Origin of the sequence: Mycolicibacter longobardus (assembly GCF_002102265.1) — a bacterium.
GTDB classification, from domain to species: domain Bacteria; phylum Actinomycetota; class Actinomycetes; order Mycobacteriales; family Mycobacteriaceae; genus Mycobacterium; species Mycobacterium longobardum.
In genome coordinates this window covers 1-111,147 of sequence record NZ_LQPG01000028.1, presented here as the reverse complement: position 1 = coordinate 111,147, position 111,147 = coordinate 1, and the positions used below count along the sequence as shown (strand labels likewise).

Here is a 111,147-nt window from a genome sequence, read left to right as displayed (position 1 = left end):
CAGAAGGCCTGGCTCAACCTGGTCCACCCGTTGGCAATCGTCGAGGGGTTCGCGCTGCTGGCCGTCCCGAGCAGCTTCGTGCAGAACGAGATCGAACGGCACCTGCGCACCCAGATCACCGACGCGCTCAGCCGGCGCCTCGGTCACGACATCGAACTCGGCGTGCGGATCGCTCCGCAACCCGTCGACGACCAACCCTCCGCCGGCACCGACAGCGTCCCGGAGGTGCGCGCCGAAGACGAAGACGATGACACCCCCGACGTCGAGTACGACTGGCCCAACTACTTCACCGAGCGGCCCAGTGATGATTCGGCGACCGCCGACGGTGCCAGCCTCAACCGGCGCTACACCTTCGACACCTTCGTCATCGGTACCTCCAACCGGTTCGCTCACGCCGCGGCCCTGGCCATCGCCGAAGCGCCGGCCCGCGCCTACAACCCGTTGTTCATCTGGGGTGAGTCCGGGCTGGGCAAGACCCACCTGCTGCACGCGGCCGGCAACTACACCCAGCGGCTGTTCCCGGGGATGCGCGTCAAGTACGTCTCCACCGAAGAGTTCACCAACGACTTCATCAACTCACTGCGCGACGACCGGAAGGTCGCCTTCAAGCGCAGCTACCGCGACATCGACGTGCTGCTGGTCGACGACATCCAGTTCATCGAAGGCAAAGAAGGTATCCAGGAGGAGTTCTTCCATACCTTCAACACCCTGCACAACGCCAACAAGCAGATCGTGATCACCTCGGACCGGCCGCCGAAACAGCTTGCCACGCTGGAAGATCGGCTACGCACCCGCTTCGAATGGGGCCTGATCACCGACGTCCAGCCACCCGATCTGGAAACCCGAATCGCCATCCTGCGCAAGAAGGCGCAGATGGAACGCCTGGATGTGCCCGGTGACGTGCTGGAGCTGATCGCCACCAGCATCGAACGCAACATCCGTGAACTCGAAGGCGCGCTGATCCGCGTCACCGCGTTCGCCTCGTTGAACAAGACCCCGATCGACCGGTCGCTGGCCGAGATCGTGCTGCGTGACCTGATCGCCGACGCCAGCACCATGCAGATCAGTGCCGCGATCATCATGGCCGTCATCGCCGAGTACTTCGACACCACCGTCGAGGAGCTGCGCGGACCGGGCAAGACCCGTCCGCTGGCCCAGTCCCGCCAGATCGCGATGTATCTGTGCCGCGAACTCACCGACCTGTCGCTGCCGAAGATCGGCCAGGCATTCGGCCGCGACCACACCACGGTCATGTATGCCGAGCGCAAGATCCGCGGGGAGATGGCCGAACGCCGCGAGGTCTTCGATCAGGTCAAAGAACTCACCACCCGAATCCGGCAACGCGCCAAGCGCTGATTCTCCGGTCCCGGACCGCTGCAACCTGCAAAAAACTTTGGACCCACTCGTATCACCCGTTACGGTCCGGCCCTGTGGATACCGCTGCGGACAACCTGTCGAGCATCCCGCGCCAAACCCGCGTTCGATGCACACCCGCTGCTTCATGCACAGCCTCGCCGGCCCGCCCCGGCGTGTCATTCACCGGTGGTCCCCAACCCCGCGGCGCCCCTCAACAGCAACGATGCCGCCCTGTGCCCAACGTCCACAGGACTTACTACTAATACTGGGATCTATCCCTCGATTCTCTCTAAAAACAGGTCGTTGGGGATTCCGCTCGGCCCGGCCTGTTCACAACGTCGAGTCAACCGATCCGCACAGACCGCCGGCCCACCCTTCGGTGTCGTCGATTAACTTTCAAGACGGGCTTCCAGGCTCTACGGTTGGTGGCCTACCGCTCTTACACTTTGTCGGGGCGTTGCACGGCCGCAGGTGGGGGATGTTCACCGGTCGCCGCGGGGTAGAGCTCGATATCGGGGTGACGAGAGGACACTATGGACGCGGCGACCACGAACGCGGGTCTGACCGACTTGAAATTCCGCCTGGACCGAGATGACTTCGCCGAGGCAGTGGCGTGGGTGGCGAAGTCCCTTCCCGCCCGGCCCACCGTGCCGCTGCTGGCCGGGGTGCTTCTGACCGGTTCCGACAACGGACTGACAGTGTCCGGTTTCGACTACGAGGTGTCCGCGGAGGTCCAACTCGCAGCGGAGATCGCTTCTCCGGGAAGCGTTTTGGTATCCGGAAGACTGCTGTCGGACATCACCCGGGCACTGCCGGCCAAGCCGGTGGAGGTTCAGGTAGAGGCTACTCGGGTGTCGTTGACCTGCGGCAATGCCCGGTTCTCCCTGCCGACCATGACGGTCGAGGATTACCCGACGCTGCCGACGTTGCCCGAGGAGACCGGCGTACTGTCCGCCGAGGTGTTCGCCGAGGCCATCGGCCAGGTCGCGGTCGCCGCAGGCCGGGACGACACGTTGCCGATGTTGACCGGTATTCGTGTTGAGATATCCGGTAACACAGTGGTTTTGGCTGCCACTGACCGTTTCCGGCTGGCTGTTCGGGAGTTGAGTTGGACCGCGGCGCCGGGCACCGAAGCCGCGGTGCTGGTCCCGGCCAAAACTCTGGCCGAAGCGGCCAAGGCCAGCAGCGACGGCACCGAGGTGCATCTGGCGCTGGGCGCGGGTTCCGCGGTCGGCAACGAAGGCCTGTTGGGTATCACCAGCGCTGGAAAGCGCAGCACCACCCGGCTGCTGGACGCCGAGTTCCCGAAATTCCGTCAACTGCTGCCCAGCGAACACCTGGCCGTGGCCACCATCGGTGTGGCAGAGCTGACCGAGGCGATCAAGCGCGTCGCGCTGGTCGCCGATCGCGGGGCGCAGGTGCGCATGGAACTGTCCGAGGGCACCCTGCGACTGTCCGCCGGCGCGGAGGATGTCGGCCGCGCCGAGGAAGACCTGCCGATCGACTTCGTCGGCGACCCGCTGACCATCGCGTTCAACCCGACCTATCTGACCGACGGCTTGGGTTCGCTGCACAGCGAGAAGGTGTCGATGGGATTCACCGATCCCAAGAAGCCCGCTGTGCTGCGGCCGGCCGGTGACGACGATCCGGTGCTCAGCGGTGCGGGTCCGTTCCCGGCGGTGGCATCGGATTACGTCTACCTGTTGATGCCGGTTCGTCTGCCCGGCTGATCGGCGCAGCCGCGACGCGACGGGAGGGGTGGGTTTCTCGGTGTATGTCCGCCATCTGGGACTGCGAGATTTCCGGTCCTGGGCGCACGTCGACCTGGAACTGGAACCGGGCGCGACGGTGCTGGTCGGCCCCAACGGCTACGGAAAAACCAATCTTGTTGAGGCCCTGTGGTATTCATCCACCCTGGGGTCACATCGGGTGGCTACCGACGCCCCGTTGATCCGATCCGGCGCCAACCGTGCGGTGGTCTCCACGATTGTGGTCAACGAAGGCCGTGAACTGGCGGTCGACCTGGAGATCGCCGCCGGACGCGCCAACAAGGTCCGGCTGAACCGATCCCCGGTGCGGCATGCCCGAGAAGTCGTCGGGGTACTGCGCGCGGTGCTGTTCGCCCCCGAAGACCTGGCGCTGGTCCGGGGCGATCCCGGTGAACGCCGCCGCTACCTCGACGAACTGGCCAGTGTGCGCCGGCCGCGGATTGCCGCGGTGCGCGCCGACTATGACAAGGTGCTCCGGCAGCGAACCGCGCTGCTGAAAAGTGCCCCGGGCGCGTTGCACCGCGGGGACCGCTCGGTGCTGGACACCCTCGATGTCTGGGATGCCCAGTTGGCCGCACACGGCGCCGAGCTGATGGCCGCCCGGATCGACCTGGTCAACCAGTTGGCGCCCGAGGTCGAGAAGGCATATCAACTGCTTGCGCCCGGAACCCGGACCGCCGCAGTGGCCTATCGGCCCAAACTTGACATACCGGCGGATGACGCGAGCCAGGGTGCGGCCGAACTGCAGGAAGCCCTGCTGGCCGAGTTGGCGCGGCGCCGCGGCGCCGAGCTGGAGCGGGGCGTGTGTCTGGTCGGCCCCCACCGTGACGAATTGGAGCTGCGGCTCGGGGACCGGCCGGTGAAAGGCTTTGCCAGCCATGGTGAGTCGTGGTCGATGGCGTTGGCCCTGCGGTTGGGGTCCTACCAACTGCTCAGCAGTGAGGGTGCCGAACCGGTGTTGCTGCTCGACGACGTGTTCGCCGAGTTGGACGCCGCACGCCGCCGCGCACTGGCCGAGGTCGCGGGCTCCGCGGAGCAGGTGCTGATCACCGCCGCAGTCCCCGACGACGTACCCGCCGACTGGCAGGCCCGGCAGATCCGCATCGCGGTCGCCGAGGGCGACGGCGGCAGAGTTTCGGAACTGATCGGCAGCACCTCGTGACCGGCCCCGAACCTCCTTCCGATGACGCGGCGGTCCAGCCACCGGCGCACCTGGCCGGGCTGACCGGCATGGATCTGGTGCGTCGAACCTTGGCCGAAGCACGCGAAGCGGCCCGTAGCCAGGGCAAAGACGTCGGACAGGGCCGGCGGGCGCCGCTGCGCCGCCGGCCGGCCGGCAGCGGCGGCGGCCGCCGGAGCTGGTCCGGGCCGGGCCCGGATCGCCGGGATCCGCAGGCCCTGGGCGCGGCCACCCGCGAGCTCGCGCAGTCGCGGGGCTGGTCCGCGCAGGTCGCCGAGGGCACGGTTCTGGGGCAGTGGCGTGCGGTGGTCGGCGAGGACATCGCCTCGCACGCGACCCCGACCCGGCTGTCCGACGGTGTGCTTAGCGTGTCGGCCGAATCGACGGCGTGGGCCACGCAGCTGCGCCTGGTGCAGGCGCAGCTGCTGGCCAAGATCGCCGCCGCGGTCGGCGACGGGGTGGTCAAGACGCTGAAGATCACCGGTCCGACCGCACCCTCGTGGCGCAAGGGGCCGTTGCACGTCTCGGGCCGCGGGCCCCGCGACACCTACGGATGAGCGCACACCGCGGCGCCCTCAGCGGCGCTACGAGCACGAAAATCATTCCGGCAAGCGGCCGGACACGACGCTAACCGCGATATCGACGCCACGACGCGATCAGATAGGCAGAAACACCCCGAGAAAATGCCCGCCGTCGGGGCTCCAAGGTAGACTGGCGAAGTATCCCACGCATCCACTCTCAGTGGTGCGGCGAATGCTGGCTTGCGAACCTGAGGAGAGCTCCCCGACCGTGGCTGCCCAAAACAAGTATGGTGCCGATTCGATCAAGGTTCTCGAAGGCCTCGAAGCCGTCCGCAAAAGACCCGGTATGTACATCGGCTCCACGGGTGAACGCGGTCTGCATCACCTGATCTGGGAGGTCGTGGACAACGCCGTCGATGAGGCGATGGCCGGCTTCGCCACAAAGGTTGCGGTGCGCATCCTCGAAGACGGTGGCGTGGAGGTCACCGACGACGGTCGAGGGATCCCGGTGGCCATGCACGCCACCGGCGTACCCACGGTGGACGTCGTCATGACCGTGTTGCACGCCGGCGGCAAGTTCGAGGAAGGCGCCTACAGTGTCTCCGGCGGCCTGCACGGTGTGGGCGTGTCGGTGGTCAACGCGCTGTCGACGCGGCTGGAAGCCGACATCTTCCGCGACGGCTACGAGTGGTTCCAGACCTACGACAAGTCGGTGCCCGGAACCCTGCGCAAGGGCGAGAAGAGCAAGAAGTCCGGCACCACGATCCGGTTCTGGGCGGACCCGGACGTCTTCGAGACCACCAACTATGACTTCGAGACCGTCGCGCGCCGGCTGCAGGAGATGGCGTTCCTCAACAAAGGGCTGACCATCGAGCTGACCGACGAGCGAGTGCGCGTCGAAGAGGTCGTCGACGAGGTGGTCAGTGACACCGCCGAAGCGCCGAAGTCCGCCGAGGAACAAGCCGCGGAGGCCGAGGCGCCCCACAAGGTCAAGCATCGCGTCTTTCACTATCCGGGCGGCCTGCGCGACTTCGTCGCGCACATCAACCGCAGCAAGACCGCGATCCACCCGACCATCATCGCCTTCGACGGCAAGGGAACCGGACACGAAGTCGAGATCGCGATGCAGTGGAACGGCGGCTATTCGGAGTCGGTACACACCTTCGCCAACACCATCAACACCGCCGAGGGCGGCACCCACGAAGAGGGTTTCCGGTCGGCGCTGACCAGCGTGGTCAACAAATACGCCAAAGACAAGAAGCTGCTCAAGGACAAGGACCCCAACCTCACCGGTGACGACATCCGCGAGGGCCTGGCGGCCGTCATCTCGGTAAAGGTGTCTCAGCCGCAGTTCGAGGGTCAGACCAAGACCAAGCTCGGCAACACCGAGGTGAAGTCGTTCGTGCAGAGGGTCTGCAACGAGCAGCTCGGCCACTGGTTCGAGGCCAACCCCGCCGAAGCCAAGACCATCATCAACAAGGCGGTGTCCTCGGCGCAGGCGCGGATGGCCGCCCGCAAGGCGCGGGAACTGGTGCGGCGCAAGAGCGCTACCGACCTCGGCGGGCTGCCGGGGAAGCTGGCCGACTGCCGCTCGAACGACCCGAGCAAGTCCGAACTGTATGTGGTGGAGGGTGATTCGGCCGGCGGCTCGGCCAAGAGCGGCCGGGACTCGATGTTCCAGGCGATCCTGCCGCTGCGCGGCAAGATCATCAACGTCGAGAAGGCACGCATCGACCGGGTGCTGAAGAACAACGAGGTCCAGGCGATCATCACCGCCCTGGGCACCGGTATTCACGACGAGTTCGACATCACCAAGCTGCGCTACCACAAGATCGTGCTGATGGCCGACGCCGACGTCGACGGCCAGCACATCTCCACGCTGCTGCTGACCCTGCTGTTCCGCTTCATGCGGCCGCTGGTGGAGCACGGGCACGTGTTTCTGGCGCAGCCGCCGCTGTACAAACTCAAGTGGCAGCGCGGAAATGAAGCCGAGTTCGCCTATTCCGACCGGGAGCGCGACGGTCTGCTCGAGGCGGGCAAAGCCGCCGGCAAGAAGATCAACATGGATGACGGCATCCAGCGCTACAAGGGTCTGGGTGAGATGGACGCCAAGGAACTGTGGGAGACCACCATGGACCCGACGGTGCGGGTGCTGCGCCAGATCACCCTCGACGACGCCGCCGCTGCCGACGAGCTGTTCTCGATCCTGATGGGCGAGGACGTCGAAGCCCGGCGCAGCTTCATCACGCGCAACGCCAAAGACGTTCGCTTCCTGGATGTTTAGCGACGCACGGCGACGTTTAGCGACATCTGACTGCACTGCTGACTGAACGAGGAATAGATGACAGACACCACGCTGCCGCCCGAAGACGACTCGGTGGACCGGATCGAGCCGGTCGACATCCAGCAGGAGATGCAGCGCAGCTACATCGACTACGCGATGAGCGTGATCGTGGGCCGCGCGCTGCCCGAGGTGCGTGACGGCCTCAAGCCGGTGCACCGCCGGGTGCTCTACGCGATGTATGACTCCGGGTTCCGGCCGGACCGCAGCCACGCGAAATCCGCGCGTTCGGTTGCCGAAACGATGGGTAACTACCACCCGCACGGTGACGCTTCGATCTACGACACCCTGGTGCGAATGGCGCAGCCGTGGTCGCTGCGCTATCCCCTGGTCGACGGCCAGGGCAACTTCGGTTCTCCGGGCAACGACCCAGCGGCCGCGATGCGGTACTGCGTCACCGGTGATGCACTGGTGCGGTTGCCTTTCGGGCAGTCGGTGCGCATCGGCGATGTGGTGGAGGGCGCCCGGCCCAACTCCGACAACAACGTCGAGTTGAAGGTTCTGGACCGACATGGCAACCCGGTTGTGGCCGACCGACTGTTCCACTCCGGCGACCACGAGACGTACCGGGTGCGAACCGCCGAGGGCTATGAAGTCACCGGTACGGCGAACCACCCGTTGCTCTGCCTGGTCGACGTCGGCGGCGTACCCACTCTGCTGTGGAAGTTGGTCGAGGAGATTCGTCCCGGTGATCACGTTGCGCTGCAACGGACGCCGCCGACTGAGTTCGGTCCGGCAGAGTGGTTCACCACCATGGAAGCCCTGTTGGCGGGCGCATTTGTCAGCGAAGGCTTCGTCTCCGAGAATCGCGCCGGGTTCAACAACCTCGACGCCGACTACTTCGGCATGGTGGTTGCCGCCTACGACGCGGTCGTGGGTGGTACCCGGTACGTGTCGCAGCGGATCATCAAGTCGGGTTCGTTGCTGCACGAGCTGGACGTCCAGAACCTCGCCGACCTGAAGAGGTCACGGCTGGCAGAGCTCACCGGCCAGCGATCAGCGGACAAGTCGATCCCGGAGTGGATCTGGCAGACCCCTGCGGCCGCCAAGCGAGCGTTCCTGCAGGCGCTGTTCGAGGGCGACGGATCTTGCTCGGCCCTGCCCCGCAATACGATTCAGGTGTCGTACTCCACGCGCAGCGAACGGCTTGCCAGGGATGTGCAGCAGATGCTGCTGGAATTCGGAGTGGTCTCCAGGCGGTACCGGCATGCCACCGGAGAGCACAAGGTCGTCATCACCAACCGGAGCCAGGCCGAGCTGTTCGCCGGCCAAATCGGCTTCGGCGGTGCCAAGCAGGAGAAGCTGGTCGGCATCCTGTCGTCCTTGCCGCTATGCGCCGGCATGGACGGCGATCACGTTCCCGGCCTGGCCCGATTCATCCGCACGCATTGCGGCAGCCGCTGGGTCGACAAGGAATGGTTGCACAAGCACAGTATCGATCGGCTCTCTCGGTGGCGGCAGCACGGAACGGAGATCTTGAGCCGCATCGCCGAACCCGACGTCCGTGCGATTGCCTCCGAACTCACCGATGGGCGTTTCTACTATGCCGAGGTCGAGTCGATCACCGGGGCGGGTGTCCAGCCGGTCTACAGCCTGCGAGTGGACACCGAGGATCACGCGTTTATCACCAACGGATTCGTCAGCCACAACACCGAGGCGCGACTCACCCCGCTGGCCATGGAGATGCTGCGCGAAATCGACGAAGAGACAGTCGATTTCGTCCCGAACTACGACGGCCGGGTGCAGGAGCCGACGGTGCTGCCCAGCCGGTTCCCGAACCTGCTGGCCAACGGTTCCGGCGGTATCGCGGTCGGCATGGCGACCAATATCCCACCGCACAACCTGCGCGAACTCGCCGAAGCGGTGTTCTGGTGCCTGGACAACCATGAGGCCGACGAAGAGACCACCCTGGAAGCGATGATGGAGCGGGTCAAGGGCCCGGACTTCCCCACCTCCGGGCTGATCGTCGGATCCCAGGGCATCGGCGATGCCTACCGGACCGGCCGCGGGTCCATCCGGATGCGCGGCGTGGTCGAGATCGAGGAGGACTCGCGCGGGCGGTCGCTGCTGGTCATCACCGAGCTGCCGTACCAGGTGAACCACGACAACTTCATCACGTCGATCGCCGAACAGGTGCGCGACGGAAAGTTGGTGGGGATAGCCAACATCGAGGACCAGAGCAGCGACCGGGTGGGCCTGCGCATCGTCGTGGAGATCAAGCGCGACGCGGTGGCCAAGGTGGTGCTGAACAACCTCTACAAGCACACCCAGTTGCAGACCAGCTTCGGCGCCAACATGCTCTCGATCGTCGACGGGGTGCCGCGCACCCTGCGGCTGGACCAGATGATCCGGTACTACGTCGCGCACCAGCTCGACGTGATCGTGCGGCGCACCACCTACCGGCTGCGCAAGGCCAACGAACGGGCCCACATCCTGCGCGGTCTGGTCAAGGCGCTCGATGCCCTCGACGAGGTCATCGCGCTGATCCGGCGTTCGGAGACGGTGGATGTGGCACGCCAGGGCCTGATCGAGCTGCTGGACATCGATGACATTCAGGCACAAGCGATTCTGGACATGCAGCTGCGCCGGCTGGCCGCACTGGAACGCCAGAAGATCATCGACGACCTGGCCAAGATCGAGGCCGAGATCGCCGACCTGGAAGACATCCTGGCCAAACCGGAGCGACAGCGTGCGATCGTCCACGACGAGCTCGCGGAGATCGTCGAGAAGCACGGCGACGACCGGCGGACCCGGATCATCCCCGCGGACGGCGACGTCGCCGACGAGGATCTGATCGCCCGCGAGGATGTCGTCGTCACCATCACCGAGACCGGCTACGCCAAGCGCACCAAGACCGATCTCTACCGCAGCCAGAAACGCGGCGGCAAGGGGGTGCAGGGTGCCGGCCTCAAGCAGGACGACATCGTCGCGCACTTCTTCGTCTGCTCAACCCACGACTGGATCCTGTTCTTCACAACGCAGGGTCGGGTGTACCGGGCGAAGGCGTACGACCTGCCGGAGGCGTTGCGCACCGCGCGCGGCCAGCACGTCGCCAACCTGTTGGCCTTCCAGCCCGAGGAGCGCATCGCCCAGGTCATCCAGATCAAGAGCTACGAGGATGCGCCGTACCTGGTGCTGGCCACCCGCAACGGGCTGGTCAAGAAGTCCAAGCTGACCGACTTCGACTCCAACCGGTCCGGCGGCATCGTCGCGATCAACCTGCGCGACGGCGACGAACTGGTCGGCGCCGTGCTGTGCTCGGCCGAAGAGGACCTGCTGCTGGTGTCGGCGAACGGCCAGTCCATCCGGTTCTCGGCGACCGACGAGGCGCTGCGCCCGATGGGCCGCGCCACCTCGGGTGTGCAGGGCATGCGCTTCAACGCCGACGACCGGCTGCTGTCGCTGAACGTGGTCCGGGAGGACACATATCTGCTGGTGGCCACCGCCGGCGGCTACGCCAAGCGAACCGCGATCGAGGAGTACACCGCGCAGGGCCGCGGCGGCAAGGGCATCCTGACCATTCAGTACGATTCCCGGCGAGGCCGGTTGGTCGGGGCGCTGATCGTCGACGACGACAGTGAGCTCTACGCGATCACCTCCGGTGGCGGAGTGATCCGCACCGCGGCACGGCAGGTTCGCAAGGCCGGACGACAGACCAAGGGCGTTCGGTTGATGAACTTGGGTGAGGGCGACACACTGATAGCGATCGCGCGGAACGCCGACGAAGAGGCCGCCGACGACGATTCGGGCAGCTGACCCGACGGGAGACCGGGCCGCTGCGCGGTTCGGAAACGCAGGTAAGGAGCCGTGGGTGAGCGCACCGAACGAGCCGGGGCACCCGGGCAACGGGGGCAAGGCGGAATCCGCCGGCAACGGTCCGGCCGACGCGGGTCAGCGACCCCCGGGTCGGCCCGGCCGGATCACCGAGACCGGGGAGGCCCCGCCGTGGCAACGCGGCGGCCAGGCCCGCCCGCCCGCTCCGTCCCGGCCTGCTGAACCGGCGCGACCGGCTGAGCCCAGCCCGGCCGCCCACTCCCCCGGCGTGGACGAGCGGCTGCGCCGCTTCGTGTCCGGCACCGCCGCACCCGGTGCGCAGCAGCCCGCACCGGCTACACAGCAGCCGGCGCCGGCCAAGCCCCCGGCTGCGCCCGCCAAGCCTCCGGTCCAGCCGGCCAAACCGGCGGCGCAGGCGCCGCCTCCGGCCAAGCCCGCCGCGCCGGAGGACGCTTACGCCAGTGAGCTGCCGGATCTGTCCGAGCCGGCCCAGCGCCGGCCCGCGGTGCGGCGCCCGTCGGTGACGGCAGGGCCACGCGGTCCGGTGCGGGCCAGTATGCAGATCCGCCGGATCGACCCGTGGAGCACGCTGAAGGTGTCGCTGCTGCTGTCGACGGCACTGTTCTTCGTCTGGATGATCGCCGTCGCCCTGTTGTACGTCGCGCTGGGCGCAATGGGCGTCTGGAGCAAGCTGAACAGCAACGTGGGCGATCTGCTGACCAATAACAGTGCCGCGGAACTGGTTTCCAGCGGGTCGATCTTCGGCGGCGCCGCCCTGATCGGGCTGGTGAACGTCGTGGTGCTGACCGGTATGGCCACCCTGGGGGTGGTGATCTACAACCTGAGCACCGACGTGGTCGGCGGTGTGGAGGTGACCCTGGCCGACCGGGACTGACCGGCATTTTGGCCGGGCGGCCTCCGGTGCGGTAATCTCGGCGCTCGGTCGTAGTCGACTACGGGCCTATAGCTCAGGCGGTTAGAGCGCTTCGCTGATAACGAAGAGGTCGGAGGTTCGAGTCCTCCTAGGCCCACGAGTCCCACCCAGGGGCCTTAGCTCAGTTGGTAGAGCGCTGCCTTTGCAAGGCAGATGTCAGGAGTTCGAATCTCCTAGGCTCCACAATCTTCTAGATCTTGTGCTGGGTGTCCACGCTCGGTGGGCGCGGCGAGGGCTCCTCGGCCCGGTTCGAGCGACGGATCAACACCGCCACCACCCCTCCCACCAGCAGCGCCGTGCCGACGGCACCGGCGATCACCCAGGACCGGCGAATCCGGCGGCGAGGGGGGTTTCCCTCGAGGAACTCCGGCAGGCCGGCGATCACCTCCTGGGCGACGGCCAACTCTGCGGCGACCCCCCCAGCGGCGTCGGCAACCCGGTCCGCCAGCCGACTCTCCCGGTAGCGGCGGCGCAACTCCACCGCGCCCCGGCGCACCGCCTCCCCACCGAGGCCCACGGCGCCGCGAGCCACGTCTACCGGCCCGGCAGCGGTATGGGACAGGCCCCGGGTCAGGCGTTCGCGGTGGGTCAACGGGGTCTCGGTCGCCAGGCGCATGCAGCCAACGCTACCCGTGACGCAGCGCACCCAAACCCGAATGGCACACTGTCATCCCATGACCTCCAGCTCTATTGCCACCGCAACTGCCACGCTGCACACCAACCGCGGCGACATCAAGATCGCGCTGTTCGGCAACCACGCCCCCAAGACCGTCGCCAACTTCGTCGGGCTGGCTCAGGGCACCAAGGAGTACTCGACCACCAACGCCTCCGGCGGCTCGTCGGGCCCGTTCTACGACGGCGCGGTGTTCCACCGGGTGATCAACGGCTTCATGATCCAGGGCGGCGACCCGACCGGCACCGGCCGCGGCGGCCCCGGCTACAAGTTCGAGGACGAATTCCACCCCGAGCTGGTGTTCGACAAGCCCTACCTGCTGGCGATGGCCAACGCGGGTCCCGGCACCAACGGATCGCAGTTCTTCATCACCGTGGGCCAGACCCCGCACCTGAACCGCAAGCACACCATCTTCGGTGAGGTCGTCGACCCGGACTCGCAGCGCGTCGTGGATGCCATTGCCACCACGTCGACCGACCGCGCCGACCGGCCCACCGAGCCCGTCGTGATCGAGTCGGTGACCGTCTCGTAGAAGACGGCTTAGCGGCCGGTGTATCCGGCCGCGGTGAGTGCCCTGAGCACATCACCGGGGTCGGTCCCCAGGTCCCACCGGGACAGGATCAGCAGATCGTCGTCGCGCGTCTCGATCTCCAGCAGCCGCTGGGTGCGCCCGATTCGCTGGAACTCCGTGACGCGCAGCCGGGTGAGGCTGTCCGGGGTCAATAGCCGGGTGCGCCACCAACCGCGCACCGCCAGCCCGTCGAGGGTCAGCGCCAGCCTGGGCCGGGATCGCCAGGAGAAACCGGCAAACACCAGCATGCCGACTCCGGCAACGCCGGCCAGGATGCGCCCGGGCAGGTCTGTGGCGAGCGTCACAGCGCTGATAGCTAACACCGCGCCCACAAGCGCGCAACCAGCGATTCCACCGGCGGCTGGCGACCACTCGGTTCGCTGGGGCGCGTTCTCAGCCAATTCGACCTGCAGGTTTCAAGTTATCTACAGGGGTTGTCCACAATGGGGATGAATCACATCGTTGTGATTGAGCAATCGCTTGGTTCCCCAGCTGGCATCGCCGGCGTTCCGACATAACCGAAATCGGAGGGTCTGCGCTGCTCAGTGCCAGCGCATGGTGAGCAACAGCCCGACGATCATGAAAGCAAACGCGATCGCGTAGTTCCACGGGCCGAGCTCGGCCATCCAGTTCAGGGCCGCGGGGGCGTCCAGGCCGGTGGCGCCGAGCTGGTACACCATCAGCCACACCAGGCCCAGGAGCATGAGCCCCAGGAACAGCGCGACGAACCACACGCTCGACGGCCCACCCTTGATCTTGACCGGGGTACGGCTCACCGCCGAGGGGGTGAAGCTGGTCTTCTTGCGAACCTTCGACTTGGGCATCGGTACCTCGGGACGGTGGCAGTTGAAGCTGCGAGTATGGGTCGGGTACGAGATTAACCCAGCCGAGTGCCGGGCCGAGAATTGGAGAGCCGATGGAGCAGGATGTGCCGCCGGTCCCCGGCCGCCGCTCCCCGTGGCGGTTCGGTGTTCCACTGGTGTGCCTGCTGGCCGGGTTGCTGTTGGCGGCCACCCACGGTGTCTCCGGGGGCAAGGAGATCCGTCGCGGCGACGCGCCCCGATTGGTCGACCTGGTCCGCACCGCCCAGGCCACCGTCGAAGAGCTCACCGAGCAGCGGGACGCGCTGGTGGCCGGGGTGGGGGCCGTGCACGGCCGCGGCGCCGGCGTGGCGCTGTCGGCGATGCGAAACCGCGCCGAGCAACTGACCGCCGCCGCCGGCCTGGAGGCGATGCACGGGCCGGGCCTGGTGGTGACGCTCACCGACGCCCAGCGTGACGCCAACGGCCGGTTCCCCCGGGACGCCTCCCCCGACGACCTGGTGGTGCACCAGCAGGACATCTCCGCGGTGCTCAACGCGTTGTGGAGTGCCGGAGCCGAAGCCGTGCAGATGCAGGATCAGCGGATCACCGCGGGGTCGGCGCCGCGCTGCGTCGGCAACACCCTGCTGCTGGAAGGCCGGACCTACAGTCCGCCGTATGTGGTGACCGCGATCGGCGACCCCGACGCGATGCAGGCCGCCCTGGCCGCCGATCCCCTGATCACGCTGTACAAGCAGTACGTGATCCGGTTCGGCCTGGGCTACAGCGAGCAGGTCAGCACCGACCTGCAGGTGGTCGAGACACCGGCGGTCGCCCGGATGCGTTATGCCGTGCCGGCTGGGCCGGTCGACTACTGACGCCGGAACCCGGGCAGCGCGGCGGTAGCCTGTCAGCGTGCGGATCCTGGTCGTCGACAATTACGACAGCTTTGTGTTCAACCTGGTGCAGTACCTGGGCCAGTTGGGCGTGCAGGCTGCCGTCTGGCGTAACGACGACGCCCGCCTGGCCGATCCGGCCGCGGCCGTGGCCGACTTCGACGGGGTGCTGCTCAGCCCCGGGCCGGGCACTCCGGAGCGTGCCGGCGCGTCGATTGCCCTGGTGGGTGCGTGCGCCGCGGCGGGGATCCCGGTGCTCGGGGTGTGCCTGGGCCATCAGGCGATCGGCGTGGCGTTCGGCGCCACCGTGGGCCGGGCGCCGGAGCTGCTGCACGGCAAGACCAGCACGGTATTCCACACCGACACCGGTGTGCTGAAGGGCCTGCCGGACCCATTCACCGCCACCCGCTACCACTCGCTGACCATCCTGCCCGAGACGCTGCCCGCCGTCCTGGAGGTCACCGCGCGAACCCGCGGCGGGGTGATCATGGCGGTGCGGCACACCGAGCTGCCCATCCACGGGGTGCAGTTCCACCCGGAGTCCATCCTCACCGAGGGCGGCCACCGGATGCTGGCCAACTGGCTGGGCTACTGCGGCTACTCCTGCGACGACGCTCTGGTCCGCCGGCTGGAGGACGAGATCGCCGCCACGGTGCAGACCGCTCGAGTAGGCAGCGGTACCGCGAGCTGACTACTGGCCGAAGCGCAGCGTGATGTTGCCGTCGGTGTTGACGCCCTGACCCGCCGCCGGGCTCTGGTAGAGCACCCTGTTGTGGCCGGCGCCGCCGGCATCGACGTCGGCGCCCTTGATCAGCATCCCGGTCCAGCCCAACGCCCGCAGCTGCGGCTCGGCATCGGCCCAGAACAACCCGGTCACATCCGGCATCACGAACTGGTTGCCGCGGGACACCCGCAGCTCGATCACCGCGTCCAACGGCACCGTCTCACCGCTGGGCGGGCTGATGGCGATCACCTCGCCGGCCGGGCGCGGACTGTCCACCGTCACCTCGGTGATCTTGGTGAAGCCGTAGACGGTCAGGTTCTTCTGCGCCAGTTCCAGGGTCTGTCCGGTGACGTCGGGGACGGGCTTGGTGGCCGGGCCGGAGCCGATCACGATGACGATCTCGTTGGTGATCGCCGTGGTCTGGTTGGCCGGCGGGTTGGTGCCGACCACCTTGTCCTTGAGTTCCGGTGTCGACGGCGAATCGACCTGCTTGAACTTGCCGAATCCGGCGGCCGTCAGCTTCTTGACCGCGTCGGCGTAGCTCAGCGAGGCCACGTCGGGCACCTGGCGCTGCTCGGGCCCGTAGGACACGTTGACGGTGATCCTGTCGCCCTTGTTGGCCGGGGCGCCGGCGGGCGGGTCGGTGCTGATCACGTGGTCCGGCGGGACCTCGGAGTCGGCGCGCTGATCGGTGCGGGTCTTGAAGCCCTTGTTCTGCAGTTCGGCGATCGCGTCCACCGACGCCCGGCCGCGTACGTCGGGAACCTGAATCTGGTGGGTGGGTCCGCCGAAGGTGTTGATCGACACCGTGACGATGACGGTCAGCACCGACAGCACGATCGCGGCTATCAGCCATCGGCCCACCGAACCCGGCCGCTCGTGGGCGAAGTCGAGTTCCTGGCGGGGCAGCGGGTCGGTCTGCGGGCCGCCGCTGTCGCCGGACCGGGGCGTCAGCATGGAGGCGCGGTCGGCCTCGGTGAGCACGCGGGGGGCCTCGGGCGTCTCGCCGTTGTGCACGCGCACCAGGTCGGCGCGCATCTCGGCGGCGGTCTGGTAGCGGTTGTCCGGGTTCTTCGCCAACGCCTTGAGCACCACCGCGTCCAGGTCCGGCGGCAGGCCGGGAAGTCGCTGGGAGGGCGGCACCGGGTCTTCGCGGACGTGCTGGTAGGCCACCGCCACCGGTGAGTCGCCGACGAAAGGCGGGTCGCCGGTGAGGATTTCATACAGCACGCAGCCCAGCGAGTAGACGTCTGAGCGGGCGTCGACGGTCTCACCGCGGGCCTGTTCGGGCGACAGGTACTGCGCGGTGCCGATCACGGCGGCGGTCTGGGTGACGCTGTTGCCGGCGTCGGCGACCGCGCGGGCAATGCCGAAGTCCATCACCTTCACCGCGTTGTGCATGTCGATCATGATGTTGGCCGGCTTGACGTCGCGGTGGATGATGCCGTGCTGGTGGCTGAAGTTCAGCGCCTGGCAGGCGTCCGCGATCACCTCGATGGCGCGGATGGGAGGCATCGGGCCGTCGTTCTGCACGATGTCACGCAGCGTGACGCCCTCGACGAGCTCCATCACGATGTAGGGCAGCGGTCCGGCCGGCGTCTCGGCTTCGCCGGTGTCGTAGACGGCGACGATCGCCGGGTGATTGAGCGCGGCGGCGTTCTGCGCCTCGCGCCGGAACCGCAGATAGAAGCTGGGGTCGCGGGCCAGGTCGGCGCGCAGCACCTTCACGGCCACCTCGCGGTGCAGGCGGACGTCGACAGCGCGGTGCACCTCCGACATGCCGCCGAAGCCGAGGATCTCACCGAGTTCGTAGCGGTCGGAGAGCCGCTGCGGCGTCGTCATTCCGAAATCCTGTGCCAGGTCCATCCGGACGAATGCGCGGGCGGTCCCGCCGGGTGCGATTCGGAGCTCGACGACTCCGCCGGCGGCGCCCCGGTGTCGGTGACGGTGGGCGGCGCCAGCGAGCCGCCCGGGCTCTTGGCGTTGACCACGATCAGCACCGCGATGATGATCGCCAGCGTGCCCAGCACCCCGGCCGCCCACAGCAGCGCACGCTGTCCGGCGGTGAAGGTGCGCCGCGGCGCGGGCGGGCGGTGGTTGCCGGTGCTCGGCCGGGCCCGGCGCGCGGCGGTGGCCCGGGCCGAGACGGGCGGCGCGGCGCGGGTGGCGGCCGTCGACGGGATCGCCGACGGGGCCGCACGTCCGACCGGCAGCGACTGGCTGGGCCGGGTGGGGCGCCGGCCGGAGCGCACCGCGGCGACCGCGTCGGCGAACGGACCGCCGCTGCGGTAGCGCATGCCGGGGTTCTTGGCCAGCGTGATCTCGATGAGCTCGCGGACGTTGGGCGGCAACTCGGCGGGCAGCGGCGGCGGCGGCTCCTTGATGTGCTTCATCGCCACGGTCAGCGCGCCGTCACCGGTGAAGGGCCGGCGGCCGGACAGCACCTCATAGCCGACGACACCCAGCGAGTACACGTCACTGGCCGCGGTGGCGTCCTGCCCGAGCGCCTGCTCCGGAGCGATGTACTGGGCGGTGCCCATCACCATGCCGGTCTGGGTGACGGGGGCGGCGTCGACGGCCTTGGCGATGCCGAAGTCGGTGATCTTCACCTGGCCGGTGGGCGTGATCATGATGTTGCCGGGTTTGACGTCGCGGTGCACCAGGCCGGTGCTGTGCGCCACCTGCAGGGCCCGGCCGGTCTGCTCCAGCATGTCCAGGGCGTGCCGCAGCGACAACCGCCCGGTGCGTTTCAGCACCGAGTTCAGCGGCTCGCCGTTGACCAGTTCCATCACCAGGAACGCGGTGCGGCCCTCGCCGTCCAGGTCGGTCTCGCCGTAGTCGTGCACGCTGGCGATGCCCGGGTGGTTGAGCATGGCGGTGTTGCGGGCTTCGGCGCGGAACCGTTCGATGAATTCCGGGTCGGAGGAGAACTCGGGTTTGAGCACCTTGACCGCCACGCGCCGGCCCAGCCGGTTGTCGACGGCCTCCCACACTTGGCCCATGCCGCCGGTGGCGATGAGCCGCTGCAACCGGTAGCGGCCGGCCAGCGCCGCTCCCACCTGCGGGCTCATGATCCCCCCTGCAGCGCAGCTTGGATGACGGCCCGCCCGATCGGGGCGGCCAGCGCGCCGCCGGTCGCCGCCAGACGGTCGCCACCGTCCTCCACCACGACGGCGACGGCCACTTTCGGGGCGCTGGCCGGGGCGAAGGCGATGTACCACGCGTGCGGCGGGGTGTTCCGCGGATCGGGACCGTGCTCGGCGGTGCCGGTCTTCGACGCGATCTGTACGCCCGGGATGGCCCCCTCCTGCTGGGTCACTTTTTCGGCGTCGATCATCAGTTCAGTCAGCTTAGCCGCGACCTGCGGTGACACCGCACGCCGCTGCTCGCGCGGCTGGGTGGTCGCGATGGCCGCCAGGTCGGGCCCGTCCAGCTCGTCGACCAGATAGGGCTGCATGCTCAACCCGCCGTTGGCGATGGTCGCCGCGATCGCCGCGTTCTTCAGCGGTGTGACGGCGACGTCCTTCTGGCCGATGCTGGTCATGCCGAGAGCGGCGGCATCGCGGATCGGGCCGACGGTGGACTGGGCCACCTGCAGGGGTATCGGTTCGGGGGTGATGTCCAGCCCGAACCCCTGAGCGGTGCTGCGTAGGGCGTCCACCCCGGTACGGATACCCAACTGGACGAAGGCGGTGTTGCAGGATCGGGCGAACGCCACCCGCAGCGAGACGGTCGGCTCGCCGCCCTCGCAGCTGCTGCCGCCGAAGTTCTCCAGGGTGACGGTGCTGTCGGGCAGGGCGATGCGCGTCGCGTTGGTCAACTGCTCGTTCTCGCTGACACCGGCCTGCAGCGCGGCCGCGGTGGTGATCACCTTGAACGTCGACCCCGGCGGGTAGGTCTCGTTGATGGCGCGGTTGGTCAGCGGTGAGTCGGGGTCGTCGCGCAGCCGCTGCCAGGCCCGGCCCTGCTGTGCGGAATCGTGGGAGGACAGCAGGTTGGGGTCATAGGACGGCGCCGACACCAGCGCCAGGACCTTGCCGGTGGAGGGCTCCAGCGCGACCACCGCACCGCGGCAGCCGCCGGTGCAGCCGTTGCGCATGGCCTCCCAGCCGGCCTGCTGCACCCGGGGCCGGATGGTGGTCCCCACCGTGCCGCCGCGGGGGCTGCGGCCGGTGAAGAAGTCGGCCAACCGCAGGCCGAACAGGCGCGGGTCCGATCCGTTGAGCACGGTGTCCTCGGCGCGCTCCAGGCCGCTGCTGGAGTACCGCAGGGAGTAGAACCCGGTGATGGGCGCGTACACGGCGGGGTCGGGGTAGATGCGCTGGTACTTGATCCGGCCGTCGGTGGGAACCGAGTAGGCCAGCAGTTGCCCGGCGGCGGTGATCTGGCCGCGCTGGCGGGAGTATTCGTCGAGCAGCACCCGCTGATTGCGCGGGTCGGCGCGCAGCCCGTCGGCAGCGAAGACCTGGGTCAGCGTGGCGTTGCCCAACAGCAGCACGATCAGCGCCATCAGGGTCATCGTGACGCGGCGTAGGGAGGTATTCATACGCGCTCGATCACCGCCGTGCCGGTATCGCCGATCGGGGTCGGGCGCTGTGGCCGGGTGCTCAGCGGGCGGCGGGCGGCGTGTGAGACGCGCAGCACGATCGCCAGCAGCACGTAGTTGGCCAGCAGGGATGATCCGCCGTAGGACAACCACGGCGTGGTGAGTCCGGTCAGCGGAATCAGTTTCGTGACGCCCCCGACCACGATGAACAGCTGGATGCCCAGGGTGGCGGCCAAACCGGCCGCCAGCAGCTTGCCGAAGCTGTCGCGCACCGCGATGGCCGTCCGCATCCCCCGCACGATCACGATGGTGTACAGGATCAGCACGCCGGCCAGCCCCACCAGGCCCAGCTCCTCGCCGAAGGCGGCGATGATGAAGTCCGTCGACGCCGCCGGAACGTAGCCCGGCTGTCCGTTGCCCAGCCCGGTGCCGAAGATGCCGCCGGTGGCGAAGCTGAACAGCGACTGCACCATCTGATAGCCGACGCCCTCCGGGTCGGCGAACGGGTCCAGCCAGGTCTGCACCCGGACCCGGACGTGGCTGAACATGAAGTACGCGGCGACGCTGCCGACGGCGAACAGGAGCATCCCGATCACCATCCAGCTGAACCGGCGGGTGGCCAGGTACACCACCACCAGAAACGACGCGTACAGCAGCAGCGAGGTGCCCAGGTCCTTCTCGAACGCCATCACCCCGACCGAGATCACCCAGGCGGCCAGCAGCGGCGCCAGGTCGCGCGGGCGGGGCAGGTTCATCCCCAGCACGTGCTTGCCGGCGCTGGTGAACAGCCGGCGCTTGGACACCAGCACCGCGGCGAAGAAGATCAGCAGCAGGATCTTGGAGAACTCGGCAGGCTGAATTGAGAAGCCCGGCAACCGAATCCAGATCTTGGCGCCCTGGCGTTCGGACAGCGAGGCCGGCAGCAGGGCGGGGATCACCAGCAGCACCAGACCGGCCAGGCCGCAGACGTAGCCGCTGGCGGCGAGCTGGCGGTGGTCCTTGAGGGCCACCAGCACCAGCGCGAAGACTCCGACACCGACCAGCGTCCACAGCATCTGAGCGCTGGCACCCGGGCGGGCGTCGGCGCCGTCGACCCCGACCCCGAGGTCGATGCGGTGGATCATCACCAGGCCCAGACCGTTGAGCAGGGCCACCACCGGCAGCAGCAACGGGTCGGCGTAGCGCGCCGAACGCCGGATCACCAGGTGCGCGAAGGTGAACAGCACCAGAAACGCCGCCCCGTAGCCGACCAGGTCCCAGCGCAGCCCCTTCTCGTGACCGGCTTCGACGATCAGCATCGCCACCGCGATGATCATGGTCGCGAAGCACAGCAGCAGCAGTTCGGCGTTGCGTCGATCCGGCAGTGCCGGGGCCAACGCCACCGGCGGCTGCGGCACCGTGCTCACCGCATCGTCGTCGGCGGTGTTCAATGCGCGCCGCTCCTCCTCATCGCTCCGCTCTGCATCGTTGCCGGCGCGGGTCATGAGGCCGCCCGGCAGTCGGTCCCCGGTTCTGGCGGGGCCGGCGGCAGGTTGGTCAGGGTGGGCAGGTGTGGCGTTCCGGAGGTGGACGGGCCGGGCCGGGGCGCGGTCGGGGCGGGACCGGGCGCAGGGCCGCGCGACGGCGCCGAGCTGGTGCTGCCGGGTTTCCCGGAGGTGGCCCCGTGCGGGCACGGCGGCAGCAGGGAGTCGCGGGCCAGGTTGCGCAGTTGGGTGATCGCGTCGTCGAGGGTGCCGGCGGGCAGGCCGTTGTTGACCTGCTGGCGGGCCGGGGGCCGCAGATCCTGCAACGTCATCAGCCGGCAGTTCAACTTGTCGCCGGATTGGCTGAAGCTGATCTGCACCAGCGCGCCCCGGTTGTCCAGGCAGCCGAGTAGGTAGGGCTCCTGCAGCGGCAGACCGAGGATCGAGCCCTGCACCCCGCGCATGATCGCCACTGTGCCGCCGTAGGCGGCGACGTAGTAGTTGGTGCGGATGACCGCCCGCCCGACCAGCAGCGCGGCGGCGAGCAGCGCCAGCAGCAGCACGGCGATGATGATCTTGCGCCGCCGGGACCGGGGCGGCCGGCCCAGGGTTTCCATCCGCGGCAGCACGCGCTTGGCGACGGTCTTGCGCGGGGAGATCGCCGAGGCCCGCCCGGCGGCGGTGTTGAGCGCGATCACGTGGTCGTCGTCGTTGTCGGAGACCGCACCGGCCAGGATCGGCTGGGTCTGGCCGTAGTCGACGTCGACGACGTCGGCCACCACCACCGTCACGTTGTCGGGCCCGCCGCCGCGCAGCGCCAACTCGATCAGCCGCAGCGCGCAGTCGTTGACGTCGGAGATCTCCAGCGCCTCGTGAATGGTCTCGGTGCTCACCGGGTCCGACAGACCGTCGGAGCACAGCAGGTAGCGGTCACCGGCCTGCGCCTCGCGCATGATCAGCGTCGGCTCCACCTCGTGGCCGGTCAAGGCGCGCATGATCAGGGAGCGCTGCGGATGGCTGTGTGCCTCATCCAGGGTGATGCGCCCTTCGTCGACCAGGGTCTGTACGAAGGTGTCGTCCTTGGTGATCTGGGTGAGCTCGCCGTCGCGCAGCAGGTAGCCGCGGGAGTCGCCGATGTGGGCGAGTCCCAACCGGGGGCCGGCGAACAGGATCGCGGTCAGCGTGGTGCCCATGCCCTCGAGCTCGGGGTGCTCCTCGACGTAGGCCGCGATCGCCGAATTACCCTCCTGCACAGCGCGTTCCAATTTCGCCAGCAGGTCGCCGCCGGGCTCGTCGTCGTCGAGGTGGGCCAGCGCGGCGATCACCAGTTGGGAGGCGACCTCACCGGCCGCGTGCCCGCCCATGCCGTCGGCCAACGCCAGCAACCGGGCTCCCGCGTAGACGGAGTCCTCGTTGTTGGAGCGCACCAGGCCGCGGTCACTGCGGGCGGCGTACCGCAGAACCAGGCTCACCGGCGGAGCTCGATCGCGGTCTTGCCGATTCGTATCGGCGTTCCGATGGGAACCCGCACCGCCGTGGTCACCTTCACCCTGTCAAGGTAGGTGCCGTTGGTCGAGCCCAGATCCTCGACATACCATTCCGTGCCCCGCTGGGACAGCCGCGCGTGTCGGGTGGAGGCGTAATCGTCGGTGAGTACCAGGGTCGAATCGTCGGCGCGGCCGACCAGGACCGGCTGGTCGCTCAGCGCGATGCGGGCACCGGTCAGCGGCCCCTCGGTCACCACCAGGTGGCGCGCACCGGTCCGTTGCTGGCGCGGCGGCAGCAGCACACCGCGGATCGAGAGCCCCCGGCGGACCATCACCGCCCCGGTGGGTGCGTAGATGTCGGTCCGCAGTATCCGCAGCACGGACCAGATGAACAGCCACAACAACGTCAAAAAACCGGCTCGCGTCAGCTGCAGTACCAATCCCTGCATCCGGCGTCCTCTCCGTTCTCGCGCCGCCCATGTCGTGCTCGTCACGGAGCACATCGGCAAAGTCACGATACTTGGGCGCGGGTGGCCGTAGGGCAAAGCGGCAGGGCTTTGCTGGTTCGGGCTGTCCAGTTGGGTGTGGGCGGTGTCGTCCCTAATGAACCCGGACGATGATCTCCGAGTGGCCCAGCCGGATCACGTCGCCGTCGGCCAGCTGCCATTCCTGAACCGGGGCGTTGTTCACCGTGGTGCCGTTGGTGGAGTTCAGGTCCGACAGCAGGGCAACCCGGCCGTCCCAGCGAATCTCCAGGTGACGGCGCGACACCCCGGTGTCGGGCAGCCGGAACTGGGCGTCCTGGCCGCGGCCCACCACGTTGGCACCCTCGTGCAGCTGGTAGGTCCGGCCGCTGCCGTCGTCGAGCTGCAGAGTGACCGAGGCGGGTGCGGAGTAGGCGCGCTGCCCGTAGCCGCCGCCGGGTGCCTCGCCGTAGCCGGGGGCTTCGCCGTAGCCGGGTGCGGGCTGGCCGTAGTCGTAACCGGCGGGGGCGTCGGGTGCTTGGCCGTAACCGGGTGCGGGTTGGCCGTAGTCGTAGCCTGCCGGCGCGCCGGTGGCCTCGCCGTAGCCGTATCCGGGCTGGCCGTACTCCTGTCGGCCGTAGGGCGGTGCGCCCTGGTCCGGGTAGGCCGGTGCGCCGTGGTCCGGGTAGGCCGGGCGCTGTTCGTGCTGAGCCTCGGGGTAGGCGTACTCGTCCTGGCGGGGGCGCTCGTAGTCGCCGTAACCGGGCTGGCCGCCGCCGGCCGGGTAGCCGGGAGGAGGCTGCTGCTGCGGGTAGCCCGGGTCATAGCCGGCGGGGGCGCCGTAGCCGCTGGGTGGGCGCTGCTCGTAGGGCTGCGGGTAGCCGCCCTGCTGGCCGGGGTAGCCGCCCTGCTCGGGGTAGCCACCCTGCTCGGGCCGCCGGGGCGGGGCGTAAGCGCTCTGGCCCTGATCGGGGTAGCCGCCGCGCGGTTCCTGCTGGTAGGGGTCGGGCTCGGGCGGGTAGGGGCCACGAGGGTCCGGACCACCCTCGGCCGGGCGGCCGTAGCGGGGGTCGTAGTAGTCGTCGCCGGGACGATCCTGCCCGTGGGCGCCGCGGTAGCTCGGGTTATCGGTCATCGGTGGCACTCCTGATTCTGCGGTAAACGCATGATCTGATTGTGGCGGGCGGGATTCACTGACCGTTTGGTGGGGGCGGGCGTCAGGATTGACGCTGCCCCGTGCGCGGACCTGGCCGGTACGCAGACTCGGCGACTGCTCGAACCGGACAACCACATCACCATACGTTTGCCACCCCTGTTCGCCGATATATCCCGCTAAATGCCGGGCGAAGGCCTTCGACGTCAGATCCTGGTCGGCGCCCACTTTTTCGTAGTCGTCCACACCGAGGGTAATGACGTAATCGTTCGGTGCCAAAAGTTGATTTCCAGCCAGCGCCCGCACTCCGGCCGCGGCTTCGCGACGCAGGGCGGCCTCGACCTCCTCGGGGAGGACTTCCCCGCCGAAGACCCGGGCCATCGCATCCTCCACAGCGGATTCGAGTTTGCGCTCGATGCGATGAACCAGCCCGCGCTGGCCGTCCATGCCTTTTGCCCGCCTTACTCGCCGCCGTCATTGGTCGTATCGGGGATGCTGCTGCGGCGTGTCGCTCAGCTGCATCCGCCCTGGACATGGTATCGACCCGGTGTGCCGGCGCGGCACCCTTCTACGGCGGAGAATCGGATAAGACCAGGTCACAAAGGGGTCACGGCGCCATCGGCGGGGGCCCCGCCACGGTGGGCTGGGCGGCGGAACCGACTTTTAAGGGGCGGCGGGAGCCGTGATAGGCTCCCCCGGTCGCTCGGGCGAGTGGCGGAATGGCAGACGCGCTGGCTTCAGGTGCCAGTGTCCTTCGGGACGTGGGGGTTCAAGTCCCCCTTCGCCCACATTTTGTGCGGATCACCCCGGCCCTTGGCCGGGGTCTTCTGTTTATTGGGTGTTGACTGCCCGACCCGATGTGGCGATTGCCCGCCTTACAGCGACAGTGCGCCGACACGAGCCCCGTATCACTCAGGCCGGGTTTTTCATCGGCCTTGATCGCCCCTGCGCGTCGATCACGGTCTGAATGAGGTCGACGATGCGTTGCTGCCCGGCGGCGGTCATGTCGAACTTCGCCCGCATCTCTGCGAATCCGCCGTCGACCAGGGCGAATTTTTCGTCGACCCGCCGAAAGTTTTCGTCGACCCGCCGAAAGCCGTCGTTCATGTCCTGCCGGAGGGCATTGAGGCTCATGGTGGTGGCCCGCCGGAAATCGCGGAGTTCGTCCCGGATCTCGGTGACGTCGCGATCGGCGGCGCCGGCGAGCACGCGGGCCGCGGCGGCGTCCTGTTTTGTCGCTCGGACCTGCCCGGTGAGGTCACGCACCTTGGTCTCCAGGGCCGTGACGCGGGCCTCGAGGTTCTCCGGCTGCATGCTGGCAGCGTACGCCGGGATCGCCATTCGGCCATGACGTCGGCGCTGGTTATCCACAGGTCAACGGTCGCCACCGCCCTATTAGTTAGTATTACTCGTTAGTTTCGCGACGCTCGCTGGGGCGGCATGCGAACTCCGGAGCCGCGGGATGCTCGGCTTTCCGACCGCGGTCGCAGCCGATGCTGAACGGCATCACAAAGGCCAGTTGCCGGGGAGGCCGAGTAATCGATGCGGTGAGACGAGGGATGCCTCAGCTTCGAACACGACCCCGTCAGCGTTGGCGGTACGAATAGGAAACGGCAAAGGATCGATTACTGAATGGGCCGCCCAGGGATTTGCCCACAGGCTCGGCAGCTTGGCCGCAACGCGCGCTGGGTGGAGAAGCTCGCTGAACAGGACGGCTGATATGCGGCTCCCGCGGACAGGCGGTCCGGGATGCCAGAAGCCGTCAGTCTGTCGAAATCGGTGCGCGGAGCCGGGGTCGTCGATACTGCATCGGATTGCTTCCGTCCCAAAGAGAGCTTGGTCCACCGGCGATCATCAGGGGCCGCGATACTCCCTTGCACTGGGACGATTTCTTTGACAGGAGTTTGCGAAGGGACTCAACGGAAGTGACGACGAAGGCACCGCTGGCCGGGCCGATCATCAGTGGCGGGATATTGCTTCCGCGATGAGCCTCGGGAAGTGCGAGCGCGGTGAGTGTTACGCGCCAATCAGCGAACTCGAACGCCTGGGAGGGTGGCTTGCTGCCCTCTGAGGAGGTGGCTGACTCAGCTGCGTAGTCGAGCGTTGCCAACCAGTTTTCTAACCGCCGCGTGACTTGCGTCTGGCGAGGGCGCTTCGTGCCTCGGCGGTCCACCCGTAACGAGAAACCGAAATCTGGACTGCGCGTCGCGTTGATGCAGTCCTTGAGGAAGGCCTCGCCGTCTTCTTCCGCAGCTATGGTGCTGTCGAACAAGGCGGCGCATTCGATGTAGAGCGAGGAGTTATTTCGGGTAGCAAGGAAGTCTGGCCGCCTGCTGGACCCGTCGACTTTTGGGTGTACCTCGACGGCGTATCCGAGTCGGCGGAACAGCGTGAACACGTACAGTTCCCACCAGGCCGACTCGTGCTGGCGCGGATCGTCTTGGCGGAACCGGGCGAGGAGATCGCCATTCGGGTCGGGAAAATCTGCGTACCAAGCCTCTAGGGTTTCACGAACGTGGGTCCAGTGCGGCTCAGGCGCGCGGCAGAGCAAATGGTAGGACGAGTCGGTGTAACGCGGTAGCGTACTGGCCGGCGGGATTCGATCGAAAAGCCTTGTGCGCGCCACCGCTTCAATCTAGTCGGGGTTGGCGCGGCGGGCCTGCACTGCCCTAGAGCACGATTCGGCATCGAGGCCGAGCCTCTTGGAACTCTGTCGCGCGGCGGGGGCCATGCGATTGAGGCGAGATTTTGCCGCCAGCATGCCTGCGGCGCCTCAGGCAGGCACCAGATCCGCGGCGCGGTAGAGGCTGGTGATCGGGTCGTCGGCACCTTCGACATGCAGGGTGACGTAGACACGATACCCACTTACACGGGTAACGGTTCCAGTGTACTCGCGGTCGCCGAACACCACTCGGACGTGGTCACCAATGGCGGGAGCAGGCTTCTTAGCCGTCGCCATGCTCACCACCTCCCTGCGCTACCTTCCCGGTTACGTTCTGCAAGTATGCGCTCACCACAGTGTCGAAGCCAGCTGCGGTGTCGTTCAACGACCTACGCCAAGAGCGGAACGTACGCAGGGTCAAAGGTTGGCGCTCGCGCACCACCGCAAGCTTCGCAGAATCGCTGTGGGCAACCGCGTTACGCACGTCGTTCAGATTCGCCAGCATTTTGTTCCATTTCGGACCCTTGACGGGGTATCGGAGATTGACGTCCGGCCAGAAGGTCATGCTGAGGAAACTGAAGTCGTTGCCGATGTTGCCGGGTCCGGCATTCCCGGTGTCGAGTTTTCGTCCTCGTGTGAGGGAGGAGCGCAGCAGCTGCTGGTGGAGGTCGACCCCCACCACACCATCTAGGTCCGCGATGATCGCAAGCACGGCGTCGTCGTGAAGATCGCGACAGAACCCTTGGAACTCGGCGGCTAAGCGCACGAACAGGGCCAGATTGAGGTGTTCGGTCGCGTATTGGCGACCGCGCCGCTTCTCGGTCACCCGTTCGTGAACCGCTTCGAGACTGTCGAGCGCTGCACAACGCTCCGTCCGCCAGCGGTCAAGAGCATCTGTGGTCACGGCCGGGAGCAGACCTCCAGGGCCGTGACGCGGGCCTCGAGGTTCTCCGGCTGCATGCTGGCAGCGTACGCCGAGACCGCCGTTCGCTCATGACGCTGCCGCGGTTTATCCACAGCCTGCCCCGATCACCGCTTCGGCGAACTCGGCGATGGACTCCGGCTCCGCGAAATCGGCGAACCATACGTAGAACCGCTGTGCCCCTTGGCCTTCCAGTATCCGGAAGTGCTCGGTCAGGGCAGCGGCGTCACCGCACACCAGACCCGATCCCAGGTGGCCGAACCGTCGCCGCGCCGTCTCCGACACCGCCGCCACGTCTTGATCGCGCCGGGCGAAGCCGACCATCTGCTGCACCGAGGCGCGCGCCGATCCGATCGAGGGCAGCAGCTCGGGCAACTTGTGTACGTGCGTCGCGGGCAGGTTCCACCAATCGGCGTACCGCCGCGTCAGCTCCAGCATCCGCGGGCCGACACCGCCGAGCACCAGAGGAATCGGCCGGCCCGGCACCGGCGTCTGTGCCCGCTCCCCCTCGATGCCCCAGTACTCACGCAACGCCGCCAGCGTCTCCCCCAGCGCGTCGACGCGCTGGCGCGGGCCCGCGGTGGTGATGCCGTACTTGACCAGTTCGTCGGGCACCGAGCCGGATCCGAGCCCGAGCTCGAAGCGGCCGCCACTGGCCTCGGCCAGGGTGGTCGCCTGTTTGGCCAGTACCGCCGGGTGCCGGAACGCGTCGCACAAAACGACGTGGCCGATCTTGATCCGCTCGGTGCGGGCGGCGACCCAGGTCGCGACGGTCATCGCTTCCCACAACCGCGTCGTGGGGGCCATCGGGGTGTCGAGGTGGTCGAGGAAGGCCACGCCGTCGAAGCCCGACGCCTCGGCTACCCGCACCCGCGACACCAGCTCAGCCAGCTCGATCCGGATCTGCGGCAGGTACAGGAACCACTCCGTCATCGCTTCCCTTTCGGTGCCCTGGTCGTGGGCGGCTGTTGCAGCCCCGGCAACACGTAGCGCCGCAGATGCCGCCGCAGCGACACCGGGTCGTCGGGGTCGATGTGATTCCCCGGGACGCTGCCCAGGCTGATCATCACCCGGGCGATCCATTCACTGGCCTCGGGCAGGTCGGTGTCGGGGTGAATGTCTCCGGCCGCGGCGGCGGCCTCCAGGAACGGGTACCAGAATCCCGCCAGGTCCGGCACCAGGCCGCTGACCCCGGCCCCGGCGCAGGTGGCGAACTCCTCGGGCTCGGCGGTGCGCAGCCGCATCAGCAGCGTGCCGGGATCGTCGTAGGCGCGCCGGCCGATCTGGACGCCGGCCACCAGCCGGTCCTCGAAGGAGGCGAGGGTCGACAGCTCGGCGCGTGCCTGTGCCCAGCTGGTCTCGATGAGCCGGATGATGGTGGCGCCCACCAGCGCCGGCTTGTCGGGGAAATTCCGGTACAGCCACGCGCGGGACACCCCCGCCGCCTGGGCGACGTCGATCATCGTCGTCGCCCGAATCCCCTTGTCGGCCAGCAGTTTCTCGGTCGCATCGAGGAGCCGTTCGGTGGTCGACGGGGATGCGGGTGCCGCTGACGTCGTGTTCACGGCCCACCTCCTGGTTGGCAATCGTAACAAGGGAGTAGACACATTCGCAGATATGTGTACTATTGCCACCGCGTCAGGTAGACACATTCGCAAACCTGTTTACTCTTGCCCGGAGGTTCAGCCATGCCCTCACCCCGCACCGCGATCATCGGTGCCGGCATCAGCGGCCTGACCGCCGGAAAGATGCTGACCGACTACGCAGTCGACTACACCTGCTTCGAATCCTCCGACCGGATCGGCGGCAACTGGGCCTTCGGCAACCCGAACGGGCACTCCAGCGCCTACCGTTCGCTGCACATCGACACCTCCAAGCACCAACTGTCGTTCCGGGACTTCCCGATGCCAGAGCACTACCCGGACTTCCTGCACCACACCCTGGTCAAGGAGTACCTGGAGTCCTACGCCGAGGCCTTCGAGCTCAAGCGCAACATCGAGTTCGACACCGAGGTCACCCACGCGCAGCGGCTGCCCGGCGGCGGCTGGGAGCTGGAACTGGCCGGTGGCCGGCGCCGCCGCTTCGACCTGTTGGTGGTCGCCAACGGCCACCACTGGGACCCGCGTTACCCGGACTTCCCGGGTGAGTTCACCGGCGAGACCCTGCACGCACACCACTACATCGACCCGAAGACGCCGCTGGAGTTCTCCGGCAAGCGCATCCTGGTCGTCGGGCTGGGCAACAGCGCCGCCGACATCGCCGTCGAACTGTCGTCAAAGGCCCTGGACAATGAGCTGACCCTGTCCACCCGCTCCGGTGCCTGGATCGTGCCGAAGTACCTGGCCGGCAAGCCCGCCGACAAGTACTTCCGGACCAGTCCGTATCTGCCGTTTGCCTTGCAGCGCAAGGTCGCCCAGTGGGCGCAGCCGATCATCGCCGGGCGCCCCGAAGACCTGGGCTTGCCGACCCCCAACCACAAGTTCTTCGAGGCGCACCCCACCCAGTCGGTGGAGCTGCCATTGCGACTGGGGTCAGGCGACGTCATCCCGAAGCCCAACATCAGCCGGTTCGACGGCGACACAGTGCATTTCACCGACGGCACCAGCGGCCAGTTCGACATCATCATCTACGCCACCGGCTACAACATCACCTTCCCGTTCTTCGACCCGGAGTTCATCAGCGCCCCGGACAACCGGATCGACCTGTACAAGCGGATGTTCTATCCCGGCATCGAGGACTTGGTGTTCGCCGGTTTCGCCCAGTCCACCCCGACGCTGTTCCCGTTCGTGGAAAGTCAGGCTCGGTTGATCGGCGCCTACGCGGCCGGGCGCTACCGGCTGCCGTCGCCCGCCGAGATGCGTCGGGTGATCGAGGCCGATATGCGCAAGTACACCGGCCACATGCTCGACACCCCGCGGCACACCCAGCAGCTCGACTTCTTCCTCTACGAACACGACATGCGCACCGCCGAGATCCCGCGCGGCGCCCACCGTGCCGCCGAAATCGGCGCGCCCTCGTGGGCGAGCGCGTGTGAGATGGGGGCATCCGCATGAGCACGACGGTCCGTTTCGACAGCGGCGGCACCACGTGCGTCGGGCAGTTCTTCCCGGCGGCCGGCAATCAGGACACCGCACCGGTTGTGGTACTCGGGCACGGCTTCGGCGGCACCGTCGACTCCGGACTCATCCCGTTCGCCGAACGACTCAGCGCAGCCGGATTCGCCGCCTTCGCCTTCGACTACCGTTATTTCGGCGCCTCCGGTGGGCAACCGCGCCAACGGATTTCGATGAAGGAGCAGATGGCCGACTTCCGGGCGGCCTGCGCCGCGGCAGCCGGCCAACCCGGGGTCGATCCGCAGCGCGTGGTGGCGTGGGGCGTCTCGCTGGGCGGCGGTCACGTCTTCGAGGTGGCCGCCACCATGGGCGTGGCCGCCGCGATTGCGCTGACGCCCTTGGTCAGCGGTCCGGCCTCCGCTCTCGCGGCACTGCCCCACCACCGCCCATCGACCCTGCTGCGTTCGACGGCGACGGGCTGGCGCAGCGCGCTGGCGCAACGCCTCGGCCGGGAGCCGGCAACCATCCCGCTGGTGGGCCGCCCCGGCGAGCTGGCCACCCTGACCGCCGAGGGCTACTACGACGCCTACACCACCATCGCGGGCCCCACCTGGCGCAACGAGATCGACGCGCAGGTCGGCGTCCAGTTGGGCAGCTACCGTCCGGCCGCCAAACACGCCGCGGCCGTCAGTTGCCCGATGCTGGTGCAGATCGCCGACTTCGACCGCGGCGCTCCCCCGCACGCCGCGGCCAAAGCAGCGTTCGCCGCCCACGCCGAAGTACGGCACTACCCCTGCGATCACTTCGACGTCTTCCCCGGCGGGCCGTGGTTCGACCACGTCGCCGAGCACCAGATCGCGTTCTTGACCCGGCATCTGCTCGGCGCGACCGCTACGGTCACCGGTTAGGAGGTCCGATGGCAGAAACGATGCAGCAACTGCTCGCCGAACGCGCTGACCAGACCGAGCCGGCGGTCATCTACAACCACCCCGACGGTGGGCAGACCCGCTGGACCTGGCGCGACTACCTCGACCGCGCCGCCGCACACGGTGCCGCGGTGCTCGCCCGCGCCGACACCACCCGACCCATGCACGTCGGCGCCCTGCTGGGCAACACCCCCGCGATGCTCACCGCGCTGGCCGCCGCCGGGCTCGGCGGATACGTGCTGTGCGGGGTCAACGACACCCGCCGCGGCTCGGCGCTCGCCGGCGACCTGCGCACCGCCGACGTGCAGATCCTGCTGGTCGACGCCGAACACCGCGCGCTGCTGGCCGGACTCGACCTCGCCGGTGTCACCGTCATCGACGTCGACGACCCGGCCTGGGCGCAGGAGTGCGACAACACCGGCGAGCTCGAACCGCACCGGCAGGTCACGCCGCTGGACCCGTTCATGCTGATCTTCACCTCCGGCACCAGCGGTGACCCGAAAGCGGTTCTAGTGAGCCACTTCATGGTGCTGGTCGCCGGGCAGAATCTCACCGAGCGGTTCGAGCTGGGCGCCGACGACGTGGTCTACCTGTCCATGCCGCTGTTCCATTCGAACGCGATCGCGGCCGGTTTCGGCCCCGCGGTGGCCGCCGGCGCGGCGATGGCGCCGGCCAAGTTCTCGGCGTCGCGGTTTCTGGCCGACGTTCGCGCCTACGGTGCCACCTACATGAACTACGTCGGCAAGCCGTTCGCCTACCTGCTCGCCCACCCCGAGCAACCCGACGACGCCGACAACCCGCTGCGGGTGGCCTTCGGCAACGAGGCCTCCGAGCGCGACATCGGTGAGTTCGCCCGCCGGTTCGGCGTCCACGTGGTCGACGCCTTCGGCTCCACCGAGAACGCCGTCACCATCACCCGCGATGAAGGCACCCCGCCCGGTTCGGTGGGCCGCGGCTTCCCCGGCGTGGCCATCTACAACAGCGACACGAACGCCGAATGCCCGCCGGCGACCTTCGACGAACACGGTGCGCTGACCAACGCCGACGAGGCGATCGGCGAACTGGTCAACACCGCCGGGTCCGGATTCTTCTCGGGCTACTACAACAACGAGCAGGCCACCGCCGACCGGATGCGCGACGGCATGTACTGGTCGGGCGATCTGGCCTACGCCGACGCCGACGGCTGGATCTACCTGGCGGGGCGCACCGCCGACTGGATGCGGGTCGACGGCGAGAACCTGGCGGCGGCGCCCATCGAACGCATCCTGATGCGCCACCCGGCCATCAACCAGGCCGCGGTGTACGCGGTGCCCGACAGCAACGTCGGCGATCAGGTGATGGCCGCGCTGGTGCTGCGCGACGACACCCGGCTGACCAAGGACCAGTTGACCGATTTCCTTGCCGCCCAAGAGGACCTGTCCCCCAAGGCCTGGCCCCGCTATGTTCGGGTGACCGCGCAGCTACCCGCGACGGCCACCAACAAGATCCTCAAACGCGTGTTGGTGAACGACGGCATCGACGTCGCGGAGGACACCTTGTGGGTGCGTCCCGAACGGGAGCGCAGCTACCGCACCACCACGACGACGGGAGCATGAGGATGGCGGATCAAGCGCCGGTGGCGCTGATAGTCGGCGGCGCATCCGGGATCGGGCTGGCCACCGCGCACGCCCTGGCCGCGCGCGGCGACCGCGTGGTGATCGCCGACATCAACGCCGAGGCGGCACACCAGCGGGCCGCCGAGCTCGCCGGTTCAGCGAGGCTCGACGGAGGAGAGGCGAAGCTGGGACCGGCGCATGGACGCAGCGAGGCGGCCAGCGCGGTGGCCGCCGATGTGACCGACGAGGACAGCGTCGCAGCGGCTTTCGCGGCCGCCCGCGCCATCGGACCGGTCCGCACCGTGGTCAGCTGCGCCGGGCTGTCGATCATCGGTCCCATCGCCGAGATCGACCTGGCCGGCTGGCAGACCACCATCGACGTCTGCCTGACCGGCACCATGCTGGTGATCAAGCACGCTGCCCGCACCATGGAAGACGGCGGCAGCGTGGTCGCGATCTCCTCGCTGAACGGGCGGCAGCCCGGCACCACGATGGCGGCGTACTGCAGCGCCAAGGCCGGCGTGCTGATGCTGGTCCAGGTGGCGGCCCTGGAGTTGGGTGCCCGTGGCATCCGGGTCAACGCGGTCTCCCCCGGCCTGGTCGACACTCCCCTGGTCGCCGGGCTGGCGATGGTTCCCGGCCTCACCGACGAATACATCGAGAACACCGCGCTGGGCCGGGCCGGGGTCCCCGACGACATCGCACAGACCGTGGAGTTCCTGACCTCCGACCGTGCCGGGTGGATCACCGGAGCCGCTTTCGACGTCAACGGCGGCGCGCACCTCAAGCGCTACCCCGACGTGCTCGGCAAAGTACAAGCGCTAGCTGCAGGATCTGGAGGAGGATGACATGCGCAGTGTCGTGATCGATGGACCCGGATCGATCCGAGTCGACACCCGCCCCGACCCGGAGCTGCCCGGCGCCGACGGCGCCGTGGTCGAGGTGACCGCAACCGCGATCTGCGGCTCCGACCTGCACTTCTACGAGGGCGACTACCCCATCGCCGATCCCGTGCCGCTCGGCCATGAGGCCATCGGCACCGTCGTCGAACTCGGCTCCGACGTGCGTTCGGTGCGGGTGGGCGACCGGGTCATGGTGTCCTCGGTCGCGGGCTGCGGACACTGCGCCGGGTGTGCCACCCGCGACCCCATCCGGTGTCACTCGGGCCCGCAGATCTTCGGATCCGGCCTGTTGGGTGGCGCGCAGTCGGAGCTACTTGCGGTGCCGGGAGCGGACTTTCAGCTCGCCCGCATCCCCGAGGGCATCTGCGACGCCGAAGCGCTGCTGCTCACCGACAACCTGGCCACCGGGTGGGCGGCGGCGTTGCGCGCCGACATCCCGGTGGGCGGCACGGCAGCGGTGATCGGGTTGGGCGCGGTGGGGCTGTGTGCCGCGCGCAGCGCGTTGTTCCTCGGCGCGGCAACGGTTCTCGGTATCGACCCGGTGCGCCAACGGCGGGAGCGGGCGGCCCTGATGGGCGTGACCACGGCGGAGCCGACGACGACGGCCGCGGCGATGGAACTCAGCGGCGGGATCGGGGTGGATTCGGTGATCGACGCCGTCGGCTCGGACACCACCATGTCCGATGCCCTGACCGCGGTGCGGGCCGGCGGAACGGTGTCGGTGGTCGGTGTGCACGACCTGCAGCCCTTCCCGTTCCCGGCGCTGCCGGCGCTGCTGCGCAGCGTCACCCTGCGGATGACCACCGCCCCGGTGCAGCAGACCTGGCCGCAGCTTGTTCCGCTGCTGCAGTCCGGGCGACTGGCGGTGGACGGGATTTTCACCGACGAGATGCCGTTGGATGCCGCGGCCGACGCCTACCGCGCGGTGGCAGCCCGGTCGGGTGACGTGGTGAAAGTCCTGCTCACGCCGTAGTCCGACAGCAAGTGTTGACATCGTGCAACACTGTAATCATGTCTGTAAATGTCTCGGTCCGCCTCGATGATCGCTTGGCCGAACGGCTGCGATTGCGTGCTCGCGCGGCCGGCGAGAGTCTGTCGGACCGGCTGCGTCGTTACGCCGATGAAGGTGCTCGACGCGATGAACACCCGCTGATCACCTTCCGGGACGGCCCGACAGGGCGGCGTGCGGGCGTTGTCGGGGGACCCGACGTCTGGGAGATCGCCATGTGGATCGACGACCTCGGAGCGATCGATGACCCGGTTGCGGAGCTCGCGACAGACGGCACCGTCAGCCGGCCGCACATTGATGCCGCCCTGGCCTACCGAAGTGCGTACCCGGACGAGATCCAGGCCCGCATCGATCTTCACCGCAGCGAAACCGCCCTTGCCGACCAGCGGTGAAAGTTCTGCTCGACGAGATGTATCCCGCAGCCTTGGCGGAACATCTGAAAGCAGTCGGCCTTGAGGTCAGCACGGTAAGCGGTCTCGGCCTTGCCGGGCAGGACGATCTGACTGTATTCGCAGCAGCTGTAGCGGGCGGTTTCGCCGTACTCACGGAGAACGTCAGCGATTTCACCCGGATTGCCGCCGAGCACATCGCCAGCGGCTATCACCACCACGGACTACTGATTGCCCTGGCCGCGCGGTTCTCTCGACGGCCATCCGGGGTCGTGCCACTCGCCGCGGCGGTGGCGGCGATGCGGGGCGAGCAGCTCGCTGACCGGACCGTCTTCCTGAAGCCCAGCGTTGCGGACTGAGTTCGACAACGGCCCATTCGACGATGTTTACCGCCTGGCGCGCGGATCACGGTACGACGGTCAGCACCGTCGAGTGGGGCGGGGGTAGGACAACGACGCCGGCAGCGTCGGTGTCTGCGGTGGTCAGAGGTGAGCGGGTCCCGTCGTCGAGCTGAGCGGGTCCGGCGGGTCCGAACAGCGCGACTCCGGAGGGTCGGGCGCGTTGGTCGTGGCGGAGCTGATGCCGGATGCCGTCCAACTGCCGGGCGCGGAAGGCTATTGCCCAGCGGCGGGACAGGTCGTAGGGGATCACCGTCGCCAGTTCGGTGGTCACCCCGTAGCGACCGGCGGCCTGGCGTGTCGTTGCCGCCAAGCGTGCTTCGCCATCGGGAGGAGACACCCGACGCAGTTCGCGAGCTTCTACCCAGGCCGTGGAGACCGGTCCCAGGCGACTGGCTTCGCGGATTGCCGCGTACGCGTCCGTAGCCAGGTAGCAGGTCCCCTCGGGTGCCTTGAGGTCGAACCGCCCGGATCCGTCGGAGGAGAACCACCAGGTGTCCTGCCCGGCGCGGCACACTCGCAGGAGCCGCTTTGGTGGTGCGACGGTTGGGAACCCGGTCAGGTCACCGGGCTCGCCCAGGGTCTGCTGCGGTGTCACGCGATGAGGGACCGTGCCGCGGTGCGGGCAACTGTCTGGACTTTCTCGCGCTGGCCGCGGGCCAAGACGTCGAGGGGAGGCTCTTCCAGGTCGGGGTCTGGGGTGCGGAGCCAGGCCGCCAGCGTCCATCCGTCCACCGAGGATTCGGGGAACAATGCGAATACCTCCGCGAGCCCGTCGATGACGTGGTCCCCGTCGAATTGCCACAGCGGGTAGAGGTGCTCGCCGTCGGCGGTGATGGTCCGCAACAGACGGCGCCGGGCGGCTTTGGCGGCGACGGCCTGGCGGCTGATCCCGAGCCGGGCCTGGACCCCGTCGCTGCGAAGGAACGGGCCGACGAGTTCGTCCCACGGCGACGCCTCGGGTGCGGTGGCGTGCACGGCGCGCTCGGCGAAGGCCCGGGGGTCACCCAGCACGACGTTGGCGTTACGCCCCGCGCGTTCGTGCGAGGCCACCACACGGGTGAGTGCCCGTTCGAACTCCCGGGTTGCCTGCGAGACAAACTCGCGGTCGTCTTCCCTCAGCGCGGCAGGCACTCTGAGACTCCCTTCGTCAACACCGTCAATAGTAGGATCCGCCGTCAACACCGTCAACACTATGAGTCCGGCAGGCCTCGAGCGCTACGAGGACGCCTACCGCCTCGGCCGCAGCCGCACCGGCGGCATGGGCGGCGCCGGCAACCGGTCCAGCCGTCCCTCGTAGCCGCGGACCTCGCCGAAGCGGGCATCGCCGTCCTGCCACTGGCGGCGGAACTCGACGACCTCCTCATGGCTGCGGGCGATGAAGTTCCACCACAGCACCAATTGCTCGCCGAAGGGCGGCCCACCGAGCAGCAGCACCCGGGCGGGGGAGTCGCCGGTGTTGCGCAGCGGCAGTACCGCTCGACCGGGACCTTGATAACCCAGCTCGCCGACAGCCAAGTCGGTGCCGCCCAGCGCAACCGGACCGTGGTCGCACAGCACACCGTGCTCGAACGCCGGATCGACATCGAGTGCCGGCTCGGCCCGCGGATCCAGGTCGAGCTGGGCGCCCAGCAGGGGAGTGAAGGACGGGACGGGGGAGCGGTGCCCGGCCAGCTCACCGAGAAACACCAGGGCGGTTGCCCCAGACAGCGGAACCGGTTCGGGCGCAAAGTGGTTGAAGGCACGTGCGGTATGGCGGGCGAAGTCGGGCAGCGCCACCCACAGCTGCACGCCGCGCAGGATCGGCGCCGACTCCGCATCGGTCGAGACCTCGGAGTGGCAGATGCCCGCGCCGGCAGTCATCAGGTTCAGCTCGCCGGGGCGTACCTGCGCGTGCACCCCGCCGCTGTCGCGGTGCTCGACCCGTCCGCTGAACAACCAGCTGGCCGTCTGCAGGCCGGTGTGCGGGTGCGGGGGCACGTCCATGCCGCCATCGCCGATGACGTCCTGCGGCCCGTAGTGGTCGATGAAACACCAGGCACCGATCAGCGAGCGGTCCCGCTGCGGCAGAGTGCGGCGTACCCGGATGGCACGCGGTCCGCCCAGCGGAACGTCACGGGGGTGAAGCACCTCAATGCCGCCGGCCGGACCTGCGGCACAAGCGAATTCGTCCGGGGTGGAATCCAGGTTGCTCAACTGTCCACCTCCGCGCCGCGCGCCAAGCCGCTGTGGCGATCCTACCGACTCATGCGGTGGTCAGGCCGCTGACGGGGGGCCGACTCGGCCGGGGGACAGGTGAAAAACCGTCGCTGTGACCGGCAGCTGCTCGTATTCATGGTTGGCCAGCAGCACCTGATTGTCGGGTAGCTCGCGGGTGTTGATCTCGCCGGCGGCGATCGTGCGCAGCAGCGCGTGAGCCTGCGCGAGTTCGGCCCGTTTGCGGTATTGACCGCCCGGGAGCTTCACGCCGGCCCACACGCCGTACTCCTCGCCGCGTTCCACGGCGAGCGCGGCGCACCGACGCTGCTGTGCCAGTGGGCAGCGGCGCAGGCACAGCAGCCGCGCCTCGGTGGAGGACTGTTCGTAGGCCCGGGCCTTGGCGGCCCCGTCGGCCCCGTCGGCGTCGGGATAGCCGAACCACAGTTCGGGGTTGGCGGAGCAGGGGGGTGCCATCGGAAGGACCTCCTCGTGTGGAACAAACCAATAACGTAGATAGAAACGTATATGAACGAATACGGTTGACGCAAGAGAAGGTGATAAAAACATATATGTAACTAGTGAACCGCCAGGCTGTGTACGATTCCGTTCATGGTCGGGGCGCAACCATGAGCCGCGAGGCAGCGGGCGCGGCCATTCGGGCACTACGCGAGGCGCGCGACTGGTCGCTGGCGGACCTTGCCACCGCCACCGGGGTCAGCATCATGGGCTTGAGCTACCTGGAGCGCGGCGCTCGCAAACCACACAAAGGCACAGTTCAAAAGGTCGAAAATGGTCTCGGCCTGCCGCCGGGCACCTATTCGCGGCTCTTGGCAGCCGACGACGCCGACGCCGAACTGGCCCAGTTGATCAATCCGGCCGAGCCTCGCGTTTCGCCTGCGCGCCCTGCCGGCGCCGTCGTCGTCGACCGTCACAGCGACACCGAGGTGCTGGAGGGCTACGCCGAGGCACAGCTCGATGCGCTGCGTTCGGTGATCGCGAGACTGCCGTCGGAAGCATCAGACGAATACGAGACGTATATTCTTTCCGTGATCACGCAGTGCGTGAAGGCGGAGATGCTCGCGGCCAGCTCCTGGCGGGTGGCCGTGAACGCGGGCGCCGATCACGCCGCCCGGCTGATGGCGCACCTGCAGGCACTCGAAGCCACCCGCAGCAACCTGCTGCAACGCATGCCCACAAGCCTGACCGCGCGATTCGACCGGGCATGCGCCCGGTCGTCGCTACCCGAACCGGTGATCGCGGCGCTGGTCGGCGTCAGCGCCGAGGAGATGTGGGACATCCGCAACCGGGGTGTGATTCCGCCCGGTGCCCTGGCCCGCATCCGCGCGTTTGCCGACGAATCCGCGGACCTGACCGATGGTGACGACGTAGGGAGATAGCGGTGAGCAACGGTGAGTTGGAAGTCCTGAACCGTGCCCACGGGCTGTTTGCGGGGAGTCCGCAGCCGGTCTCACTGGAGTCCGAGCTGGACCGCTACGCCGACTTGCTGAAGCGGACCGCCAACGCCAACACCGGATCGGGGCATGACCGTTACCGGCAGGCGGTGCTTGCCCAGCGGGAGCGGTTGTTGGCCAACGCACGCACCGACGCCGTTGCCACCACCGTGCTCGCCGCGGCGGTCGCCGACTATGCCCGTGCCCGCGAGCAGACCAAGGGCGTGGTGGCGGCGGCCCGCGCTGACGCGGAGGTATCGCCGGACACCCCGCTGGCACAGCGGGAGGCGATGCGCCGACGAGCCGCACGGCTGCGCGCCCAGCGCGCCCACGTGTTGTCGGCCCGACACGGTGCACGCACGCACCGAGCGGGGCTGCGACGACTGCGTTATCGGAGAGCGCGGCGGCGGGCAGTGGGCCTGGATCAGTTGCGGCTGCCCCACACTCGCGCAGGCCTGGCGGTCCGCGCAGCGCTGTCGCGGCTCGGCCGGCCTTACGTGTGGGGTGCCACCGGCCCGGATCGCTTCGACTGCTCGGGGCTGACCCAGTGGGCCTATCACCAGGCAGGAGTGCCACTGTCTCGCACCACCTACACGCAGATCCACGAGGGAATCCCGGTGCCACGCTCCCAGATTCGACCCGGCGACCTGGTGTTCCCCAGCACCGGGCATGTCCAGCTGGCCATTGGTGGAAACAGAGTCGTCGAGGCGCCGCACGCCGGCGCAACCGTTCGGATCAGCCCACTGGGTGCGCAGGTGGCAATCCGGCGTCCGGTGCCGTGAACAGGCTGTCCCCATCGGGTCCTCGGGTGAATTGTCGGCTCCGCGGGGCATCGGTACAGTCACCGGCCATGAAGCGGTCAGTGGCACAGCGTCGGCCCGGCGCAACGATTTTGGGCTGAGGCGATGGCAACCCGCGACGACGTGCTGGATGCGATCGACCGCATCGAAATGGCCGGCGGGGCGGGTGAGGCGACACGGGTGGCCCAGGCGTCGCTGACCCTGCCGTTGCCCCCGTCGGGCTACGACCGCGTCTTGAGCAACCTCCTCTCGGCGCGGCCGGTGTCGGCCGGCGAACAGCGCGGCGCCGCGGCGCAAGCCATGAAGCAGGCTGAAGCGGCTCTGGCGCAACAGTTGTCGGCCACCGCCGAGTTCGACCGGAAGATCATCGAAGCGCTGCGTCACGCGCACAAGACCACCCTGGAAGGACGAAGCAGGCTCGACGGTCTGGAGGCGGAGATCGTCGGTGCCGCGCAGGCCTGGGATCTGAGTACCGCCGCGGGTGCGCGGGAGTTCCAGCGGTTCCTGATCGCCAAACTGAGCGAGATCATCAGGCTGGTGGAAGACGCCAACGACGACGACACTTCGAAGCAGCTGCTCGCCGCCGCGCTGAGGGCGCTGTATATCGCACAATCCGGCCGTGACGACCCGGCGGCCACCGGCCACAATCCGGAGCCTATGGACGATCCGGCACCGCCGACCACCGGGCCGGATGCGGACTTCTCGGCAGACTCGGATGCCGATCCGTATCCGGACTTGCCGGCCGAAGACGAGTCGGAGGCGGGCCACCAAGACGCAACCGGGCGCCAGCCCGAGGTGCCAGTGATGCCGATGGTCCCGGGCTTGGGTGGCGACGGGCCCGGATTCGGTGCGATGCCCGCTGCCATGCCGGCGGGACTTCCAGCAGCTGGCTGGAGGCCGGAGTTGGACGGTGGCGACCTTCCAGGTGAGGACGACTACTCGCCTGAGGACGCGACCGATGACGCGGCGCCCGATGGGGCCGATGACGACGGGACCGACGGCGACGCCGCGCAGGAGCGCCCGAGCGACAATGGCCCGGTCACCGTGAGGCTGCCAGACGGCGCGACGACCAGTGTTGCCAACCCGCAACTCGCCGCTGCGATGCAGGCCGCTGCCGACGGACAACCCGTCGGAGAGGCCTTCCGGCGCCAGGGGATTGACCTCCCGCCGCCAGGAACACCGGTGACGACGCCGGTCGATGCGACCAGGCTGCGGCCGGGCGATATCGGGGTGTTCACCGACCGTCACGCTCTGGCCGTCGGCGACGGCAAGGCGCTGCTCGACGGACAGGTCCACCTCGTGGACAACCTGCGCGGCCCCGGATTCCTGGGCTGGCAGCATCCGCCGGTCGCCGTACAGGAGCCTGCCCCGGCCGGTGAACCGGCTCCGACTCGGCCCGCGACGGCGGTTCGGGGCCTGCCCGCTTGAAAAACCCGGTTCCAACCGTCATCGTCGATTAGCCAGGAGGGTAGAAGATGCCAGAGAACATCCACGTCAATCAGGGCGTTTTGACCAACGCCGCGGGGAACCACCAGCAGACGTCGGATTATCTGTCCACCGTCCCGGCCTCCCATGAGGCGATCCAGACGACCCTGAATTCCCTCGGCCCGATCTACAGCGACTTTCGCCAGGCAGCCGGTTCGTTGCTGGACGCCCGCAAGAACTGCTACGACGACCAGGCGAGCGAACATTCGACAGTGTCGGACAATCTGCGCCTGGCCGTGGCAACGTGGAACCAGCATGAACAGGACGCCGCCGATGCCTTCCGAGGTCTTACCGATGGACACCGATGACTGACCCGAATCCGGCATTCGACACCATTCATCCCAGTGGTGACGTGCTGTTCCGTTCTTGTCGCGGTGGCTATCTGCACAGTGTGGTGTTGACCGAGGCTGCGATGGAGGCGGATGTCCATCGACTGGCCGAAGCCATCGTTCTGGCAGCGGACGTCTCGTTTCTCAAGGCAGCGTTGGAGATCCGCGGCGAGATCGTCACAAGTGGGCACGCGCCTTCGGCGGCAGTGCCGACCAACGAGGATCTTCGGGCGGCCACCGAGCGCCTGCTGGCCCACCAACTGCACGCCGGCGACGCCTCCGGACGTTAAAGCACCCACTTTCCGGCGGCGTCGGCCTTGGGCGCGATGCTGCCGGGGGGATCAACCACCATGTCGCCGAATAGGTTTCGAGCCCGTTCCAGCAGGGCGAGCACTTCGCTCAGCTGCGCTGCACACCCCGTTGCGGGGGACCCGACATCGGCCATGATTCGTACGCTACCGACCTGCAGGTGGGCTGACAATTCACCGTGCGCCGGGTTGTTGATGGCTGCCCGACGGGGCGGTGCGGAGGGTGTCGGCGTGGCCGAAATTCCGGCGGGACTCCGCGGAGGGCAACGGTAGGCTTGCGCGGTGGCAATCTTCGGTCGGCGGTCGGCGCGCCAGCGTCTCCGGAGCGCGGCACGGGAATCACTCACGATCCCGGCCTTCAGCGCCCCGGTCGACTGTAGTGCCTGGGTACTCGGCGGTCTGTGGCCCGCCGAATTGACGACGATCACCCCCGAGACGGCGCCGCTGGCCGACTATCTCAATGCAGATCTGCAGCGAATCGCGAATTCGGCGAACGAAAAGCTGCATGCGATCGGTCGATCCGGGTTGGCCGGGCAGGCTCGTCAGGCCGCGGAGGCCAGGGTCATCAACGTCGCCAGGGCCTTCGCCGTCTTGCGGGTGGAGTCGACCGTGCGCCAGCTCCACAAGGAGGCCCTGGAGTTCCGCTCGGGATACGCCGGCCTCAATGCGGCGCCGGCGGCAGCCGAGCCGGTCGAGCAGATCCCGACCAACTCCGCCCCGCCTAGCCCGGCTGAGCGGTCCGATGAGACCAACGATCAGCGCGCCCGCTCTCCTCGCCATCGGTTGCCGGAGACCGTCGTCGTCGAGCCACCCGACCTGGTCGATGACCTGGAGGCACCCATCCCGCGTCCGGTGCCTTCGCCGCCGGCTGCCGCAACCCCGGTCCGTCCCGTAGTGCCTCCGCCGGCACCCGAAGCACCACGTCCGGTGCCTGCGTCGCCTCCGGTACCCGAGGTGGCAGAAGCGCTCGAGGTGGTGGAGCCGGATCGGCCTGGCGCGCCGTCCGTACCGGGGCGGCTGGTCGTCGACAGTGCCGACGAGAAACCGCCGACCACCGCCATCGTGCCCGAGCCGGTTGTCGCACCGCCTCCTGAACAGGTCATCGCACCGCCCGTTGAGCCGGTCGTCCTGCCGGTCGTGGCGCAAGCCACCGCCCCCGCCGCCGCGGAACCGCCCGCCGCGCCGCTCCCCGAACCCGCACCGCCAACACCCGCGAAATCGGCGGTGGCCGAATCCGAGGAGCAGCGGCTGCAACGCCTGTTGGCCTTCGTCGCTCGGCAGGAGCCCGGACTGCGCTGGGCGATCGGCACTTTCGCCGATGGCAGCACACTCTTGGTCACCGATATCGCCAACGGGTGGATCCCGTCCGGGATCGAGCTGCCGGCGGGGGTGCGGTTGCTGGAGCCCGGCCGCCGAACCGGGACGGCCACCGAGATGCTGGGCACACCCACCGAGTCGGCCGCTTACAGTCCCGGCGATCGTCTCGGCTGGGCGAGCGACTTCGGATCGACCGACACGTCGGTGCAGCCTCGGGAGCTGGCGTCCATCGAAGACCTCGGCTGGCAGCTCAGTGAGGCCACCCATTGGCGTGAAGGGCTGCCGCGGATGGCCAACACTCTGGCGAAGGCAGGATCGGCCGGAACCGGGGTGGTCGACGCCGAAATCGATCTGCTGCGGGTGCATCTGGACACCCTGAGATACCAGCTGTTGGCGCAATACCCCGATTCCGACACCGCTCTGGTGCTGAACTGCATGCTGTTGGCCGCCACCGAAGGCATCGCGACCGGGGACGCGGTCTCGGCCAACTACCACTACAGCTGGTTCCGGACGCTCAGCGCGCCGCCCGTCAGCCAGTGGGATCCACAGGCCTAGCGTTGATGATGAATTGACGCTACTCATACCCGCTGGACATACTTAGCCAATGTCGGGGCCGGACAGCCGCGCGGAACTCAGCGACAAAGACCTCGTTGAGTCTGTACTGCGGGATCTGCGTGAGGCTGCCGAGAAATGGGAGGCGCTGGTCGCCGAGGCTGAGAACACCACCTACAGCGTCGATCTCGGAGACGTCCGCGCCGTGGCCAATTCGGACGGCCGACTGCTCGAATTGACGTTGCATCCTTGCGTGGTAAGCGATTACACCTACCGCGAATTGGCGGATCGCCTCAACGTCGTCTTCACCGCGCTGCGCGAAGAAGCCCAGTCCGATTTCGAGGCCAGGTACGGCGCCGGCACGGTTTGACGGGCGCTTGCCGGGCTACCAGATGAGTCCGGCCATCTCCCGTTTGGTGTCGCACACGGTCCGAACCGCGGCTTCGATGTCGGCGGCGGTGATGGTCTTGAGGTCGTCAATCGTCACCTCGTGCCCCGCGCGCTTCTGCGCGGCCAGCCGGGTGTCACGGGTCAGCTCGGCCTCCTCGATCACGTTGCGGGCGAACCGACCGTTGTGCATGACGTTGATGCCGTGCTCTCCACGTGGGCTGACGTAGGCGCGGATCGTGGTCACCATATCCAGAAACCGCTGGCGCGCCTCAGGATTCAGTTCGGTAGCGCGGCTCGAGCCATAGCGTTCGCCGATCTCGACGAGCTCTTCGGGTGAGTAGGACTCGAACCGGATCTTGCGATTGAACCGGCTGGCCAAACCGGGGTTGACGGTCAGAAACGCGTCCACCTGGTCCTCGTACCCGGCCGCGAGGAAGCAGAAGTCGAAGCGATGCTTCTCCAGCGCGATCAGCAGCTGGTTGACGGCCTCCATGCCGATCATGTCGGGTGAGCCGTCCTGGTGGCGTTCCACCAACGAATAGAACTCGTGACCGGAGTTCTGGTCCCGGTTCGACAGACTTAGCGGCATGCTCTGCTACCCCTAACGACGCACTGCGGGCAGTGCTGCGCCGCGCCCCGCGGCGACAACTGCACCGCGACGACAATACTGGCGTTGGCCAGCGGGAACCAGTCGCCGACGAGCACGCGACGGCGCCGATGCGCGTAGCGTCTGCGCTATGCCGGACCAGCTGGGTGCCTATGCCGACGCCGCTCGCGCGGTAGAAGAGCAGTTGGTGCAGCGGTTGGCGACGTCAGTGGAGCTCGACCGGTCCTTCGAGGTGATCCTGCGCGGCGCACATCAGTACAACATTCAGTCGCGGGCGCGTCTGGACGCGCTGGAAGCCGAGATCCGCCAGAGCGCCGCGAGTTGGCCCGGTCTGGACACCCCGGCCGGTGCTCGCCAGTTCCAGGCGTACCTGGCCGGTAAGACCCGGGAGATCCACAAGATCGTCGCCGATGCTTACGCCGACAATCAGCAGCGGGCGACCCAGGTGCAGACGCTGACCGGGCGCTACGCATCTGGGGGCGCGAAGCAAAAGGGCCCTTACGATCAATCACCGGTAAATGAAACACTCGACGGCCTGTACCAGGATTTGGCGGAATTGAGCGTAAAAATTACCGCGCACAACGCCAGTCCCCCTCCTCCGCAAAACCTTGCCGCAGTGGCAGCGTATAACGTGAGAGCTCAGGAATTGTATGACGAGATTCTTGTCTTGGCGGCTAAATTCCTGACCCACGGCGTTGAGATGGACGTTCCACCTCCTCCAGAATTTAAATGAGGGTGCCTGATTCTGTTTCTTTTTGAAGGGGGTTACGTGATCCGCAAGCGCTTGTTCACCCGGCTTCAGACGCTTGCTGTGACCTGCTGTCTCGCGGCGGCGCTGACCGCCTGCCATTCCGGTAGTGTCGCCGCGGCGCCCGACTTCGACGCCGACTCGTTGATCGTCGGCCTCGATGATGTCCAGCGCATCGCTGACCGCGATGACCTCACTTCGCTGCCTGTGCAGGATGCGCCGACGCCGCACTACGAAAGCCCATACACTCCGGACCAGTGTCACCCGGTGTTTGGCCAAGAGGATGCTTTCGGCCATAACTGGTCACAGTTTCGTGCCGTTACATACACGGCCGCCGGCGGAGAAATAAAGACCATGTCAACGGTCACGCAGGCGGTCGGAATTTATTCTGATGACGGTATGGCGAGGGCGGAATTCGACCGACTCGTATCCGCCGCCGAGGCATGTGCGGCATTACAGGCAAAGCTTTACAATTTTCGCGTGAATAAACAAGGTCCGTCTACCGTGGCCCTGGTATTCCCTGGATATTCGCAGAGCGTCATATATCACGTGGCGTCGTCGGTGTTGATAGATGTCGTAGTCCAAGGTCTTCCTCGGTCTGATCAGATCGCAGAAACCGTGATGCAGATGATTGCCGGCCGCGTGAGGTAACGGGCCGACGCAGGTGGGCGACAGCCCACATTCAAGCTAGTCACGCTAGCGCTACCAGCGCGACTCAAATACGATGGTTGCCATGGAGACGATCAGCAGCACGGACGCCAAGAACCAGCTCAATCGGCTCTTGAACGACGTCAAGGCCGGTGCGTCCTTCACCATCACCAGCCACGGTCAGCCCGTCGCGCAGCTGGTACCTGTCACAGCTGTCCCACGCAGATTTGGCCAGTTGCCGAGCCTGGTCGTACCAAACGACTTTGACGACGCATTGCCGGCGACAGAACTTGCTGCCTGGGAAGACGCCGAGGCGTGAATATCCTGCTCGACACCCACACGCTGCTGTGGCTGGTCAGTAAGCCGGGGGGCGTGGATGCCGGTGCGCTGGCGATCCTGTCCGACCCGGGAACCTCGGTCTGGATCAGCGCCGCCTCGGCATGGGAGATCGCGACCAAGACCCGGCTGGGCCGCCTCGACGGTGCGGCTCTGTTGTCGACCTGGACCGACGTCATCGGCGACATGAGCAGTACGGAACTGACGATCGACTCCGCTGATGCGATCCTCGCCGGTCGGCTTCCCTGGGATCATCGGGACCCGTTTGACCGCATCATTGTCGCCCAGGCCTTACGCCGCAATCTCACCATCGCCACCCGCGACGCGAAGATCATCGGCGCGGCTATCACCCCAACCCTCAAGGCATAAACCGCGCGCCTGATTACGGGCGGCCGCCGCGACGCTCGATCACTTCGACGAGTCGTTTTTGTCCACAATGCGTTTCAGCGGCGTAATACCGGGCCCGCCCGCGTCCTTTGCGACGGACTTCGTCACGGGCACGTTGGGTGGGGCCGTGGTGCGGCCCTTCACCGGCTGACCGTTGGGCACGCCGGGGGCAGCGATCCGCTTCGCGTCGGTCTTGTCGTCTTTGCCGCCCTTGCCGCCGGCGCCTGCCCCGCCGGGCATCATCGGCATCATCCCGCCGCCGGCTCCGCCTGCGGCGGGGGCGCCGCCTGCGGGGGCGGCCGAGCCGGCGTTGGCCATGGAGCTGGCGGGCGTTGTCGGCATCGATGTCCCCGGGACCGGGGGCGGGCCGAGGTTGCTGGCCGGCGTGGTGCCCACGCCCAGACCGCTGCCGCCTCCGCCGGAGCCGAAGTCACCGCCTGCGAATCCGGGATCGGGGGTGATATCCGAGGCCAGTGAGGCGCCGCCCAGCTTGCTCAATCCACCGATACCGGACTGCATTGCGCCCATCAGCGGCTGCATGGCACCCTGGCCGGCCTGCATCAATCCCTGTGGCAGCTTGCTCACCGCGCCGAGGGCACCGCTGAGTGCACCGGTGACGCCCTGCATCGCGCCGGTGACACCCTGCATCGGTCCAGCCATCGCGTCCTGCGGTGCCTGCTGTGCCATCAGGGCGTCACCCTGCGAGGCGACCTTCTGGAACTTCGATACCGCGTCGGCTTCATTCTCGGCGAACTTACGCACGGCGTCCGCGGCATGACCGGTGCGGTCCCGGTGATCGTTGATGAGTTCGGTGTTCGTCTCAACCAGGTTCAAGTTGGTGGCGGCGCCGAAGGCCGCCATCGTGGCATCCACCGGGGATGATCCGCCGGAATGGACCGGGCCGGGCGGGATGGCCGCCGGGGGTTGCGAGAGCGCAATGTGCAAGAAGTCTGCACCGTAATGCTTCACGAAGTCGTCTGTCATGGCGTTACGCCTCCATGCCGTACCGTCACTGCCTGGTACCACGCGAGGTGATAGCGGGCGAGCTCTTCGCTTCCTCCGATCAGGGCGTCGATAGCTGCCAACAGCATCCAGTCGGCCACATCCCGGGGAGCATGCTGGGGATAGGCCGACAGTACCCGTGCCTGTGTCTCGGTGACTACCTGCCGGAACAGCGCGATTTCGTTGTCGGCGACGCCGGATCTGCGGGCCATCGCACGCGCCACGGTCTGCACGATCCGCGGCAAGCGCGGATTGGCTCCGGTGACGTCGATGAGCGTGGGCCCCAGTTCATCGATGTGCTGGCCGTAGCGGGCCCGCTCCCCGCTGCCGGGAATCGGATCGTTCGGACCGGCCTCGGTGATGTAGGTGTTCGGCTGGTGGGCGGCGGCCGCGATCACTGCACCCAGCAGATCGACGGCGCTGGTGTCGCGGCGACGGTGCGCCGGATCCAGGAGGGCGACCCCGGGCGGAAGTTTGACGGTGGGCGGAATCCAGCCCCCGGCCAGGTCGGTGACCAGCACGGTGGTGGTCTCGTCATCGCGAAGCCCGGCCGCCCAGGCGAGGTTCGGTGCTTGGCGGGCTACCGCGTCGACCTTGCGCTGCAAGTCCTGGTGCTCGGCCAGCCGCCGGGCCGCCGTGCCGGCGCCGGCACCGGCAGTGCCCCCGGCCGCCATATTGCCGGCCACCGACGCACCCGACGGACCTCCGATACCGGGAGCCGGCTTGCCCGGTACCGGACGATCTCCGGTGGATGCCACCGTGGCTCCGCCAGAAGTCGGTGTCGTGGGGCCACCAGCCGGTGGCGGTGACGGCGGACCAGCAGGCCCGACAGGCGCCGCGGGCGTGGCCGGAACGGCTCCACTCGCCGGGCGCAGGTCTGCCCCATAGCCGGGCAACGGACCCGACGGGACTGCCGGGCCGGCGCTGATCGGAGCCGACGGCACCGACGCCGGGCCGGATGACACCGTTGGAGCTACCGGTGCACCCGCCGGTGCCGCGCCCGTAGCCGGTGTCGACGGAGCGACCTCCGTGCTTGAACTGGCCAAATGCGCCATGTTGCCGAGCATCCCGCCCGCCATCGGCGTCACTGACGGCGACGGGGCAACCGGTGACGCTGACGCCTGCCCGAACCCCGAGGAACCCGTCCCGCCGGGCGTCAACGGCGGTGGCGGCCCGCCCGCCCCAGGCGGCCCGCCGGGTATGCCCGACGCGAACGCCTGGGCCGGGTTGCCACCTGTAAGGCCGGGTGGCATGCCGCCGCCGGGAGCGCCGAGGCTTGGCATGGCGGAGGACATGGCGGATGGGGCGCCGGCACCCCCTGCAGAAGGCGCGGCGGGCAGGTCGAGACCGCCGCCGGGCGGGGCGACCGGGCCGGCTGGTATGCCGCTGGGACTGGGGACGCCGAGAGCGCCGCTGCCTTGTGTGTTGGTGTTGGGTGGCCCGGGGGTGCTGCTTACACCTTCGCTGGGACTGGGGACGCCGAGAGCGCCGCTGCCTTGTGTGCTGGTTTTGGGGGGTCCGGCGGTGCCGCCTTGACCACCTGACTGTCCGGGAGCAGCAAACGCCCCAGCTACGCCGCCTTGCTCAGCTGCTCCGCCCTGCGCGGCTGTTGGTCCGCTTGGGCTGTTACCACCGAAGGTCGAGCCGCCGTTGGGAGTTGGTTGGCTTGCGCTTGGTTGACCGACTTTGCCTGCGCCTGATTGGCCGTCTGTATTGCCGGTGCCGAACGGAAAAGGGAGTCTGTCGGCACCTGCATGGTTGTTCATGTCACCGGTACCGAACGGGAAGGGAAGCTCGTCGGTACCGGCGGCCTTCCTGGTCAGTTCTTCGCTGGTGGGCAGGCGCGACGCTGGCGGGCTGAATTTTGCGCCGCTATCTTGCAGCCACTGTTGTGCGTCGCCCTCGATGCCCAGCTCCTTGAACATCTGTTGCGTTGCTGCGATGATCTTCCCGTTGGCATCTGAACCGTGTTCGGCCGCTTCAGCATTCGCGGCGGTGATTTCTTTGACCGCTTCGGCCATCGACTCGGGCGTATTTTGTGCGACGAGGCCGTCAACTTTTTGGTCGTATCTGTTGACGATGCTCGTCAAGTTCTGACGGAGTTCATCGACGGCATCCGCGACGCTTTTGCTAGCGATACTTTTGCTACGGCAGTGCTCAGCGGCGTTCGCCAGACGGTTGTAGCCGATCCGCAAGCGCATCAGCTCGTCTTCCGTGGTGTGCCCGCTGTTTCTCGCAGTGAGACCGTTTGTGAAAGCTTGGAGTTCCACGGCCTCGTGCTCTTTGGCTGCAGAGTGGCCAGACCAGTGTTGGACGCCCTGCTTGGGTTCGGTTGGAGGGCCTGGCCACCAAGCCCCCACTAAATAGAACGACCATTTTCCCGGCGGTAGGTCAGTCACCGCACAATTCCTTTAGCGAACGTTCTTTGGTGTTCACGGCATCTACGGCTGAATCGAATCGCGGGTCGCCAGCTCTGCCACTGGACGACTCAACCACCAAGCTCTCGTATGTCTGCACCACAGCGTCCGCCGCATCGCGATACGTGGACTCCAATGCGGGGTTGGATGCCGCGGATCCGAGGATGAGGGCGCCGTTTACCAAGGCGATACGTCCCAGGCCTGCGTCGGGTCCATTGGTCTCGATGTGGACGGCGTCCATAGCGGGCTTGAACCGGCCGCATAAGTCGGTCTTGGCGACCGTCCTTTCAGCGGCTGAGTAGCTCGGGCTGGCTGGAGCCCTCGTGAGCGCCACGATAGCCAGGATCAGCGAGGCGACACCCAACAAGGCAGCAGCAAGCGTCGCAAGTGCCAGGGCTGGCCGGCGGGGCGGCTGAGCGGGGGGAGCTGCGGGCCAGGGCGGCGGGGCCATCGTCACATGCGGATGGTAACCCCGAAGACCACGCGCGTGCTTACACGCTTTTGGCTTCCTTGGGCCAATGGGCGGACTGCGCGCCACATATAAGTCTGGATGATGAGGTGGGCAGTCGGCGGCGAGTCAGGCACGGGTCCGCAAAGGATGCGATTCTTCCGAGGGAGGGGACTCTATCGGGTGCTATCTAACGCGGGATACACCGCGACCTCGGGTGGCTTTGGCTTTCGCGATTTGGTTGCGCGGCAGAGTGGGGTCTGCATCAACGAAGGGTAGTGCCAAGTGCGCGCCCGGCGCGGGTGGCGTGCATGTAGTGGAGCGAACATGCCGAGTTTGACCAGATCGGCCCTGCGCTTAAGGCTTGCGTTGAGCCCGACTGCCTGGACGGCTGGCAGCGGACCCCATCCAACTGAAGAGGGGAATCGCCCAGTTTCCGGGATGTAGCTCAGTCATCGCACAGGCCCTGCAGTTCTCGACTCTTGGAGTTTGAATCTTCTACGGCCGCCCAAAACAACTGGGTGTCTGATTGTCCCTTTGTCCCCATCGCGGTGACCGTCTGGTAGCTCGCAGCCAAGGCCCGCGCAGCGTCGCGGAGTTTTACATCCACTGCCGGATCAGATGCCGCAGTCTCAAGGATGAGGGCACCATTGGTGTTCGCGATCCGCGCTAGCGCTACGTTGCCGTCGGCGGCTGTCGTCTCTATGTGCACCACTTCCGACGCAAGTTTGTATTGGCCACACAATCGCGTTTTGGCCGCGGATGTCTCTGCAGCTGTGTAGGAAGGCGTCGACGTGGCTGGGCGGGTCAGCGCCACGATCGCGATGGTTGTGGAAGCAATCGATAGCAAAGCCGCCAGCACAGCGAATGCTACTGGCGACCGAGGTTGTGGGTAAACGGCGGGCGGCGTGGGCCAGGGTGGCGGTGGCGTGGTCACATTGCGGATGGTAAACCCGAAAGCCGCTTTGAGACGGGTCGAACGGGCGGGTTGCAGTTGGTCGACCGGGGTGGGTGCAAACCAGGACACCTTGAGAAGGGCAGATGTTCGGCGAGGCTCTACGGAGGCCGTCGGGCCGCTGGTTGGCCACGGTCCCTGGAGTTCAGGTGGGGTAGCGGCGAGCGGCCGGCTCAGTCATCGCACAGTTCCTTGAGTACGCGATCCTTGTCGTTAACGGCATTCATCGCATCCTGAAACTGCGCCTCCCCTACGACGCCGCTAGTTCCCATGACGGTAAGGTCCTGATACCCGAGCGCTAATGCGCGTGCGGCATCACGCGCGGAGGTGTCCAGCGCCGGGTCTGCGGCTGCGGTCTCAAGCATGACAGCGCCGTTGGTGAGGGCAATCCGCGCTAACGCGACGTTGTCCGGAGTTTTGGTCTCGATTTGTACGCTCCGCGCAGCGAGCTTGTATCTATCGCACAGTATTGATTGCGCCGCCGCCCCTTCCGCCGCCGTGTAGGTACGTGAGGGAGTTGGACGGCTGACCGCCGCGATCCCCAGGGCCAGTGCGGCCACGGCTGTGATGAGACTAGAGGCTTGTACTACAAGCGGGATTCGACTGCGCGAATTAACGGCGGGTGGCGCGTGCCAGGGCGGCGTTGGCATGGTCACATGCAGATGGTAGACCTCAACGGGCAGCTTGGTTTGGCGCGGCGTTCGGCCAGGTAGCTGCAGATCGTTGCCGTTGCGGTTTATTGCGCAGCAGGTCAGTCGCCACAAAGGTCCAGCATCACGCGGTCTTTCGCGTTTGCTTCAGCGATCGCCGCCTCCAGTTCGGGGTCGTCTCCCTCTCTGCCGGTAGCAACGGCCACGAGGGTCTGATAGGTGAGTGCGAGTGCCCGGGCCGCATCGCGATATTCCGCGTCTAGGGCCGGGTCCGTCGCAGCCGTCTCAAGGATCAGGGCTCCGTTGGTTGCAGAGAGACGTGCGAGCGCAATGTTGTTGGGCGTGTTCGTCTCGATGTGTTCGGCGTGCGCTGCAAGCTTGTAACTACTGCAGAGGCGCACCTTGGCGTCGGCTCGCTGTGCGGCCGTGAAACTCGATGGTGAGGCATTTGACGAATGGGTTAGCGAAACGATCGCCACGATCAAAGCGGCGGCTGCCAACAAAGCAGCAAGCGTCGCAAGCGCCACTGCCGACCGCCGGTTTGACTGGGCGGGAGGCGGCACGGGCCAAGGTGGTTGCGTCAGGGTCACATCGCGGATGGTAGACCGATTCAGTCGCTGAGCCGCGGGATCGTTGCCCTACAACTGGAGCGAGCCCGGCGGGACCATCTGGTAGATCAGGTGAGCCAGCGGAAACCCCGGCAGTCCCTCACCGCGCCAGCGGCTTATAGAACACCAGCCCGTTGCCCTTGTTGTCGTACACCACGGCCCGGCGCTCATGGGCGTCGTCGTAGGGGCCCTTCACAATCCCGCCGCCACTGGCCTCGATGGCTTTCGCAGCACCGTCGACATCGTCGGTCTTGATCCCCACCACCACCTGGCCGTGTATGGGGTGATCGACCGCGGTCGCCAGCGCCAGAGTCACCGATCCGCCGTCGAGAGCGGCGAAGTGCGCGCCGTCGCGGAACTTCAGCGGCATGCCCAGGGTTTCGCTGTAGAACTTGATCGATTCATCCAGGTTGTCGGTGGACAAGACGATCATCCGGATGTCGTGGTCGCTCACTGCTGCCTCCTGTGGGTTTACTCTTCGTTCCAGGCTAAGCCCGAGATACCGTCAGCGGGTGGGTAAACGCCTCGCTGCACTGGTCATCACGGTCCTGTTCATGGCGCTGTTGGTCGACACGGTCGTTGCCAACCGTGTCCCGCGGCCCGCCGAGCCGTTTGCCGGCGGCCGCGTGCTCCAGCTGCCCACACCGAATCTGAACGTCCGCGAGTATGGCCCGGACGGGGACCGTGCCATCGTGCTGCTGCACGGCTACTCGGCGTCTATTCAGTGGTGGGAGGCGGTGGCCCCGGCGTTGGCGAACGGCACCCGGGTGGTCGCGATCGACCTTGTCGGCCACGGTGGCTCGGAGTCCCCGACCGAGGTGGAGCTCTACAGCGCCGAGGCGCAGGCAATCGCGGTGCACCAGGCGCTCGACGCCCTGGGCGTGCGGCACGCGGTGCTGGTCGGGCATTCGATGGGCGGGACGGTGGCCACCGCACTGGCCGAGAGAGCACCAGAGTTGGTTGACCGCGTGGTGGTCTCCGACACCCCCGCGGACCAGGGGATGGTCGCCATGCCGGCGCTCGGCAACGTGGCGTGCTGGCCGGTGCTCGGCGCGGCAGTGGATCGGTTGCGCGGCATCGACGCCGTCGACAGGAGCTCACTGCAGACCGGATTCGCCGCGGACTTCCCGGTTCCGGAGCTGGCCTACCGGTCGTTGAAACGCATGACCCACAACGCATTGTGCGATGCCAGGACCGCGGACCGGTTCAACGAGAAGCGGCCGGTGGCCGATCGGCTGGCCGGCCTGGGCAAGCCGGTTCTGGTGGTGTGGGGCGAGAATGATGTGCTCACCCCCACCGGCAAGAACTTGGAGCGTTATCGTGCGGCGGGTCTGCAGCCCGTCGTCATCGCCGGATCAGGCCACAGTCCGATGGTGGAGAAGCCAGACGAATTCTTAGGCGCGGTAAAGGTTTTCACCCACACGGCACGGGCGAACTAGGCGCGCCACGTTTCCCGGGCCACCCGGTGGAAGTTACCGCCGAGCACGGCGCTGACGTCGGCGTCGGCCCAGCCGCGCGCCGAAAGATGTGCGCGCAGTCCGAGCCAGGTCTCCGGCGGCATCCATTGGATCGGACCCCAACGGGTGTAGCTGTCATCGAACAACAGCGGATTGGCGGCCACCTCAGCGTCGAAGTCGGCGTGGTCGAAGGAGTAGTCGGTGCTGACCCCGACATGCTCGAGACCCACCAGGTCAACCGCGTACTCCAGGTGGTGCGCCATCGCGTCGAGGGTGGGAGTGTTGGGGCCCAAGAAGATTCCCACCGCGGTGATACCGACGACGCCGCCGGTGGCCGCACACGCCCGGGCCTGGTCATCGGTGATGTTGCGCGGGTGATCCCACACCGCCCGCATGCAGGAATGGCTGTAGACCACCGGCCCGGCCGAAACGTTGCACATGTCCAGGCCGGTGCGGGCGCTGCAGTGCGAGCCGTCGGGGACCATGCCGACGGTGTTCATCTCCGCCACGATCGCCCGGCCCCACGCGGTGAGGCCCCCGTCGTCGGCGTCCAGGCAGCCGCTGCCGGCGCGGTTGGTGTGGTTGTAGCTGGGCAGCAGGGTGCGCACCCCGTGCTCGGCCAGAACGGCCAGATTCCCCAGGTCGTCGTCGAGCGGGTTGGAGTCCTCCAGGTCGAACACCACCGCGATACCGCCGGCGCCGGTGATCGCATCCACGTCGTCCAGGCCGGCCGCCACGGCCAGGTCGGGATGAGCGTCGATGGCGCGGCGATAGTGCCGCAGCAGGGCCATGGTGTCGGCGAAGCGCTGCGGGGAATAGCCCGCGTTCACCGACAGCAGGGCACCGCCGGCGTGCTGGTAGCGGGTCAGCGGCGCCACGTCGGTGCCGTCCTGCAGCGGCAGGCAGGTGTGCTGGTCCCACAGCAGGGTGCTCATAGCCGCTGATCTTGCTCCGCGCGCCGGCGTGGTGCGACGCATTAATCTAGCCGGATGGCACTCGAAGCGCGGCCCGCTCGCAAATCGGACATCACACCACTGGCGGAGACGTTGGCGCGTGCGTTCTACGACGACCCGGTGTCGGTGTGGATGCTGCCGGACGACACCTCCCGCACCGCTCAGCTGGCGACGTACTTCGGCACCTCCACCCGGGTTCATCACCTGTCCGGTGGTGGGGTCGAAGTGGCCGACGACGGTTCGACCGTCGGTGCGGCGGCGCTGTGGGATCCGCCCAACCACTGGAAGCAGTCGATGTGGTCGCAGCTGCGCATGGCGCCGGCGCTGTTCCGCTCGTTCGGCTTCCGCATCGCCAAGGGGCGGGCGATCTCGGACCTGTTGGACGCCAACCACCCCGAGGAGCCGCACTGGTACCTGGCGGTGATCGGCAGTGACCCGTCGGTGCGGGGGCGCGGGTTCGGGCAGGCCGTCATGCAGCCGCGGCTGGATCGCTGCGACGCCGAGTACTGCCCGGCATACCTGGAGTCCAGCAAGGAAGAGAACGTGCCGTACTACGAGCGGTTCGGTTTCAGGGTGATCGGGGAGATCACGTTGCCGGATGGCGGGCCGACGCTGTGGCGGATGTGGCGGGAGCCGCAGAACCCGTAGGACCGGTCAGTCGCTGACGGAGTCCCCGAGCCGTTCGGCGGCCGCGAGGTAATCCCGGGCGAACTCGAAGACGACCTCGCGCGCGGGCTTCACCTTGTTCATCAGGCCAACGCCCTGGCCGACGAAATAGGTGGCCAGCGCCTGCGCCCCGGGGTGCCCGGTGCTGGCGAGCTTGTCGACGCGGCGAAGCGCCGGTTCGGCCAGCATGGACTGCAGGGGCAGCGGCAGGGTGGGGTGGCCTTTGTCGTTGGGCCGCCAGGCGTCAGTCCAATCGGAGACCAGCTGCCGGGCCGGCTTCCCGGTGCGCCCCGTGGAGCGGATGGTGTCCCGTGAGGTGGCCGCGAGCATCTTCTGCACGGTGTGCGGGGCGGTTTCGGCTTCGTCGGTGGTGAGCCACACCGAACCCGTCCATGCCCCGGCCGCGCCCATAGCCACGCAGGCCGCCATCTGCCGCCCGGTGACAATTCCGCCGGCGGCCAGGACGGGAACGGCGTTGTCAATGGCGTCGATGACCTCGGGAATCAGTACCAGTGTGGAGACCTCACCGCAGTGCCCGCCCGCCTCGGTGCCCTGCGCGACGATGAGATCCACGCCGTGGGCCACCTGTTTGAGGGCGTGTTCCTTGGCGCCGACCAGCGCTGCGACCGGGATGCCGTTGTCCTTTCCGGACTTGATCATGTAGTCCGGTGGCACCCCGAGCGCGTTGGCCATCAGCCGGATGGGATGGGCGACGGCGACCTCGAGCAGTTGCTCTCCTGAGCTGCCGGCGAGCATGGCCGATCCCATTCGGGGGGTGTCCTCGGGCTCGATGTCATGCTGCGCCAACAGGTCTGCGATGAATGCTCGATAGTCCTCGGGGATCCGGTCGGCCAGTTGGCGCCCGGAGAGGTTCTCGCCCTTGCCCTCAAACTTCGCGGGCACGATGATGTCGATGCCGTAGGGCTTTCCCTTCACCTGCTCGTCGATCCAGCTCAACTCCTGATCCAACTGCTCAGGGTTGTATGCCGCACCGCCGAGCACGCCGAAGCCGCCCGCGTTGGTCACGGCGGCCACGACGTCGCGGCAGTGGCTGAAGGCGAACAGGGGGAAGTCGATGCCGTACTGCTCGCAGATCGGGGTCTTCACGGTGCGCCGCTCCTTGCATGAACAGGGGATCGAGGCGGGCTGCTGACTCAGGTCCTGGCCCGGTGGGGCCGGGCGACTTCCAGGACGTTATCGCAGTACGTGAAGCGCGGCGGGCGGTATCAGCCCGCCAGTGCGTCGACGTCGAGCAGTGGCAGCTCGGCGTCGGCCAAGTCCGGAGCAAGAACGGTGTTGTCGGCCAGCAGGGCCTCCACCCCGCCGGTGAAGTCGGCACTTCCCGGCTGCGGCAGTGGTGGGTCGTTCGGCGCGATGGCGCCCGCTCCGGTCCATTGTGCGACCACCCGGCCCAATTCGTTCGCCACGTTGACCACTACCCCGCCGACGGCATTGAACACCCACTGGGCGCCCTGAGCCAGGCTGCTGATCAGGAAGATGTCCTGGTCGATGATCGACTGCAGGAAGTTGTTGATGGGGGGGAAGGCCCAATCCTGGAGGAAGTAGCCTGCGCCGCCGGCCAGCGCACGAAGGACCAGTGAGAGGTGGGTGCCGATGTCCGGGTATTCGACGCTGTTGATTGCGGCTAGCAGTGCCTGCTTGAGGTCGTCCGGGAAGACGACGCTGTTGACCAGTTCCGGGTCGAGCTGCATCGGGGCGCCGTCGAAGTCCGACCGCATCGGGATCCCGAAGATCTGCAGGATGGTGGGCACGATGTCGACGTGCTGGTAAGCCAAATTCTGGGCGCCGGCCTGGTCATCGTTTCCGGCCAGCGACAACATGATGAAACTCGTTGTCTCGTTGGGCGTCTGGAGTCCGTGGCCGAGGCTGAATCCGGGCAGGGTCGGTGTGTCGTGGTGGCCGTGGTCGGTGGTGAGGATGATTGTCCAGCGGTCGCCGGTGGCCGCCTCGGCCTGGGCCACCGCCTCCAGGATCTGCTTGAGGTTGGCACCGACGTTGATAACGGCTTGCATGTACTCGTCGGACTGGCCGGCGAACGAATGTCCGGCGTGGTCGACCTGCGACTGGTAAGCGAAGATGAAGTTCGAGAGGTCCGGATTGGTCGTGGTCGCCAGGATTCTGGAGATGGTCTCGGCGGTGACCAGCTCGTCCATCTCGGCCGAGGTGGAGCCACCGGAAATGCCGATGATGTTGTCGGCCGGATAGCCGCCCAGGGAGGCCATCTCGGTGAAGAGGCCCCGGCCGGAGATGACAGTGGTCTCGATCTCCGGCTGGTGGTACTCGATCAGATTGAACACCGACGGCCAGGTCGTGTACGGCTCGGGCCGGAAGATGTTGCTGACGATCCCATGCTTGTCGTCCCACACCCCGGTGAGGATGGTCGACCACGACGGAGTGGACAGCGTCTGGTGGCCGGCGAGGCTCGTGACGGCGGTGATTCCCCGGTCCATCAGCAGCTTGAAGCCGCTGTCGTCGTTGTAGGCGTACTCGAGGATCTTGTCCAGGCGGGTGCCGTCGGTGCCGAGCAACAGCACGTTCTCCGCGGCGAGCAGCCATTCGGCGGTGACGGTGGAAACTCCCACCTGCGTGCCGACCACCGAACCCGTTCCGGCTACCAGGCTGGCAACGGCCGCACCACAGAGGACCTTCTTGATTGATGTCACGTTTCCCTCGCCGACGTTGTGCGGACCAATTGGCGGGAATAGTAGCAGTTCCCCAGGGAACCCTCAGTTTTCCGCCAAATACGCTTATTTGGCCTGGATGTTACTGAGGAGTAGCTGGGGGCTGCCGCGTAACGTCAGGAGTTGTATCAGCCCGCCAGTGCGTCCAGGTCGAGCAGCAGGGACAAGTCGGAGCCGCCCAGGTCCGGAATGGTGAACTCGGCGCCACCCGGCACCGGCAGCGGGGCGTCGGTCGGCGCGATCACACCCGAGCCGAGCATGAGCGCGATCGCGTGGGCCACGGCGTTGGTGGAGTCCACCATCAGGCCGCCGACGGCGTTGGTCACCCACTGGGTGCCCTGGGCCAGCGCGCTGATCAGGAAGATGTCCTGGTCGACGATCCCCTGCAGGTACTGGTCGATCTGGTTGACAAACGTGTTGAGGAAGTACGGGACGGAGCCGACCAGCGTACGGATGCCCAGGGTGATCTCGTTGCCGATATTCGGGTAGCCGAACATCGCGATCGCGGAGTAGAGCGCCTGCTGGAGGTCGACGGGCTGTACGAAGCTGTCCAGGACGGTCGGGTCGTCCGTCAGCGAGACACCGTCGAAGTCTGAGCGCAATGGGACACCCAACAGCGCCAAGATGGTGGGCGTGATGTCGGCGATCGAGTAGTTCAGGTTCTGGCCGCCGTCGGTCGCGTTGTCGCCGGCTTGATCGAAGATGACGAACGACGTCGTCTCGTTGGGCGACTGGAAGCCGTGGCCGATGCTCAGGCCGGGCAGGGTCACCGACTGCGTGTGGCCGTGGTCGGTGGTGATGAGGATCGACCAGTCGTCACCGGTCTCGGCCTGCACGTAGGCGATCGCGGCCAGGATCTGTTGGATGTTGTTTCCGAGATTGATGACGGCCTGCATGTACTCCTCGGACCCGCCGGCGAACTCGTGTCCGGCGTGGTCGGCCTGCGACTGGTAGGAGAACAGGAAGCTCGAGATGTCATCCGGGTTGTCCAAGGTGCCCATGATCTGGGCGATGGTGAGCGCGGTGACCAGCTCGTCGCTGTCGGCCGGACTGTCCCCGGCCGGGACGAAGACGTTGTTGTCGACCGCGTAGCCGCCCGCGTCGGCCAGTTTGTTGAGGTACTCCCAGTTGCTGATGATCGTGGTGTCGATCTCCGGCTTGTTGTACTCGATCAGGTTGAACACCGACGGCCAAAGGTTGTACGGCTCAGCCCGGAACAGGTTGTTGAACACCCCGTGCTTGTCGTCCCACACCCCGGTCAGGATGGTCGACCACGACGGTCCGGAGAGCGTGGTGTGGTTGACGATACTTGCGGTTCCGGTGATGCCCTGGTCCATCGCCGTCTTGAAACCGCTGTCCTCGTTATAGGCGTATTCGAGGACTTTCGACAGGTTGACGCCGTCGACACCGATCAGCAGCACGTGCTCGGCGGTCAGCATCCAGTCGGCGGTCAGCGCGGACAGTCCCACCTGCGTCCCGACCGCCGCCCCTGCTCCGGCAACCAGGCTGGCGACGGCCGCACCGCACAAATACTGCTTGATTGTTGTCACGATCGAATCCTTCGCCGAAGTTGTGTGGATCAATGGCGGGGATACTAGCAAGTTCCCCAGGGAACCCACAGGTTTCTGGCCGAATTCGCTCATCTGTCCTGGAAGTTACTGAGGAATCTAGAGAATCGTCTCGCCGCTGACCAACGTCGCACGGAACTGCATCACCCGATACGGCCAGCCGTGCGCAGTGTTCCACTGTGACACCATCAGCCCCACTCCACCGGTGCGGTCCACCCGCGAACCCGGCAGCACATAGCCGCCGTAGAGCTGAGCCACCCGGCCGCTCGTGTGGTCCTCGTCGTCCCAGCCGGTGCCGAGCAGCGGCAATTGCAGTGGTGCCGACGCCAATTCGGTGGTGGGGGAGTCCAGCACCCGATAGCCCAGGGCATAGCGCGAGGATACGAACCCGCCCAGCACCCAGGTTCTTTCGCCCAGGCGCCGCAGCGACAGTTCCCCCCAGGTCTCACCGGGCGGGGTGATCGGCACCGGGGTGCGGCCCCAGGCCCGGCGTCCGCCGCGATACCCCCAGCCGGAGTACTTGCCGGGATCTGCGATGTCGGCGGGGCGCACCCGCCGCAGGATGATGCCCTTGTCGCGCTGGAACCCGGTGGAGACCACATACACCCACCCGTCGTCGGGGTTGTAGTCCCAGGACCAGCATTGGGCGTGGCCCCGGTGCAGCCGGGCGGGGATCCGCGCGCCCATGTTGTGCCAGGACAGTCCGCTGTCGGCGGACTGCCAGATCTCGGTCCAGGCCACGTTGCCGAAGCCGCGGTTGACGATCGCGTGCAGGTAGAGCATCTGGTCCACCCGCAGCAGGTCGGAGGGAATCACGGTGCTGATGGCGGTGCGGTCCAGCCGGGAGGCCGGTTCGCGGTGCCGGTAGTGCCACAGCTGCCGGGCGTAGCCGGCGTCGGTGCCACCGGCGCGTTGGTAGCGCACCCGGTGCGCGGCGTCGCCGGTGCCGATCAAAATCACCGGGGAACGCCAGTCGCCCCGGCCGACCCGCTCGCCGGCGAAGGTGTCGCCGAACACCGACACCAGCGTGCCGTTGGGCGCCAGCACCGAGGCGCCCAGGTCCGCACACGTCACGCCCCACTTCTCGGTGAGGCCCGGGCCGGTGACATCGGCCAGCTTCCCGGGAACGTTCCGCGCTGCGGGGCTCACCGCTCAGGGCTTGCTGCGCCAGCCGCCGGCCGCCACCGCGATCATCCGGAGTTGTTTGACGGCAACATGTTTGATCTCGGCCAGGGTCTCGGCATCCGGGGAATCCTCGATGGCCTCCGCGGTGACGATCATCGCGTTGACGAACAACCCCGCCAGGACGTTGAGATCCTCGGCGCTCCAACCGTTGAACCCGGGGAAGCGCGCCAGGTCGGTGGCGAGCTCGGAGGTGATCAGCCGGATCTCGGTGCGAATCGCGTAGCGCAGCACCGTCATCCCGCTGAAACGCTCCCGGTTGATGAACCGCCAGTATTCGCGGCGGGAGGCCACGCTGTCGACCAGGACCTCCACCGAGGACTCGATGACCCGGCTGGGGTCCACGCCTCCGGTCCGGGCGTCGCGCAGCATCTCCCGCAGCGCCCGGAACGACTCGTCGATGAGCACCAGGCCCAGGGCGTCCATCGATTCGAAATGCCGGTAGAAGGCGGCCGGAACGATATTGGCCGCGCGGGTCACCTCGCGCAGGCTCAGCGCGCTGAAGCTGCGTTCCTCCAGCAGGGTCAGCGCAGCGTTGATGATGGCGCGACGGGTGGCTTCCTTGCGCTCCTCGCGCGAAACCCGCTCCGGCCGTTCGGGCCGGGCTGGGCGTGGCGGGCGCTCGGGGCGGGGTGGTCGCGGTGGTCGCGGGCGCCCGGAGCGTGAGTTCGGCGTACGACTGTTCACTGTTGTGAAGCGTAACACAAAGAGCAAACACCCCTTGACGAGGCGTGAACAAGTGTTCACTGTGTACATATGTTCACTCAAACTTTGACGCGGCGGGTACTGGGCTCCGGCCTGGTCGACCTGCTCACCGGCCCCCACGGGGTCGACCGCTACACCGAGCTGGTGTCGCCCACCTGGACCCAGGGCGACGCCCGCGCGAAGGTGATCGCCGTCCGGCGGTCCACCCCGCGCAGCGTGACCCTGCTGCTGGAGCCCAACGACGCGTTCGGCGGCTTCCGGGCCGGCCAGCACATCAACCTGTCCGTCGACATCGACGGGCGCCGGCGCACCCGGTGCTACTCGCCGGCCAACGCCGAAGGGCAGCGGCTCATCGAGCTCACCATCGGCCGCCACGAGGGCGGCCTGGTCTCCGAGCACCTGTACCGCAACGCCCGGCCGGGCATGATCGTCGGCCTGGAGAACGTCGGTGGCGACTTCGTGTTGCCTGACACCTTGCCCCGGCGCATCCTGCTGGTCTCCGGCGGAAGCGGGATCACCCCGGTGATGTCGATGCTGCGCACCCTGATCGCGGACGGCTACGACGGCGAGGTCGCCTTCGTGCACTACGCGCGCAGCCGCGACGAGGCCTGCTACCACGACGAGCTCGCCGCCATGCCGACCGTGCGGGTGCTGCACGGCTACACCCGCACCCCGGAACACGGTGACCTGCAGGGCTATTTCGACGCCGAGCATCTTCAGGCGGCGATGCCGGATCCGGACGCGGTATACGTGTGTGGCCCGCCGGCCCTAGTGGCCGCGGTACGAGAGCAGTGCCCCGAGGCGATCTCGGAGAGCTTCGTCCCGCCGGTCTTCACCGTTCCGGCCGACCCGTCCGGTGGGCAGGTCAGCTTCCTCGGCAGCACCATCTCGGTGGTCGACGACGGCCGGACCCTGCTGGAGCAGGCCGAAGCGGCCGGCCTGCAACCGGTCAGCGGATGCCGGATGGGCATCTGCCACAGCTGCACCTGCCGCAAAACCGGTGGCGCGGTGCGAAACCTGATCACCGGCGCGATCTCCACCGCCGATAGCGAAGACATCCAGATCTGCGTCTCCGTGCCCGTCGGCGACGTCGAAATCGACCTGTAAACCCAAAGGAGCCAACCATGTCCGCACCAGCTTTTGCGCCCGAGCGCCCGCAGGCCATCGAAGAGCCGCAGGTCCTCGAACGCACCGACCTGCCCCTGCAGCTCGACGCCTTCGGCGCCGAACTCGATGCCCTGCGGCAGCGGGTCCTCGACGACCTCGGGGAGCGCGACGCCGACTACATCCACCGGATCATCAAGGCGCAGCGCACCTTGGAGGTCGGCGGGCGCGCCCTGCTGTTCTTCGGCATCATTCCGCCGGCCTGGCTGGCCGGCACGGTGATGCTGGGCTTGTCGAAGATCCTCGACAACATGGAGATCGGCCACAACGTCATGCACGGTCAGTACGACTGGATGGGCGAACCGGCGTTGTACGGCAAGCACTTCGAGTGGGACAACGCCTGCCCCGGTGACCAGTGGCGGCACTCGCACAACTACATGCACCACACCTACACCAACATCGTCGGAATGGACCGCGATGTGGGCTACGGCATCCTGCGGATGAGCGAGAAGCAGCCCTGGGAGCCGTACTTCTTGGGCAACCCGCTCTACGCCTTCCTGCTGATGGTGCTGTTCCAGTACGGCGTTGCGGTGCACGAGCTGGAGACCGAGCGCATCCGGGCCGGCGAAATCGGCTTCGCCGACAAGAAGGAGATGCTGCTCGAGACCTGGCAGAAGGTGCGTCGCCAGACCCTCAAGGACTACGTCGCCTTCCCGCTGCTGGCCGGCCCGTTCGCGCCGCTGGTGTTCGCCGGGAACCTGACCGCCAACCTGATGCGCAACATCTGGTCCTACACCATCATCTTCTGCGGGCACTTCCCCGACGGCACACAGGAGTTCACCGTCGAGGAGACCGAGAACGAGTCGCGCGGCATGTGGTACTACCGCCAGATCCTCGGCTCGGCGAACCTGACCGGCGGCAAGTGGTTCCACATCTTCTCCGGGAACCTGTCGTTCCAGGTGGAACACCACCTGTTCCCCGACCTGCCGGCACACCGCTACGCCGAGATCGCACCGCAGGTGCGGGAGATCTGCGAGCGCTACGGCGTCCCGTACAACACCGGCCCGCTGCTCAAGCAGTTCGGCACCGTGGTCCGCAAGATCTGCAAACTGGCGCTGCCCTGGAACTAGGGACGCCGACGCACTACTGGGCCCTCGATCAGTGTCGGGGGCCCAGTAGTGCGATGGACGCGTCGACGGCCGGCTCGGTGATCACGCCGATGTCGGCGCCGTCCTCGACGGCCAGTGCGGTCAACTCCCGCAGGCCGCCCAGCAGGATCACCGCCAGTGCCGGCGTCAGTGCCGGCAGGTCCGCCCGACGGAACCCGGGGCTGCCGCTCAGCTCGACCAGCAGGTTCGACATCAGCTCCAGGCCGCGCCGCTGGGACGGCCGCGCCACCTCGCCCAGCGAAGGCAGCTCGCGGATCCAGCTCAGCGTGATCGCCGGCCGGGACCGGATCTGGGCGACGTAGGCCTGCACCGCCTGACGGATCTGGTCCTGCCAGTCGGCCTGCGGGTCCACCTCGGCGCGGATCCGCCGTGCCAGGTCCTCGTTGTCGGTGCGCAGCAGTTCCAGGAAGCACTCTTCCTTGCTGGCGAAGTGGTCGTAGAAGGTGCGCTTGGAGGTGCGGGCGGCGCGCACGATGTCGGCGACGGTGCTGGCCCGGTAGCCGCGCTCGGCGATCGAGTCGGCCAGGCCGTCGAGCAGGCGCTGCCGAAACGGGTCGGCGGCGCGCGTCGCCTCGCCGTCGGCCGCCAGCACCGTCATCGCCACACCCTCCCGCCGAGAGCTCTTGCCGTCCTTGGTACTTAAGAGTACCGTATCCCACAAGCATCTGGTACTCGGCGGTACCGTAACTCGCGTCGGGAGGCGCCCATGACCGAAACCATTGTCGGCAACAGCACGGACACCACCGACGCTCCCGCGATCAACCTCCCCCCGGGGCCGCGGATACCCAAGGCGCTCTCGACACTGATCTTCATCCTGGCCAGGCGCCAGATGGCGCAGCGACTGACCCGCCGATACGGCGGCGCCTTCACGGTCACCAGCCCGATCTTCGGGTCGACGGTCTTTGTCACCGAGCCGGATTTGGCCAAGCAGGTGTTCCTCGCCAACCCCGAGGACCTCGGCAACATCCAGCCCAACCTGTCCCGCATCCTCGGTCCCGGTTCGGTGTTCGCCCTCGACGGTGCCGAGCACCGGCACCGTCGCAACCTGTTGAGCCCGCCGTTCCACGGCAAGAGCATCCGGGCCTACGAGCAGATCATCGTCGAGGAAACCCTGAGCGAGATCGCCGGATGGCCCATCGGGAAGCCCTTCGAAACGCTGCTGCCGATGAACCGGATCACCCTGAACGTGATCCTGCGGGCCATCTTCGGTGCCGAAGGCGCGGAGTTGGACAAGCTGCGGGTCCTGCTGCCCAAGTGGGTGACGCTGGGCTCGCGGATGGCGGCGCTGCCGATGCCGGATCGCACCTGCGGGCGATTCAGCCCGTGGGGCCGGTTGGCCGCCTGGCGCGACGAGTACGAAGCCGTGCTGGACAAGCTGATCGCCGACGTGCGCGCCGACCCGAACTTCGAGAACCGCACCGACGTGCTGACCCTGCTGTTGAGCAGCACCTACGACGACGGCACGGCGATGACCCGCCAGGAGATCGGCGATGAGCTGCTGACCCTGCTGGCGGCCGGACATGAGACCACGGCGTCGACCATGGCCTGGGTGTTCGAGCGGTTGAGCCGGCACCCGGAACTGCTCGACGAGCTGGTGGCCGAGGCCGACACCGATGAGAACACACTGCGCCGCGCCACCATCCGGGAAGTCCAGCGGGTGCGCACCGTCATCGACTTCGCCGGCAGGCACGTCTACGCGCCCAGTGTCCAGGTCGGCGAGTGGGTCATTCCCCGCGGCTTCGGGGTGATCGTCGCGCTCAACCAGATCCACCAGAACCCCGCGGTGTTCGAAGACCCGGAGCGCTTCGACCCCAGGCGTTATCTCGATGGCAACCCGTCGGCGTTCGAGTGGCTGCCCTACGGCGGCGGCAGCCGGCGCTGCCCGGGCTCGGCGTTCGCCAACCTGGAGATGGACGTGGTGCTGCGAACCGTGTTGCGGCACTTGACCATCGAACCGACCACCGCGCCGGGGGAGAAGTTCCACTCCCGGGGGGTGGCCTTCACCCCGAAACGCGGCGGGCGGATCACGGTGCGCCCGCGCGGCTGACCGCGCCGCTTACCGGTTGGAGTCGGCGCGGCGCGGCAGCCGCCAATCCGGCCGGATGTAATGGCAGGTGTAACCGTTCGGGAACCGCTCCAGGTAATCCTGGTGCTCGGGTTCGGCTTCCCAGAAGTCACCGGCCGGGCTGACCTCGGTCACCACCTTGCCCGGCCAGTGCCCGGAGGCCTCCACGTCGGCGATGGTGTCCAGCGCCACCTGGCGCTGCTCGTCATCGAGGTAGAAGATCGCCGAACGGTAGCTGGTCCCCACGTCGTTGCCCTGCCGATTGCGGGTCGTCGGGTCGTGGATGGCGAAGAAGAACTCCAGCAGGCCGCGGTAGTCGGTGGCCGCGGGGTCGTAGGTGATCTCGATGGCCTCGGCATGGGTGCCGTGGTTGCGGTAGGTGGCGTTCGGGACATTGGGGTCGCCGGTGTAGCCGACCCGGGTGGACACCACGCCGGGTTGCTTGCGGATCAGGTCCTGCATGCCCCAGAAGCAGCCGCCGGCCAGGATCGCTCTCTGGTAGTTGGTCATGTCCCGATTATCCGCACCTACCCGCGGCCCGCCAGCGGATAGGAGCGGTAGCTGGTCAACACCGCGCTGGGCTCGCGGTGCGGCGGCGCCTGCGCCGTCAACTCGGGGAATCGTTCGAACAGGGCCAGCAGACCCAACCGGATCTGCATGCGGGCCAACGGGGCGCCCAGGCAGACGTGCGGGCCGAACCCGAATCCCAGATGCCCGGTCTGTGACCGGGCCAGGTCGAGCCGGTCGGGGTCGGGAAACATCGCCGGGTCCCGGTTGGCGGCGGCCAACCCGAGCGGGATCGGGGCGCCGGTGTCGATGACGGTGTCTTTCCCGTCACCGACTTCGATCGGCGCTTCGGCCACCCGGGAGATCATCTGGGCCGGGCTGATCAGCCGGACCAGTTCGTCGGCGGCCTGCGGGGCGGCGTCCGGGTCTGTCAGCAGGCCCCGTTGCTCGGGGTTCTCGATCAGCAGCGCAACCGCCCCGGTCAGCACCGCCGTGGTGGTGTCGTGGCCGGCCGACAGCAAGAAGATGGCGTTGTGCAGCAGCTCGTCGTCCGACAGCGGCAGCCCGCTGGTGGCCACCACCGACAGCAGGTCGTGGCCGGGATCGGCGCGGCGCAACTCCAGCAGATCGGCGAGCAGAGCCTTCATCCCGGCGGCGGCGTCGTCGGCGTCGGTGAACACCGATCGGGGCGCCGCCGGTTCCAGCGCGGCGATCAGCGCCATCGACCAGGTCTGGAGGTTGTCCAGCTCGCTGTCGGGTACCCCCAGCAGAGTGGCGATCACCCCGAGCGGCAACGGTTTGGCGAACTCGGCGACCAGGTCGAAACCGGCAGGATCCAGCCCGGCCGCCAATGTCCGTGCGCGCGCGGCGACTTCGGGTTCGAAGGAGGCCAGGGCTCGCGGGGTGAATGCGCGCGACAGCGGGGCCCGCAGCCGGCGATGGTCGTCGCCGGATCGGTAGAACAGGTTGTGCTCGACGTGGGTCAGATACGGCCGACCCGGATCGAGCTTGGCGCGGTACAGGTTTCGCCGGTCGGTGCCGGCCCGTTCGTCCCGCAGCATCGCCAGCACGTCGGCGTAGCGGGTGAGCACCCACAGCCCCTGGCTGTTGCGGTGCACCGGCTCGGCCTCGGCGAACCGTCGCTGGTACGCCAGTGGATCGGCGTGCAGGTCCGGGTCGCGAAAATCGAAGTCGAGCCCGCCCATCAGGTGTGTTCCGCGATCCACGACGCCACCAGATCAGCGCAGACGGTGCGGCTGTCGGCCGGCTGCTGGAAGTAGTGGTCGCCGGCGATGAAATGCAGCTGCTTGTCGGAGCTGGCCAGCGAGTCGTGGATGTGGTGGGCGTCGCTGGGGAACACGCCGGTGTCCGAGGTGCCCTGAATCACCAGGGAGGGCAACGTGATCCGGCCCAGGTGCGGGGCGCCCTGGCAGAACGACGTCTGCAGGCTCCACATGGACAGCCAGGTCCGCAGCGTGCAGTGCGCGCCGATGTTGTACGGCGAGCGGTTGGCGCGCCGCGGATCACCCAGGTAGCACTGGTTCAGCGGGCGGTCCGACGGGTCGATCGAGGGGTCCAGGTAGCGCAGGTCCGCCCACACCCGGTGCACGGAGAAGGCGCGGTCGTAGGACCCGCCGGCCTTCAACCGCTGCAACTCCGTCTGCGCCCACGCGGTGATCCGGTCATTGCGGTCCCGCTGGGCCTGGCGGTAGCGGGCGATGAACTCCGGCGTGTAGGGCGGTGCGTTCTGCTCGGCGTACATGTCCAGGGCCGGGTCGCAGGACAGCGGGTCGGACTCGTCGGTCACCGACGGGTCGATCCACGCGGTCAGCACCTCGGGACGCCCGGCGTGTGCCTGGGTGGACACGTACAGGTCACCGGGCGGCAGCGCGTTGACCGCGTCGGGCACCGGACCGCCGCCGACCGCGGTGATGTGCGGGTCGACGGCCTGGGACTGGTAGGCGGCCATCAGCGATCCGCCGCCGGAGTTGCCGAGCAGGACGATCACCTCGACGCCGGCCTGTTCGCGCAGCCAGCTGACCCCGGCCGCGATGTCCAGCAGCGCGTGCTCGAGCAGGAACAACGACTCGCCGCTGCGGTAGCGGGTGTTCCAGCCCAGGAAGCCGTAGCCGCGTTCGGCGATCAGCGGTGCCAGGTAGTGCTCGGCGAAGTCCACGTTGTAGTGACTGGCGATGACCGCCACCTTCGGCTTGACGCCGGCCGGGGTCCAGTACAGCCCCTGCGCGGGGTGATAGCCGGCGGGGTTCACGCCGCCCGATGCCGAGGTCAGCGAAACGAATTCGCGGGTAACCGACACTGCATTGCTCCTTTGGTCAGGTTTGGTCAGAGTCTTCGCCGCGCCAGCTCACCGAGCGATACCAGGTGTCGGTGAGCGTCTTGATGGCCGCTTCGTCGTCGAGTTCACGGCCCGCGACGTCGCCGCCTTCCACCAGCCAGACATAGGTGAAGTGATTGAGCATGGCGACGATCGCGGACCCGACCAGCTCCGGGTCGGCGCCGGGCGCGCATCCCCTGCGCTGGGCCATCCGCACCGTCTGCGCCACCCAGTCGATCGCGTCGGCGCACATGTCCCGCCAGCGCTGGGCGAACTCGTCGTTGATCATCGCCAACTGGAACACCCCGACCATGACGCCGCGATGTTCGCGGTAGGTCTCCCAGTGCGCCCGCACCGATTCCTCGATGATCTCTCGCAGATCCTGGCCCGGGTGCAGTGCCCGCGCCGCACGACTGCGGGCCGACACCCGGAAGTCCTCGGCCAGCGACGCCAGCAGGTCTTCCTTGGAGTCGAAGTAGTGGTAGAACGACGCCGGCGAGCGTCTGGCGGCCGCGGTGATGTCGGTGATCGTGGTCTTGAAGAAGCCCTTGCTGGCGATCACCTCGCGGGCCGCCCGCTCCAGCCGGGTCTGGGTGTCGCGGCCCCGGACCGTGGGTCGGGCACCCGCGCCCGTCCCGGCCACCGCGTCCCGGGCCGTCACGCCGGTTCCGTCCGGTCGAGGTCGGCCACCAGGCCGGCCAGCCGCCGTTCGCCGCCCGGGGTCTGGCCGCCCGCGTCCAGAAAGCGTTGCATCTTGGGCAGTGCCGCACCGCGCTCGAGCACGCGCGCGAAGGCGGAACGTTCCACCGCCAACCCCGCGTCGAGGTCCGGGGCGGCCAGGGTGGCCTTGACGTCGGCGATGTCGGCCAGCGGCACGGTGGCGATGCGCCCCACCAACCGGTCGAGAAACGGCGCGACGTCCGCCGCGTCCAGCGCCCGGTTGACCAGCCCATAGCGCTCGGCCAGGTGAGCATCCAGGTCGTCGTGGCCGAGGATGACCTCCAGCGCGCGACCCCGCCCCAGCAGGTGATGCAGGTGCTGGGGACCCGATCCGGCCGGGATGACCCCGATGCCGGTCTCGACCTGGTTGAACACCGCCCGGCCGGTGACGGCGAACCGCAGGTCGAGGTTGACCAGCAGCTCCATCCCGCCGCCGGCGACCCGCCCGGAGACCACCCCGATGGTGACCTGGTGCAGCGCCCGGAACGCACCGACCATGTCCTGGAAGGAGCCGACCGCGGCCTCGGGGTTGTCCGCCGACGCCTGCAGCAGCGCCAGGTCGACGTGGGCGATGAAGAAGTCGGGGTTGGCGCTTTCCAAAACCACCACCCTGACGTCACGGCCGCCGGCCGAGCGCAGCCACTTCACCAGCCGCCACAGGTCGCCCATCATGGCGGCGTCCATCAGGTTGATCTCGCCGTGGTCGATGAGCACCCGGGCTACCGGCCCGTCCTGGGAGACGGTGAGCGTGGTCAGGGAATCGAGGCCCATGGCCGGTTCAGCCGAGGTGGGTGGTGGCCGAGCGTGACGTGACCACCTTGGGGTCAGCCGCCCGCTCGGTGCTGTTCAGCAACGCGTGCGCCTGCTCCGGGTCGCGCTCGAAACCGGGTGTGTCGCGGCACAACTCGACCATGATGCCGTTGGGGTCCAGGTAGTACAGCGAGTGGCACCAGCCGTGGTCGACGTCCATCAGCGCCTTGATCCCGGCCGCGTCCATCCGGGCCCGGACCTCGTTCTGCTTCTCCTCGGTGGCCCGGAACGCGAAGTGATTCACCCACACGGGCAGCCCGTTGGGGCGGGACAGCGAGCTCGACCAGTCGGGCTTCTCCCCGACACCGTGCAGGTCGAAGAACGCGATGCACGAGCCGTCGCCGAGGTCGTAGAACACGTGCCGGAAGAAGCCGTCCTGCAGGTGCTCGACTTCGGTGTGCACCAGCGGAAACCCCAGCAGATCCTCGTAGAAGTGATGGGTGGCTTCCAGGTCGGCGCAGGCGTAGGCCGCGTGGTGCAGGCCGACTGCGGGCTTGGCGGACGTCACGGCGATCGGGCACCTCCTCAGCGGCCCCGCGGTGGGCCGACGGCGCTACGGTAGCACCTGTCTCGAATATAAACCCAGATTCGAATCTGAACCCTCGACAACATCGATAGAACGTGTTCTAGTTCTTCGCATGACGAATCCGCAGTTCAGCCGCGCGGAGCTCGCGGCCGCATTCGAGACCTTCGAGCAGACCGTCGCCCGCGCCGCCGAGACCAAGGACTGGGATGCCTGGGTGGGGCACTACACCCCCGACGTCGAGTACATCGAGCACGCGATGGGGACCATGCACGGCCCCGACGAGGTGCGCACCTGGATTCGCAGGACCATGTCGACGTTTCCCGGCAGCTACATGACCGAATTCCCGGCGCTGTGGTCGGTCATCGACGAGGACAGCGGACGCATCATCTGCGAACTCGACAACCCGATGCGCGACCCCGGCGACGGCACCATCATCAGCGCCACCAACATCTCGATCATCACCTACGCCGGTGACGGCCTGTGGCGCCGTCAGGAGGACGTCTACAACCCGCTGCGCTTCGTCGCCGCGACGATGAAATGGTGTAAGAAGGCGCAGGAACTCGGCACCCTCGACGACGAAGCGGCTGCCTGGATGAAGCAGTTCGGAGGCAATGCGTGATCGGTAAACCCAAGCTGGTGATCGGAGCCAACGGTTTCCTCGGCTCGCGCGTCACCCGCCAGCTCGTCGACGCCGGTCATGACGTGCGGGTGATGGTGCGGCCGAGCGCCAACACCACCGGGATCGACGACCTCGACGTCACCCGGTTCCACGGCGACATCTTCGACTCCGCCACGCTGCGTGAGGCGATGGCCGGCTGCGACGACGTCTACTACTGCGTGGTCGACACCCGGGCCTGGCTGCGTGATCCGGGCCCGCTGTTCCACACCAATGTCGAGGGCACGCGCAACGTCCTGGACGTTGCCAAAGACGCCGACCTACGTAGGTTCGTCTTCACCAGCAGCTACGCCACGGTGGGCCGGCGTCGCGGGCATGTCGCCAATGAGGACGACATCATCAACCCGCGCGGACTCACCCCCTATGTGCGGTCCCGGGTACAGGCCGAAGAGTTGGTGCTGCACGCCGCCGAATCCGGCCTGCCCGCGGTCGCGATGTGCGTGTCCACCACCTACGGCGACGGCGACTGGGGCCGCACCCCGCACGGAGCCTTCATCGCCGGGGCGGTGTTCGGCAAACTGCCGTTCCTGATGAAGGGCATCGAGCTGGAAGTGGTGGGGGTCGACGACGCGGCCCGAGCGATGATCCTGGCCGCCGAACGCGGACGCAACGGGCAGCGTTATCTCGTCTCCGAGCGACTGATCGAGTTGCAGGAGGTGGTCCGGATCGCGGCCGCCGAAGCCGGGATGCCGGCGCCGGCCCGCACCATCTCGGTGCCGGCGCTGTATGCACTGGGCGCGCTGGGCAGCCTGCGCGCGCTGGTCTCCGGCAAGGATGCCGAGCTGAGCCTGAAGTCGGTGCGGATGATGCGGGCCGAAGCCCCGGTCGACCACACCAAGGCGGTGCGCGAGCTGGGTTGGCAGCCGCGGCCGGTCGAGGAATCGATCCGGGAGGCGGCGCGTTTCTGGATGAAACTGCGTGACGCCAGGAAACGAGGTACGCCAGCGTGACCCCAGGCCATTCCAGCGGTCGGCCGGTTCACCTTCCGACCGCCGAGTACCCGATCACCGTGACCCGGACCGGCCGGCAGGTCACGGTGCGGATAGGCGGGGAGATCATCGCCGACACCGCGGACGCGCTCACCCTTGCCGAAGGCGATCGCCCTGCGGTGCAGTACATTCCGCTGGCCGATGTCAAGCGCGACCTGCTGACCCGCACGGCCACCACCAGCTACTGCCCGTTCAAGGGCGATGCCGCCTACTACACCGTGACCACCTCGGCCGGGCAGACCGTCGCCGATGCGATCTGGACCTACGAAGAGCCGTTTCCCGCGGTCGCCGCGATCGCCGGGCACGTCGCGTTCTACCCGGACAAAGCCGAGATCAGCCAGCAGGACAGCGGAGCCTAGAGCCCCAGCAGCGGCCCGGCGCCCCGGGTGTCGGTGTACTCACGTACCGACACGATCCGGCCGTCTTCGGTGTCGACGATGAACACCAGCGGGCTCGCGTAGCGGGAGCCGTCGGCCGTCACGCAGTCACCCTGAGCTTCGATCACCACGGTCTCGTGCTCGTTGATACAGCGCAGCAGATCCAGCGTGATCCGCAGTCCGACGCGGCGCTGCTCCACCTCCTGCCGCAGCGCGTCCTTGTCGATGGCCTCGCCGGTCAGGATGCTCCAGTAGGTGAAGTCGTCGCTGACCAGCGAGAAGATGTCGTCCAGGTCGTCGTCGCCGCAGATGCCTTGCAGAAACATCCACGCCAATTCCGCCTGGGGATCGTCGAACGGGGTGGCCATGCCCTCATCGTGGCGCGGCGGCACGCGGCGGTCAACGAGGACACCGGATCCTTATGATCACGTCATCAGTCGTTCGATTTGTCGTACCGTCACCTTTCCCGGGCCGGCCAGCCCCGCGCTGACCCTGGCCCCGCTGCGCCGCGGGCCGGGTGACCCCTGCCTGCAGGTGACCGACGGCGCCATCTGGCGCACCAGTCTGATGTCCAGTGGGCCGGTGACGGCGCGGATCACCCGCGCGACGCCCGGCGCGGTGGATTGCGTGGCGTGGGGCGCCGGGGCCGCCGAGTTCCTCGACGGCGCGCCGGGGTTGCTGGGCGCCGACGACGACGCGGCGGACTTCGCGCCGACCGATCCGACGGTGGCCGCCGCGCACCGGCGGCTGCCGCACCTTCGGCTGGGCCGCACCGGCCGGGTGCTCGAGGCGCTGGTCCCGGCCGTCCTCGAACAGCGGGTGCCGGGAGTCGATGCCTTTCGGTCCTGGCGGGTGTTGGTCACCGAGTTCGGCTCGCCGGCGCCCGGCCCGGCCCCGGCGCGAATGCGGGTGCCGCCGTCGGCCGAGGTCTGGCGGACCATCCCGTCCTGGAAGTTCCACCGTGCCAACGTCGACGGGGGACGGGCGCGCACCATCGTCGGTTGCGCCCAGCGGGCGGCGGCGCTGGAACGGTTGGTGGCCCGCCCGGCCGCGCAGGCCCGGGCGGCACTGATGTCGCTGCCCGGCGTCGGGGAGTGGACTGCGGCCGAGACGGCGCAACGCGCGTTCGGTGATGCCGATGCGTTGTCGGTGGGCGATTACCACCTTGCGAAGATGATCGGCCGCACGCTGCTCGGCCTGCCGATCGACGAGTCGTTCAGCGATGAGGCGATGGTCGAACTGCTGGAGCCGATGCGGCCGCACCGGCACCGGGTGGTGCGGCTGCTGATCGAAAGTGGGCTGGCCGTCGGCCAGCGGCGCGGGCCGCGGTTGGCCGTGCAGCAGATCAGCTCCCGGTGAACGGCGTGCCCGACTACTCGCCGGTGCCGGTGGCAGTGGCGAACCGGCCGGAGTCGAGCGCGTCGAGCAACTGCCCGGCGATCCACTCGAACGCGGCGCTGTCACGCGGCAGCAGAATCTGCTCGAACCCGATCAGCAGATACATCGCCCAGTTGGCGAACAGCTGCGCCTGACGCTTGTTCTGGAGGACCTCCAGTGCCGACTCGCACAGGATGTCGAAGCGTTGCTGGTCCACTTCGGCCTGCACCTCGTGCACCCGATGATCCGCCGAGCTCCAGGCGCGGATGGCCGCTTCGGCACCGTGGGGCAGCGTCAGGCCGATCTGGATCAGGCTGTCCAGACGCTCCCGTGGATCCGGTATGGCCCGCACAAACTCCACATGCTGGACGGTGCGCACCTCCAGCCAGTGCTGCACCAGATCACGGGTGAAAACCGGCCAGCTGGTGAAGTAGTGATAGAACGACCCCGTCGTCACTCCGAGCCGGTTGCAGACCTCGGCGAGTTTGAGGCCGCCGTAGCCCAATTCGGACAGCACATCGAAACCCGTCTCGAAGTACGCCTGCCGGGAGAGGACCGCGCCCATAAGTCGACTTTAGTTCGCCGGACTCAGGCGGGGTACTCAACCGCGCAGCTGCAAGTGAATCCTCATACTTGGGCATTCAGCCGCAGCTCAGAACGGTCAATAGCCCGGCTAACTTTTATCGGTATCATGGTGTGCGTACCGACCGCGAGCAAGTGAGGTAGTCCATGAGCGCACTCCGTACCCACGACGACACCTGGGATATCGCCACCAGCGTCGGCTCGACCGCGGTGATGGTGGCCACCGCCCGCGCCGCCGAGACCGACAGCGCCGACCCGCTGATCTCCGATCCGTACGCCAAGATCTTGGTCGCCGGCGCCGGAACCGGCGTCTGGGAGGCACTGCTCGACGGATCGCTGGTCGACAAGGTGGAAGCCCTCGACCCGGAGATCGCCGCGGTGTACCACCACATGCGCAACTACCAGGCGGTCCGGACGCACTTCTTCGACGCCTTCTTCGCCGACGCGGTCGCAGCGGGTATCCGGCAGGTGGTCATCCTGGCGTCCGGGCTGGACTCCCGGGCCTACCGGCTGGACTGGCCGGCCGGCACCACGCTCTATGAGATCGACCAGCCGAAGGTGCTGGCCTACAAGGAGCAGACCCTGGCGGCCCACGACGTGACACCGTCGGCCGAGCGCCGCGCGGTGGCCATCGACCTGCGCCAGGATTGGCCGGCCGCATTGACCGCGGCCGGATTCGACCCGGCGGCCCCGACGGCGTGGCTGGCCGAGGGCCTGTTGATGTATCTGCCCGCCGACGGCCAGGACCGGCTGTTCGACCAGATCACCGCGCTCAGCGCGCCGGGCAGCCGGATCGCCGCGGAGACCGCCGGCAACCACAGCAGCGACGAGCGGCGCCAGCAGATGTCGGAGCGGTTCAAGAAGATCGCCGAGACGGTCGGACTGGCGCAGACCGTGGACGTGCAGGATCTGATCTATCAGGACGAAGACCGCGCGCCGGTGGGGGCGTGGCTCGACGAGCACGGCTGGCGGGCGACCGCTCAGACCTCCACCGCCGAGATGCGCCGCCTGAACCGCTGGGTGGACGTGCCGCTGGATGACGACGCCGACTCGTTTTCGGAGTTCGTCACCGCGGTGCGCAGCTGACCCGGTATACCCGACCCGACATCGCGTCCCCGATTCGTTCCCCGTATACAGAGAAAGCCTGGAAGTTTGGCGCTAGGCCTTTTCTAGGGCTGTTTTAGCGCGGCGATCGAATCGAGGAAGGAAACTGATGTCCGGAGTGCAGGATCGTGTTGTCGTCGTCACCGGAGCCGGTGGTGGCCTGGGTCGCGAATATGCCCTGACCCTGGCCCGTGAAGGGGCCTGTGTGGTGGTCAACGACCTCGGTGGTGCCCGCGACGGCACGGGTGCCGGTCACAACATGGCCGACCAGGTGGTGGCCGAGATCAAAGAGGCCGGCGGCCGGGCCGTCGCCAACTACGACAGTGTGGCCGACGCCGACGGCGCGGCCAACATCATCAAGACCGCGGTCGACGAGTTCGGCAAGGTCGACGGTGTGGTCAGCAACGCCGGCATCCTGCGTGACGGCACCTTCCACAAGATGACCTTCGACAACTGGAACGCCGTGCTGCAGGTGCACCTCTACGGCGGCTACAACGTGGTCCGGGCCGCCTGGTCGCACTTCCGTGAGCAGGGCTTCGGCCGCGTGGTCGTGGCCACCTCCACCAGCGGGCTGTTCGGCAACTTCGGGCAGGCCAACTACGGCGCGGCCAAGCTGGGTCTGGTCGGTCTGATCAACACGCTGGCCATCGAGGGCGCCAAGTACAACATCAAGGCCAACGCGATCGCCCCGATCGCGGCCACCCGGATGACCGAGGACATCCTGCCGCCGGAGGTGCTGGCGAAGCTCAAGCCCGAGTACGTCGCACCGGTGGTGGCCTACCTGTGCACCGAAGAGCTCGCCGAGACCGGGTCGGTGTTCATCGCCGGCGGCGGCAAGGTGCAGCGGGCGGCGCTGTTCGAGAACGCCGGTGCGGTCTTCGAGAACCCGCCGTCGGTCGACGAGATCGCGGCGCAGTGGTCGACGATCGCCGACCTGTCGGCGGCCAAGTCGGCCAGCTTCTCGCTGTAGCTGCCGGGGGCGCGGTGCGCTGCTCGTTAGTCGAGCAGCGCGCTGCGCAGCCTCTCCCGGTCGGTGTCGGTGACTCCGGCGGCGTGCAGGAAGCCCTCGAAGGAGCCGAAGTTCCGCTCGATCGAGTGTTCGGCGGCGTCCAGGTAGTCGGCACGCACGCCGAGCACCTCGTCGGAGAGCCGCGCCTCGGTGAAGGTCAGCACCTCCGGGGTGATCTCAATCTCGGGCCGTTGCCGGATCATCTCCATGATCCGGTCCCGCAGCACCGGGACCGCGGTGTTGCTGCGCAGGTAGTCCGCCACCACCGCGTCCCGGTCCACCCCGGCTGCCTGCAGCACGACCGCCACGACGAATCCGGTGCGGTCCTTGCCGGCGAAGCAGTGCGTCAGCACCGGCCGGCCTTCCGCCAGCAGAGACACCACGCGCTGTACCGCGCGGCGGGACCCGGCGAGGGTGGGGAAGCGGTCGTACTCCTCGATCATGAAGCGGGCGGCGACGTCGGCGGCCGAGTCCTGGTCGGGTTTCTCGGCCATCATCTTTCGGAACGCATCCTCGTGCGGCGCCGAGCTCTCCGGTGACTGGTCGCCGGCCAGGTCCGGGAAGGGCAGCAGGTGGACACCGACGCCCTCGGGCACCAGGCCCGGCCCGCGACGGGTGACCTCGCGGGGCGAGCGCAGGTCGGCGACATCGGCCACACCGATCCGCAGTAGCTGTTCGCGGCCGCGGTCCTCGAGGCGGCTCAGCTCGCTGGACCGGAACAACCGGCCCGGGCGCAGTGCGCCGGTGGTCTCGGAAACGTCGCGAAAGTTCCACGCCCCGGGCAATTCGGGTTGGGAGGTCACCCGGTCACGATAGGACACCGCCGCGGGAGCCTCGCTGAGCAGACGCAAAAGGCCTCCGATCCGGGGATGGATCGGAGGCCGGCGCGTCGGACGGACGCGGTCTAGATCGGGGGGTAGTTCTGCGGGGGGTAGCCGCCGCCTCCGTCGACACCGCGGAGACCCCAAGTCAGGTACTTGAAGAAGAACTCGGCCTCATCGCTCATGTCGTAATCCGGATTCGGATCGTAACCGTAACCAGGACCCATTTCATCAACCCCTCAGCTTGGATCTCACCAGTTTAGTCGGGCCGTCAACGCCGTAGCAGCGGACTGCCTAGAATCCTTCCAACCAGTTGATTGATACGCCGATGACACCGGCCGGCCGAATAGTGAGTAAACATGGCAAACGACAAGGGCGCATCGGGCGGATCCTCCCAGGGCCCCTCCCGTCGAGAGGAGTTGCTCGCGGTCGCTACCAAGTTGTTCGCCGCCCGCGGTTACCACGGGACCCGCATGGATGACGTCGCCGACGTGGTGGGGCTGAACAAGGCGACCGTCTACCACTACTACGCCAGCAAGTCGCTGATCCTCTATGACATCTACCAGCAGGCCGCCGAACGGACGCTGGCGGCCGTCCACGACGACCCGTCCTGGACCGCGCGCGAGGCGCTGTACCAATACACGGTGCGCCTGCTCGACCAGATCGCCGTCAATCCGGAGGGTGCGGCGGTCTACTTCCAGGAGCAGCCCTACATCACCGAGTGGTTCACCGACGAACAGGTCGCCGAGGTCCGGGAGAAAGAGGCCCAGGTCTACGAGCACGTGCACGGCCTGATCGACCGCGGTATCGCCAGCGGCGAGTTCTACCCGTGCGATTCGCATGTGCTGGCGCTCGGCTACATCGGCATGACGTTGGGGGCCTACCGCTGGCTGCGGCCCAGCGGCCGGCGCAGCGCCAAGGAGATCGCCGCGGAGTTCAGCACGGCGCTGCTGCGCGGGCTGATTCGCGACGAGACGATCCGGGTCGAGTCGCCGCTGGGTGTGTAGTCGGTCCGCTCGGTGAATGGCATGACGCCCTTGGTCAATCTTGGCTCAGCACGTGCATCTCCGGCAGCGCGCTCGCGCATATGTCGTGGGCTTCCGGCTGCTCGATGCCCAGCATCACGAGGAGTCTTTCGGCGTACAGGTCCGAGACCTCTGCGGCATCTGCTGCAGGGTCACTCTCGAGGAGCTGCATCAGGGCTAGGAGTACTCCACCGGCCAGCATGACTGCTGTCTCGGCATCGGGCATCGCGAAGCGGCCGAGTTCGATCCCACGGCGAAGGTCGGCGAGTGCTCGTGGGCGAATGCCACGGTCGGTGGTCAAGATCGACATCCCGGCATTCAAGGTCACTCGGACCGCTTCGGGCATCATCCGCTGGGTTCGGCCGCAGATTCGAAAGCTGCGCGCAAAGATCTCGGCCGGGTCTTCCAGGCCCGCGACGGCGAGGTCTATCAACTCGCCCCACTCGTCGAGCACGACCGCGACCGCCTCGGTGAACAACTCGTCCTTCGTGGTGAAGTGGTTGTAGAACGTCCCAAAACCAACGTCCGCGGCGGCGGTGATCTCCTGAATGCTGACGTTCGTCGTGTTCTGTGCCAGGAATCCGCGCGCTGCGTTCACCAGCGCGGCCCGGCTCCTGGCCTTCCGGCGATCAAGGCGCGACGGGGCTTGAGTTGACGACACCAGGGACTCCTCGACGCTCGCCATCACATAGCTGATGGGTTCATCACAAATGATGTCACATGCAAGAAGGTTGGGACCCCCGCCGCGGCCTGGCTGCAGAGGGCATGTCGAGCATAGTTGACGAAATCATCAGAAACCTCTTGACAGGCGCGGGTCGCGTAACTGATGATTTCATCAGTAACTATCGGAAGGGTGCCCGATGACCGCCACTGAAGCTGTCCCCCGCGCTGAGTACATGGTCGCGGCCGGTCGCCGTGAGCTCTTCGTCACCGAAGCCGGAGAAGGTCCACCTGTCGTGCTTCTGCACGGCGGCGGACCCGGCGCGACCGGCGCCTCCAACTACGTGCGCAACATCGACGCCCTCGCCCAGCGGTTCCGGGTGATCGTCCCGGATATGCCGGGCTACGGGGCGTCGTCGAAGGAACTGGACTTCTCCGACCCGTTCGGCGATCTGGCCACGGCGATACGACTGATGCTTGACGAGCTCGGCATTGATCGCGCGCACTTCGTCGGCAACTCCTACGGTGGCGCGGCTGCCCTGCGTCTCGCGCTTGATCGGCCCGACAAGATCGACCGGCTGATCTTGATGGGTCCCGGTGGCATCGGCACCACGCGTGGGCTGCCGACCAAGGGACTGAACGCACTTCTCGCCTACTACGGCGGTGATGGCCCCAGCAGGGCGAAGCTCGTCGCCTTCATCCGCGAATACTTGGTTTTCGACGGGTCCACGGTTCCCGACGAACTGATCGACCTGCGCTATGAGGCCAGCATCCAGCCCGAAGTAATCGCCTCGCCGCCACTGCGCCGTCCGGCGGGTCTGTCGGCTCTGCTCAAGATGGACCTCACCCGCGACCGCCGGTTGGCGCGTTGTGCAGTCCCGACCCTGGTGGTGTGGGGAGCTGAGGACAAGGTCAATCGACCATCCGGAGGACCGCTGCTGGCGCGGACGATGAAGAACTGCGACCTCTACATCGCGGCGAACACCGGGCATTGGGCTCAGTGGGAGCGGGCCGAGTTGTTCAACGACCTGGCCAGAGCGTTCCTGAGCGGTGGAGCATGAGCCTTCCGTTCGGGCGGCCCAACACCGATGGTGACGTCTTCGGCGCGGTCCACCTGGGTTACCTCGTCGTTGAGTCCCGGCGGATACGCGACTGGCACCGTTTCGGTGCGGATGCCATCGGACTTCACGTGGATGAGCTGACTGCCGACGCCCTGCGTTTCCGCCTCGATGACCAGCAGTGCCGGTTCCTGATCCAACGGGGGCCCGCTGAAGATCTGATGGCGATCGGTTGGCAGGTGGACAACCATGAGACGTTCGACCGGATCGTCAGACGAGTCACCGAGCGTGGGGTGCCGATCGCGGAGGGCACACCAGAGGAGACAGCGCTACGCGGTGTCGAGCGGCTATGGCGCTTCGCCGGCCCAAAAGGCATCGTGCAGGAGATATTCACGCAGCCCTTGTCCACAACGAAACCGTTGCGAATGATCAACACCGGTTTCGTCACCGGGGCCAGCGGGATGGGGCACGTGGCCCTCACTTCGCGGGACCCGCTCGGCGTCCACGGCTACTACAACACCGTGTTCGACTCCCGGCTCTCGGACTTCATCGATGAGAACATTGCCGGCTTGTCCGTGAAGATCCGGTTCCTGCGTGTCAACGAACGTCACCACTCGATCGCCGTGGCCAACACCCGGGGTTTGAGTATCGATCCGATCCGCACGCGGGTGCAGCACGTCAACATTGAGGCCGCCACGCTCGAAGACATGCTCGGCGCCTATCAGCGGGTGCGTGAGCAGGGATTCCGGATCGCGTGGTCGGTCGGGCAGCACACCAACGACAAGGAGCTGTCGTTCTACTGCGTCACCCCGTCCGGTTTCGAGCTTGAAGTGGGCTGGAAACCGATTGTCGTGACACCCGAACTCGAAAAGGCATGGCAGGTCCGCACCTACCAGGGCATCAGCATCTGGGGTCACCAGACGGTCGGCACCGGTGTCTTGGACAGACTCGGTCAACTCCGGCAGGCCGCCATCAATGCTTGCCGGCCCGAAACCGTTGTCCGTGAACTCATCGGAGCAACCCCATGAATCAGTACGACGTCGCCGTCGTGGGTCTCGGACCTACCGGTCTCACGCTGGCCCACCTGCTCGGCCGTCGGGGACTGAGCGTGCTGGTGCTGGAGCGCGAGCCGGAGTTCTATGGCAACGCTCGTGCCGTCTACACCGATGATGAGGCCCTTCGCGTCTTCCAGACCGCCGGCGTCGCCGACGAGATCCACGCCGACATGAACGTCGACTCCGCCGTCCAGTGGGTCAAGGCGGACGGCAGCATCCTCGTCCAGTTCCGCGAGATGCAGCGTCCCCGCTGGTGGCCGATCGTGAATTTCCTCTACCAGCCCTACCTGGAGACCAAGCTCGAAGAACTGCTCGCGGCCCACCGTGGCGTCGAGGTGCGACGCGGCCGTGAGGTCGTGGACTTCAGCCAGGACGAGGACGGAGTGAACGTTGTCCACGCGGCCTCCACCGGCAGTGGTTACGGCCGCCGCGAGAACCAGGTGGACACCACCACGCAGGAAACCTGCCGTGTCTCATATCTGATCGGCGCCGACGGTGGTCGCAGCGTCGTCCGTACCGACCTCGGCATCGATATGAGCGGAAAGAGCTTCCCCGAGCGTTGGCTCGTCGTAGACCTCAAGGCCAAACAAGGCGTCGACGCGTTTCGGCATCTGCCGTACTTCGACTTCGTATGCGACCCAGACCTGCCGGTAGTCAGTTGCCCGCAGCCGGGTGGCCACCACCGTTTCGAGTTCGCCCTCAAGGATTCCGACGACAGTGAACACTTCGAAGCCGACGAAACCGTGCGTCAACTGATCGGCCGGTACGTCGACGTGGACGAGGTCGAGGTGTGCCGCCGACTCGTCTACACCTTCAACGCCGTGACCGCAGACAGGTGGCGCGAGGGTCGCATCCTGCTCGCAGGCGATGCCGCCCACATGACTCCCCAGTTCATCGGCCAGGGCATGAACGCCGGCGTGCGTGACGCCGACAACCTCTCGTGGAAGCTTGAAGCGGTCCTGCGTCACGGCGCCAGTGCCGACCTACTCGACACCTACGAGGCCGAGCGCAAGCCGCACGCCAAGGCGATGATCGCGCTGTCGGTCTTCAACAAATCGCTTGTCTCGGTCAAGAACCCGGTCGCGGCCAAGGCTCGCGATGCTGTCATGTGGGCTGCCCTGCACACTCCGTTCCTTGCCGGTTGGGTCGAGCGGGCGGGAATGAAGCCCAAGCCGCGCTTCAAGACCGGCGCCTATGTCGGCATGCCCCGCAGGTTTCGGGGAGCGGAAGGCAGCCTGTCACCGCAGCCGATGGTCCGCCGGTACGACGGCCGACCGGTTCGCTTCGACGACGCCGTCGGCATCGGCTGGACCGTCGTCGGCATTGGCGTCGATCCCCGCGACGCGCTCAAAGATGGCCTCGCCGACTGGGAGCAGGTTGGCGCCACCTTCGCCACGCTGTATGGGCCGGGAGCGCGTCCTCAAGGGGCTGCGGGGTGCCGACGCGCAGGTCTGGTTGACCTCGAAGACACGACCGGGGAGATGATGAGGTGGCTTCGGTGCCACCGCATTGGCAAGGGTGAACTCGTCGTGCTCAGGCCGGACAAGTTCGTGTTCGGCGCAGGCGCCGATGGCGCCAAGCTGACTCGAGCGCTGCGGGACCAACTGGGCCTGGCGGCGCATCGCTCCGCGGTTGCGGCGAAGGCGCTCTGATGCGGAAGGACCCGGGCCGCATTGACGTTCACCACCACGTCGTTCCGCCCTTCTACGGCCACATGCTGGACCGGCGGGGCATCCGGCCCGTCGACATCGCGCTCGATCTCGTTGAGCAGGGCTGAGGGTGGAGGCAATGGCCGAGCACGGCACGCACAACGACCTACACACTGACTCAGGCCCTCGTGGTGGGGAACACCCCGGCCGCGCAGTCAATCCCGTCGTCAAAGTGCGGGACCTGGCCTGGCTCGAGTTCGACAAACCGGACCTTGCGCGAGCCGAAGTCTTCGCCCGCGCGTTCGGCTTCGCCACCGTCAGTCGGACGGCCGACGAACTGATCCTCCGCGGTACCGATGCCGGTGCCCCGGCAGTCCTCATTCGAAGAGGTCCGCGCTCGCGCTACCTCGGCGCCGCCTTTCATGCGGCAGAGACAGCAGACCTCCTGCGTCTGGCCGACGCAACCGGAACCCGCGCGCAGGCGCTCCCGGAGCATCTTGGGGGCATGGGCGTCGAACTGACCGATCCCGATGGGGTGCGGGTCAAGGTCGTGGCAGACACCCACCTGCTGCCGGCGTTGCCCGCGCAGGCACCGCTGAGGCACAACACGGGATCCCAAACTCCGCGCACCAACGAAACGCAGCGTGCATCACGCGAACCCGCCCGCGTGCAGCGCCTCGGGCACGTCGTGGTGCAGACGACGACCTACCTGCAAACACTCGACTGGTATCTGCGGCACCTGGGGTTGATCGTGAGTGACTTCAAGTTCTACGCCGGCCAACGGGATCGCGGCCCCGTCATGAGTTTCCTGCGCTGCGACCGCGGCAGTACTCCCGCCGATCACCACACCCTCGCCATGACCTTGGGACCACGCAACCGCTACGTCCACTCGGCATACCAGGTGAGCGACTTCGACGCCTTGGCCGCAGGCGGCGAGCATCTCCTCGGCCAGGGCTACTTCCGGTCGTGGGGGATCGGACGCCACATCGAAGGCAGCCAGATTTTCGACTACTGGCGCGATCCGGACGGTTTCCTGGTCGAGCACTTCACCGACGGCGACGTGTTCGACAACACCGTCCAGACCGGATGGTCAGCGATGACGGCGTCCGGTCTGGCCCAGTGGGGACCGCCGGCGTCGCTCGACTTCATGGGCGTCTCGCCGCGCCGCATGGATGCGTTCCGTGAGCTCGCATCGATCGCGACTGCACTCGGCAAGGACAACGAGTTCGACCTGACCCGCTTGCGCGGCCTGCTGGCCGTCGCGCGTTCCTGACCGACCACCATCCACGAACCCCAGAAGGAAAAGGAACTGATGAGCACGTCCGTCCTCCGCACTCACGACGCGTGGTGGGTCGTGACCCCCAAAGGCGCCGCGCGCATCACCACCGATGCCGCCACCACTGCCGACCTCCTCGCCGACGCCCAGGCGATCGAGGAGGCGGCCGCGTCCGGCGCATCTGCCGAGGCGGTTTCCGTCGAGAGCCTTGACCTCCTCTCCCCGGTCACCAAGCCGTGTCGGGTCGTGGCGCAGATGACGAACTACGCCTCCCATGTCACCGACGCGAACATGGATCCCTCGTCGATTCCCCTGACCTTCTTCCGGAAGTCCTCGGCATCCATCAGCGGACCCCACGACCCCATCGCGCGACCAGCCCACGTCAGGCTGCTGGACTACGAGGTCGAGATCGGGCTGGTCGTCGGCCGGCCCATCCCGGTCGGAACCGAGGTCACCGACGACAACTGGACTTCGTTTGTCGCCGGGCTCGTCGTCACCAACGATGTTTCCGCACGCGACATCCAGCTCCCGCAGACGCAGTACTACGAAGGCAAGTCCTACCCGAGCTTCACGCCGACCGGGCCCGCCCTGGTCCTGCTGACCGACGAGGAGTTCGCCCGATTCGACGAGCTGCGCCTGCGGCTGTGGGTCAACGGCGAGCTGCGACAGAACGCCAAGGTCGGCGGTGACATGATCTACCCGCCCCTTGAGGCGTTGCGTTCCCTGAGCCGCTTCCAAGACCTCGCGCCCGGCGACCTCATCCTGACCGGAACACCGGTGGGCACCGCCCTGTCCGCGCCCCCGAAGCCCGTCGAGATCATCGGCTCGATGCTGCCACCGACCATCAAGTGGCGGATCTTCTTCGGCAAGCAGGCCAAGAACCCCAAATACCTCCACGAGGGCGATGTCGTCGAGGCCACCGTCGCCACCGACGACGGCTCCATCGACCTGGGCGCTCAGCGCACGCCCGTGGGCTCAGGCCCCCGCCGTCTTTAGGTTGCGGTCCAGGAACTCCAGCTGGTCGGCGACCACCCGCTCGAAGGCGTCGCCGACGTAGATGTCGAAATGTCCCTCCGGGTACGTCTTCACCGTGCCGTGGGGCGCCTGCGCGGCATACCGCAGCGTCGGCCCGGCCGGCGCGACCGAGTCGGTCTCGCAGACGCAGAACAGGATCGGACAGGAGACCTTGGCCGCCTGCCGGCCCGGACGGTAGGTGAGGATCCGCATCCCGATCCGCGCCGCGACCTCGTTGCGGATGGTCTGGCCCTCCGGGACCAGTTTCAGATAGCCCGGGTAGGCGTCCGGCGTGCTCATCAACGCGACCTCCCCCGGGCGCCCTGCGGTGGCCACTGTCACCGGCGGGTTGCCGAGCCGGGCCGCGGCCAGATCCCGCATCGCGAGCAGACTGATCCGTGCGGTGGTCAGCGGTGGAATGGTGCGCGCCGAGGCGATCCCGTCGGTGAACGGGCATTGCGCCACCACCGCCGCCACCGGCAGCCGGGCGGCGGTGGCGATCACGTGTCCGCCGCCGAACGACGTGCCCCACAGGCCGATCCGGGTCGGGTCGACACCGGGCAGGGTGTGCGCGAAATCGACCGCGGCGGCCCAGTCCGCCAGCTGCATGCCCACGTCGAGCAGCTGGCGGGGGGCGCCTTCGCTGTCGCCGAAGTTGCGGTAGTCGAACACCAGGCAGGCGTAGCCGGCAGCGGCGAACCGCTCGGCGTAGGCGTCCAGCCGCATGGTCCGCACCGCGCCCAGACCGTGCGCCATGACCAGCAGCGGGGCACCGTTCGGGCCGGCGTCGTCGGGGCGGTACAGCCAGGCGCTGATGCGGTCCGCGCCGGATCGGAAGGAGACGTCTTCGCGGGTAGTCATGCGAAGAAAGGTAGCGCGGCGTGTGGTAAACCGGGGCGGTGACAGCGAGCCTGCTGCAGAGCCTGGCCGACGTGGTGGGGCCCGCCTATGTCACCGACGATCCCGACGTGCTGGCCGGGCGCAGCGTCGACTACACCGGCCGCTACCGGGGCCGGGCCCGCGCGCTGGTGCGCCCCGGATCCCCCGAGGAAGTCGCCGCGGCGCTGCGGCTCTGCCGCGACGGCGGCGCGCACGTCACCGTCCAGGGCGGCCGCACCTCACTGGTGGCCGGCACCGTCCCGCAACACGACGACGTGCTGCTGTCCACCGAGCGGCTGAACACCGTCGGGCCGGTCGACGCGAAAGAGCGCCGGGTGAGCGCGGGCTCGGGAGCCACGCTGGCCGCGGTGCAGCAGGCCGCAGCGGCGGCCGGGCTGGTCTTCGGCGTCGACCTGACCGCTCGGGACACCGCCACCGTCGGGGGGATGGCCTCGACCAACGCCGGCGGGCTGTACACCGTGCAGTACGGCAACATGGGCGAGCAGGTGCTCGGCCTGCAGGTGGCACTGCCGGACGGCTCACTGCTGCACCGGCACAGCGCGGTGCGCGCCGACAACACCGGCTACAACCTGCCGGCGCTGTTCGTCGGGGCCGAAGGAACCCTGGGTGTCATCACCGGCCTGGATCTGAGGCTGCATCCCGTTCCGGCGTACCGGGTCACCGCGGTCTGCGGCTTCGCCGAGCTCGACGCTCTGGTCGAGGCCGCCCGGGTCTTTCGCGACCTGGACGGCATAGCCACGCTCGAGTTGATCGACGCCCGCGTCACCGCGCTCACCGCGGACCGGCTCGGAATCGGCGCCCCGGTACGCGGCGACTGGCTGCTGCTGGTGGAACTCGCCGGCGACACCGACCAGACCGATCGCCTCGCCGAGCTGCTGGCGCAGGTGTCGTCCTGCGACGAGCCGGCGGTGGGCGTGGACCCGGCCACCCGGCAGCGGCTCTGGCGGGTGCGCGAGGCGGTGGCCGACGTGCTGGGCGCGTTCGGACCGCCGCTGAAGTTCGATGTCTCGCTGCCGCTGGCCGCCGTCCCCGGATTCGCCGCGGCGGCCGGCGCGGCGGTGCAGCGCCACGCACCGGATGCGCTTCCGGTGCTGTTCGGCCATATCGGCGAGGGCAACCTGCATCTCAACGTGCTGGGCTGCTCGGCAACGGCCGAACCGGCGCTGTATCAGGCCATGATGGACCTCATCGCGCAGTGCGGCGGCAACGTCAGCTCCGAACACGGTGTGGGCAGCCGCAAGCGGGCCTACCTGTCGATGTCGCGCGGGCCGGCCGACATCGCCGCGATGCGAATCGTCAAGGCGGCGTTCGATCCGACCGGGTACCTCAATGCCGCCGTGCTCTTCGACTAGGTGGGCAACAGTCGGCCGCCGAAGCTAATGAAAATTCCCTGTGATAATTCCTGGATTATCATTTGCGGCCCAGCTAGAATCGATGGTCTGGCTGATCGCCAGTTTGGCCGTGACAGCGGGGGAGGCTCCCATGCTGCAAACCCTTCGCCCCTACGTCGCCGCGAGTGTTGTCGCGTTGGTGGGCCCCGGAATGATCGCCGTGACGCCGGTGGCCGCACCGGCCGATGTCGGCGTGGCACGTCCGGTGGCCCTCACCGCCGGCTTCTTCGAGACCTGGGAGAACGTTCTGACAACGGCGTTCGGCAACGCCGACACGGTCTTCACGGAATTGCAGAGCATGGGCACGGCGTTCTGGCAGGAGCTCGCCACCAGCGGGAACATCGATCTGCAAGTGTTGTTCGACGCCGTCACCTTCCTCGGCGGAGACCAGGCGAACTTGCTGAACCTCATCGCCACGACGACCCTCGACCTGGACCACAACCTGCTCTACGTCGCAGCGACCGGACAGTTCGACCCCGCCTACCCGGCCCCCGACGAAGCGATCCAGGCGCTGGTCAACTCATGGACGTCACCGCTGAGCGGTGTGCTCATGGGCGCGGTGGGCCCGGTCATCGCTCCGCTGGTCGCGCTGAGCAACAGCATCGGCGAGATCGTCGCCGCCCTGGAAGCCGCGGACTTCGATGCGGTGTGGGAGGGTCTGATCAACGTTCCCGCCAATGTCGTCGGCGGATTCCTCAACGGCGCCACCCTGGACCTGACCGCGCTGATACCGGCCATCGTGGACCTGGACATCCTTCCGTTCCCGGCGGGCACCGAGGTGGAGAGCCTCAGCATCGCCTTCGGCGGACTGTTCAGCACCGGGGCAACAGTCGGGGGTCTCACGCTGGCCGGGATCGGCGGCTCGATCCTGAACTCCGTCGGCCTCGACGCACTCGGTGCCTCCATCCTGGGTGATCTGAGCCTGGACGGGGTGGGGGTAGGGCCGTTCGGGGCGCAGACGGGCCTGCTGGAAGCCCTCACGCTGGCACTCAGCCTGTCCTGACCTTGCCGCGGTGCTCAGTCGCGGTGCCGGATCCCCACCGCCTGGCGCAGCTGGGCGAGGAACTGCTCGGAGTCGTCACTGCGAATGATGTAGTGCGAGATGGCTATCCGAATGGCGGCCGCGGCCTTCACCGCGGCGTCCGGTCCGGAGATCATCCGCTGCAGCCGCTCGCGCATCGGCTCGATGATCCGGGAGAAGTCGGCGAGCACGTGCTTGGGTTCGATGTCGATCATCCGCACCCCCGTCGACGAGTGCTGATAGTCGACGATGAAACGCAGTGCGGCGTCCAGCTTCTCGGTGCCCTTGAGTCCTTCGGTGGCCCGGGCGATCCCGCTGTCGAAGATATGCCGCTCGTAGCGGGAGAACGCCGAGATCAGCTCTTCCTTCGACGGGAACCACCGATACAGGGTGGGGCGGGAAACGCCGGCCTGGGAGGCCACCTCGGACAGGCTGAGCTTGGTCATGCCATTGCGCCCGAGCACCTCGGCGGTGGCCGCGAGGATCCGCTGCCGGGTCGAGCTGTCGGGGGCGTCCACCGTGCTGCGGGTCATAGCGGAGACTTTACAAAAAATAGCGAGAGTGTCACGCTGGTTCGGTGCCTGGACATGGTTCCTCACCGTCGCGGGCCCACCGGATCGGGCCGTAGGGCAATTATTGTGATCGAAGCGCCGCAAGTCACGTGTGAGGCACGTACCCAGCCGCCTCGTGCCGTCATGATCACCATCGAAGCGTCCGGGATCGGCCGGGCCGCCGCGGCGCGGTTGGCTGCCCACGGGCACCTGGTACTGATCGGCAGCCGGCGACTTGACGAGTCCGAGCGATTCGCGGCGCGGCTTCGTGACCGCGGAGACAGCGCGTTCGCCGCCCACCTGGATCTGGCCGACCCACGGTCGATCAACCGTTTTCTGGGCGCCGCGCAGTACCTCATCGGCACACCGGATGTGCTCATCACCGATGTCGAGCGGGTGGGAGCGCAAACCCTTGTCACCCGGGTGATTCCGGCCATGATCGCGCGCGGCAGCGGTGACGTGGTGTTGGTCGGCCCGGAGTTGGCCGGGGTGCGGTGTGCTGGAGTTCAGCGCAACTTCGACGCCTGGCTCGCGGGGTTGGACGCGGAATTCGTCGGCACCGCCGTACGGGCGTCGGCCGTGCGGGCGACGCATTCGGGAGCCGTCGCGTCCACCGGGGACGCCGGGCGTCTGGTCGCCGGGATGGTCGGGTCGCGGCTGCGCCTGGTCGAGCTGCTCCCGTCGGCGGTACCGGCCCGCTAGCGGCGGCGCACCAGCACCGACTGCTGGATGCCCGCCACCGCTCCCCGCCGATCGAAGAGGGTGCCGATGGTCGCGCCGATGCCGTCGGGGCCGTAGTTGGTCTCCGCACGGATCCCGATCCACTCACCCTCGGGGATCCGGTGCACATGCACCACCAGATCGGTGTTGAGGAACGTCCACTTTCTGATGTCGAGCTTGGTGCCGACGCCGTTGGCGTCGTCGGCCACCGCGAACAGGCGCTGCAACGGAGTCATCGCCTCGCCCTTGACCAGGTCCACGATCGGTGAGATCCAGGACTCGCCCGCGCCGGGGGCGAGCGGTTTGGTCAGCCACCGCCAGTCCAGGCTGTGCACGTAATTGCGGTCCCAGTTCTGCTGCATGTTGTTGCTGCGTGCCTCGCTGACCGGGCGCAGCGGCGGGGCCGAGACGTGCACGACGTCGTCGGTGTCCAACGTCTGCAGTCGCCAGCCGGTCGCGCGGGCGACCGGTCGCGGACGCTGGTCGGGTCCGGGAGCCAGCATCTCGGCGCTGACCAGCTCGATCTGCCTGCCGCCCCGGTCGACCTGTGCGCGCACCCACAGCGCACCCTCGGCGGGGACCGGCCCCAGCAGGTCGATCGTGACCCGGCTGAGCCGGGTGTCGTCGCGGGGTTCGAGGCGCTCCAGCGCCCGCACCAGCAGCGCCGAAACCGGTGCGGCGTGCTGAATCTGGGCAGACCAGGTGCCGCGCACCAGATCGGTGGCCGCGAACTTCTCCCCGTGCGGATCGGCGGCGTCCAGCAGTTCGTAATAGGAGTCGGTCATCGAATTCCTCAGGGCAGCCCGGCGCCGGGAATCTCCACGGTGACCGTGTCCAGGCGGGACTCGCGGGTTCCGATCAGGCGCTTGGGGTAGGCGTCCGGACTGGACAGCAGGAACAGCGTGCGCCGTTTCGGCCCGCCCAACGTGCACGCGATCGCAGCCCGATCGCCCATGGCGATGCGGTGGGTGACGGTGCCGCCCGCGGTGATGCGTTCGAACTGGCCGGCCAGCGTCATCGACGTCCAGACGCCGCCCGCGGCGTCCAGGGTGATGCCGTCCGGGGGTCCATCCAGCGCGTCGGCGAAAACCTGGCGCTCGCCCAGCCCGCCGTCGGCGCCGATCGGGTACTCGGTGAGCCGGCGGCCCATGGATTCGGCCACGATCAGGGTGGCACCGTCGGGGGTGATCACCATGCCGTTGGGAAAGTCGAGGTCTTCGGCGACGGTGTGCACGCTGCCGTCGGGGTCCACCCGCACGATCACCCCGCCGGAGTAGGCCTGTGAGCCGAGGTAGCAGCGGCCGGCCGCGTCGACCACCATGTCGCCGAGATCGGCCGGCACGTATTCGCGCAGGTCGACCAGCGTGCTCACGGTGTCGCCGTCGTAGCAGAGCAGCAGGCGGTCGGTGGCGGACGCGATCAGCAGCGTTCCGTCCGGCCGGAAACCCAGCCCGCTCGGGGTGTGCCCGGGCAGCGGCACGGTGGTCATCGAACCGCGCAGGTCAACGGTGTGGATCGCCTCGCCGAGCATGTCGGAGAACCACAGCAGGCCCTCGAACCAGCGTGGGCCCTCCCCGAAGCAGAAGCCGCCGGCCAGCGGTGTCGGTGTCAGTTGCGAGCTCGTCTCGGCGATGCTCAACACGGTCGCCCTCCTGTCCTGCGGTCGCGGGCGCGACTTAGGCCTACTTTACAAAACGAGGCCGAAATGTCACGCTCGCGGAATGGTTCAACCCACCGAGACCTCCGCACCCACACCCTGGTCGGTCAGCGGCCTGCTCGACCTGTTGGAGGTGACGGCGGACGGTCCGGACCGGTTCACCGGTGCGACCGGCCTGGCCGGCGACGATGAGCGACAGGTGGTGGAAGGCACCCAGCTGCTGGCGCAGGCCATCGTCGGAGCGGCGAAACGCTTCGGCGACAAGTCGATCCGATCGGTGCACGCGGTGTTCGCCCGGGCCGTCCTGGTGGGCCCGGCGGCGGAGTACACCATCGACGTGGTCAACGAGGGACGCTCGACGGCCACCGCGGTGATCTCGGTGCTGCAGAACGGGAAGCGCTGCGCGACGATCACGGTGCTCGCCGACGTCCCGTCGGCCGATGTCATCACCCATCACCTGCCGCGACCGGACGTGGCAGGCCCCGCGCAGGCCAACCCCTGCGTGATGCCGATGACCGGACGGCAGGTGCGCCTGGTCGACGTCGTCGACGTCAACAGCCCCGACGAGGTGGGCCCGCCTGAGCTCCACGCCTGGCTGCACTACGACCCCATTCCCGCCCGCGACGACCTCGCCAAGGCGCTGATCGCTTATTTCACCGGGCATCTGGGCATCTCGACGACCATGCGCGCACACGCCGGGATCGGCACCAGCCAGTCGCACCTGACGGTGTCCACCGCGCCGATGACGGTCACGGTGAGCTTCCACGAGCCGGTGCGCTGGGACGGCTGGCTGCTGTACAGCCATGAGAGCACCCAGGTGGGCGCGGGCATGTCCTACGTTCGCGGCACCGTGCACACCGAGGAGGGCGAACTCATCGCCTCCTTCGCCCAGGACGGTCTGATCCGCCCGCTGCGTACCAGCGACAGCCGGATCGCCGAACACTCGCGGATCTAGCAGCTATGGGCTGGGGCGCCCGACGGGCGCCGGCAGCTCGGCGAAGCCGTCAACGCGGGACATATCGAAGCTGAAAAACCCTGCGATGGGCGTACTTTCGGGCAGCGGGTCCGGGTAGCACCAGGCCACGTCCGGCACGACGGTGTCTCCGACGACCGCGGACCAGTAGCTGGCGTATCCCTTGTAGTTGCAGTAGGTCGACGTCGTCGACGCCTGCAGCAGGTCGGTGCGGACCCGTTCGGGAGCGACATACAGCCGCGGCTGCAAGGCGGTCTCGAACAGGATCACGGTGTCGTCGGTGTCGGCCAGGCAGACGCCGGCGACCTCCACGCGCAGGGCGCGCCGGGTGGGCCGGCAGTCCACCCGGTGATACGGGTTGGGCGGGTAGTGCACCAGCCGGCGGCCCTCTTCGAACCAGGCGTCCACGGCCTCCCACGGGACCTGCACGTACCCGGTGGCCTCCGGCAGCGCCCGATGCGGCAGGTCGCCGACGGCGTCTGCCGGGAAGGCGTAGCTCAGCGGTGCGCCGCGGCGATGCACCAGCAGGACGTGTTCGGTGTCGATCACGGTGTGATCGCCGCGAACCGCGCGCACCCGGCGCGGGTGCGGTTCGACATACACCAGATCCGCGGTGATCTCAGGCGAGAACCACCCGGCCCGCTCGGTGCTGAGCGGGCCGTGCCCGGCAACCAGACTCAATTGAGCCCACCTCCTCGGTTGCTTTACAAATTCTGCCCCAACTGTAATATCTCGGAGAAGTTGTGCTGCGCGGCCGGACGGGGCTCGTCCGGCCGGTGGAGCCGCCTGAGACTCTCACGACGAGCTGGGATGGTGCGATGCCGAGTACCGCCGCGGCGCTGGATCCGATGCCCGAGGACCAGTATCTGCGCTACCGCCTTGATGTCATCGCCCTCGACGTCGCCGGCCTGGTGCGCGGGGCCGGCGGGTGGCTGTATCACCGCGCGTCGACCGGTTGGGACGTGCAGGTGCTGGTGCCGCCGAATCAGAATCTGCGACCGTTGCAGATCCTGGGCGTGCACGCCGCGGACCTGGAAACCGAGCTGGCCGTCCCGGAAGGTGACGCGGCCGGGCACGGCCTGGCCGTGTTCGCCGACGCGTTGGTCACCGACCCGCGGATCCGCCGGCGGGTGCAGCTGGCGCTGCGCCGCAGCCTGACCGAGGTCGTCCTGTGGGGTGAGCGCTGGCCGGTGGCGGTGGATCAGCGGCTCAGCACGGTGCAGCACCTTCCCACCGTGGCGGGGCGGGCATTCAAGAGGCAGGCCCTGGCCGCCGCCGGGGCGGACGCCTCGGCCGACGGCCCGGAGATATTCCGCAGTGACCAGAAGCATTGTCTGCCCGTCAATTCCGATCTGGTGCCGGTCGACTGATGCGCAAACACTACGACCACACACTGCTGTACCTGCACGAGACGATCGATCTGGGCCGCGGCCTCAGCGAGGATTTCACCCGGGCCTTCACCGAGATCTACCAGCCGATGATGACCGAGCTGGGCGCTCGGCTGTTCGCGCTGTGGGAGACCACCCCCTACAACGGCCACTGGCCACAGGTCACCGTCATCTGGGAGATCGACGCGTTCGCCGACTACGCCCGGATCGGGCAGGCGCAGAGCCGCGGCGGCAGCCAATCCCACCGGACCGCCGAGTGGGCGGCGTACCTCGCCGGGATCGGCGCCGCGGGAGAGGGCCGCATCATGTACCCGGCCGCGCAGAACAAGACCCTGTCCCAGCTGTGCGCGGCCGACTTCGATGCGACCCTGGTGATTCAGGAGATCATGCAGACCAAGCCCGGCCGGCAGGACGACTACATCCGGGAGCTGGAACGGCTCTACGTGCCGTGGTCGGAGCGCACCGGCAAACGCTGGCTCGGTTCCTTCACCACCACGTTCCGCTTCAACGAAGTCATCCACTACTGGGCACTCGACGGCGGCTGGGACTGCTTCGCCGAGCACTACCCGTCCTGGAAGGATCACCCGCCCGCGGAGATCGTCACCTGGATGAGCGTGGCGCCCGCCCTGCGGGACGGCTGGGAGGACTCGATCCTGCAGGCACTGCCTCCGTCCCCGCTGCAACGAGCCGCAACGTGACAACGATCGCGGCACCGGACTTCTCCTACGACCCGTTCGACCCGGCCGTGATGGCCGACCCACTGCCGTACTACCGCGTGCTCCGCGACCACCACCCGGTGTACTACGTCGGCAAGTGGGATCTGTACGCGCTCTCCCGATTCGACGACATCTGGGATGTGCTGGCGGTCAGTGACGGCACCTTTGTCGCCTCCGAGGGAACACTGCCGGCGACCAACGTTCTGGCACAGCACAACAGCGGCCCGGTGCCGGATCCACCGCTGCACCCGCTGCCGTTCCACGCCGTCTTCGACAAGCCGATCTACGACGACATCCGCCGGCTGCAGTCCCCGGCGTTCCGGCCCCGGTCGGTGGCCGACTGGGAGGACCGGATCCGCACCCTGGCCAACCAGCGTCTCGATGAGCTGCTGCCCCGCGGAAGTTTCGATCTGACCTGCGACTACGGCGGAATCGTGGTGGCCCAGGTGGTTTGCGAACTCCTGGGCATTCCGATCGACTTCGCCGCCGAGGTGCTGGCGGCGGTCAACGCCGGCAGCCTCGCGCAGGCCGGCAGCGGGGTGGACACCGCCGCGGCCCGGCCCAACTACCTGGAATACCTCGTCCCGGCCGTGCAATGCCGGCGCGCCGCCGGCGGCCAAGACGAACTGTCGATCGTCGACGGGATGCTGGCCTACCGGCTGCCGGACGGCAGCGAGCTCGACGACATCGAAGCGGCAACGCAACTGCTGTGCATCTTCATCGGCGGCACCGAGACGGTGCCCAAGATCGTCGCGCACGGATTGTGGGAGCTGGCTCGCCGACCCGATCAACTGGCCGCGGTGCGAGCCGATCCGGCCAACGCGGAGCTGGCGCGCGAGGAGATGATCCGCTACTGCGCGCCGGCGCAGTGGTTCGCGCGCACCGCCCGTAAGCCGTTCGCCCTGCACGACACGACCATTGAGCCGGGCCAGCGCGTCATCACGCTGCTGGCGTCGGCCAGCCGCGATGAGCGTCAGTACCCCGAGCCTGACGAATTCCACTGGGACCGGCCGATAAAGCGGTCGCTGGCTTTCGGCCGCGGACAGCACTTCTGCATCGGCTACCACCTGGCCCGGCTCGAAGTGACCGTCCTGGTCCAGGAATGGCTGCGCCGGGTCGGCGACTACCGCATTGTCGACGACGGCGCGACCAGGCTTCCGTCCAGCTTCCAGTGGGGCTGGAACCGCATTCCGGTGGAGGTCTGAGGACCATGTGGGCCCAGCGGTTGATCGCGCCGTATGAGTTCGAGCAGATCGATGTTCCCGACCTCACCGAGCAGCAGGTCGGTGAGGGGCAGGTGCTGCTGGCGTTCGTCGCGGCCGGGGTGTGCGGCAGTGACCTGCCGGCCTTCCGCGGCGCGCAGGGCAGGCTGCCCGGCGACGACGGCGCCGGCGCGGCGGAGAAGGTGGGCTTCCCCATCCACGAGATCGTTGGGGATGTGATCGTCAGCCGGCACCCGCAGCACCGGCCCGGAGACCGGCTCGTGGGTTGGGCGTCCGGTTTCGACGGCCTGATGGAGCGGGTGATCAGCGACGGCGAGGGACTCGCGACATACGACCCGGCGTTGCCGCCCGCGCACGCGGTGGGGCTGCAACCATTGGCGTGTGTGCTCTATGCCATTGAAGCCGTTGCGCAACGTACCGAGCTGGCCGATCGTCATGTGGCGGTGATCGGGCAGGGCTCGATCGGTCTGCTGTTCAGCGCCGTGGCCAAGGCTGCCGGTGCGCGCCGGGTCACCGGTGTGGACCCGGTCGACCGCCGAGATGTCGCCGCCGCCTTCGGCGTTGACACCGTGGTGCAGTCCCCCAGCGACAGGTGGGTACGTCACCTGGATGCCGGTGACCGGCCGGACATCGTGATCGAGGCGGTTGGCCACCAGGTCGCCACCCTGGGGCACGCGATCGAAGCCGTCGCGCCCGGCGGCACGGTCTTCTACTTCGGTGTGCCCGATGACGACAGCTACCCGATCAGCATGCGCACCATGCTGCGCAACAATCTGACGTTGATATCCGGTGTCACACAGGAGCGCAGACGGATGCTGGAAGCCGCAGGCAAGTTCGCCGCCGAGCATCCGGAACTGTTGGGCAACTACGTCACCCATGTCTTCACCCCGCATGAGGCCCAGGCCGCGTTCGAGCTGGCGGCCCGCCCGGTACCGGAGCGGGTCAAGATCGCGATGGTCGGATGACCTCGGCGCTGCGTGCCGCGCTGGCGGACCGGACACCGCTCTGGGGCGGCTGGGTCACCGGGCCCACCGCGCTGGGTCCGGAGGAGTTCGGCCGGGCGGGCTATGACTACGTGGGCTTCGACGCTCAACACAGCTACCTCGACGACGCCGAGATCGCCGTCATGCTGCGGCATGTCGAACACCTGCCGATCGCCAAGGCGGTGCGGTTGCCGAATGCCGATCCGGCGCCGATCGGCCGGGTGCTCGATGCCGGGGCCGACGCGGTCATCATCGCGCTCATCGAGACCGCCGAACAGGCGGCGGCCGCGGTGGCCGCCACCCGCTATCCACCGGCGGGCGTGCGCAGCTTCGGCCCGCTGCGGCCCGGACTGGGCCACGACCCGGCCGCCCTGGAATCGCGGGCCGACGTGTTCGCGATGATCGAGACCGCCGCGGCACTGGCCGATGTGGAGCGCATCTGCGCGGTTCCCGGTCTGGCCGGCATCTACGTCGGACCCGCCGACCTGGCGATCTCCTTGGGCGTCGACGTCGCCCAGGCCACCACCCACCCCGACCTGCGCGAAGCGATGACAAGAATCCGGCGCGCGGCCTCCGACGCCGGGGTGATCGCCGGGATACACGGCGGCTCCGGTGCGGCGGGAGCGGCGCTGGCCGGGCTGGGCTACCAGATGATCACGCTGGCAGCCGAGGCGCAGGCGTTGCGGCGCGGAGTTCTTGAGCACCTCGAGGAGGCGAAGGGCAGATGAGTCCGGCCCGCGTCGCCCTGGTCACCGGTGCCGCCCGCGGCCAGGGGTGGGCGATCGCCGAACGGTTGCGAGCCGACGGCTTCGCCGTCGCCGCCTGCGACATCGACGAAACCGAACTGGACGCCGCCGTCACCGCGCGGGCCGACGACCAGCTGATCGGCGTCCGGCTGGACGTGACCCGCCGGGAGCAATGGGAGGCCGCCGTCGCCGCCACTGTGCAGCGGTTCGGGGCGCTGACCGCGCTGATCAACAACGCCGGCACCCTGCACCGTGCGGCCATCGCCGACGAGACGCCGGAAAGATTCGAGAACGCCTGGCGGGTCAACTGTCTCGGGGCCTTCCTGGGAATCCAGGCGGCGCTCACCCAACTGCGCGGTGCGGGCGGCGCGGCCATCGTCAACACCTGCAGCACCGGGGCGATCCGCCCGTTTCCGCAACACAGCGCCTACGGGTCGTCGAAATGGGCGCTGCGCGGCCTGACCCAGACCGTCGCCGCCGAGCTCGCCTCGGCCGGAATCCGGGTCAACGCGGTGTTTCCCGGGCCGATTGCCACGCCGATGCTCGACGACACCACCCAGCAGCGACTGGCCGCGGTGTCGCCGACCGGCCGCCTCGGCCGTCCGGGCGAGGTGGCCGACGCGGTGGCGTTCCTGGTGTCGGACGCCGCGGCGTTCATCACGGGTGCCGAGCTCGTCGTGGACGGCGGGCAGTGTCTGCAGATCAGAACGTGATGATCTGACGCACCGCGGTGCCGTCGGCAAGCTGGTCCATGGCCTCGTTGATCTGCTCGAGCGGCACGGTGGAGGACACCAGGCGCTCCACCGGCAGCCGGCCCGACCGCCACAACTCGACGAACCGGGGGATGTCACGGGCGGGCACCGCCGAACCCAGGTAGCTGCCGATCAACGAGCGGCCCTCGGCGACCAGGGCCAACGGCGACAGGCTGATCCGGGCATCCGGCGGCGGCAGGCCCACGGTGATGGTGCGACCACCCGGGGCGGTCACGTCGATCGCGGTCTGCAGCGCGGCCGGGTGACCTGCCGCCTCGATCACCACCGGGGCGCGCACCCCCTCGTCGACGGCCTGCTGCGGGGTGTAGGTGGCGTGAGCGCCCAGAGCGGTTGCGGCGGAGAGCTTGTCGGCCAGCCGGTCGATCGCGATGACCCGTACCTCATCGTGGGCCAGCGCCGTCAGCACCGCGGCCATCCCGACCCCACCGAGTCCGACGACGGCGACGGTGTCACCCGGTGCCGGGCGGCCGACGTTGAGCACCGCGCCGCCACCGGTCAGCACCGCGCAACCCAGCAGGGCGGCCACCGTCGGCGGGACGTCGTCGGGCACCGGCACCGCGCTGGCCGCACTCACCACCGCGTGGGTGGCGAACCCGGAGACCCCGAGGTGGTGGTAGACGGTCTGCCCGGCGCGGTGCAGCCGGATCCCGCCGTCGAGCAGGGTGCCCGCGCCATTGGCGGCGCTGCCGGGCTGGCACGGGGCCATACCGTCGGTGGCGCAGGCCGGACAGTTGCCGCAGCGGGGCAGGAACGTCAGCACCACCCGCTGCCCGGGCCGCACCCCGGTGACGTCGGCGCCGACGGCCTCGACGATGCCGGCGGCCTCGTGGCCCAGCAGCATCGGCACCGGCCGCACCCGATTGCCGTCCACCACCGACAGATCCGAGTGACAGACCCCGGCCGCCTCCACCCGCACCAGCAGTTCACCCGCGCCGGGTGGAGCCAGCTCCACCTCGGTCACCGCCAGCGGGCGCGAGGCCGAATACGGGCGAGACGCCCCGATCCGCTCCAGCACCGCCCCGCGGATGGTGATCATGCTGGAATACAACCATGAGTTCGGACGCAGCGGTCCCGCCGGCGCCGGAAGGGCTGACCAGCCACGACTTTCCGGTGCACTGGCCGGTGCTGACCCGCTGGGCCGACAACGACATGTTCGGCCACCTCAACAACGCGGTGTACTACCAGCTGTTCGACACCGCGATCAACGGCTGGATCGCCGCCAATGTCCGAGACCTTGATCCGGTCGCCATGCCGGAGCTCGGGGTGGTCGCAGAGTCGGGCTGCCGATTCCTGGGCGAACTCGGCTTTCCGGACCGGCTCGCCGTCGGGCTGGCGGTCACCCGGCTGGGGCGCAGCAGCGTCACCTACCGGCTCGCGGTGTTCCGGGCCCCGGACGACAGCGGGGAACTCGCCCCCTTGGCGGCGCTCGGACACTGGGTGCACGTCTACGTCGACCGCACCAGCCGCCGGCCGGTGCCGATCCCCGCGGGCATCCGTGCTCTGCTGGCCACAGCCCAGGTTTGACTCGGCGGCGTTTCGCCCGCTGGCTATGCTCGGCGGGTGCCGCTCGTGAGCAAGACCGTCGAAGTCGCCGCCGACGCCGCCACGATCATGGGGATCGTTGCCGACTTCGAGGCGTACCCGCAGTGGAACGAAGAGGTCAAAGGGATCTGGGTGTTGGCCCGCTATGACGACGGCCGGCCCAGTCAGCTGCGACTGGACGCCTCCTACTCCGGCTTCGACGGCACCTTCATCCAAGCCGTGTACTACCCCAGCGCCACTCAGATCCAGACGGTGCTCCAGCAGGGCGATCTGTTCAGCAAGCAGGAGCAGCTGTTCTCGGTGGTCGAGATCGGCCCCACCACCTTGCTCACCGTCGACATGAACATCGAGACGGAGATGTCGGTGCCCAAGCCGATGCTCAAGAAAGCGTTCAACAACGCGCTGGACTACTTGGCCGAGAATCTCAAACAGCGCGCCGAGGCACTGGCCTCGGGTTAGCGGCGCCAGCAGGGCGAAGCCATCACGAAGCGGGAGACCCGAATTGAGCCACGCAACAGTCGATCCCGCCGAGCAGCCCTACCGCGCTCGGCGGCAGAACTGGGTCAATCAGCTGGACCGGCACGCGCTGATGCAACCGGACGCTGTCGCGCTGCGGTTCCTGGGCCAGACCACGACCTGGGCGCAGTTGCGGGAGCGGGTCGTCGCGCTGGCCGACGCGCTCAGCCGCCGCGGTGTCCGCGCCGGCGACCGGGTGATGATCCTGATGCTCAACCGCACCGAGTTCGTCGAGTCGGTGCTGGCCGCGAACATGCTGGGCGGGATCGCCGTCCCGGTGAACTTCCGGCTCACCCCACCGGAGATCGCCTATCTGGTGACCGACTGCGAGGCGCGGGTGCTGATCACCGAACCGGCGCTGGTGCCGGTGGTGGAGGGTGTGCGAGCGCAGACCGAGCTGCTGGAGACGGTGGTTGTGGCCGGTGACAGCGCTGCGGACCTGATCGCCTACGAGGACCTGATCAGCGAGACCGGAGCGCCGCACTCGCCGGTGGACATTCCCAACGACTCACCGGCCCTGATCATGTACACCTCGGGAACCACCGGCCGGCCCAAGGGCGCGGTGCTCACCCACACCAACCTGGTCGGCCAGACGATGACCGCGCTGCACACCGCCGGGACCGGCACCAATGATGTCGCCTTCATCGGGGTGCCGTTCTTCCACATCGCCGGTGTCGGCAATCTGCTGCCCGGCATGTGGCTGGGCATCCCGACCGTGATCAATCCGCTCGGAGCTTTCGACGCCGGCCAACTGCTCGACGTGCTGGCGGCCGAAAAGGTCACCGGCATCTTCCTGGTGCCGGCGCAGTGGCAGGCGGTCTGCGCCCAACAGCGGGCCAACCCGCGCGACATCCGGTTGCGGACCATGTCGTGGGGCGCGGCGCCGGCTTCCGACGCGCTGCTGCGCGAGATGGCCGAGACCTTCCCCGGCACCAAGATCCTGGCGGCGTTCGGGCAGACCGAGATGTCCCCGGTGACCTGCATCCTGCTGGGGGAGGACGCCGTGCGGAAGCTCGGATCGGTCGGCACCGTCATCCCGACCGTCACCGCCCGGGTCGTCGACGAGCAGATGAACGACGTCGCCGTCGGCGAAGTGGGCGAGATCGTCTACCGGGCGCCCACTTTGATGAGCGGTTACTGGAACAACCCGGAGGCCACCGCGGAGGCCTTCGCCGGCGGCTGGTTCCACTCCGGGGATCTGGTGCGGATGGACGACGAAGGCTATGTCTGGGTGGTGGACCGCAAAAAGGACATGATCATCTCCGGCGGCGAGAACGTGTACTGCGCCGAGGTGGAGAACGTTCTGGCCGACCACCCCGACATCGCCGAGGTCGCCGTCATCGGCCGCTCGCACGAGCGCTGGGGCGAGGTACCGGTAGCGGTCGCCGCGCTGTCGCGGCCCGGCCTGGCCCTGGCGGATCTCGACGATTTCCTGACCGAGCGGCTGGCGCGCTACAAGCACCCCAAGGCCCTCGAGATCGTCGATGCCCTGCCGCGCAACCCGGCGGGCAAGGTGCTCAAGACCGAGTTGCGGATTCGCTACGGGACGGCTGCGGGATCCGGGCCGGGCGACGTCGCAGGTGATACCGCTGGCACCGCGCGATGATTGAGGTCGCGGCACGTTACTCTCCGGTAGGAAGCCGCGCGTTATCCACCGATTCGATGCCCCTCTCACGGAGCCATCAGGTATGGTCCGATGGTCGCCCACGGCACGTTGGGTCGATAAGGTGACGCGGGTCTCGCTGAACGACGGACGGGAGAACACACTGTGCGACGCGATTCCTTGCTGCGTCGTGGTGCAGGGTGTCCGGTGAGGGGGGTGTCGTGACGGCTCCGGCGCGTCCCCGGCTGTCTGATTTCGTCCGGGATCGGCTGATACCGCCGATGGTGATGATCGGCGGCTTCTTCCGGATGTGCGTCCTGACCGCCCGGGCGCTTTTCGTACGGCCGTTCCAGTGGCGCGAGACGCTCCAGCAGGGCTGGTTCATCACCAGCGTCGCCATCATCCCGACCATCGCGGTCGCCATCCCGCTCACCGTGCTGCTGGTCTTCACGCTGAACATCCTGTTGGCGCAGTTCGGCGCCGCCGACGTCTCCGGGGCGGGCGCGGGCATCGCGGCCGTCACCCAGTTGGGGCCGTTGGTCACCGTGCTGGTGGTCGCCGGTGCCGGTTCGACCGCGATCTGTGCCGACCTGGGCGCCCGCACCATCCGCGAGGAGATCGACGCGATGGAGGTGCTCGGTATCGATCCGATCCATCGGCTGGTGGTGCCCCGGGTGATCGCGGCGACCGTGGTCGCACTGCTGCTCAACGCCCTGGTGATCGTGATCGGCTTGGCCGGCGGCTTCCTGTTCGGCGTTTACCTGCAGAACGTGTCCGGCGGCGCCTATCTGTCCACGCTGACCCTGCTGACCGGCCTGCCCGAAGTGGTCATCTCGACGGTCAAGGCCAGCGTGTTCGGACTTATCGCAGGCTTGGTCGGCTGTTATCGCGGACTTACGGTTCGCGGCGGCTCCAAAGGGCTCGGTACGGCCGTCAACGAGACCGTGGTGCTCTGCGTGCTCGCGTTGTTCGCCGTGAACGTGGTGCTGACCACCATCGGCGTGAAGTTCGGAACGGGGACCTGAGATGTCGACGTCGGCAGTGGTGCGCAGCCGCTTTCCCGGGCTGGTCGCGAACTATCAACGCTATGTCGGGATGGCCGGCCGCTCACTGGAAAGGAGCGGTCGGCTCGGCTGGTTCTCGCTGACCGCGCTGCGGCAGATTCCGTGGGCGCTGCGCCGGTACCGCACCGAGACGCTGCGCCTGATCGCCGAGCTGGGTATGGGTACCGGCGCCATGGCCGTGATCGGCGGCACCGTCGCCATCATGGGCTTCGTGATGCTGGCCGGCGGCTCGCTGATCGCCATCCAGGGCTTCACCTCACTGGGCAACATCGGGGTGGAGACCTACACCGGTTTCGCCGCGGCCCTGGTCAACGTCCGGGTGGTGGGCCCGGTCAACGCCGGCATCGCCCTGGCTGCCACGGTCGGCGCGGGGGCCACCGCCGAACTCGGCGCGATGCGGATCAGCGAGGAGATCGACGCCCTCGAGGTGATGGGGATCAACTCGATCGCCTACCTGGTGTCCACTCGCGTGGTGGCCGGCTTCACGGTGATTATCCCGCTGTACGCGCTGGCACTGATCATGGCGTTCGCCTCGCCGCAGATCGTCACCACGTTGTTCTTCGGCCAGTCGTCGGGAACCTATGAGCATTACTTCCGAACATTCCTGAGACCCGACGACGTGTTCTGGTCATTCATCGAGACCATCTTGATCGCGATCGTGGTGATGGTCACGCACTGTTACTACGGCTTCAACGCAAGTGGAGGTCCGGTCGGCGTCGGCGCCGCGGTGGGCCAGTCGATGCGACTGTCCCTGATCACGGTGCCCACAGTTGTGCTGCTCGCAGCGTTGGCGCTCTACGGCGTCGACCCCAACTTCAACCTGACGATGTGACTGGCATGGCAACCGGGAAGCAGAACAAGGTGCACAACCCGCCGTTCCGGCTGGCTGGCTTGGTGACCCTCGGGGTCCTGGCGCTGATCGCGGCGCTGGTGTACGGGCAGTTCCGCGGGCACTTCACCAAGACGACGCCGCTGACCATGGTGGCGCCGCGCGCCGGTCTGGTGATGGACCCGGGCGGGCCGGTGACCTACAACGGCGTCCAGATCGGGCGGGTGGCCAACATCGCGCCGACGGAGTACGAGAACAAGCCGGCCGCCAAGTTCACCCTCGACGTGAACCCCAAGTACCTCAAGCTGATCCCGTCCAACGTCAAAGCCGACATTCTGGCTACCACGCTGTTCGGCAACAAGTACGTGTCGCTGACCGCCCCGGAACACCCGGCGCGGGAACGCATCACCAGCAAGAACATCATCGCGACCTCGGTGACGACGGAGCTCAACACACTGTTCGAGACCATCAACAACCTGTCCGAGCATGTCGACCCGATCAAGCTGAATCTGACGCTGCACGCCGCGGCCGAGGCATTGACCGGGCTGGGCGACAAGCTCGGCGAATCGCTGGTCAACGGCAACGCGATTCTCGATGACGTCAACGCACGGATGCCTTCGTTCCGTCGCGACCTCAAGGGCTTCGCAACCCTGGCCGAGGTCTACGCCGACGGAGCGCCGGATCTGATCGGCTTCTTGGACTCCTCGTCCGTCACCGTCAAGACGATCACCAACCAGCAGAAGGAACTGGACGCCGCGTTGCTGGGCGCCGCCGGGGTGGGCAACCTCGGGGCGGATGTCACCCAGCGGTTCGGGCCGTACTTCCGTGCGCAGTTCTCCGACCTGGTCCCGGTGTCGGCACTGCTGGACGAGTACAGCCCGGAGTTGTTCTGCGCCATCCGCAACCTCGCCGAGGGCGCACCCAAGGTCTACGACTTCCTCGGCGGCGACGGCTACTCGCTCGCCACCAACAGTGAGCTGGTCGGACCGGCCAACCCGTACATCTATCCCGAGAACCTGCCGCGTTACAACGCTCGCGGTGGCCCCGGCGGTGCGCCGGGCTGCTGGCAGGAGATCACTCACGATTTCTGGCCGGCGCCTTACCTGGTCGCCGACACGGGAGTCAGCCAAGCGCCGTTCAACCACTTTGAAACCGGATCGCCCCTGGCTGTTGATTACATCTGGGGTCGCCAAGTCGGGGAATACACGATTAACCCATGAACATCACCAGAACCGCCCTCAAACTCGGTGCCGTCGGCTCGGTGCTGCTGCTCTTCACGGTCGGCCTCGTCGTGGTCTTCGGGCAGATCCGGTTCGACCGGACGGCTCGGTACTCCGCCGAATTCAGCAACGCCAGCGGCCTGCGTCAGGGGCAGTTCGTGCGCGCCTCCGGCGTGGAGATCGGCAAGGTCAAAAAGGTCCGGCTGGTCGACGGAGGTCGTCGGGCCGTGGTCGACTTCGACGTCGACCGATCACTGCCGCTGTTCCAGTCGACCACCGCGCAGATCCGTTACGACGACCTCATCGGCAACCGCTACCTGGAGCTCAAGCGCGGCGAAGGTGAGGGTGCCGATCAGCGGCTGCCCATGGGCGGATTCATTCCTGCCTCCCGGACCGAGCCGGCGCTGGACCTGGACGCGTTGATCGGTGGATTCAAGCCGGTGTTCCGGGCGTTGGACCCGGAGAAGATCAACACCATCGCCTCGACCATCGTCACGGTCTTCCAGGGGCAAGGCGGCACCATCAACGACATCCTGGAGCAGACCGCTCAGTTGACCGCTCACATCGCCGACCGCGACGCGGCCATCGGCGAGGTCGTCAAGAACCTGAACGTGGTGCTGGACACCGCGGTCCGGCATCGCCAGACCTTCGACGAAACGGTCGACAACTTCGACAAGCTGGTCAAGGGTTTGAACAGCCACGCCGATCCGCTGGCGAACGGCACCGCGGAGTTCGGTAACGCCGCCGGCAATCTGGCGGATCTGCTGGCCGACAACCGCACGCAGTTGCACAGCCTGTTCCCGGTGGCCGGTCCGGAGCCGCCCGACCGGCTCGACGATGTCGACCAGATTCTGCAGAAGATTCCTAAGGCGATGAAGCTGATCGGGCGCACCGGTGTCTACGGTGACTTCTTCAACTTCTACCTCTGCGACGTGACTATCAAGCTTCCTGGATTGCAGCCGGGCGGGCCGGTGCGAAACGCTCGGTTGTGGCAGCAACCGACGGGGAGGTGCACGCCTCAGTGAGGACTCTGGAACCGCCCAACCGGGCACGGATCGGCATCATCGGTGTCGCCACAGTGGCGTTGGTAACCCTGGTGGGGCAGACCTTCACCACGGTGCCGATGCTCTTCGCCGAACCGAGTTACTTCGGACAGCTCTCCGATAGCGGCGGCCTGAACGCCGGCGACAAGGTGCGCATCTCCGGCGTGGACGTCGGCAAGGTACAAGATCTGTCGATCGAGGGCGACCACGTGCTGGTGAAGTTCTCGGTCGGTGCCAACCCGATCGGCAGCGACAGCCGGATCGGGGTCAAGACCGACACCATCTTGGGCCGCAAGGTGCTGTCGATCGAGCCCAAGGGTGAGCGCCGCATAGCGCCGCAGGGTGTGCTGCCGTTGGGCCAGAGCACCACCCCCTACCAGCTCTACGATGCGGTCTTCGACGCCACCAAGGCCGCCTCCGGCTGGGACATCGACACGGTCAAGAAGTCGTTGAAGGTGCTGTCGGAGACGGTCGATCAGACCTACCCGGACCTGAGCGACGCGCTCGACGGCGTCGCGAGGTTCTCCGACACCATCGGCAAACGTGACGACGAGATCACTCACCTGCTGGCACAGACCAACCAGGTCGCGAGCGTTATCGGTGACCGCAGCAACCAGATCGACGCGCTGCTGCGCAATACTCAGACCCTCTCGGCAGCAGTGAACCAGCGCAGCCAGGCGATCTCGGCGTTGCTAGGCAACATCGCCTATTTCGGCGAACAGGTTCAGGGCCTGGTCCGCGACAATCCGGGTCTGGATCTGAACCACGTCTTCGAAGAGGCCTCCACCATCACCGACATGCTGGTGCGGCGCCAGGATGACCTGCGGGAGATGTTCACCATCCTGGGCAGGTACCTGACGATCGTGAACGAGGCGATGGCATCGGGCCCCTACTTCAAGGTCTCGACGCTGAACCTGATCCCGTACTGGATCCTGCAGCCCTGGGTGGACGCGGCGTTCAAGAAGCGTGGCATCTCGCCCGAGGAATTCTGGCGCAACGCCGGCCTGCCGGAGTTCCGTTACCCCGACCCGAACGGAAATCGGTTCGCCAATGGTGCACCGCCGCCCGCTCCGCAGGTGCTTGAGGGCACCCCCGAGCACCCCGGGCCGGCCGTCGCGCCCGGTTCGCCGTGCTCGTACGCACCTGCCGCGGGCATGTTCCCGACTCCGGGCAACCCGCTGCCATGCGCCAACTTGGACCCGAACGACGGCCCGTTCGGACGGAGCGGACCGTACCCGGGGCCGACCGATGTGTTGGTCTCGCCGCCCAACCCGGACGGCATCCCGTCGTCGCCGGGCATCTCGATCGCGGGTCGTCCGGGCGAGACGCCGCCGGTGGTGCCGGGCACGCCGGTTCCGATGCCCGACGCCAACCCGGGCGGGCGTTCGGAGCCGATGGGCCCGGTCGCCGGTCCGGCTCCCGCCAACCCGGGCGCGGCACCCCCACCGGCACCGCGGGCACCCGGTCCGCCTGTTCCGCCTGGACCCGGCAACCAGCTACCGGCACCGTTCATCACGCCTGGTGAAGGCGGCAACAGCCAGCCCGGTGGCGGCGGTGGCGCAAGAGGGAGTGAGCGTCCGTGAGTACCGTCTTTGATGTTCGCAACCTGCGACTGCCGGAGCGATCGCGGACGACGGTGATCGTCGGGTCGCTGCTGTTGGCGCTGGCCCTCGTTGCCGGCTTCGGAGGAGTGCAGCTCTTTCGCAAGCTGAACAGCACCAGCCTCGTCGCCTACTTCCCACAGACCGACGCGCTGTACCCCGGTGACGCGGTGCAGATCATGGGTGTCCGGGTGGGAGCGATCGACAAGATCGAGCCGGCCGGCGACAAGATGAAAGTCACCCTGCACTACAACAACAAGTACAAGGTGCCCGCCGACGCCAAGGCGATCATCTTGAACCCGACTCTGGTCGCGTCGCGGACCATTCAGCTGGAGCCGCCGTACCGGGGCGGGCCGGTGCTGGCCGACAAGGCCGTGATCCCGGAGGAGCGTACCGAGGTCCCGGTGGAATGGGACACGCTGCGCAACGATGTCACCAACATCATCGACAAGCTGGGGCCGACGGCGGAGCAGCCCAAGGGCCCGATCGGTGACGCCATCGAATCCTTCGCCGACGGGCTGGCCGGCAAGGGCACGCAGCTCAACACCGCTTTCAACAGCCTGTCGGACGCGCTGACCGCCCTGAACAAGGGCCGGGGTGATTTCTTCGCGGTGGTACGCAGCCTGTCGCTGTTCGTCAAGGCGCTGGACCACAACGACCAGCAGTTCGTCGCGCTGAACCATGATCTGGCCAAGTTCGCCAGCAACCTGAACAGCACCGACCAGGCACTGGCGACCGCCACCGACCAGTTCTACGCGACGATGACGATCGTCAAGGCGTTCCTCAACCAGAACGCAAAGCCATTGGTGCACAGCATCAACAACGTGGAACAGGTGACCACCGCCATCACGCAACCGGAAGCGCTGGATGGTTTCGAGACCGCGCTGCACATCCTGCCGAACGTGCTGGCTGGCGTGGACGAGATCTACCACCCGGCGCAGGGCATGGTGCTCAGCTACCCGGTTATCGCAAACTTCGCGAACCCGATGCAGTTCCTGTGTAGCGCGATTCAGGCCGGCAGCCGGCTGGGTTACCAGGACTCCGCGGAGCTGTGCGCGGAATACCTGGCGCCGATCGCCGACGCGATCAAGTTCAACTATCTGCCGTTCGGTATCAACATCTGGAACAGCGCGTTCACCACACCGAAGGAGATCGCCTACTCCGAGCCCCGGCTGCAGCCGCCGCCCGGATACAAGGACACCACTGTCCCGGGGATCTGGGTGCCCGACACCCCGTTCTCGCACCGCAACACCCAGCCGGGCTGGATCACCGCACCTGGGATGCAGGGCGTGCAGCCCGGCCACGACACCGAGCGGCTGCTCACCCCGGAGTCGCTGGCGCAGTTGATGGGTGGCCCCGACCCGGCACCGGTGGAGTCGCAGTTCCAGACCCCGCCCGGCC

General features: G+C 67.7%; 117 protein-coding genes, 3 tRNA genes and 1 pseudogene (1 of these 121 only partly in view). 69 read left to right on the top strand and 52 right to left on the bottom strand.

Annotated elements, in window-relative coordinates; translation table 11 throughout:
- From dnaA to AWC16_RS15655, 9 genes are all read left to right on the top strand, one after another.
- Nucleotides 1-1,356, top strand: partial view of a chromosomal replication initiator protein DnaA gene (gene dnaA / locus AWC16_RS15695; protein WP_085265663.1) — the 3' portion only. The gene continues 111 nt to the left of window position 1, outside the view; the window shows 1,356 of its 1,467 coding nt (coding positions 112-1,467); its start codon lies beyond the left edge, outside the window; the stop codon is at nucleotides 1,354-1,356.
- Between the two features lie 533 nt (nucleotides 1,357-1,889).
- On the top strand, nucleotides 1,890-3,086 hold the full coding sequence (dnaN, locus tag AWC16_RS15690; protein ID WP_085265662.1) for a DNA polymerase III subunit beta: 1,197 nt from the start codon (nucleotides 1,890-1,892) through the stop codon (nucleotides 3,084-3,086).
- A gap of 40 nt (nucleotides 3,087-3,126) precedes the next feature.
- A complete protein-coding gene (gene recF / locus AWC16_RS15685; RefSeq protein WP_085265722.1) occupies nucleotides 3,127-4,287 on the top strand; it encodes a DNA replication/repair protein RecF in 1,161 nt (386 codons plus the stop codon).
- Nucleotides 4,284-4,862 (top strand): DUF721 family protein, encoded by a 579-nt coding sequence (locus AWC16_RS15680; protein WP_085265661.1) that lies wholly within the window; start codon nucleotides 4,284-4,286, stop codon nucleotides 4,860-4,862. Before recF ends, AWC16_RS15680 begins: the two co-directional genes overlap by 4 nt.
- Nucleotides 4,863-5,094: 232 nt before the next feature.
- Nucleotides 5,095-7,110: a DNA topoisomerase (ATP-hydrolyzing) subunit B gene (gyrB, locus tag AWC16_RS15675; RefSeq protein ID WP_085265660.1), complete on the top strand. Its 2,016-nt coding sequence runs from the start codon at nucleotides 5,095-5,097 to the stop codon at nucleotides 7,108-7,110.
- Between the two features lie 57 nt (nucleotides 7,111-7,167).
- Nucleotides 7,168-10,923 (top strand): intein-containing DNA gyrase subunit A, encoded by a 3,756-nt coding sequence (gene gyrA / locus AWC16_RS15670; protein WP_085265659.1) that lies wholly within the window; start codon nucleotides 7,168-7,170, stop codon nucleotides 10,921-10,923.
- Nucleotides 10,924-10,978: 55 nt separating this feature from the next.
- Nucleotides 10,979-11,836: a DUF3566 domain-containing protein gene (locus AWC16_RS15665; protein ID WP_085265658.1), complete on the top strand. Its 858-nt coding sequence runs from the start codon at nucleotides 10,979-10,981 to the stop codon at nucleotides 11,834-11,836.
- 62 nt (nucleotides 11,837-11,898) lie between these two features.
- Nucleotides 11,899-11,972, top strand: a tRNA-Ile gene (locus AWC16_RS15660).
- A 13-nt stretch (nucleotides 11,973-11,985) separates the two neighbouring features.
- Nucleotides 11,986-12,058, top strand: a tRNA-Ala gene (locus AWC16_RS15655).
- A gap of 7 nt (nucleotides 12,059-12,065) precedes the next feature.
- Here the strand turns inward: AWC16_RS15655 and cwsA are convergent.
- Nucleotides 12,066-12,491 carry a cell wall synthesis protein CwsA gene (gene cwsA / locus AWC16_RS15650; protein ID WP_085265657.1) on the bottom strand — a complete coding sequence of 142 codons (426 nt, stop codon included), beginning with the start codon at nucleotides 12,489-12,491 and terminating at the stop codon, nucleotides 12,066-12,068.
- Between the two features lie 58 nt (nucleotides 12,492-12,549).
- On the opposite strand from cwsA, the gene AWC16_RS15645 reads away from it, so the two are divergent.
- The gene (locus AWC16_RS15645) at nucleotides 12,550-13,080 is read left to right on the top strand and encodes a peptidylprolyl isomerase (protein ID WP_409370639.1); all 531 of its coding nucleotides are present in this window, start codon (nucleotides 12,550-12,552) and stop codon (nucleotides 13,078-13,080) included.
- A gap of 8 nt (nucleotides 13,081-13,088) precedes the next feature.
- Here the strand turns inward: AWC16_RS15645 and AWC16_RS15640 are convergent, their stop codons facing one another.
- Together AWC16_RS15640 and crgA are read right to left on the bottom strand one after the other, a co-directional pair.
- Entirely contained in the window at nucleotides 13,089-13,424 is a 336-nt protein-coding gene (locus tag AWC16_RS15640) for a PH domain-containing protein (protein ID WP_420094304.1), read from the bottom strand.
- 237 nt (nucleotides 13,425-13,661) lie between these two features.
- A complete protein-coding gene (gene crgA / locus AWC16_RS15635; protein WP_085265654.1) occupies nucleotides 13,662-13,943 on the bottom strand; it encodes a cell division protein CrgA in 282 nt (93 codons plus the stop codon).
- Nucleotides 13,944-14,035: 92 nt separating this feature from the next.
- Here crgA and AWC16_RS15630 point away from each other — a divergent pair, with 92 nt between their 5' ends.
- A complete protein-coding gene (locus AWC16_RS15630; protein WP_085265653.1) occupies nucleotides 14,036-14,797 on the top strand; it encodes a DUF881 domain-containing protein in 762 nt (253 codons plus the stop codon).
- Between the two features lie 37 nt (nucleotides 14,798-14,834).
- Entirely contained in the window at nucleotides 14,835-15,506 is a 672-nt protein-coding gene (locus AWC16_RS15625) for an aminodeoxychorismate/anthranilate synthase component II (RefSeq protein ID WP_085265652.1), read from the top strand.
- On the opposite strand, the gene pknB is transcribed toward AWC16_RS15625, so the two are convergent.
- From pknB to AWC16_RS15590, 7 genes are all read right to left on the bottom strand, one after another.
- A complete protein-coding gene (pknB, locus tag AWC16_RS15620) occupies nucleotides 15,507-17,381 on the bottom strand; it encodes a Stk1 family PASTA domain-containing Ser/Thr kinase (RefSeq protein ID WP_085265721.1) in 1,875 nt (624 codons plus the stop codon).
- Nucleotides 17,378-18,610 (bottom strand): protein kinase domain-containing protein, encoded by a 1,233-nt coding sequence (locus AWC16_RS15615; RefSeq protein ID WP_085265651.1) that lies wholly within the window; start codon nucleotides 18,608-18,610, stop codon nucleotides 17,378-17,380. Before AWC16_RS15615 ends, pknB begins: the two co-directional genes overlap by 4 nt.
- The gene (pbpA, locus tag AWC16_RS15610) at nucleotides 18,607-20,085 is read right to left on the bottom strand and encodes a D,D-transpeptidase PbpA (RefSeq protein ID WP_085265650.1); all 1,479 of its coding nucleotides are present in this window, start codon (nucleotides 20,083-20,085) and stop codon (nucleotides 18,607-18,609) included. Before pbpA ends, AWC16_RS15615 begins: the two co-directional genes overlap by 4 nt.
- Nucleotides 20,082-21,491 carry an FtsW/RodA/SpoVE family cell cycle protein gene (locus tag AWC16_RS15605; RefSeq protein ID WP_085265720.1) on the bottom strand — a complete coding sequence of 470 codons (1,410 nt, stop codon included), beginning with the start codon at nucleotides 21,489-21,491 and terminating at the stop codon, nucleotides 20,082-20,084. Before AWC16_RS15605 ends, pbpA begins: the two co-directional genes overlap by 4 nt.
- A gap of 74 nt (nucleotides 21,492-21,565) precedes the next feature.
- Nucleotides 21,566-23,020: a PP2C family protein-serine/threonine phosphatase gene (locus AWC16_RS15600; RefSeq protein ID WP_085265649.1), complete on the bottom strand. Its 1,455-nt coding sequence runs from the start codon at nucleotides 23,018-23,020 to the stop codon at nucleotides 21,566-21,568.
- A complete protein-coding gene (locus AWC16_RS15595; protein WP_085265648.1) occupies nucleotides 23,017-23,484 on the bottom strand; it encodes an FHA domain-containing protein FhaB/FipA in 468 nt (155 codons plus the stop codon). Before AWC16_RS15595 ends, AWC16_RS15600 begins: the two co-directional genes overlap by 4 nt.
- 151 nt (nucleotides 23,485-23,635) lie before the next feature.
- Nucleotides 23,636-25,099: an FhaA domain-containing protein gene (locus AWC16_RS15590; protein ID WP_085265647.1), complete on the bottom strand. Its 1,464-nt coding sequence runs from the start codon at nucleotides 25,097-25,099 to the stop codon at nucleotides 23,636-23,638.
- Between the two features lie 258 nt (nucleotides 25,100-25,357).
- Between AWC16_RS15590 and AWC16_RS15585 the strand changes: the two genes are divergently transcribed.
- Nucleotides 25,358-25,440 (top strand) — tRNA-Leu (locus AWC16_RS15585).
- A gap of 124 nt (nucleotides 25,441-25,564) precedes the next feature.
- Here AWC16_RS15585 and AWC16_RS15580 read toward each other — a convergent pair.
- The 6 genes from AWC16_RS15580 to AWC16_RS15565 all read right to left on the bottom strand — a co-directional run bounded on the left by AWC16_RS15580 (nucleotide 25,565) and on the right by AWC16_RS15565 (nucleotide 29,801).
- Nucleotides 25,565-25,966 carry a hypothetical protein gene (locus AWC16_RS15580; RefSeq protein ID WP_085265719.1) on the bottom strand — a complete coding sequence of 134 codons (402 nt, stop codon included), beginning with the start codon at nucleotides 25,964-25,966 and terminating at the stop codon, nucleotides 25,565-25,567.
- 448 nt (nucleotides 25,967-26,414) lie between these two features.
- Nucleotides 26,415-27,278: a hypothetical protein gene (locus AWC16_RS23935; RefSeq protein ID WP_133055954.1), complete on the bottom strand. Its 864-nt coding sequence runs from the start codon at nucleotides 27,276-27,278 to the stop codon at nucleotides 26,415-26,417.
- A gap of 147 nt (nucleotides 27,279-27,425) precedes the next feature.
- Entirely contained in the window at nucleotides 27,426-27,611 is a 186-nt protein-coding gene (locus AWC16_RS23930; protein WP_133055953.1) for a KOW domain-containing RNA-binding protein, read from the bottom strand.
- Nucleotides 27,598-28,218, bottom strand: coding sequence for a hypothetical protein (locus tag AWC16_RS15575; RefSeq protein ID WP_133055952.1), 621 nt, complete (start codon nucleotides 28,216-28,218; stop codon nucleotides 27,598-27,600). The genes AWC16_RS23930 and AWC16_RS15575 overlap by 14 nt, the downstream gene beginning before the upstream one ends.
- 105 nt (nucleotides 28,219-28,323) lie before the next feature.
- Nucleotides 28,324-29,169 carry an LLM class flavin-dependent oxidoreductase gene (locus AWC16_RS15570; protein WP_085265645.1) on the bottom strand — a complete coding sequence of 282 codons (846 nt, stop codon included), beginning with the start codon at nucleotides 29,167-29,169 and terminating at the stop codon, nucleotides 28,324-28,326.
- Nucleotides 29,166-29,801 carry a TetR/AcrR family transcriptional regulator gene (locus AWC16_RS15565; RefSeq protein WP_234812296.1) on the bottom strand — a complete coding sequence of 212 codons (636 nt, stop codon included), beginning with the start codon at nucleotides 29,799-29,801 and terminating at the stop codon, nucleotides 29,166-29,168. The genes AWC16_RS15570 and AWC16_RS15565 overlap by 4 nt, the downstream gene beginning before the upstream one ends.
- A gap of 123 nt (nucleotides 29,802-29,924) precedes the next feature.
- On the opposite strand from AWC16_RS15565, the gene AWC16_RS15560 reads away from it, so the two are divergent.
- From AWC16_RS15560 to AWC16_RS15530, 7 genes are read left to right on the top strand one after another with little or no spacing between them, the layout of a single operon-like run.
- The gene (locus tag AWC16_RS15560) at nucleotides 29,925-31,289 is read left to right on the top strand and encodes a flavin-containing monooxygenase (RefSeq protein WP_085265643.1); all 1,365 of its coding nucleotides are present in this window, start codon (nucleotides 29,925-29,927) and stop codon (nucleotides 31,287-31,289) included.
- On the top strand, nucleotides 31,286-32,197 hold the full coding sequence (locus tag AWC16_RS15555; protein WP_085265642.1) for an alpha/beta hydrolase: 912 nt from the start codon (nucleotides 31,286-31,288) through the stop codon (nucleotides 32,195-32,197). Before AWC16_RS15560 ends, AWC16_RS15555 begins: the two co-directional genes overlap by 4 nt.
- A gap of 8 nt (nucleotides 32,198-32,205) precedes the next feature.
- A complete protein-coding gene (fadD1, locus tag AWC16_RS15550; protein ID WP_085265641.1) occupies nucleotides 32,206-33,810 on the top strand; it encodes a fatty-acid--CoA ligase FadD1 in 1,605 nt (534 codons plus the stop codon).
- A gap of 2 nt (nucleotides 33,811-33,812) precedes the next feature.
- Nucleotides 33,813-34,658 (top strand): SDR family NAD(P)-dependent oxidoreductase, encoded by an 846-nt coding sequence (locus tag AWC16_RS15545; RefSeq protein ID WP_207572331.1) that lies wholly within the window; start codon nucleotides 33,813-33,815, stop codon nucleotides 34,656-34,658.
- A 1-nt stretch (nucleotide 34,659) separates the two neighbouring features.
- Nucleotides 34,660-35,685 carry an alcohol dehydrogenase catalytic domain-containing protein gene (locus tag AWC16_RS15540; RefSeq protein WP_085265640.1) on the top strand — a complete coding sequence of 342 codons (1,026 nt, stop codon included), beginning with the start codon at nucleotides 34,660-34,662 and terminating at the stop codon, nucleotides 35,683-35,685.
- Between the two features lie 38 nt (nucleotides 35,686-35,723).
- On the top strand, nucleotides 35,724-36,113 hold the full coding sequence (locus tag AWC16_RS15535; protein WP_085265639.1) for a hypothetical protein: 390 nt from the start codon (nucleotides 35,724-35,726) through the stop codon (nucleotides 36,111-36,113).
- A complete protein-coding gene (locus AWC16_RS15530; protein WP_085265638.1) occupies nucleotides 36,110-36,469 on the top strand; it encodes a DUF5615 family PIN-like protein in 360 nt (119 codons plus the stop codon). Before AWC16_RS15535 ends, AWC16_RS15530 begins: the two co-directional genes overlap by 4 nt.
- Before the next feature lie 46 nt (nucleotides 36,470-36,515).
- Here AWC16_RS15530 and AWC16_RS15525 read toward each other — a convergent pair whose 3' ends face one another.
- The 4 genes from AWC16_RS15525 to AWC16_RS15515 all read right to left on the bottom strand — a co-directional run bounded on the left by AWC16_RS15525 (nucleotide 36,516) and on the right by AWC16_RS15515 (nucleotide 39,181).
- Entirely contained in the window at nucleotides 36,516-37,106 is a 591-nt protein-coding gene (locus AWC16_RS15525; RefSeq protein ID WP_165759239.1) for an RES domain-containing protein, read from the bottom strand.
- On the bottom strand, nucleotides 37,103-37,642 hold the full coding sequence (locus AWC16_RS24400; RefSeq protein WP_165759238.1) for a hypothetical protein: 540 nt from the start codon (nucleotides 37,640-37,642) through the stop codon (nucleotides 37,103-37,105). The genes AWC16_RS15525 and AWC16_RS24400 overlap by 4 nt, the downstream gene beginning before the upstream one ends.
- Nucleotides 37,643-37,738: 96 nt before the next feature.
- Nucleotides 37,739-38,704, bottom strand: coding sequence for a pirin family protein (locus AWC16_RS15520; RefSeq protein ID WP_085265636.1), 966 nt, complete (start codon nucleotides 38,702-38,704; stop codon nucleotides 37,739-37,741).
- Nucleotides 38,705-38,764: 60 nt separating this feature from the next.
- Nucleotides 38,765-39,181 carry a WhiB family transcriptional regulator gene (locus tag AWC16_RS15515; protein ID WP_085265635.1) on the bottom strand — a complete coding sequence of 139 codons (417 nt, stop codon included), beginning with the start codon at nucleotides 39,179-39,181 and terminating at the stop codon, nucleotides 38,765-38,767.
- A gap of 152 nt (nucleotides 39,182-39,333) precedes the next feature.
- Here AWC16_RS15515 and AWC16_RS15510 point away from each other — a divergent pair, with 152 nt between their 5' ends.
- The 5 genes from AWC16_RS15510 (at nucleotide 39,334) to AWC16_RS15490 (ending at nucleotide 43,062) form a co-directional block, all read left to right on the top strand.
- A complete protein-coding gene (locus AWC16_RS15510) occupies nucleotides 39,334-40,104 on the top strand; it encodes a helix-turn-helix domain-containing protein (RefSeq protein WP_085265634.1) in 771 nt (256 codons plus the stop codon).
- 2 nt (nucleotides 40,105-40,106) lie between these two features.
- On the top strand, nucleotides 40,107-40,940 hold the full coding sequence (locus AWC16_RS15505; protein WP_085265633.1) for a C40 family peptidase: 834 nt from the start codon (nucleotides 40,107-40,109) through the stop codon (nucleotides 40,938-40,940).
- 123 nt (nucleotides 40,941-41,063) lie between these two features.
- The gene (locus AWC16_RS15500; RefSeq protein WP_085265632.1) at nucleotides 41,064-42,386 is read left to right on the top strand and encodes a DUF4226 domain-containing protein; all 1,323 of its coding nucleotides are present in this window, start codon (nucleotides 41,064-41,066) and stop codon (nucleotides 42,384-42,386) included.
- Nucleotides 42,387-42,433: 47 nt separating this feature from the next.
- Nucleotides 42,434-42,751: a type VII secretion target gene (locus AWC16_RS15495; protein ID WP_085265631.1), complete on the top strand. Its 318-nt coding sequence runs from the start codon at nucleotides 42,434-42,436 to the stop codon at nucleotides 42,749-42,751.
- Entirely contained in the window at nucleotides 42,748-43,062 is a 315-nt protein-coding gene (locus AWC16_RS15490) for a DUF2694 family protein (protein WP_085265630.1), read from the top strand. Before AWC16_RS15495 ends, AWC16_RS15490 begins: the two co-directional genes overlap by 4 nt.
- Here the strand turns inward: AWC16_RS15490 and AWC16_RS24395 are convergent.
- Nucleotides 43,059-43,217, bottom strand: a complete 159-nt coding sequence (locus tag AWC16_RS24395) for a hypothetical protein (protein WP_165759237.1) — start codon at nucleotides 43,215-43,217, stop codon at nucleotides 43,059-43,061. The two genes, AWC16_RS15490 and AWC16_RS24395, sit on opposite strands and share 4 nt — an antisense overlap.
- A gap of 145 nt (nucleotides 43,218-43,362) precedes the next feature.
- Between AWC16_RS24395 and AWC16_RS15485 the strand changes: the two genes are divergently transcribed.
- The gene (locus tag AWC16_RS15485; protein WP_085265629.1) at nucleotides 43,363-44,952 is read left to right on the top strand and encodes a DUF5631 domain-containing protein; all 1,590 of its coding nucleotides are present in this window, start codon (nucleotides 43,363-43,365) and stop codon (nucleotides 44,950-44,952) included.
- Nucleotides 44,953-45,001: 49 nt separating this feature from the next.
- Complete coding sequence (locus tag AWC16_RS15480) at nucleotides 45,002-45,319, top strand: DUF2710 domain-containing protein (RefSeq protein WP_085265628.1); 318 nt, start codon at nucleotides 45,002-45,004, stop codon at nucleotides 45,317-45,319.
- Between the two features lie 15 nt (nucleotides 45,320-45,334).
- Here the strand turns inward: AWC16_RS15480 and AWC16_RS15475 are convergent.
- A pseudogene (locus AWC16_RS15475) lies at nucleotides 45,335-45,886 on the bottom strand (type VII secretion AAA-ATPase EccA); the annotation flags it as partial.
- Nucleotides 45,887-46,076: 190 nt separating this feature from the next.
- On the opposite strand from AWC16_RS15475, the gene AWC16_RS15470 reads away from it, so the two are divergent.
- The 4 genes from AWC16_RS15470 (at nucleotide 46,077) to AWC16_RS15455 (ending at nucleotide 48,047) form a co-directional block, all read left to right on the top strand.
- Nucleotides 46,077-46,679 carry a DUF4226 domain-containing protein gene (locus AWC16_RS15470; RefSeq protein WP_234812295.1) on the top strand — a complete coding sequence of 201 codons (603 nt, stop codon included), beginning with the start codon at nucleotides 46,077-46,079 and terminating at the stop codon, nucleotides 46,677-46,679.
- Between the two features lie 36 nt (nucleotides 46,680-46,715).
- Nucleotides 46,716-47,345, top strand: coding sequence for a sensor domain-containing protein (locus AWC16_RS15465; protein WP_165759236.1), 630 nt, complete (start codon nucleotides 46,716-46,718; stop codon nucleotides 47,343-47,345).
- A gap of 82 nt (nucleotides 47,346-47,427) precedes the next feature.
- The gene (locus tag AWC16_RS15460; protein WP_085265626.1) at nucleotides 47,428-47,661 is read left to right on the top strand and encodes a type II toxin-antitoxin system Phd/YefM family antitoxin; all 234 of its coding nucleotides are present in this window, start codon (nucleotides 47,428-47,430) and stop codon (nucleotides 47,659-47,661) included.
- The gene (locus AWC16_RS15455; protein WP_085265625.1) at nucleotides 47,658-48,047 is read left to right on the top strand and encodes a type II toxin-antitoxin system VapC family toxin; all 390 of its coding nucleotides are present in this window, start codon (nucleotides 47,658-47,660) and stop codon (nucleotides 48,045-48,047) included. Before AWC16_RS15460 ends, AWC16_RS15455 begins: the two co-directional genes overlap by 4 nt.
- A gap of 39 nt (nucleotides 48,048-48,086) precedes the next feature.
- On the opposite strand, the gene AWC16_RS15450 is transcribed toward AWC16_RS15455, so the two are convergent.
- Together AWC16_RS15450 and AWC16_RS25190 are read right to left on the bottom strand one after the other, a co-directional pair.
- Nucleotides 48,087-49,049 carry a hypothetical protein gene (locus tag AWC16_RS15450; protein ID WP_085265624.1) on the bottom strand — a complete coding sequence of 321 codons (963 nt, stop codon included), beginning with the start codon at nucleotides 49,047-49,049 and terminating at the stop codon, nucleotides 48,087-48,089.
- Entirely contained in the window at nucleotides 49,046-49,825 is a 780-nt protein-coding gene (locus tag AWC16_RS25190; RefSeq protein WP_133055951.1) for a DUF5631 domain-containing protein, read from the bottom strand. Before AWC16_RS25190 ends, AWC16_RS15450 begins: the two co-directional genes overlap by 4 nt.
- Nucleotides 49,826-51,034: 1,209 nt before the next feature.
- On the opposite strand from AWC16_RS25190, the gene AWC16_RS25185 reads away from it, so the two are divergent.
- Nucleotides 51,035-51,430 carry a hypothetical protein gene (locus AWC16_RS25185; RefSeq protein ID WP_085265622.1) on the top strand — a complete coding sequence of 132 codons (396 nt, stop codon included), beginning with the start codon at nucleotides 51,035-51,037 and terminating at the stop codon, nucleotides 51,428-51,430.
- Between the two features lie 950 nt (nucleotides 51,431-52,380).
- On the opposite strand, the gene AWC16_RS15425 is transcribed toward AWC16_RS25185, so the two are convergent.
- From AWC16_RS15425 to AWC16_RS15410, 4 genes are all read right to left on the bottom strand, one after another.
- Nucleotides 52,381-52,794: a hypothetical protein gene (locus AWC16_RS15425; RefSeq protein ID WP_085265621.1), complete on the bottom strand. Its 414-nt coding sequence runs from the start codon at nucleotides 52,792-52,794 to the stop codon at nucleotides 52,381-52,383.
- A gap of 266 nt (nucleotides 52,795-53,060) precedes the next feature.
- Nucleotides 53,061-53,447, bottom strand: coding sequence for a hypothetical protein (locus AWC16_RS15420; protein ID WP_234812294.1), 387 nt, complete (start codon nucleotides 53,445-53,447; stop codon nucleotides 53,061-53,063).
- A 191-nt stretch (nucleotides 53,448-53,638) separates the two neighbouring features.
- Nucleotides 53,639-54,127, bottom strand: coding sequence for a hypothetical protein (locus AWC16_RS15415; RefSeq protein ID WP_234812293.1), 489 nt, complete (start codon nucleotides 54,125-54,127; stop codon nucleotides 53,639-53,641).
- Between the two features lie 118 nt (nucleotides 54,128-54,245).
- Nucleotides 54,246-54,578 (bottom strand): VOC family protein, encoded by a 333-nt coding sequence (locus AWC16_RS15410; RefSeq protein WP_275986728.1) that lies wholly within the window; start codon nucleotides 54,576-54,578, stop codon nucleotides 54,246-54,248.
- Between the two features lie 79 nt (nucleotides 54,579-54,657).
- Between AWC16_RS15410 and AWC16_RS15405 the strand changes: the two genes are divergently transcribed.
- Complete coding sequence (locus tag AWC16_RS15405; RefSeq protein WP_234812292.1) at nucleotides 54,658-55,584, top strand: alpha/beta fold hydrolase; 927 nt, start codon at nucleotides 54,658-54,660, stop codon at nucleotides 55,582-55,584.
- Here AWC16_RS15405 and AWC16_RS15400 read toward each other — a convergent pair.
- Nucleotides 55,581-56,537 (bottom strand): dipeptidase, encoded by a 957-nt coding sequence (locus AWC16_RS15400; protein ID WP_085265618.1) that lies wholly within the window; start codon nucleotides 56,535-56,537, stop codon nucleotides 55,581-55,583. The genes AWC16_RS15405 and AWC16_RS15400 overlap by 4 nt on opposite strands.
- 54 nt (nucleotides 56,538-56,591) lie before the next feature.
- On the opposite strand from AWC16_RS15400, the gene AWC16_RS15395 reads away from it, so the two are divergent.
- On the top strand, nucleotides 56,592-57,203 hold the full coding sequence (locus AWC16_RS15395) for a GNAT family N-acetyltransferase (protein ID WP_085265617.1): 612 nt from the start codon (nucleotides 56,592-56,594) through the stop codon (nucleotides 57,201-57,203).
- Nucleotides 57,204-57,209: 6 nt separating this feature from the next.
- Here the strand turns inward: AWC16_RS15395 and AWC16_RS15390 are convergent, their stop codons facing one another.
- The 5 genes from AWC16_RS15390 to AWC16_RS15370 form a co-directional block, all read right to left on the bottom strand.
- Complete coding sequence (locus AWC16_RS15390; RefSeq protein WP_085265616.1) at nucleotides 57,210-58,328, bottom strand: nitronate monooxygenase; 1,119 nt, start codon at nucleotides 58,326-58,328, stop codon at nucleotides 57,210-57,212.
- Between the two features lie 119 nt (nucleotides 58,329-58,447).
- Nucleotides 58,448-59,905, bottom strand: a complete 1,458-nt coding sequence (locus AWC16_RS15385) for an alkaline phosphatase family protein (RefSeq protein WP_085265615.1) — start codon at nucleotides 59,903-59,905, stop codon at nucleotides 58,448-58,450.
- Nucleotides 59,906-60,051: 146 nt separating this feature from the next.
- The gene (locus AWC16_RS15380) at nucleotides 60,052-61,473 is read right to left on the bottom strand and encodes an alkaline phosphatase family protein (protein ID WP_085265614.1); all 1,422 of its coding nucleotides are present in this window, start codon (nucleotides 61,471-61,473) and stop codon (nucleotides 60,052-60,054) included.
- A 117-nt stretch (nucleotides 61,474-61,590) separates the two neighbouring features.
- A complete protein-coding gene (locus AWC16_RS15375; RefSeq protein ID WP_085265613.1) occupies nucleotides 61,591-62,640 on the bottom strand; it encodes a DUF4185 domain-containing protein in 1,050 nt (349 codons plus the stop codon).
- Between the two features lie 3 nt (nucleotides 62,641-62,643).
- The gene (locus tag AWC16_RS15370) at nucleotides 62,644-63,360 is read right to left on the bottom strand and encodes a TetR family transcriptional regulator (protein ID WP_234812291.1); all 717 of its coding nucleotides are present in this window, start codon (nucleotides 63,358-63,360) and stop codon (nucleotides 62,644-62,646) included.
- A gap of 69 nt (nucleotides 63,361-63,429) precedes the next feature.
- Between AWC16_RS15370 and AWC16_RS15365 the strand changes: the two genes are divergently transcribed.
- Together AWC16_RS15365 and AWC16_RS15360 are read left to right on the top strand one after the other, a co-directional pair.
- Nucleotides 63,430-64,485 carry a ferredoxin reductase gene (locus tag AWC16_RS15365; protein ID WP_085265611.1) on the top strand — a complete coding sequence of 352 codons (1,056 nt, stop codon included), beginning with the start codon at nucleotides 63,430-63,432 and terminating at the stop codon, nucleotides 64,483-64,485.
- Between the two features lie 17 nt (nucleotides 64,486-64,502).
- A complete protein-coding gene (locus tag AWC16_RS15360; protein ID WP_234812290.1) occupies nucleotides 64,503-65,612 on the top strand; it encodes a fatty acid desaturase family protein in 1,110 nt (369 codons plus the stop codon).
- A 28-nt stretch (nucleotides 65,613-65,640) separates the two neighbouring features.
- Here AWC16_RS15360 and AWC16_RS15355 read toward each other — a convergent pair whose 3' ends face one another.
- Nucleotides 65,641-66,249, bottom strand: coding sequence for a TetR/AcrR family transcriptional regulator (locus tag AWC16_RS15355; protein ID WP_085265610.1), 609 nt, complete (start codon nucleotides 66,247-66,249; stop codon nucleotides 65,641-65,643).
- Nucleotides 66,250-66,357: 108 nt separating this feature from the next.
- Here AWC16_RS15355 and AWC16_RS15350 point away from each other — a divergent pair, with 108 nt between their 5' ends.
- Entirely contained in the window at nucleotides 66,358-67,698 is a 1,341-nt protein-coding gene (locus tag AWC16_RS15350; protein WP_085265609.1) for a cytochrome P450, read from the top strand.
- Between the two features lie 9 nt (nucleotides 67,699-67,707).
- Here the strand turns inward: AWC16_RS15350 and msrA are convergent, their stop codons facing one another.
- From msrA to AWC16_RS15320, 6 genes are read right to left on the bottom strand one after another with little or no spacing between them, the layout of a single operon-like run.
- A complete protein-coding gene (gene msrA, locus AWC16_RS15345; RefSeq protein WP_085265608.1) occupies nucleotides 67,708-68,226 on the bottom strand; it encodes a peptide-methionine (S)-S-oxide reductase MsrA in 519 nt (172 codons plus the stop codon).
- A 17-nt stretch (nucleotides 68,227-68,243) separates the two neighbouring features.
- Nucleotides 68,244-69,449 (bottom strand): cytochrome P450, encoded by a 1,206-nt coding sequence (locus tag AWC16_RS15340; RefSeq protein WP_133055950.1) that lies wholly within the window; start codon nucleotides 69,447-69,449, stop codon nucleotides 68,244-68,246.
- A complete protein-coding gene (locus AWC16_RS15335; protein WP_085265606.1) occupies nucleotides 69,428-70,540 on the bottom strand; it encodes an alpha/beta hydrolase in 1,113 nt (370 codons plus the stop codon). Before AWC16_RS15335 ends, AWC16_RS15340 begins: the two co-directional genes overlap by 22 nt.
- 16 nt (nucleotides 70,541-70,556) lie before the next feature.
- Nucleotides 70,557-71,219: a TetR/AcrR family transcriptional regulator gene (locus AWC16_RS15330; RefSeq protein ID WP_234812289.1), complete on the bottom strand. Its 663-nt coding sequence runs from the start codon at nucleotides 71,217-71,219 to the stop codon at nucleotides 70,557-70,559.
- Nucleotides 71,216-72,049, bottom strand: coding sequence for an enoyl-CoA hydratase/isomerase family protein (locus AWC16_RS15325; RefSeq protein WP_085265605.1), 834 nt, complete (start codon nucleotides 72,047-72,049; stop codon nucleotides 71,216-71,218). Before AWC16_RS15325 ends, AWC16_RS15330 begins: the two co-directional genes overlap by 4 nt.
- A 7-nt stretch (nucleotides 72,050-72,056) precedes the next feature.
- Complete coding sequence (locus tag AWC16_RS15320; RefSeq protein WP_165759234.1) at nucleotides 72,057-72,596, bottom strand: VOC family protein; 540 nt, start codon at nucleotides 72,594-72,596, stop codon at nucleotides 72,057-72,059.
- A gap of 130 nt (nucleotides 72,597-72,726) precedes the next feature.
- Between AWC16_RS15320 and AWC16_RS15315 the strand changes: the two genes are divergently transcribed.
- Genes AWC16_RS15315 through AWC16_RS15305 form a run of 3 tightly spaced genes read left to right on the top strand, consistent with a single transcriptional unit; the run spans nucleotide 72,727 to nucleotide 74,638 of the window.
- Entirely contained in the window at nucleotides 72,727-73,233 is a 507-nt protein-coding gene (locus AWC16_RS15315) for a nuclear transport factor 2 family protein (protein WP_085265603.1), read from the top strand.
- Nucleotides 73,230-74,240, top strand: coding sequence for an NAD-dependent epimerase/dehydratase family protein (locus AWC16_RS15310; protein WP_085265602.1), 1,011 nt, complete (start codon nucleotides 73,230-73,232; stop codon nucleotides 74,238-74,240). The genes AWC16_RS15315 and AWC16_RS15310 overlap by 4 nt, the downstream gene beginning before the upstream one ends.
- Nucleotides 74,237-74,638: a DUF427 domain-containing protein gene (locus AWC16_RS15305; protein WP_085265601.1), complete on the top strand. Its 402-nt coding sequence runs from the start codon at nucleotides 74,237-74,239 to the stop codon at nucleotides 74,636-74,638. Before AWC16_RS15310 ends, AWC16_RS15305 begins: the two co-directional genes overlap by 4 nt.
- On the opposite strand, the gene AWC16_RS15300 is transcribed toward AWC16_RS15305, so the two are convergent.
- The gene (locus tag AWC16_RS15300; protein ID WP_085265710.1) at nucleotides 74,635-75,024 is read right to left on the bottom strand and encodes a nuclear transport factor 2 family protein; all 390 of its coding nucleotides are present in this window, start codon (nucleotides 75,022-75,024) and stop codon (nucleotides 74,635-74,637) included. The two genes, AWC16_RS15305 and AWC16_RS15300, sit on opposite strands and share 4 nt — an antisense overlap.
- Between AWC16_RS15300 and AWC16_RS15295 the strand changes: the two genes are divergently transcribed.
- The gene (locus AWC16_RS15295; protein WP_234812288.1) at nucleotides 75,023-76,015 is read left to right on the top strand and encodes a DNA-3-methyladenine glycosylase family protein; all 993 of its coding nucleotides are present in this window, start codon (nucleotides 75,023-75,025) and stop codon (nucleotides 76,013-76,015) included. The two genes, AWC16_RS15300 and AWC16_RS15295, sit on opposite strands and share 2 nt — an antisense overlap.
- A 13-nt stretch (nucleotides 76,016-76,028) precedes the next feature.
- Here AWC16_RS15295 and AWC16_RS15290 read toward each other — a convergent pair whose 3' ends face one another.
- Nucleotides 76,029-76,598, bottom strand: coding sequence for a TetR/AcrR family transcriptional regulator (locus tag AWC16_RS15290; protein ID WP_085265600.1), 570 nt, complete (start codon nucleotides 76,596-76,598; stop codon nucleotides 76,029-76,031).
- 164 nt (nucleotides 76,599-76,762) lie between these two features.
- Between AWC16_RS15290 and AWC16_RS15285 the strand changes: the two genes are divergently transcribed.
- Both AWC16_RS15285 and AWC16_RS15280 read left to right on the top strand, forming a co-directional pair.
- A complete protein-coding gene (locus AWC16_RS15285; protein WP_085265599.1) occupies nucleotides 76,763-77,701 on the top strand; it encodes a class I SAM-dependent methyltransferase in 939 nt (312 codons plus the stop codon).
- Nucleotides 77,702-77,828: 127 nt separating this feature from the next.
- Nucleotides 77,829-78,689 (top strand): SDR family NAD(P)-dependent oxidoreductase, encoded by an 861-nt coding sequence (locus AWC16_RS15280; protein ID WP_085265598.1) that lies wholly within the window; start codon nucleotides 77,829-77,831, stop codon nucleotides 78,687-78,689.
- A gap of 26 nt (nucleotides 78,690-78,715) precedes the next feature.
- Here AWC16_RS15280 and AWC16_RS15275 read toward each other — a convergent pair whose 3' ends face one another.
- Nucleotides 78,716-79,531, bottom strand: coding sequence for a tyrosine-protein phosphatase (locus tag AWC16_RS15275; protein WP_085265708.1), 816 nt, complete (start codon nucleotides 79,529-79,531; stop codon nucleotides 78,716-78,718).
- Nucleotides 79,532-79,632: 101 nt separating this feature from the next.
- Nucleotides 79,633-79,776: a hypothetical protein gene (locus AWC16_RS23550; RefSeq protein ID WP_013827042.1), complete on the bottom strand. Its 144-nt coding sequence runs from the start codon at nucleotides 79,774-79,776 to the stop codon at nucleotides 79,633-79,635.
- A 132-nt stretch (nucleotides 79,777-79,908) separates the two neighbouring features.
- On the opposite strand from AWC16_RS23550, the gene AWC16_RS15270 reads away from it, so the two are divergent.
- Nucleotides 79,909-80,556 carry a TetR/AcrR family transcriptional regulator gene (locus AWC16_RS15270; protein WP_085265597.1) on the top strand — a complete coding sequence of 216 codons (648 nt, stop codon included), beginning with the start codon at nucleotides 79,909-79,911 and terminating at the stop codon, nucleotides 80,554-80,556.
- Nucleotides 80,557-80,590: 34 nt separating this feature from the next.
- Here AWC16_RS15270 and AWC16_RS15265 read toward each other — a convergent pair whose 3' ends face one another.
- A complete protein-coding gene (locus AWC16_RS15265; protein WP_085265596.1) occupies nucleotides 80,591-81,259 on the bottom strand; it encodes a TetR/AcrR family transcriptional regulator in 669 nt (222 codons plus the stop codon).
- A 175-nt stretch (nucleotides 81,260-81,434) separates the two neighbouring features.
- Here AWC16_RS15265 and AWC16_RS15260 point away from each other — a divergent pair, with 175 nt between their 5' ends.
- From AWC16_RS15260 to AWC16_RS15240, 6 genes are read left to right on the top strand one after another with little or no spacing between them, the layout of a single operon-like run.
- The gene (locus AWC16_RS15260; protein WP_085265595.1) at nucleotides 81,435-82,295 is read left to right on the top strand and encodes an alpha/beta fold hydrolase; all 861 of its coding nucleotides are present in this window, start codon (nucleotides 81,435-81,437) and stop codon (nucleotides 82,293-82,295) included.
- On the top strand, nucleotides 82,292-83,320 hold the full coding sequence (locus tag AWC16_RS15255; protein ID WP_085265594.1) for a VOC family protein: 1,029 nt from the start codon (nucleotides 82,292-82,294) through the stop codon (nucleotides 83,318-83,320). Before AWC16_RS15260 ends, AWC16_RS15255 begins: the two co-directional genes overlap by 4 nt.
- Entirely contained in the window at nucleotides 83,317-84,999 is a 1,683-nt protein-coding gene (gene mhpA, locus AWC16_RS15250) for a bifunctional 3-(3-hydroxy-phenyl)propionate/3-hydroxycinnamic acid hydroxylase MhpA (RefSeq protein WP_085265593.1), read from the top strand. The genes AWC16_RS15255 and mhpA overlap by 4 nt, the downstream gene beginning before the upstream one ends.
- Complete coding sequence (locus tag AWC16_RS25605; RefSeq protein ID WP_264016759.1) at nucleotides 84,999-85,124, top strand: hypothetical protein; 126 nt, start codon at nucleotides 84,999-85,001, stop codon at nucleotides 85,122-85,124. The genes mhpA and AWC16_RS25605 overlap by 1 nt, the downstream gene beginning before the upstream one ends.
- Nucleotides 85,125-85,135: 11 nt before the next feature.
- Nucleotides 85,136-86,269, top strand: a complete 1,134-nt coding sequence (locus AWC16_RS15245; RefSeq protein WP_085265707.1) for a VOC family protein — start codon at nucleotides 85,136-85,138, stop codon at nucleotides 86,267-86,269.
- A 39-nt stretch (nucleotides 86,270-86,308) separates the two neighbouring features.
- Nucleotides 86,309-87,268, top strand: coding sequence for a fumarylacetoacetate hydrolase family protein (locus tag AWC16_RS15240; RefSeq protein ID WP_085265592.1), 960 nt, complete (start codon nucleotides 86,309-86,311; stop codon nucleotides 87,266-87,268).
- On the opposite strand, the gene AWC16_RS15235 is transcribed toward AWC16_RS15240, so the two are convergent.
- Nucleotides 87,248-88,147, bottom strand: coding sequence for an alpha/beta hydrolase (locus AWC16_RS15235; protein WP_085265591.1), 900 nt, complete (start codon nucleotides 88,145-88,147; stop codon nucleotides 87,248-87,250). The two genes, AWC16_RS15240 and AWC16_RS15235, sit on opposite strands and share 21 nt — an antisense overlap.
- A 50-nt stretch (nucleotides 88,148-88,197) precedes the next feature.
- Between AWC16_RS15235 and AWC16_RS15230 the strand changes: the two genes are divergently transcribed.
- Entirely contained in the window at nucleotides 88,198-89,538 is a 1,341-nt protein-coding gene (locus AWC16_RS15230; protein ID WP_085265706.1) for an FAD-binding oxidoreductase, read from the top strand.
- 130 nt (nucleotides 89,539-89,668) lie between these two features.
- Entirely contained in the window at nucleotides 89,669-90,580 is a 912-nt protein-coding gene (gjpA, locus tag AWC16_RS15225) for an outer membrane porin GjpA (protein ID WP_133055949.1), read from the top strand.
- Between the two features lie 14 nt (nucleotides 90,581-90,594).
- Here the strand turns inward: gjpA and AWC16_RS15220 are convergent, their stop codons facing one another.
- Nucleotides 90,595-91,131 carry a TetR/AcrR family transcriptional regulator gene (locus tag AWC16_RS15220; protein WP_085265589.1) on the bottom strand — a complete coding sequence of 179 codons (537 nt, stop codon included), beginning with the start codon at nucleotides 91,129-91,131 and terminating at the stop codon, nucleotides 90,595-90,597.
- Nucleotides 91,132-91,293: 162 nt separating this feature from the next.
- On the opposite strand from AWC16_RS15220, the gene AWC16_RS15215 reads away from it, so the two are divergent.
- On the top strand, nucleotides 91,294-91,851 hold the full coding sequence (locus AWC16_RS15215; RefSeq protein WP_165759233.1) for an SDR family NAD(P)-dependent oxidoreductase: 558 nt from the start codon (nucleotides 91,294-91,296) through the stop codon (nucleotides 91,849-91,851).
- Here AWC16_RS15215 and AWC16_RS15210 read toward each other — a convergent pair.
- Nucleotides 91,848-92,654 (bottom strand): thioesterase family protein, encoded by an 807-nt coding sequence (locus AWC16_RS15210; RefSeq protein WP_085265587.1) that lies wholly within the window; start codon nucleotides 92,652-92,654, stop codon nucleotides 91,848-91,850. The two genes, AWC16_RS15215 and AWC16_RS15210, sit on opposite strands and share 4 nt — an antisense overlap.
- Nucleotides 92,655-92,662: 8 nt before the next feature.
- Nucleotides 92,663-93,481: an SMP-30/gluconolactonase/LRE family protein gene (locus AWC16_RS15205; RefSeq protein WP_085265705.1), complete on the bottom strand. Its 819-nt coding sequence runs from the start codon at nucleotides 93,479-93,481 to the stop codon at nucleotides 92,663-92,665.
- Nucleotides 93,482-93,590: 109 nt separating this feature from the next.
- Here AWC16_RS15205 and AWC16_RS15200 point away from each other — a divergent pair, with 109 nt between their 5' ends.
- Nucleotides 93,591-94,481, top strand: coding sequence for an acyl-CoA thioesterase (locus AWC16_RS15200; RefSeq protein ID WP_085265586.1), 891 nt, complete (start codon nucleotides 93,591-93,593; stop codon nucleotides 94,479-94,481).
- A 3-nt stretch (nucleotides 94,482-94,484) separates the two neighbouring features.
- Here AWC16_RS15200 and AWC16_RS15195 read toward each other — a convergent pair whose 3' ends face one another.
- Nucleotides 94,485-95,180, bottom strand: coding sequence for a DUF427 domain-containing protein (locus tag AWC16_RS15195; RefSeq protein ID WP_085265585.1), 696 nt, complete (start codon nucleotides 95,178-95,180; stop codon nucleotides 94,485-94,487).
- A 137-nt stretch (nucleotides 95,181-95,317) separates the two neighbouring features.
- Between AWC16_RS15195 and AWC16_RS15190 the strand changes: the two genes are divergently transcribed.
- From AWC16_RS15190 to AWC16_RS15165, 6 genes are read left to right on the top strand one after another with little or no spacing between them, the layout of a single operon-like run.
- Complete coding sequence (locus AWC16_RS15190) at nucleotides 95,318-95,869, top strand: hypothetical protein (RefSeq protein WP_085265584.1); 552 nt, start codon at nucleotides 95,318-95,320, stop codon at nucleotides 95,867-95,869.
- Nucleotides 95,869-96,585: an NIPSNAP family protein gene (locus AWC16_RS15185; RefSeq protein WP_085265583.1), complete on the top strand. Its 717-nt coding sequence runs from the start codon at nucleotides 95,869-95,871 to the stop codon at nucleotides 96,583-96,585. Before AWC16_RS15190 ends, AWC16_RS15185 begins: the two co-directional genes overlap by 1 nt.
- A 50-nt stretch (nucleotides 96,586-96,635) precedes the next feature.
- Nucleotides 96,636-97,808, top strand: a complete 1,173-nt coding sequence (locus AWC16_RS15180) for a cytochrome P450 (RefSeq protein ID WP_085265704.1) — start codon at nucleotides 96,636-96,638, stop codon at nucleotides 97,806-97,808.
- A 5-nt stretch (nucleotides 97,809-97,813) separates the two neighbouring features.
- Nucleotides 97,814-98,791: a zinc-binding dehydrogenase gene (locus tag AWC16_RS15175; RefSeq protein ID WP_085265703.1), complete on the top strand. Its 978-nt coding sequence runs from the start codon at nucleotides 97,814-97,816 to the stop codon at nucleotides 98,789-98,791.
- The gene (locus tag AWC16_RS15170; RefSeq protein WP_085265582.1) at nucleotides 98,788-99,537 is read left to right on the top strand and encodes an HpcH/HpaI aldolase family protein; all 750 of its coding nucleotides are present in this window, start codon (nucleotides 98,788-98,790) and stop codon (nucleotides 99,535-99,537) included. Before AWC16_RS15175 ends, AWC16_RS15170 begins: the two co-directional genes overlap by 4 nt.
- Nucleotides 99,534-100,268, top strand: coding sequence for an SDR family NAD(P)-dependent oxidoreductase (locus tag AWC16_RS15165; RefSeq protein ID WP_085265581.1), 735 nt, complete (start codon nucleotides 99,534-99,536; stop codon nucleotides 100,266-100,268). The genes AWC16_RS15170 and AWC16_RS15165 overlap by 4 nt, the downstream gene beginning before the upstream one ends.
- Here AWC16_RS15165 and AWC16_RS15160 read toward each other — a convergent pair.
- The gene (locus AWC16_RS15160) at nucleotides 100,258-101,364 is read right to left on the bottom strand and encodes an alcohol dehydrogenase catalytic domain-containing protein (RefSeq protein WP_085265580.1); all 1,107 of its coding nucleotides are present in this window, start codon (nucleotides 101,362-101,364) and stop codon (nucleotides 100,258-100,260) included. The genes AWC16_RS15165 and AWC16_RS15160 overlap by 11 nt on opposite strands.
- A gap of 14 nt (nucleotides 101,365-101,378) precedes the next feature.
- Between AWC16_RS15160 and AWC16_RS15155 the strand changes: the two genes are divergently transcribed.
- The 9 genes from AWC16_RS15155 to AWC16_RS15115 all read left to right on the top strand — a co-directional run.
- A complete protein-coding gene (locus tag AWC16_RS15155) occupies nucleotides 101,379-101,852 on the top strand; it encodes an acyl-CoA thioesterase (RefSeq protein WP_085265579.1) in 474 nt (157 codons plus the stop codon).
- A gap of 36 nt (nucleotides 101,853-101,888) precedes the next feature.
- Entirely contained in the window at nucleotides 101,889-102,329 is a 441-nt protein-coding gene (locus AWC16_RS15150; protein WP_085265578.1) for an SRPBCC family protein, read from the top strand.
- Between the two features lie 43 nt (nucleotides 102,330-102,372).
- Nucleotides 102,373-103,992 carry a fatty-acid--CoA ligase FadD5 gene (gene fadD5, locus AWC16_RS15145; protein ID WP_085265577.1) on the top strand — a complete coding sequence of 540 codons (1,620 nt, stop codon included), beginning with the start codon at nucleotides 102,373-102,375 and terminating at the stop codon, nucleotides 103,990-103,992.
- 278 nt (nucleotides 103,993-104,270) lie between these two features.
- Nucleotides 104,271-105,014, top strand: coding sequence for an MlaE family ABC transporter permease (locus AWC16_RS15140; protein ID WP_109561438.1), 744 nt, complete (start codon nucleotides 104,271-104,273; stop codon nucleotides 105,012-105,014).
- A gap of 1 nt (nucleotide 105,015) precedes the next feature.
- Nucleotides 105,016-105,885, top strand: coding sequence for an ABC transporter permease (locus tag AWC16_RS15135; RefSeq protein ID WP_085265575.1), 870 nt, complete (start codon nucleotides 105,016-105,018; stop codon nucleotides 105,883-105,885).
- A gap of 5 nt (nucleotides 105,886-105,890) precedes the next feature.
- Entirely contained in the window at nucleotides 105,891-107,102 is a 1,212-nt protein-coding gene (locus AWC16_RS15130) for an MCE family protein (RefSeq protein WP_085265574.1), read from the top strand.
- A complete protein-coding gene (locus AWC16_RS15125) occupies nucleotides 107,099-108,127 on the top strand; it encodes an MCE family protein (protein WP_085265573.1) in 1,029 nt (342 codons plus the stop codon). The genes AWC16_RS15130 and AWC16_RS15125 overlap by 4 nt, the downstream gene beginning before the upstream one ends.
- The gene (locus AWC16_RS15120) at nucleotides 108,124-109,728 is read left to right on the top strand and encodes an MCE family protein (RefSeq protein ID WP_047320362.1); all 1,605 of its coding nucleotides are present in this window, start codon (nucleotides 108,124-108,126) and stop codon (nucleotides 109,726-109,728) included. Before AWC16_RS15125 ends, AWC16_RS15120 begins: the two co-directional genes overlap by 4 nt.
- Nucleotides 109,725-111,147: MCE family protein (locus AWC16_RS15115; protein WP_085265702.1), on the top strand; the 1,423-nt coding region annotated here is incomplete at its 3' end. The genes AWC16_RS15120 and AWC16_RS15115, both read left to right, overlap by 4 nt.

Coding starts and splice junctions, on each gene's coding strand:
- AWC16_RS15490 (WP_085265630.1), top strand. CDS start 42,748: ATGACTGACCCGAATCCGGCATTCGACACCATTCATCCCAGTGGTGAC.
- AWC16_RS15540 (WP_085265640.1), top strand. CDS start 34,660: ATGCGCAGTGTCGTGATCGATGGACCCGGATCGATCCGAGTCGACACC.
- AWC16_RS15220 (WP_085265589.1), bottom strand. CDS start 91,131: ATGACCCGCAGCACGGTGGACGCCCCCGACAGCTCGACCCGGCAGCGG.
- AWC16_RS15165 (WP_085265581.1), top strand. CDS start 99,534: ATGAGTCCGGCCCGCGTCGCCCTGGTCACCGGTGCCGCCCGCGGCCAG.
- AWC16_RS15260 (WP_085265595.1), top strand. CDS start 81,435: ATGACCGCCACTGAAGCTGTCCCCCGCGCTGAGTACATGGTCGCGGCC.
- AWC16_RS15365 (WP_085265611.1), top strand. CDS start 63,430: ATGTTCACTCAAACTTTGACGCGGCGGGTACTGGGCTCCGGCCTGGTC.
- AWC16_RS15255 (WP_085265594.1), top strand. CDS start 82,292: ATGAGCCTTCCGTTCGGGCGGCCCAACACCGATGGTGACGTCTTCGGC.
- AWC16_RS15280 (WP_085265598.1), top strand. CDS start 77,829: ATGTCCGGAGTGCAGGATCGTGTTGTCGTCGTCACCGGAGCCGGTGGT.
- pbpA (WP_085265650.1), bottom strand. CDS start 20,085: ATGAATACCTCCCTACGCCGCGTCACGATGACCCTGATGGCGCTGATC.
- gjpA (WP_133055949.1), top strand. CDS start 89,669: ATGCTGCAAACCCTTCGCCCCTACGTCGCCGCGAGTGTTGTCGCGTTG.
- AWC16_RS15615 (WP_085265651.1), bottom strand. CDS start 18,610: ATGAGCCCGCAGGTGGGAGCGGCGCTGGCCGGCCGCTACCGGTTGCAG.
- AWC16_RS15360 (WP_234812290.1), top strand. CDS start 64,503: ATGTCCGCACCAGCTTTTGCGCCCGAGCGCCCGCAGGCCATCGAAGAG.
- AWC16_RS15410 (WP_275986728.1), bottom strand. CDS start 54,578: ATGATCGTCTTGTCCACCGACAACCTGGATGAATCGATCAAGTTCTAC.
- AWC16_RS15190 (WP_085265584.1), top strand. CDS start 95,318: ATGCCGAGTACCGCCGCGGCGCTGGATCCGATGCCCGAGGACCAGTAT.
- AWC16_RS15570 (WP_085265645.1), bottom strand. CDS start 29,169: ATGACGGAGTGGTTCCTGTACCTGCCGCAGATCCGGATCGAGCTGGCT.
- AWC16_RS15645 (WP_409370639.1), top strand. CDS start 12,550: ATGACCTCCAGCTCTATTGCCACCGCAACTGCCACGCTGCACACCAAC.
- AWC16_RS15155 (WP_085265579.1), top strand. CDS start 101,379: ATGAGTTCGGACGCAGCGGTCCCGCCGGCGCCGGAAGGGCTGACCAGC.
- AWC16_RS15515 (WP_085265635.1), bottom strand. CDS start 39,181: ATGGCACCCCCCTGCTCCGCCAACCCCGAACTGTGGTTCGGCTATCCC.
- AWC16_RS15265 (WP_085265596.1), bottom strand. CDS start 81,259: ATGGCGAGCGTCGAGGAGTCCCTGGTGTCGTCAACTCAAGCCCCGTCG.
- AWC16_RS15270 (WP_085265597.1), top strand. CDS start 79,909: ATGGCAAACGACAAGGGCGCATCGGGCGGATCCTCCCAGGGCCCCTCC.
- AWC16_RS15315 (WP_085265603.1), top strand. CDS start 72,727: ATGACGAATCCGCAGTTCAGCCGCGCGGAGCTCGCGGCCGCATTCGAG.
- AWC16_RS15590 (WP_085265647.1), bottom strand. CDS start 25,099: ATGGACGGCCAGCGCGGGCTGGTTCATCGCATCGAGCGCAAACTCGAA.
- AWC16_RS15535 (WP_085265639.1), top strand. CDS start 35,724: ATGTCTGTAAATGTCTCGGTCCGCCTCGATGATCGCTTGGCCGAACGG.
- AWC16_RS15470 (WP_234812295.1), top strand. CDS start 46,077: ATGCCGGACCAGCTGGGTGCCTATGCCGACGCCGCTCGCGCGGTAGAA.
- crgA (WP_085265654.1), bottom strand. CDS start 13,943: ATGCCCAAGTCGAAGGTTCGCAAGAAGACCAGCTTCACCCCCTCGGCG.
- AWC16_RS15240 (WP_085265592.1), top strand. CDS start 86,309: ATGAGCACGTCCGTCCTCCGCACTCACGACGCGTGGTGGGTCGTGACC.
- AWC16_RS15160 (WP_085265580.1), bottom strand. CDS start 101,364: ATGATCACCATCCGCGGGGCGGTGCTGGAGCGGATCGGGGCGTCTCGC.
- AWC16_RS15180 (WP_085265704.1), top strand. CDS start 96,636: ATGGCCGACCCACTGCCGTACTACCGCGTGCTCCGCGACCACCACCCG.
- fadD1 (WP_085265641.1), top strand. CDS start 32,206: ATGGCAGAAACGATGCAGCAACTGCTCGCCGAACGCGCTGACCAGACC.
- msrA (WP_085265608.1), bottom strand. CDS start 68,226: ATGACCAACTACCAGAGAGCGATCCTGGCCGGCGGCTGCTTCTGGGGC.
- AWC16_RS15595 (WP_085265648.1), bottom strand. CDS start 23,484: ATGCAGGGATTGGTACTGCAGCTGACGCGAGCCGGTTTTTTGACGTTG.
- AWC16_RS15295 (WP_234812288.1), top strand. CDS start 75,023: ATGCCCTCATCGTGGCGCGGCGGCACGCGGCGGTCAACGAGGACACCG.
- AWC16_RS15495 (WP_085265631.1), top strand. CDS start 42,434: ATGCCAGAGAACATCCACGTCAATCAGGGCGTTTTGACCAACGCCGCG.
- AWC16_RS15210 (WP_085265587.1), bottom strand. CDS start 92,654: ATGACCGACTCCTATTACGAACTGCTGGACGCCGCCGATCCGCACGGG.
- pknB (WP_085265721.1), bottom strand. CDS start 17,381: ATGACGACGCCGCAGCGGCTCTCCGACCGCTACGAACTCGGTGAGATC.
- AWC16_RS15555 (WP_085265642.1), top strand. CDS start 31,286: ATGAGCACGACGGTCCGTTTCGACAGCGGCGGCACCACGTGCGTCGGG.
- AWC16_RS15630 (WP_085265653.1), top strand. CDS start 14,036: ATGGAGCAGGATGTGCCGCCGGTCCCCGGCCGCCGCTCCCCGTGGCGG.
- AWC16_RS15450 (WP_085265624.1), bottom strand. CDS start 49,049: ATGACAGACGACTTCGTGAAGCATTACGGTGCAGACTTCTTGCACATT.
- AWC16_RS15300 (WP_085265710.1), bottom strand. CDS start 75,024: ATGGCCACCCCGTTCGACGATCCCCAGGCGGAATTGGCGTGGATGTTT.
- AWC16_RS15170 (WP_085265582.1), top strand. CDS start 98,788: ATGACCTCGGCGCTGCGTGCCGCGCTGGCGGACCGGACACCGCTCTGG.
- AWC16_RS15290 (WP_085265600.1), bottom strand. CDS start 76,598: ATGGGCGCGGTCCTCTCCCGGCAGGCGTACTTCGAGACGGGTTTCGAT.
- AWC16_RS15510 (WP_085265634.1), top strand. CDS start 39,334: ATGAGCCGCGAGGCAGCGGGCGCGGCCATTCGGGCACTACGCGAGGCG.
- mhpA (WP_085265593.1), top strand. CDS start 83,317: ATGAATCAGTACGACGTCGCCGTCGTGGGTCTCGGACCTACCGGTCTC.
- AWC16_RS15200 (WP_085265586.1), top strand. CDS start 93,591: ATGGTTCAACCCACCGAGACCTCCGCACCCACACCCTGGTCGGTCAGC.
- AWC16_RS15130 (WP_085265574.1), top strand. CDS start 105,891: ATGGCAACCGGGAAGCAGAACAAGGTGCACAACCCGCCGTTCCGGCTG.
- AWC16_RS15325 (WP_085265605.1), bottom strand. CDS start 72,049: ATGGGCCTCGATTCCCTGACCACGCTCACCGTCTCCCAGGACGGGCCG.
- AWC16_RS15135 (WP_085265575.1), top strand. CDS start 105,016: ATGTCGACGTCGGCAGTGGTGCGCAGCCGCTTTCCCGGGCTGGTCGCG.
- AWC16_RS15235 (WP_085265591.1), bottom strand. CDS start 88,147: ATGACTACCCGCGAAGACGTCTCCTTCCGATCCGGCGCGGACCGCATC.
- AWC16_RS15355 (WP_085265610.1), bottom strand. CDS start 66,249: ATGACGGTGCTGGCGGCCGACGGCGAGGCGACGCGCGCCGCCGACCCG.
- AWC16_RS15545 (WP_207572331.1), top strand. CDS start 33,813: ATGGCGGATCAAGCGCCGGTGGCGCTGATAGTCGGCGGCGCATCCGGG.
- AWC16_RS23550 (WP_013827042.1), bottom strand. CDS start 79,776: ATGGGTCCTGGTTACGGTTACGATCCGAATCCGGATTACGACATGAGC.
- AWC16_RS15395 (WP_085265617.1), top strand. CDS start 56,592: ATGGCACTCGAAGCGCGGCCCGCTCGCAAATCGGACATCACACCACTG.
- AWC16_RS15500 (WP_085265632.1), top strand. CDS start 41,064: ATGGCAACCCGCGACGACGTGCTGGATGCGATCGACCGCATCGAAATG.
- AWC16_RS15350 (WP_085265609.1), top strand. CDS start 66,358: ATGACCGAAACCATTGTCGGCAACAGCACGGACACCACCGACGCTCCC.
- dnaN (WP_085265662.1), top strand. CDS start 1,890: ATGGACGCGGCGACCACGAACGCGGGTCTGACCGACTTGAAATTCCGC.
- cwsA (WP_085265657.1), bottom strand. CDS start 12,491: ATGCGCCTGGCGACCGAGACCCCGTTGACCCACCGCGAACGCCTGACC.
- AWC16_RS15140 (WP_109561438.1), top strand. CDS start 104,271: ATGGTGATGATCGGCGGCTTCTTCCGGATGTGCGTCCTGACCGCCCGG.
- AWC16_RS15215 (WP_165759233.1), top strand. CDS start 91,294: ATGATCACCATCGAAGCGTCCGGGATCGGCCGGGCCGCCGCGGCGCGG.
- AWC16_RS15480 (WP_085265628.1), top strand. CDS start 45,002: ATGTCGGGGCCGGACAGCCGCGCGGAACTCAGCGACAAAGACCTCGTT.
- AWC16_RS15400 (WP_085265618.1), bottom strand. CDS start 56,537: ATGAGCACCCTGCTGTGGGACCAGCACACCTGCCTGCCGCTGCAGGAC.
- AWC16_RS15175 (WP_085265703.1), top strand. CDS start 97,814: ATGTGGGCCCAGCGGTTGATCGCGCCGTATGAGTTCGAGCAGATCGAT.
- AWC16_RS23930 (WP_133055953.1), bottom strand. CDS start 27,611: ATGGCGACGGCTAAGAAGCCTGCTCCCGCCATTGGTGACCACGTCCGA.
- AWC16_RS15560 (WP_085265643.1), top strand. CDS start 29,925: ATGCCCTCACCCCGCACCGCGATCATCGGTGCCGGCATCAGCGGCCTG.
- AWC16_RS25605 (WP_264016759.1), top strand. CDS start 84,999: ATGCGGAAGGACCCGGGCCGCATTGACGTTCACCACCACGTCGTTCCG.
- AWC16_RS15185 (WP_085265583.1), top strand. CDS start 95,869: ATGCGCAAACACTACGACCACACACTGCTGTACCTGCACGAGACGATC.
- AWC16_RS15285 (WP_085265599.1), top strand. CDS start 76,763: ATGAGCGCACTCCGTACCCACGACGACACCTGGGATATCGCCACCAGC.
- AWC16_RS15460 (WP_085265626.1), top strand. CDS start 47,428: ATGGAGACGATCAGCAGCACGGACGCCAAGAACCAGCTCAATCGGCTC.
- AWC16_RS24395 (WP_165759237.1), bottom strand. CDS start 43,217: ATGGCCGATGTCGGGTCCCCCGCAACGGGGTGTGCAGCGCAGCTGAGC.
- gyrA (WP_085265659.1), top strand. CDS start 7,168: ATGACAGACACCACGCTGCCGCCCGAAGACGACTCGGTGGACCGGATC.
- AWC16_RS15125 (WP_085265573.1), top strand. CDS start 107,099: ATGAACATCACCAGAACCGCCCTCAAACTCGGTGCCGTCGGCTCGGTG.
- AWC16_RS15245 (WP_085265707.1), top strand. CDS start 85,136: ATGGCCGAGCACGGCACGCACAACGACCTACACACTGACTCAGGCCCT.
- AWC16_RS15580 (WP_085265719.1), bottom strand. CDS start 25,966: ATGCAGCCGGAGAACCTCGAGGCCCGCGTCACGGCCCTGGAGACCAAG.